This window comes from Plantactinospora sp. B24E8 (assembly GCF_039871735.1).
Lineage (GTDB): Bacteria > Actinomycetota > Actinomycetes > Mycobacteriales > Micromonosporaceae > Plantactinospora.
Genome location: NZ_JBDPMH010000003.1, coordinates 285,733 through 401,075, shown reverse-complemented (window position 1 = coordinate 401,075; position 115,343 = coordinate 285,733). Strand labels below are relative to the sequence as shown.

Here is a 115,343-nt window from a genome sequence, read left to right as displayed (position 1 = left end):
CCGGCGCGAAGAAGCCGTGCCCGGCCAGTTCGCCGGGGTCCAGTTTGATCGCCGCCTGCCGGTCGGGCGGCAGCAGAGCACCGTCGAAGACGAAGAACAGCGTGCCGTCCGGACCCTCCGCCGTCCAGGCGACGACCAGCAGGGCTCCGATCGGGACGTCGAGCCCGAGCTCCTCCCGTACCTCCCGGACGCAGGCGACCCGGGGTGTCTCGCCGGCGTCGACGCCGCCGCCGGGCAGGTTCCAGAACTCCTTGTACGTCGGATCGACAAGCAGGATCCGGTCGGCGTCGTCGAAGAAGGCCGCCCCGGACACGACCCTCGGCCGGGCGGGCGTACGCCCCGGCCCGGTCACCCTCTCGGATCCCCCGCCGCCTCCCCGTCGGACGCGACCCCACCGTCGGACGCGGCCTCCTCGGACGCGGCGGCGCCGAGCGTCGCGCAGGCCTGCTCCGCGACCCGTTCGAGCTGCTTGGTGGCCTCCACCGAAAGGCCCCGCTCGGTCGCCGTCCAGGAGATCCACGCCCGCGCGACCTCCGGCAGGACGTGTACGACGTCCGGGTCGCCCACCGCCTCGGGCCCGAGGCTGGACAGCCCGAGCACGGCCTGGACCCGGCGGGGACCGAGCTGGAGCGGGTGGCAGGCGGCCTGCTCGACGAAGTGCGCGACCAGCAGGTCGACGGCCCGGGTCGTCGCCCCGGTCCGGGGGAGCCCGGACGCCGCGTCGGAGTCGAGGAAGTTCCGCTTCAGGAGTTCGACCTCGACGTTGCCGGGGAACGGCTCCGGTGGCGCGGCGGCCGGACTCAACGCCCGGGCCCGGGCCAGCGTCAGGGCCCGCATCTTCCGGTACGCCTGCGGCAACGGCCTGAGCTTGTACTCCGGGTTCTCCGACAGCTCGTCCGAGGTGGCGATCGCGTCCTCGATCAGCCGGCGGGCGTACGCCGGGTCGAGCGGTTCGCTGACGATGCCCTCACCGCCGCCGTCGGCGCCGCCGAGGATGCCCCGCAGCGCGTCGACGTCCATGCTGAGGGTCAGCTCCCGGACCATGCCGCCGCCGAGGGTCCGGTCGATCAGCATCAGGATGCCGTGCGGGTCGTCGCCGTCGTAGGAGAAGGCGCAGAGCAGGATCGCCGTCTCACCGAACTCGTCGTGCGCCCACCAGCAGCCGTCGACGCGTACCCGGCCGAGGGTGTCCGTCCAGGACGGCTCCGGCTGCCCCTCGGCGACGAGCCGGTCGGCGTTCAGCCGGGCGAGGTCCCGCTGGGTGTCGACCGGACTCATCGCCTGGAAGGCGCGCAGTGCCGCCACCGCCGTCGGGGTGCGCCGTCGACCCAGTTCCTGGATGACCCTGGCGTCGGACTGCACCGCGACGGCGAGCGGCAGCGAGAGGCCCTCGGCGCTCTCGTGCGCGAGCAGCTGCGTCATCCCCTGTTCGACGGACCAGGGTCCGCCGGACATGATCGAGAAGTTCCACTCCAGGAAGTTGGCGCTGGCGGAGGTACGGATCAGGTCCGGCTCGCTGTCACCCATGTGGCGATTGTCGCAGTCGATCCCCCCGGAAGCGACGACCGTCGCCGTACGCGCCGTCGGGGTATCCGGCCGGCCGGCGGCGTCCCTGAACGGGAACATGCCGGGACATCCGTCCGGTGCGTAGACAGGGTGATGGTGGGTCGGGTCCGTCGAGGACCCGCTGGATCGTGAACTTCAGGGGCGAAGGGAAGACGGATGTCGCAGCCGACCGAGGCGTCGACGGCGGAGAAGGAGACCGGCCCGGCAGCGGCCGCCACGGCGGAGAAGGCAACCGCGACCGGGAAGGCGGGAACCGTGGAGCAGGCATCCGCCACGGCCGAGCAGGTGGGCACCGCGAAGCAGGCGGGCGCCACCGGGGCGCAGCCGGACCGGACGCCCGAGCCCCTGGCCGAACCCTCGCCGGAGGCGTCGCCGGTTGCCCGGCCGCGCAGCGCCCGGGGCGGGTTCGTCGGCGCCTTCACCCGTACCGTCCGCCGCGACCAGCCACGCTCGCCGATGGGCCAGGTGGCGATCAGCGCCCTGATCATCGTGGTGCTCGCGGCCGTGGTGGTGGCCAGCGGGGCACTGCTGCGCGGCGGCGACAAGCAGACCCGGACCGCCGCGGAGTCCAGCGCGGCTCCGTCCCCGTCCGGCACCCGGACGCCCGGCACCACACCGGTGGCCGGCGTACCCGGTGCACCCGGCCAGCCGGGTGCGCCCGGCCGTCCGGGGGCACCGGGTGCACCCGGCCAGCCCGGCGCACCGGGTACGCCGGCCACCCCGGGTGGCGGGCCGACCGGGGGCAGCGGCTCGACCGCCGGTGGCGACTCGACCGGCTCGTCGGCATCCTCCACCGACTCCAACACCAACACCGTCCGGACCACACCCAAGCCGGTGGTGACCTACACCGGCGTCGCCGGCCGGGGCTGCACCAGCCCCGGTACGACGTACACCGAGCACGGCTGGTACACCAACGGCGACGCCGGCTGGTGGACACTCGCCCACGGCAGCTACACCGGCAACGGCTGCAACGGCCAGTTCACCGACATGCCGATGTCCGGCGACGCCAACCGGGACACGGCGGGGCAGGCCATCGTCTGGGGCTTCAAGGTCGGCAGCCGGGCGCAGCAGTGCACGCTGTCGCTCTACGTACCCACCAGCGCCAGTTCTCGCGACGTGGCCGCGACCAACGCGCACTTCGCCGTCGTACACGGCACCACGATCGACAACACCACCTACGTCAACCCGTCCGGCGACAAGTACGTCAACCAGGGCGCCCACCACAGCAGCTGGGTCACGCTCGGCACCTGGCCGGTGCACAACGGCATGATCGGCGTCAAGCTCACCAACCGTGGCAACCCGTACGGTTACCCGATGACGTACCCGCACCTGGCCGGGGGTGCGGTCAAGGCGCGCTGCGTCGCCGAGTGACGTGCGGACGGCCTGGGAGCGGGTGGCGCCCCGCGGTTGGGGCGCGCATCGCAGCATCGGCGCGGCGGTTCGGTCGGCCGCGCCCGGGGCCACGATCTCGGTCCAGCCGGGCGAGTACGTCGAGCGGCTGATCCTGGACAAACCAGTGGTGATCCGGGCCGAGGGCGGCCCGGGCACTGTCCGGCTGACCGGTGCCGGTGGTCCGGCGGTCACCCTGCTCGCCGAGACCGGCGGTCTGCACGGGCTGACCGTCGAGGCGACCGACGGCGCGGTGGCGGTGCTCGCCGAGCGGGGCGCGGTCACCGTGGAGGGCTGCGAGATCCGGGGCACGGTCCAGGTGGTCGGTGACGCCGCTCCGGTGCTGCGGACCTGCCGGGTGACCGACGCCGGAGTGGTCCTCGACGACGTGAGCCGGGCCCGGCTGGTCGACTGTACGGTCACCGGCGCCCCCGGCGTCGGCATCCTGGTCCGGGGCGACGCGGAACCGGAGCTGACCGGCACCCGGGTCAGCCACACCGGCGCCGACGGGCTGGTCTTCGCCGGTGCCGCCCGTGGTCTGGTCGACGACTGCGAGGTGAGCCGACCCGGTGGTGCCGGTCTGGTGCTGCGCGAGCAGGCGGCGCCGACGGTCCGCGGCACCCGCGTCCGCGATCCACGTGGCGACGGGATCCGGGTCGAGGGTCCACCGCCGTTGGAACCGGACGGCGACGGCGGGCCGGCGGCGTCGGCCCCGGCCGCGACCGGGGCGAGCACCGGCGGTCCCCTGCTGGAGCGGGTCGAGGTGGCCCGCGCCGCCGGCTTCGGCGTCTGGTTCTCCGGGCGGGTCGGCGCGGTGCTCCGCGACGCCACGGTCACCGACCCCGGACGTACCGGGGTGCTGGTCGCCGACGCCGCCCGGGTCCGGGTCGACGGCGTCACGGTCAGCCACGCCGGGAGTTCCGGCCTCGCCGTACGCGACCGGGCCGAGCTGGCGGCCGACCGGGTCACCGTCGAGCGGGCCGGCGCCAACGGGGTCCTGGTCCGCGACGACGCGAGCGCCCGCCTCACCGACCTGCGGCTCGGCGCCACCCGCTACACGGCGGTGCACGTCGGCGGCCGGGCCGAGGTCGTCGTCACCCGCGCCGAGCTGCACGACACCCCGGAGTTCGGGGTACGCGTGGTCGAACGGGGCCTGGCCGCACTGGACCAGGTACGGATCCGGGCCGCCGAGATGGGCGGTTTCGACGTGGCGGACCGGGGTGACCTGACCGCGACCGGTTGTACGGTCGTCGGCGGCGCGACCGGGTCGACGCTGGCCAGCCGGCACCGCCCACTGCTGCGGGACTGCGAGTTCGCCCGGAACGGGCAGACCGGGGTGCTGGTCGCCGCCGGCACCGGCGCGTTCCTCTCCGGCTGTGTCATCCGGGGCAGCGGCGACGTCGGGCTGCGACTGGCCGACCACGGCACCGCCTGGGTCGACGGGTGCACCATCTCCGACACCGGCGGCACCGGCCTGGTGGTCGGCGCCGGGGCCCGCCCCACGGTCCGGTCCAGTACGGTCTCCGACACCGGAAAGAACGGCATCTACCTGCATGCGGAGGCGCACGGAGCGTTCGACGACTGCGTGGTGTCCAGGGCCGGCTACCCTGCGTTGCACGTCGGCGCCGGCGCCGATCCGACGTTCCGGCGGCTCCGGCTGACCGAGACGGCGCGCGGGGTCAGCCTCGACCCCCGGGCCGAGGCGAGCTTCGCGGAGTGCAGCTCCTCCGGGGTCGCCGCGGACGACCTGCCGGCGTCGGCCCGCCCGGCACGCACCGCCGTACTCGTCGGCGCGGCGGCGTCCGGCGGGCCGGTGCCGGGCCCGACCGCCGGCCGGGACATCCCGGCGACGGCCGGCGAGTCGCTGCCGGAGCTGCTGGCCGAGCTCGACGGACTGGTCGGGCTCGCCAGTGTGAAGCAGGACGTGAGCCGGCTCGTGAAGGTCATGCAGATGGTCCGGCAGCGGCAGGAGGCCGGGCTGCAGCCGCCGCCGCTCGGCCGGCACCTCGTCTTCGCCGGCAACCCCGGTACCGGCAAGACCACCGTCGCCCGGCTCTACGGGCGGCTGCTCGCCGCGATCGGACTGCTTGCCTCCGGTCACCTGGTCGAGGCGGACCGCTCCATGCTCGTCGGCGAGTACGTCGGGCACACCGCGCCGCGTACCCAGGCGGTGTTCCGGCGCGCCATCGGCGGGGTCCTCTTCATCGACGAGGCGTACTCGCTGGTGCCGACGGGCCAGGGCGGTGACTTCGGTCAGGAGGCGATCGTCACACTGGTGAAGCTGATGGAGGACTACCGCGACGAGGTGGTGGTGATCGCCGCCGGCTACCCGTCGGACATGGACCGCTTCGTCGCCTCCAACCCGGGTCTCGCCTCCCGGTTCACCCGTACCCTGACCTTCGCCGACTACACGCCCGAGGAGTTGGTCCGGATCGTCGGCCAGCAGGCCCGCGCCCACCAGTACCGGTTGGCGGAGGCCACCGGCGTCGCGCTGCTGGAGCACTTCTCGGCCCTGGAACGGGACGTCCGCTTCGGCAACGGCCGGGCGGCCCGGCAGACGTTCCAGGACATGACGGAACGCCAGGCCCAGCGGGTCGCCGAGGTCGCCGACCCGACCGAGAACGACCTGATGCTGCTCGTCCCGGCGGACCTGCCGGACCGAGTCGCCTGAGGGTGCCGTCAGTCCGCATCGCGGGAGGAGTTAACTGGTCGGAGGCCGTTTCACTGTGCGTTAACTCGCGCGGCCCACGCTCGTCACAAACCCCGGCCATTGTGATTAACCGCCCAGTGGGCTCACTACCGTCGGTGGCCGCGACTACGATGCCTGAGCGGGGTTGGACTGATGGCAGAACATTCGGCAGAGAAACGGCAGCGGTGGTGCTGATCTCCTCCATGTCGACGCGGGACGGGTCGACGCCCTCCCACCAACGGCTACCCGTGGCGGCGGACGCGGAGCTTCCCGCGATGATCACGCCCCGGACGACCTTCGGCAGACTGCTCCGCGAGGCACGACTGCACGCCGGCCTGACCCAGGAGGAACTCTCCCTCCGTTCCGGTCTCGGCGTCCGTACCGTCGGGGACCTGGAACGCGACCGCATCGCGCGGCCACACCGGCGGACCGTCGACGCGTTGGTCGGCGCGCTGGATCTGCGGGGCGCGAAGGCCGAGACGTTCCGGGCCGTGGCCCGGCCGGTCCGCGAACCCCGGACCGGCCCGGACGAAACCCGGTCCCAGCCCGAGCGGGCGGAGTCCTGGGGCCTGCCCGCCGACCTGTGCGACTTCGTGGGCCGGGAGGCGGACCTCGACCGGCTGCTGCTCTGGGCGGAGCGCACCACCGACCTCGGCTCCGCGCCGGTGCTCATCTCCGGCCCGCCCGGCGTCGGCAAGACCTGCTTCGCCGTGCACGCCGGTCACCGGCTCGTGGAGCACTTCCCGGACGGCCAGGTCTTCGTGGACCTGCAGGGTCTGGGCCCCCGGCCGCGTCAGCCCCACGAGACGCTGGGTCTGCTGCTGACCGGTCTCGGCGTCCCCGAGGCCGAACTCCCCACGTCGGTGGAGCACCGGACCGGCCTGTTCCGCGCGCTGTCCCGGGACCGCGCCCTGCTCGTCGTGCTCGACAACGTCGCCGACGAGGCGCAGATCCGGCCGCTGCTCACCGGCGAGGGCCGGGCCCGGTTCGTCGTCACCAGCCGCCGCACCCTGGCCGGGCTGCACGCCGGACAACGAATCCAGCTGAGCCGGTTCAAGCGTGGGGAGGCGCTCACCCTGCTCGGGCTGATCAGCGGCTGGCACCGGCTGGTCGCCCAACCCGACGAGGCGACGCAGGTGGCCCGGTTCTGCGGTCACCTACCGCTCACCCTGCGCATCGCCGGCAACCGGATGGCCGTACGTCCACAGTGGGCCTTCGGCGATCTCGCCTGGCGGCTGCGCGACGGACGCACCCGGCTGTCCCGGCTGGTCGCCGGCGACCTGGCGGTACGCCCCGTCCTGGAGAGCTCGTACCGGCTGCTGAGCCGGGACGCGCAACGCCTGTTCCGGCGGCTGGCCCTGACCTCGGACGGCATCGCCTCCGTACCGGTCGCGGCGACCCTGCTGGAGTCGGACCCCGACCGCGCCGAGCAGACGGTCGAGGAACTGGTGGACGCGAGCCTGCTCGCCCCGACCTCGTCGCCCTCGCGGTACCGGCTGGAGGATCCGCTCCGGCTGCTGGCCGAGGAACTGCTTCAGGTGCAGGAGCGGGTGACCTTCGTCCCCCGGCTGCTCAGCCAGCTGATGACAACGCCGGGACAGTCCGCCGTCAGCTCAGCTCCTCAATCATCTTCTCCATCGTGCCCGCCATCGGAGCGGTACGACGGGTGAGCAGTTCGGTGGAGCGGTCCTCGCAGTCCCGCACCGCCGCCAGCACCTGATCCGCCAGGCGGGTCGGCTCCTGCTCCATCGCCCCGGGGGCGATGGTGAGGGCGGCGAGCTTGCCGGAGCGCATGGTGGCCCGTACCGCGCCGTCCGGTGAGCTGCCGTACACCTCGACCGCCTCGAACTCCTCGCGGGCGCGCTGCACGTCGCTGCTGAACCGGGCCAGTTGCTCGGTCAACTGGCGGAAGTCGGGCATGGTCATGGACAAGTTGTATCCGCCGGTGACGGCTACCGGACAGTACCCGTTCTGGGACGTCGTGACGGGGCAGACGAGGGCCGGTCCACTCGCTATCGTCGTGGACGAGTTCGGTGAGCGGCCCGGCACATCCCGTACAGCCCGCCACCGACAAGCCGGCGATCCGCCTGCGGCCGGCCGCCCGGAGAGTGGGCGGATTCACCGGCAGATTCGGCAATTTTCGGATTTCCGCCACTGATCCCGCCTGGGCAACCCGGGCTTCTCGATCTTGCATGGGACGGGGGACACCGTTTTGGTGTCCAGCCCGCCGCCGCACCACCCGCCCCGACCGGACGGGCCGCGGCAGCGGCGAGGTGTCGGAGCAGACCCGCGGGGGAAGCAGTCATGAACAGCGTCGACGTCCGACCGGACGACGCGCGGCACAGCGGCGGGGGGCCGCTCCCGCTCGCCGTCGTGTCCGGCAACACCATCATCCGCAGCGGTCTGGCCCACGTGCTGGCCGAGGCGCCCGGGGTGGCGGTGCGGTACGGGGTGGAGAGCGTCACCGCGCTCCCGACCCGGGACGACCCGCCGGCACTTGTCGTCCTCGACCTCTACCCGCAGCGCAGCACCCGGATCGGGGCGAGCTTCTGGGCGCTGCTGCCACCGGGCAGCCGAGCCATCGCCCTGTGCCGGCCGGACGACCCGCCGAACCTGCCCGCCGCGCTGCAGGGCGGGGCACACGCCTTCCTCACCCGGGAGTCGGAGGCGGCCGAACTGCTGCTCGCGGTCGAGACCGTACGCCAGGGCGGCCTGCACGTCTCCGCCGATCTGCTCGGCCACCTGGTCCACCAGACCACTCCGGAGCCGGCCGGTCGGGAGCCCCAGCTGGCCAGCCGGGAGATCGAGACGCTGCGGTGGGTGGCAAAGGGCCTGACGCACGGACAGATCAGCCGCCGGATGGGGCTGACCGAGTCGACCGTCAGCACCTACGTCAAACGGATCCGGACCAAACTCAACGCCGGCAACAAGGCCGAACTGACCCGGCGGGCGATCGAGCTGGGCTACGTCTCAGCCCGGTGAGCAGGCGGCGCGGTGGACCGGCCCGGCGGGTGGTCCCGGCGGGGACATCCGATTGGTAACTCGCGGGGCCGTGGCCACGGTGTGAACCTGGACTGGGTCCGTCGGCCCGCGCCGCGGCAGCGCCCGGGGTCCCGACACCACCCGGGTACGGCCCGACGGTCCCGCGAGCACCAGGAATCGACCGTACTCCATATGGAGCAGCCATGACCATGCCAGGCTTTCGCGTCACACCGGAGATGGTGCACGGCGCCTCGATCAACTGCAGTCAGACCGCCGACCAGGTCTGGCAGCAGCTCGCCGTACTGCGCAACTACGTGGTCGGCCTGGAGGCGACCTGGCACGGCATCGCCCAGGACACCTTCCAGCAGCTGATGACCGACTGGGACATCTACGCCCGGATGATGCACGACGCGCTGACCAACATCAGCCTCGGCCTGCAGGGCAACTACGTGAACTACACCGACACCGAGGCGGAGAACGTCCGCAACCTGCAGCCGGTCAACGGTCAGCTGATGCCGGGTCAGGCCGGCTTCGACCTGCCGCCGGCCCGGTTCTGACCCGCCGATCCGCCCGTCCGTCCACATCGTCGCCCCCGAAGGAGACCCCAATGCCCGGCGGCATCGACTCCCGCGAAATCGCCGTACCCCTGGACCTGGAGCACGCCGGTCCGTACCTGAACAACATGGCCCAGACCATCGAGGACGAGCTGATCAAGCTGCGCAACCAGCTCCAGCCGGTGCTGGACAACTGGGACGGTGAGAACAAGCGGTACTACGAGGGCCTGCAGCAGGAGTGGAACGTCGCCGCCGAGGGACTGCTCGGGCCGGAGGGCGTTCTCGGTCAGATCGCCCGCGCGATGAACATCACCTGGCAGAACTACACCGACTGCGAATGGGCCAATGTCGAAACCTGGAAGCACTGAGGTCCAGCCCCGCTGCCTCGTCACCGTCGTCGGCACCGGCAAACGGGTCGACCTGGCGGTACCCGCCGACGCGCCGATCGCCGAGTACGCCGACCTGCTGGCACGGCTGGTCGGGCAGGACTCCGACGAGGCGCTGCCGCCGACCTGGAGCCTGGCCCCGGTCGGCTCGCCGCCGCTGCCGGTGACCAGCTCGCTGACCGGCGCCGGCATCGTCGACGGCTCCGTGCTCTATCTGCGCGACGTCCTCGACGGCGAGGCGGACGAGCCGGTCGTCCGCAGCGTCTGGGAGGTGGTCTCGGAACTCGGCAAGTCCGGCCGCGGCCCCCGGTGGGACATCCGGGCCCGGGGCCGGGCCGCGATGCTGCTCGGCGCCGGCTGGATGCTCGTCTTCCTCGGCTACCTGGGCGTCGTCGGCCGCAGCCGGTTCCTCGTCGCGATGCTCGCCGCGATTGTCGGAATCGGGCTGGCGATCACCGCCCGGCTGCTGCAGCCGTACCCGAGGGTGCTGCCGCACCACCTGCGGACGCTGCTGGGCTGTGCGGTGGTCCCCTGCATGATCGTGGTGTCGCTGCTGAGTCTCGGTCCGCCGAGCTGGGATGTCCGGCACCTCGTCTACGGGCAGATCGGGACGGTGCTCGGCCTGGTCATCGCCCTCGTCGCGGTGCCCGGGGTGATGCTCGCCGCGGTGACGCTGCTGGTCGTGGCCGCCGGCACGATGACCACACTCGTGATCGCGCTCGGCGCCACCCCGTCCGCCACCGCCGCCACGGCGGTGACCGTCGGCACGCTCTTCCTCGCCGTCGCTCCCCGTACCGCCGGTCTGCTCACCGCCGCCTCGTGGCTGCGGATGTCGTCACCGACGGTGGAACCGGACGCCGACCCGGACCGGCTCGGCGACCGGGTGCTCCGCGCCCAGCGCACCCTGGTGCTGCTGATGGGGGTCACCTCGGCGTACGTCGCGGTGGCGCTGCTCGTGCTGACCCGCGACACCTCGGTCTTCTCGCTCGCCCTGGCCGCGGTGGCCGTGGTGGCGCTGCTCGTCCGGGCGGGCACGTTCGAGTTCACCACCGAGGCGATCGGGCCGGTGGTGGCCGCGATGGCGGGAGCGTTCGGGCTGTTCGCCGCGCTCGCGCACTGGACCGCGACCGAACCGCTGGTGCTGCCGCTGGCGCTGCTCGCCGGCGTGGTGGCGGTCAGCGTCGGGGTGCCGGTGCTGCTGTGGCGCTCCGGTACCGGCGGGGTCGACGACAGCCGCCACCAGCGGTCACCGTTGCGGGCGCTGCTGACGACCTGTCAGCTTCTCCTGCCCCCGCTGCTGCTCGGCGTCTACGACGTCTACGCACTGCTCTGGAACCTCGGCCGCAGCTTCTGACCGACGTCCGGTCCGGGGTCGCCGTCCGGGTGCGCCGCCACGAACGGGGACGCTGTCGCCACGTGACGTACGGGCCCGTCGAGGGCGAGCCGCCGTGCCCGACCCGGGTACGGCGGCTCGCCGTTCTCCCGGGTCCGTGACCGACGACCGCGACCCGCTGTGAAGGGAAAACCGATGAACTGCTTCCGTCCCGCCCCCGGCACGGTGGTGACCCGGTGAGCGAGGGGACCCTGGCACCACCGCCCCCGTCCGGCTCCGGCAGCCCCTCGGCGACCGGCGGTCCGGCCGGGCCGCAGCGGTTGTCGAACCGGTGGGGACGGACCGTCGGGCTCTCCTTCGGCGGGTCGGACAACGACCTGGCCGACCTGGTGGCCCGCTGGATCGCCGACTGCGACCGCGCGTACGCCCGCCACCACGAGGCACCGTCCGACGGCACGGCGCGGTTCCGGGACCTCACCGTGCCGTGGGTGGCGGAGACCCGGACGTTCGCGGTCGTCTCCCCACCGGCAGTCGACGGGGCGACCCTCGCCCGGCTGGTCGCCGACGAGGGCTCCTTCGCCGGCGAGTACGCCGACCCCGACCTGCCGGTCCGGTCCATCGCGGTGATCGGCGGGACCGTCGGGGCCGACTTCGGCACCGCGCTGCGGGCGCGTGGCTTCGACGTCACGGTCTACACGTCGTCGACCACCAGTGGCGTCGTCCCGCAGGGCACCGACGACACGTACCCCCGGGGTGGTTTTGTCGTCGAGGCCGGCGGCCACCTCACCGTCTTCGGCAGCGGGCTGACCCGGTCGCAGGCCGACATCACCACCCGGGAACTCGTCGAGGCGCACCGCCTCGGCTGGCGCTACGCCGGGACCCCGACCGCCGACGGCCGGCCCGTCCCGTTGCTCGACCGGGTCGGCACGCTCGACCTCGTCGACCGGGTCCACACCGCCGCCCGTGACCAGCTCGCCCAGGATCCGACCCGGCTCGACCTGGCCGGACTGACCGGGCTCGCCGGCCGGCACGAGCAGCCGGACATCGTCGTCCGGGTGGTGGTGGAGCGGCTGCGCGCCGCGTCGCTGCTGGACCGGGTACGGGCCGTGACCGACCTGGTCCGCGACGAGGACGGGCGGTGGCGGGCGGCGCCGGTGCCCCCGCACGTGCGACGCACGTACACCGCGGTCGGCCACCACGACGCCGACGGCACCCGTCCGGTGCGGTTCGGCAGCGGACTTCCGCTGCGCTCGGACGACGCCACCCGCCCGCCGGCGCGGCTGACCGTACCGGTCGGCGACCCGCCGGCGGACCCCCGCTCCTCGGTCGACCTGGTCGCCACCGCCTCGTGGCTGGCGGAGACGACCTTCGACCGGTCCCGGTCTCCCGGGGGCCAGCGGCCGCCGGTGGTACGGACCAGCGGGGCGACCGCCCGACCGGTCGTGCTGACCCGGGAATCGCTGCGTGCTCTGGTCGCGGAGAACCTGCGGGTCCTCGGCCTCGGTCCGGAGGAGACCGAACGGCTGACCGGACGGGTGGTCGCCGGCGCGGCGTACGGCGGATCGACCCCGGGCGGCCGGGACGGCGCCGGCCCGGACGGGCAGACCCTCGTCGAGGTGTCGGAGGAGAACGTTCCGCCGGTGACCGGCTTCGGCCGCTGGGCACCGGCGGCCGACCCACCGCCCGGCGTCGCCCCGGAACAGCTGGCGTTGGCGCTGTTCCGCACCGCCGTCCGTGGCGAGCTGACCGCACGCGGGCTGCTGCCGACCCCGACCGGGGCCGACCCTCGGGTGGCGGACCGGGTACGCGCCGAGGCGGTCCGCGCCCACCGGCTGGAGCCGGTGGACCGGCTGCTGCTGACCGAGACGGTACGGGCGTCCGGCAGCGACATCGCCGCCGAGCACGCGGCCCTGCTGGCCGTCGAGTCCGTGGCGGCGACCGCCCCGCCGCCCGGTCACGCCCTCGCGGTGTCCGAACTGCGGTCGGTGGTCAACACGCTACCGGCCACCCCGGACGGCGTACCGACCCCGGCGGACCACCTCGCGGCGGTCGCCGGCCTCGCGGCAGCCCTGCACGGCACCGACTCGGTCGACGGTCTGGCCGCGCCCACCGACAGCGACTCGGTCGCCGGCCTGGCCGCGCCCGGTGACAGCCCGGCCGGAACCGGCGGCTGGGCTCCGGTGGCGTCGCTGGCCGGACTCGCCCACGAGGTGAACCGTCCCAGCCGGCTCGACCCGCTGGACGCTTCCACCGCGACCGGTCCCCGGCTCGCGCTGGTGCTGCTACGGATGCCCGACGGGCAGGACGACCAGGCGCTCGCGCTGGTCGCCACCACCACCGGTGTCCGCTGGGTCGATCCGCTGCGCCGCCGGATCCATTCGGTGGGCGAACTGCCCGCACCGGTACGCGACGCGGTCGGCGCCAGCGCGGTGCTGGTCGACGTCGACGGTCGGATCCAGCCGGGCGGTGACAACTCCTGGTCGACCGGCACACCGGCCGGGAGCGGACCGGAGCCCCACGAGGCCGCGCCGCCACCCGGGACCGCCGCCCCGCTCGGTGGTGGTCTGCTCCGGCTGCTCGACGACCTCGTCGACAGCAGCGGACCGGCGGACCGGGACGCTCTCGTCGCGGCCCGGCAGTTCGGGTACGAGGTGGCGGGTCACCTGCTGGCCGCCCGGACCGGTACGACACCACCGGTCGGGGAGATCCCGGCCCACGCCGCCGCCGACCGGTCGGTCGCCACCACCGTCGAACTGATGACCCTGCTGCACGTGCAGCTCTCCGACGTGCTCGCCGACCAGGCGAACCCGGGCGCGACGGTGCGGTCCGGGACCACCCTGCTCGCCCGGCAACCGATGCTGACCCAGTGGGAGGCGGCCGGCCCGCAACTGCAGGACTTCCTCGTCCAGCACGCGCCGGTGATCCGTGACCTCTTCGCGGCCGGTTTCACCGCCCGGTTCCCGGACTTCGCCGCCGATCTGCGGGCGGAACGTGGGCTGCCGGACGACACCGAGCTGGACCTCTGGACGGTGCCGCTGCTCGACGCACGCACCGGCGTACCCGTCACCACCGCCGGGCAGTTCGTCGCGGAGCTGCTGCACCCGGATCCGACCGCACCGCGGATCACCCCCCGGACGCTCGGCCTGGCCCTCTCCCCCGGCGGCGCCGACCTGGATCTCACCCCGGCCACGCCGGAACCGGAGCCGGAGCCGGATCCCGATCCGCTGCCGAGTCCGGACCGCGACCCGGCGCCGGCACCAACGCCAGCACCGGCCGCTGTTGTCCCCTTCCCCCAATCGGAGGCGGACGGCGACAGCCTCCTGCTGATGATGGAACGCCTGCGCCCCCTGCGGGAGTACGCACAGCGCGCGGCGGAGACGGAGTCCGCTCCCACGGTCGACCTGGTCGTGGTGGCGGCGTCCGGTGCCGCCGACCGGGTCTGGGTCGAGGTCCGGGTTCCGGGCCGGGTCGATCCGGTGAGTCTCGGACCGGATCCGACAACCAGTGGCCTGCTCGACCCCACGCTGCGGGTCGCGGCGACGATCCGGGTCAACCCGGAGCAGTTGACCCGCGCCGTACTGTTCAGCCTCGAACACTCCGACCTCTGGGTGCGTTCGCTACGGGACGGCAACTCGGAGTTCGTCCGGAGGTTCGCCAGGACCGCCGTGGGTCACCCGATCACCGACGCGCCGATGGACGCCACCGTGGGCGAGTTCGTCACGGCAATGCTGGGCCACTCCAGCCGGACCTGGTCGGACGCGACCGACCCGGTCACCACGTTGGAGCGTACGGACGCGGCGGCCCTGGCCTCGGCCGCGTCCTCGCTGGCCGGGCGGACCGACCGGACACGGGTGGACGAGGCCCGGTCGTGGGCGGCCCAGCAGGTGGCGCTCGACCACCAGCGCCCGCTGGTGACCGGGTACGTCGGCACCACCCGACGAGCACAGCTGGACCTGCTCGACTCGTTCACCACCCTGGTCGCGGCGGAACACGTCGCCCGTGGCGAGGGCGCCGCGCGCGACCTGTCACAGCGGCTCGGACGGACGTACGGCACCCTGCGCGGCTTCACCCTGCTGCCCCCGCCGGCCCGACGGTTCGACCTGTCCCGACCCGAGCCGCAGGAGTGGGTGACGAGATTCGTCGAGCTCGCCCGCCCCCTGCAGGAGTACGCCCGGGAGGAGGCCGGCAACCCGACCGCCGACATCGAACTCGTCCTGATGGCCGCGCCGTCCCGGGTGCTCGCCACCGATGCCGCGTTCAGCCCGGGACACGCGGTGGTGGCGATCCGGCTGCCGAACGGGCGACAGGTCGCCCTCGGGTTCTATCCGGACGAGGGCCTGTTCGGCGCGCAGGGCAGGATCAACGACGACACCCGGTACCTGCTCGCCCGGCACGCCCGGGTGCTCGGGGTCCACCACATCACCGCCGGACAGCTCGCCGACGCGTACCTGTTCGCCGTGGCGCGCTCCGGGGAGAACTACCATCTGTTGACCAGCAACTGTGTGGTCTTCGCGACCCGGCTCGTCGGCGCGGCGCTGGGGCGGGACGTCGTCGACCCGACGGTCACCACGCCGGACAACCTGATCGCCACGCTGAGCCCGGACTCGAACTGGTCCTGGGCCGACAGCAGGAGCCCGGACATCGTACGGCTGACCCCGGTGCACCGAGACCAGCTCGACGCCGCCCGCCGCCACCTCGACCTGCTGGGCGAGCGCACCGAGGCGTACGGCGAAGCCCTCGCCTGGGCCGGATTCCAGGTGGCGGTCGACCACCAGCGTCCCCTGGTGACCCACCGACCCACCCCCCGGCAGACAAGTCAGTTCGCGCTGCTCGACGCGTTCACCACGATGGTGGCGGCCGAGTTCCACGCCAGCGGGGGGACCGCCGCCGCCGCGCTCTCCCGCGCACTCGGGCACGCCTACGGCACGCTGCGCGAGCCGACGTCGACCGGAGGCGCCGCCGCGTACGAGGTCGAGGAGCCGGACCTCGGGTCACCGCGTCTGCCGGAGGACTCACCGCGCCTGCCGGAGCAATCGGCGCGCCTGCCGGAGGGCGGGCGGCCGGCCCGGGCGACGCCGCCGTCCGGTCTCGCCCTGACGCCCGACGTCGACGAGGAGCCGCCCGCCGGCGAGGTCCTTTTCAGCGCGGGCAGCGACGTGTTCCGCTCACCGCTCCCGACGTTCGGGGACCGGTCCCGTCTCACCACCGGCCGGGCCGGGCCGGGTGAGCCTGTCCTGCCGCCGGCGAACTTCGGCACCGACCGGCGGCCGACCCCGGCAGCCGCGCTCGGTGGCCCGGCCGAGACGGTGCCGGCTGGGCCGTCGCCGGCCGAGACGGTGCCAGCCGAGACGGTGCCGGCGCTCGGTTGGGGGGCCGCCGGTCCGGTGCTGCCAACCGAGGACGAGCTCACCAGGGCACTCCGCAAGCGCAGCCAGGAGCGCTACGAGCAGCTGTTGGCGCAGGCGCGCGACCTGTATCCGGAGGGGGCGGGCCGGTCGCTGCGGCTCGAGCTGCCGGGCCTGCGCAGCACCGCCTACGTCCTGGACCGGTACGGCCCGGACGAGGCCGCCCGGGTGGCACGCTGGTACGCCACCGGCGAGTCACCGCCCGGAACGGACACGCCCCGGCTGCCGGCGACGCCACCCGTTGTCGACGACGAGTTCCTGACCCGGGTCAACCGGTGGCTCACGGACCACGACCATCCGCCGGTGGACGCGGCCGAGGCGACCGCGCACCTCACCGAACTGCGGCAACAACATCCCCTGCCGAGCAACCCGGTGGGGTTGGCGGAGTGGACCGCGCACCACATCCGCACCGGCACCGTGCCGGGCCTGGACGGTGGCAGCCACGACAGGTCGGCGTCCCTCCCCGCAGGGATGGCCTGGTGGTCGGCGCCCACGCCGTCCGGTGCGGGCACCACGGCCAGCGGGATGGCCGAAGACGCGGGCCCGCCGACGGTAGAGCAGCTCACCCGGTTCCTGGTCGATCGGTACCGGCCGAACGCGCGGGGCGTGGGCGGACCGGCCGGGCCGGCCGGCGACGGTACCGTCGGGTCGATCGGTCCTGACTACTTCGGCACCCGAACCAGCCCGGAGCCGCCGGCGTTCCTGTGGAACTACGACTTCGACGCCTTGAAGTCGCGGCAGCGGGCCGGATTCTTCCGGGCCATCTCGTTGACCAACGGCGGCACCCCGAGGCGGGCTGACGTCGACCCGAGAAACCTGGTCGCCGACCCGGACTCGGTCGTCGGTGAGCCCCGGATTGCCGGGGTACGGGCGGGACGGATCACGGGACGCCGGATACCCCGCATCGTGCACGCGATCTGGTTGGGCGGGCCGTTGACCGGCGAGGGACAGCACGCCCAGTCCCGCCACAACCTCGAACGTGTGGTCGAGGCGTCCGGGGGTTACCAGGTGGTGTTGTGGACCGACGTGCCCCGGGCGCAGATCGAGCGGGCCCGCGGGATGCACCCGCCGCCCCGGCCCGGGACCGTCGAGGCGAATGTCCTGGACATGGTGAACTGGGCCCGAGAGCACGGTATCCAGTTGGTCAACGTGGACGAGGTGTTCGCCGGCCCGAACGCGATGTCGGTCGAGGCGCTCTACCGCAGTGAGATGTCCCGACGTACCGGTGCCGGTTACGGAACCGCCAGTGACCTGCTGCGAATCGAGATCCTGGAGCGGTTCGGCGGTGTCTACACCGATGTCGACAACCAGATCCAGGGTCCGTTGGACCCGATGTTGGAGCATGTGCTGGGCACGCCCGGCGGGTACGGGTTCGCCCGGCTCATCACCCGGGTCAACAACGCGGTGGTGGTCGCCGCCGCCAACACCGGGCTGGGACGGGCGTACGCCGCCTCCGTGTCGGACAACTACACCCGGCCGGCCGGGATCAACAACGTGCTCGACCCGAGTCGAGAAATCCCCGCCAACGTCCTGGCACTCGCCCGGCAGGTGCACAGCCACGGCTACACCCAGGTACGCAACGAGGTGATCCACCGTACCGGCCCGTCCGAGCGGGTGCTCGGGCCGATGGCCCGACAGCTCCGCCTCGACGGTCGGTGGCAGTTGCCGGACCTGGGCGACGAGGACCGGTTCTTCTCGATCGGGCAGGAGCACACCTGGCTCGCGGCGCCGACAGCGCCGCCTCCGGTGGTGGACGCCGCGGCGACCTACGCGCGGATCGCCGACGTCGCCTCGACGCTGGTCGCACAACTGCACAACAATCCCGGCAACCTGAACCTGTCGATGGTGCGTCCGGTGGTGGAGCAGGACGCGAACCCTGCCGTGGTGTGGGACGCGGTGATCGAGTTCATCGCGGGTCGCCGGGAACTGCGTGAGCGGATCACGTCGGTGAGCGACTCCTTCGCCGGTCGCCAGGACCCGATCACCCGGGCGCGGCAGATCACCCCGGTGGTCCTGCCGCCCCGGGCAGCCGCCCTGCTCGGCCAGCTTGTCGACGCCGCCCGCGATCCGCTGGGGCGGGTCAGTCACGAACGGGGCGACGACCGCGTCCGTTGGGTGCGACTGCGGGATCCGTCGACCGCGACCGGGCTGCCGCCGGCGTCCGTACCCACCGGCCAGGGCCGGGGCGGGCGGTCCGGGACGAGCCGATCCGGAGCAGGTTCCTCCGGGGCAGGTTCCTCCGGGACCGGCTCGTCCCGCTCAGGTTCCTCCCGGCCGAACGTCGGCACGTCGTACCGTGGACCCGACCCGTCGCGGTTCGACGGCTCCGGCTCCTATTGGGCCGGTGCGGCCCCGGAGAGCGGGCCGGACCAGGTGGTCCCGTCACGGTTCGCCGACGACAAGACCGTGGGGGCCGCGTACCCGTGGCTGACGGCGGTCAATCCGGACGCGTCGGTCACGAACTGCGTGCTGACCGCGATGGTCACCGACATGAACCTGGTGCCGGGTGAGGAACTGGTCTGGCAGGCGCCGGCCGAGGGGATCATGCCGGAGTCGCACCTGGTCGAATACCAGCGGGACCGGCTGGGCCTGCCGGCCACGGACTCAATCGTGTACCGGACCGCCCTGGAACCGGTGCTGACCGTGATGGGCGCGGCCGAGGTCGGAGCGCGGGGCATCCTGCTGGTACGCCCGCCGACCCCGGCGTCCGCCGGAACGGAAGGAGAGGCTGGGGCCGGCGTCTCGCACGCGTTCAACCTGGTACGGGACGCGCACGGCGTCGTACCCCTCGACGGGCAGCGTGGCGGTCTGGCCCGGATGCCGGCGGAGGTCGGGGAACTGTTCTTCCTCCCGCTGACCCCCGGCATCAACCCGCCACCGGGCTCGACCCGGGTCGACCCGGACCAACTGACGGGTGGGGAGGCCGGGCTCGGCGGCCGTGAGACCGAGGTGCACAGCGGCTACCTGACCTTTCCCGACAACGTCGACCGGCGCCGCCTGCCCTGGCTGGCCCGGCATCCACAGACCGGCATCGAGGTGGTCCTCGACCGGGGCACGTTCCGGTTCCTGCACAACGGTCAGGTCTGGCAGGACGTGCCGGGCCTGACGGAGCAGCAGGTACGGGATACCGAGATTCTGCCGATCATGGAGTTCGTCGACACCAGGCCGTTTCGCATGCTGCCGGGTGAGATGGGCATGGACCGGTGGGACGCGGCCGAGGCCCTCCGCCAGGCGATAAACCAGATCGCCCGCTCGTCCCGCCGTCTTCTTGCCCCGAATTCGCGGGAGTACTCGGTCCGGCTCACCGACCTGCTGCGGGCCGTCGACGGGTGGACGCTGCACGAGCAGGCCCGGCACGCCCACTTCGTTCCCGTACGGCCCGGCAACGTCCCCGACCTGTACGCGCACATGAGCTTCGGCGCCCGGCTCCGGGCCCTGAGGACGATCATCTCCGGGGTGGCCGGGATGACCTGGCTGGAGAACCCGAGGTTTGACGCCGAGTGGGCCGTCGAATTCGCTGAGGAGATCACCAGCGGGCTGCGACAACGGGCGCAGCTCTCCCCGGCCGAGGTACGGGACATCGAGGGACTGCTGGCCCTCGCCGCGATGCAGGTGACCGGGGTGATCCTCAGCACGACGGCCCGGAGCGCCGGGAAACACCACGTGGCACTGGTCGCCCGGCAGCCACTGTGGCGGATCCGCCAGGGGTTGAGCCCGGCGGCGAGCCGGGTGGTCCACGACTACGCCTCGTGGATCCGCGCCGTCTTCGAGCAGCGTTTCGGCGAGCAGTACCCCGACTTCGAGCAGGACCACCGGACCTTCACCGGCCGGCAGGGCGGGCCCGCCATCAGACCACTCAGCGTCGCCGGTGCTGGTAGCTACCTCGACAACGCTCTGCTGCACACCGGCGCGGTCCGCCGGAGTCAGGGCGAGATGCTCGGGGTGAACAGCCAGTTCGACAACCTGGTCGACGGGCTGATCGTGCTCGAGGCGCGGGCGCTGGGCTTGCGTTTCATGGACCTGGGGCCGCTGGAGCGGACGTACTCGGACCTCGAGCGGATCGTCCGGGACGCGCACGTCGAGGCGGCCGGTCTGCCGACCGCCTCTCATGGTTTCCCCCTCGGGCCGGTGTCCCCGGACGGGGTGCCGGTCGGGGCCGACGGTGTCCCGCTTCCGGTGGTGTCGCGGCTCGAACCGGGCGGGAACAACGTGTGGTACGCCGACGGCGCCGAGGTGTTGTGGCGCCAGGTGCCGGAGGCACGGGACGGTTGGGCCCTGCTCACCGATGCCGAGTTGACGCAGTTGGCCGGGCGGCCGTTGCTGGAAGCCGGCCGGGGTGTGCCCCTGCTGGTGCACCCGGCCGGCCAGTTCGTGCGGGTGCCGGTGAGGCAGGCGGAGGGCGCGGTCCGCGAGGTCCTGCTGACCCCCGAGCAACTGGCGACGATGCTGGCGGCGCTGCTGCCGGCCGGCGCGGACGTGACGCTGCTCTCCTGCGCGACCGGGGCACTGCCGGACGGGTTCGCCCGGCGGTTGGCGCAGGCGGGCGGCTGGCACGTGGCGGCCCCGGTGACGGACCTGTTCGTCAGCCTCTCCGACGAGCGGGCCGAACTCTTGACCGTCGGCGGGGAGAGCTGGCTGCTGTTCACCCCGGGCAGCGAACCGTGGGATGTCGTCAACGACGAGCTTCCGCTTCCGGGCGGATCCGGTGGTCACCTCACCCTACGGAGTCCGTACGACGCCACCGTCCGGCATCCGTTCGACGGCATCGGCGCGGTACCGTCCGCCGGCACTCCCCCGACCGCCGCCGGCTCCCGAACCGCCGGCACTCCCCCGACCGCCGCTGCTCCCCCGTCCACCGAGGCCGACCTGCCGGAGACCGTCCGATCGCTGCTGAACGTGGCGCGGAGGCTGCCCGAAGGGGCGTACCGGGCCGGCGGTCAGCCGTTGGTCGACTTCCTCGACGCCCGCTTCATGGAGATCCGTCACCGGGGTCAGCCGGAGATGGAGGGGATGGCGGTCGCCGACTGGTTCAACGAGGCGGTCGCCGGAGGTACGGCCGGCGTCCTCCGCACCGACTCGTGGCGGCGGGTGCAGGTGGCTCTCGAGATTGCCAACGACAGCGGCTTCGTGGTGGTCCTGCCCGACGACACCCATCCGCCGTCCGTGCTCGCCCACGGCGAGGACGGGCAGCTCTGGCAGATCAGCTTCACCCCGGAGGGACCGGTTCCGGTGCCACTGACCATGGACGGGACGCCACCGCCCCGGCAGATCATGGTTTTCAACAGGTGCAGCGAGGTGCTGCTCCTGCCCGGCGGGTAGGCCGACGCCCCCGCAGCGTGCGGCCCGCCGCCGACGAGACGAATCGGCGGCGGGCCAGGGCGCAGCTCCTGCGGCGCGGGGATCAGGTCGCCGACCGCACGTCGGCGCAGTAGTCGAGGACGGCGACCCGGACCGGGTCGGGAAGCCCGGCGGTACCGGCCTCGTCGAACCGGTGGTACACCGGGTCCGTGCCGGGACGTACGTGCACGATCCAGAGCGTGCCGTCCCGCCCCACGTGCACGCCGACCGCATCTCGGCTGGTGTCCTCGAGGCGTACCAGTGCGAAGCCGCCCCGGCCCGCCTGCCCCGCCGCCGCTGCCACGTCCTGCCACGAGGCGACCCGCTGCCAGCCCGGCCCCTCGGCCGCCGAGTCCGCCCGCCAGGCGATGTCCTGACCGGCATCGCCGCCGCCGGGCAGTCGCGCCCCGGCGGGATACCGCGCGGTGAACAGGTCCGCCAGCAGGTCGTCGCCGCCGCTGTTCGTGATCTCGCCCGTGACCCGGCTGTTGATCCGGTCCAGCATCCGGGTGTCCGCGGCCTCCGACGGCGTGGTTGCGGTCTCCGACGGTGTGACCGCCGATCCGCCGTCCTGCGGACCGGTCTGCCCGGACACCGACGGATCCGGGCGCCGGGCACCGGCCGGCGGTACGACGTCGGGATCCGGCGGCTGCACAAAACGCGCTCCCAGCCGGGTGCGGCCCAGGAGTTCCACCTCGTAGCCGGTGACAAGCGTGACCGCCCGATCGCCGTACGGCACCTGGATGCGGTACGAGTCGAAGACCAGCAACTGGTGGCCGTCCGGCACCGACCGCGGCCGGTCGGTACTGACCTGTACGGCGCCCTGTCCGACGGTGATGAAACGGGGCAGGTCGGCGGCGGGCAGCAGGGCGTAGCTGCGACCGTAGGCCAGGGTCGCGTCGGGGTGGGACCAGGCTGCGGTGATGACGTCGGTCGCGTACGCCGGATCGTCCGCCAGGCGCCGGTTGGTGGTCAGCGGATCGCCGTGGAGCAGCGGTTCGAGGGACAGCAGCGGTCGCTCCCCACCGACGATCGGCACCCCGACACGATCTTCGTCCACCGGGGACGACGGGGTGTGGTCCGCCGAGCCGACCAGGGAGGACGGCGTTACCGGGTGGGTCCCCTCGGGCGCCCCGGAGCCGCCGGTACCCATTTCGGGCCCGTCGCCGTCCGCCACATCCCGGGGCTGCTCGACCGTGCCGCTCTCCGCCGGAGCCGGCGGCCGCACCACGGGCTCGGGAAGGTCGTCCCCGGGTCGTCCACCGGCCCGGGGCGGCTTGTCCTCGGTGAAGGTGATCGTGCGCGTCTCCGTTTGGGTCTGCGTCTGCGAGCCCGTCCCCGCCGGCCGCTGGCCGAGCCCACCGCCGCCCCGTGCCGGACCGCCGCCGGAACCGCCCCGTGCCGGTCCACCACCGGAGCCACCCAGTGTCCGCCCGTCACCAGAACCGCCGGACGGGCCGCCTGAGCCCTGTGTCCCGGAAGCGTCGGACTGGGTGAACGTCAACCGACCCGACCCCGGGTCGAAAACCAACTGGTCGGACGGGACACGGTCCGGCCCCGCCCCGACCAGCACACCGTCGGCATCCAGGTGCAACTGCGGCGAACCCGTCCCACCCGACGGCGAGAACGTCGTCATTGACACCCCACCGTGGGCGTCGACCCGGACCACCCGCAACGGCTCGGACCTGACCCCGACCGGCCGCAAACCCGTGCCGTCGTCCCCCGGCCGGAAGTACGTCAGACCACCCGCCACCGGCTGATCCACCGGCTCCACGGCAGCCGCGTCCTGCGGCCGATCGTTGCGTACCAATCCCCAACGCCCAGCAACCGGGTCACGTACCAGCACCCGGTTCTGGCCCGGATCGACCTCCACCGGCTGCCCGTCCAACCGGTGTCCTCTCGGACCGACCGTCGTCACCCGCTCCATCCTCGACGGGGTGCCGTCAAAACGACCCTCGTACCACCGACCCGCTTCCAACTCGAAATACCGATACCCGGAGCCGGCACCCGCATCCGGTTCAGGCACCCGAACCGGCGGCCGGTCGAACGTCAACAGGTCAACATTGCCGCTCGTGTCGCCTCGCAACACCTGGAACGTCGGCGGCTCCGGCACCGGCTCGGCCAGAGTCCGCCCCCGAGGCACCACCACGTGATAGTTCCGCGACTCCACCCCGGAGGACGCCGGCTGCGCACTCACCGTCGTGACATCCCACCGACCCGTACGCGAGTCGAAAACCGCCACCCGCTCCGTCGGCTCACCCACCGGGCTCCGCCCGCCGCCCTGGCCACTCGCACCCTGACCATTACCGCCGACCGGCTGCACCCGCAGCACCGACTCGTCCGGATGCACCGACGTCCGAGTCTCCACCCCGGTACGCGGATCCACCTCGACATACTCGTAGCCACCCCGGCCACCGGCACCCCGAGACGCGCCAACTCCCTCAGCGGGCCCAGCACCCACGCTCCTTGGCGCCGGATATTTCACCGTCCCCGGCTGCGCGCCGAGCGTGTCACCACCACCCTGCGGGAACCGCTCCCTCGGCACCGACAACGTCACCAGATCACGCTCACCGGTCACCGGATCAACCCGGAACACCTGCCGACCCGGCTCCGACACCGGCCCGGATTCCACCGGCCGCACCCCAACCGCCCCAGCCGACTCCGGCTTCGGCACCACCAGCGCCGAATCGTCCACCGGGGTCGTACCCGCGTTCATCCGCTGCTGCGCCGCCGCCGCCAACTGCTCCCGCGACGGCCGACCACCCACACCGCCACCCTCGACCGGCGACGACACCGGCTCCGGCTTCGGCCCCACCTGCGGCGAGCCGGACTCCGGCAGCGCTGGCTTCGGCTCCGGCGCCGGCCGCTGCGCCGGAGCCGGGACCGTCCGGGTACCAGCGCCGCTATCCGGTCGACCACCGCCGACCATCCCACCGTCGTTCGGCACCGGCTCCGGGCCAACCGGCTTCGGCTCGCCGACCACGTCCTCGGGGCCGCCGCCGTGGGTCCGGTCACCCACCTGCGGAGGCTTGTCCTCGGTGAAAGTGATCGTCCGCGTCTCCGTCTGGGTCTGCGTCTGCGAACCGGTCCCCGTCGGCCGCTGACCAAGCCCACCGCCACCCCGCGCCGGACCACCACCAGAACCACCGGAACCACCGCCCGGACCACCCGGCCTGCCACCGGGACCACCGGAGCCGCCCGGCCCACCGCCGGAACCGCCACCCGAACCGCCGGACCCGCCGCCCGCCTCGTACGGGGTGGGCTCGCGGAACGTCAGATTGCCGGACTTCGGGTCGAAGCTGAGCTGTTCGGGGCGGATGCCGTTCGGGGTGGAGTTGAGCAGTTCGCCGTTGCGGCCCACCCGCAACTGCGGCAGGCTGTCGCCGGACGGGGAAAAGGTGCTGGTCTCGACGCTGCCGTCGCCCCGCACCTTGATGACCGGCAACGGGTCACCCTTGACACCGGCCGGCGTCAACCCGTCCTGCTCCGGAGTCGCCCGGTAGTACGACGAGCCGCCCGGCCGGGCCGGCGCGACCGGTACGTCCGCACCGCCACCGCTCCGGACGGGCGTCCAGAGCCGGGTCTCCGGATCACGCACCAGGACGCCGTGCTCGGTGAGCTTGACCGGTGTCCCGTCCAACCGGTGTGCGTCCGGGACGGTGGTGACCCGCTCGACCTTCGGGGTGCCGAAGTACTCCCCCTCGTGCCATCCGGTCCGGCCGGTGCCGAGTTCCTGGAAGGTGAATCCGTCGGTCCTGCCGTTCGCCACCCGCACCGGGTCACGCCGGTACGTCAGCAGGTCGATGTTGCCGTCGGCGTCCCGGCGCAGCACCTGGAGCCCGGGGGGCGAATCCGTGAGCGGGTTGTCTTTCCCCCCTCCCGGGGACGGGTTGCCCGACCGGTCGGCCGGCGCCGGCCCGGGCGACACGGTGTCCACGTCCCACTGCCGCCGGCCCCAGTCGTACCGCAGCACGCGTTCGTCCGGCGCGCCGACCGGGATCTTCTCGCCGTTCCTGACGACGAAGTTGCGCTGCTCGACACCGCTGGCCGGCTGGACCCGGACAATCCCCTCACTCGGGCCGACCTCGGTCGGGGTGGCGGCACCGGTGTGCGGATCGATCTCGTGGTAGCGGTAGGTGCCGTCGGCTCCCGGCCCGTGACCCGGACGGGAGGACGCGCCCTCCCCGATCCGGGGTGCCGGACGCAGGTCGGTGCCGGGCGCGGCGCCCAGGGTGTTGCCCCGACCGGGCAGCCGCGACAGGGTGACCAGTTCGCGCTCACCGGTGTTGACGTTGGTGCGGAAGACCTGCCGGTCCACTGGCTTGGCGCTGACCACCACGTCGTCCGGTCCGAGCCCGGTGGGGCTGGTCCGGCCGGTGGCCGGGTCGATCTCGTGGAACTCGTAACCCGCGCGGCCGCCCTGGCCCTGCCCGTGGCTCTGGGGCTGGCGGGGCGACGGTCCCTGCGGAAGATTCGGTGCCGGGTGCAGGTCGCTGCCGGGTGTGGCACCCAAGGTTCGGCCGGTGCCCGGGAACGGCTTCTTCCCGATCGTCACGAGGTCCCGGGCGCCGGTCTCCGGGTCGATCCGGATCACCTCGCGCCCGGCCCCGGGCGGCGGCCCGACATGGCCCGGCAACACGACGGGGCCGTCGCCGTCCGTACGCTGGCCGCCGCCGCGACGGTCGTCGTTGCCGGCGGCCTGACCGGTGCCGGGACGGTCCCCGGACCCGGAGCGGGCCGAGACCGCGTTGCCGTCTCCGGTCGACGTCGCCGCCGCCTGCCGGTCACCGAGGTCACGGGCCGGGGGCGGGGTGTCCCGGGTGGGAGGCGAGTTGGCCGGGGCGACGGTGTCCGCCCTCGCGCCACCGGGCTCGGCCCGGACGCCGGTCGACCCGGCGGGCGGGGTGTCACGGATGTTCGGCGCCGGCCGCAGGTCGCTGACCGCGGGCCGGGCGCCCAGCACGTTGCCGGCGTCCGGGGACCTCGGGCCGCCCGGCGGAGTGGCGACAGCATCCGGCCGACCCGCCGGCACCGGCTCGTGCGGCCCGGCCGGCGGAACATCCCGCACGTTCGGCGCCGGATGCAGGTCGCTGACCCCGGGCTTGGCGCCGAGGGTGTTACCGGTGCCCGGGAATCGGGACCCGTCCGGCCGGGCGCTCTGCGCGTTGCCCGCGTCCGGGGACTTCGCGCCGCCCGGCGGAGTGGCGACAGCATCCGGCCGACCCGCCGGCACCGGCTCGTGCGGCCCGGCCGGGGGAACATCCCGCACACCAGGCCCAGCAGGCAAGGCATCCCGCACACCAGGCCCGGCCGGCGAGACGTCACGCACGTTCGGCGCCGGACGCAGGTCGCTGACCTCGGGTCGGGCGCCGAGGGTGTTCCCCTCACCCGGAAACCTCGGGGCGCCCGGGCGGACGTCCCGGGGAACCGACGGCGACTCCACACCGGACGTCGGCCCGCCGGGCCGGACGTTCTCCGTCGGCCTGGCGCTGTACGGCGGCGCCGGGTCGAAGAGCACCGCGTCCCCGTCACCGCGGACCGTGACCGGTCCCCGCCCTTCCAGTTTCGGTCCGCTGAAGAGCCCGTCCCCGGGGAGTTTCACACCGCCCGGGGTGCCGGTGACGTCCGGTACGCCGGTACTGACGTTCTTCGGTCCGGAGACGCTCGTCCCCGTACCGATGGTCTTCGGGCCGCCGATCCCGCCCGGCATGTCGTGCGGCGCGTTCCGGCCCACCGCGCCCAGCCCGAAGATGCCGCCGACGCCGGCACCCACCGCGACGTTGATGATGATGTTCTTCGGGTCCTCGTCCAGGTGCGTGCCGGCGATGTTTCCGGCGAGGTCGTTGAAGACCTTGTCGCTGACGAAGGCGCCGAGCGCGCCGTCGATCGCACCGCCGGCGAAGCCGGCCAGCCGCTGCATCCACACCGCGCCCTGGAACATCCGGACCACCGCCGTGAGCAGCCGGGTGAACGTCGCCATCAGGTTCGCGATGAAGCTGAGCGCCGGGATGAAGGCGACGAAGATCAGGGCGAACATGAAGATGCCCAGGAACATCTCCTTGATCGCCTGGGCTTCCTCCTTCTTCCGCTGCTCCTGGAGCTTGTCGGCGTACCAGTTGATCGACTCGCCGACGTTCCAGACCATCCGTGCGGCGCTGAGGAACGACTGACCGCTCGGGTCCTGCTTCGGGTCGACCAGCATCCGACGCAGCGGTTCGAGCGACTCCAGGGCCTTGTCCCGGGCACCGCCGCTCCAGGTCAGGCTGAGGGTGGGGAACGCCAGGTTGATGTAGTACAGGTAGATCTCGTCGCCGAGGTCGAGCCACTGCTTGGCGTACTCGTAGATCGCCTCGAAGTCCGGTGCGGCGCCCGGGGGATACCGCGCCGGCATCAGTCCGGTCTGCGGGTCCGGTCCCAGATCATCGGGCATCGTGCTCTGCTCCTGGAAGGTCGTTCGCTGCTACGCCGGCCGGAGGTGGGTACTCCGGTCAGGAGAAGGCCAGTTCGTCCTCGGGGTCGATCGCCACCTGGACCAGCACCGGCGGCCGGTTACGCCGGACCAGCAGGCCCCGGCCGGGCGGCTGGAGTCCGGGCCGGACGCCGCCGAGCAGCGGGCCCTCCCGTCCCTCGGCGGAGAACAGCAGCCCGTCGGTACCGAGCTCGGCGACCCTGGCCAGCAGCGAGCCGGACATCATCGTGCGGGACGCCCCGGCCGCACGGTGCGCGGCCACCACGTGGAAGCCGACCTCGCGGGCCTGGACCAGGAACGGGATCAGCGGTGCCAGCGGCGACGACGCCCCGGTGGTGAGCATGTCCAGGTCGTCGACGACCAGGTACAGCTCCGGCCCGCTCCACCAGGACCGCTCCCGCAGTTCCCGGGCGGAGATGGTGCTGGGCGGGCGGCGCTGCGCGAGCCGCTCCGCCAGCTGCGTCGCGTACGCCTCGGCCGCGTGCGGGTCTCCCGCGTACGCGCCGAGGTGCCCGTCCGGTACGGCGCCCAGCAGGCTGCGCCGGTAGTCGACGACCATGAACCGGGCCCGGTCGTCCGGCACCCGCTCGGCCAGCGCCCGCATCCAGGTACGCAGGAACTGCGACTTGCCGGAGCCACTGTCGCCGAAGACGAGGAAGTGCGGCTGTTCCCGGGTCAGGTCCACGGTGACCGGTGCGAGGTCGACCTCGTCCAGGCCGATCGCGCCCGCCCCGGGGCCGGCGACGGCGGTCAGCTCGGCGACGGTGAGCCGCTCCGGCAGCATCCGTACGGCCGGTGCGGTGGCGCCGCGCCAGCCACCGGCCAGCCGGGCGACCAGCTTCGCCTGCGCCTCGGAGAGTTCCTCGACCACCTCGGCACCGCCACCCGCGTCCAGTGTCGGCAGTGCCGCCTGGAAGAAGACCCCGGGCGCGATGACCCCCCGTCCCGGTACCGCGCCGGTGAGCTGCCGGGAGAAGGCCCGGCCGAGCTCCGACTCGTACGGGTCGTTGAGCCGCAGCTCCATCCGTCCGCCGATGCTGTCCCGCAGGTTGGCCCGGATCTCGACCCAGCGGTTGGCGGACAGGACCAGGTGTACGCCGACGCCGAGTCCCCGGGCCGCGAGTTCCACCACCAGCGGATCGGCCTCCTCGATCTCGCCCCGCACCGCGGACCAGTTGTCGACGACCACGAAGAGGTCGGCGCCCCGGGTCCCCGGCGGCAGGTTCCGGGCGTCCCGGCGGCGCCGGAACTCGGCCGCCGAGCCGATCCCCTCGGCCCGGAACAGCTCCTCACGCTCGGTCACCAGCCGCATCGCCTCGGCCAGCAGTCGACGTACCCGGGTCGGTTCCAGCCGGGACGCGGCGCCGGTCACGTGCGGGGCGGCGGCGAGCGGCAGCAGTCCGCCGCCGCCGTAGTCGATGATGGAGACCTGCAGTTCGTCGGGGGTGCCGGTGAGCATCGCCGACATCACCAGGGTGCGCAGCAGCACACTCTTGCCGGACTGCGGCGCGCCGACCACGGCGACGTTGCCGTCCTTGCCGGACAGGTCGATCACCATCGGGTCCTGCCGCTGGTCGAGCGGCAGGTCGAGGACGGCGACCGGGAACCTCAACCCGCCCGGCCACTGCCACAGTTCGGCGGTCAGGCCGCGGTCCGGATCCTCGCCGACCGGGCCGAGCAGGCTGCCCAGGTCGACCACCGGCGGCAGTGGTGGCAGCCACACCTGGTGCACCGGCTGGTCGAGCCGGGAGAGCCGTTCGACGGCGACCTGCAGTTCGGTACGGGTGTTCAGGTCGACGGTCCGCGTGGGTCGGACCTCGGTCGGCGCGGAGGCGGTCAGCGCCGCCGAGCGGAGGGTGAACGGCACCAGCTGGACCTGTCGCCGGTTCTCCTCGTCCGGGTCCGGGGCGCCGAGGTACGGGCCGGAGACGTGCGCGACCCGGAACCGGGTGTAGACGGTCTCGTCGACCTTGAGGTAGGCGGAGCCCGGCACCGGCGGCAGGTGGTACGCGTCCGGGGTGCCGATCACCGCCCGGCTCTCGGCCGCGGAGAAGGTACGCAGGCAGAGCCGGTACGACAGGTGTGACTGCAGGCCGCGCAGCCGGCTCTCCTCCAGCCGCTGGGTGGCGAGCAGCAGGTGCATGCCGAGTGACCGGCCGACCCGGCCGATCTGGACGAAGAGTTCGATGAAGTCGGGCCGGCCGGAGAGCAGTTCACCGAACTCGTCGACGATGATCAGCAGGTACGGCAGCGGTTCGAGCGGCCGGCCGTTGACGTCGGTGCCGCCGGCGGCCTGCCGGATCTGGTACTCCCGGACCGAGTCGACGTTGCCGGCGTCACGCAGCAGCCGCTGGCGGCGTTGCTGCTCGCCCTGCAGCGCGACGCGTACCCGGTCGACCATCGCCAGGTCGTCGGCGAGGTTGGTGATCAGGCCGGAGACGTGCGGCAGTTCGGTGACCCCGGCGAAGGTGGCGCCGCCCTTGAAGTCGATCAGTACGAAGCTGACCAGTTCCGGGCTGTGCCGGGCGGCCAGCCCGGTGACCAGGGTGCGGAGCAGTTCGCTCTTGCCGGAGCCGGTGGCCCCGACCACCAGCCCGTGCGGGCCCATGCCGCGCTGGGCCGACTCCTTGAGGTCGAGCAGGACCGGTTCGCCGTCGCCGTCGACGCCGAGCGGCACCCGCAGCATGTCCGGGTCGGCCGGGAGCACCCGGCCGCGTCGCGGGTCGAGTTGGCCGACGTCGGTCACCCCGAGCATCTCGGGCAGGGTGGTGATCCGGGACAGTACCGGTTCCCGGTCCTCGGTGAGCCGCAGCGGGGCCAGCCGGCGGGCGATCGCCTCACACAGTTCCGGCGGGCTCAGGTCGGCCCGGGCGGACTCGATGACCGCGTACCGTTCCGGGTTCGGCCCGCTGAGTTCCAGGCCGCCGTCGGCGGTGACGGTCGCCCGACCGTCGACCCGGGTCGGTTCGGCGGCCTGCGAGCCGGCCAGGCAGAGTACGGTGATGCCGAGGTCCGGTCCGGCGTCGGTCCAGAGCGACTCGAGGATCGGGGTACGGGCCCAGGGCGCGTCCGGGCGGTAGCCGTCCAGCACCAGGACGAGTCGGCGGGCGAGGTTGCCGGGCGCGTAGGTGCGCCGGTTGCGGGCCTCCTCCCGGGCCCGGTCCCGTTCCCGTTCCAGGTGGTCGGCGAGCAGGTCGAAGTCCTCGGCGACCAGGGACGTCACGCCCGCCGCCGAGGCGGCGCCGGGCTCGTGGGTGTGCGGCAGCCACTTGGCCCAGTCCCAGCCGTCCGCGCCGCCGGTGTGCACGACGATGCTGACGTCCTCCGGGGCGTGCAGGGCGGCGATCTGGGCCACCACCGACCGGGCCAGCGCCCGGGTCGCCGGGCCGGTGCCGACGAGGCTGACCACGCCGCACCGGGCGAGGTCGATCCAGGCCGGTTGTCCGCCGACGGTCCGGTGGTCGGCCACCACCGTCTCGGCCTCGATGACGAGGGTGCGGTCGTACTCGGCCATCGGGTCCATCCGGCCGCCGGACTCGACCCCGCTGCCGAGGGGTCCGGCGCCGACGCCGAACCGCACCCGCAGGAAGTCGGGGTCGGCGGGGCGGCGTTCCCAGGTGCGGCGGCCGGCGCCGACCAGGGCCAGCAGCCGACGCGGGCTGGGCTGGTGGACCACGGCCGAGCGGCGGGTCGCGGCCGCCAGGGCCCGTGCCGATCCGCGTACGTCGTCCAGGATCTCCAGGTAACGCTCGCGCTGCCGGCGCTGGTTCGCCTCGGCCGCGTGTTTCATCTGCCACCGCATGCCGACCGTGGCGACGACCGAGAGCACCACGAACCCGATGCCCAGCATGATCAACAACGGGCGCTGGTACGAGATGAGGTAACCGGCCATGGCGACCGTGGAGAGCAGCGGCAGCATCATGGTCAGCCAGGCGTTCGACGCCTGGGCCCGGGTCACCGGCGGTGGGGTCGGCACCGTGATCCGGTCCTTGGGTGCCTCGGGGTAGGCCAGTCGGGCCGGCCGGTGGAACGGGATCCGGGTCATGTCAGGGTGCCGTCTCTCGATGGTTGTCGGTCAGACTTCACTGATCGGCGGGGTGTGGTCGCCGCCGCCGGCGGTGTCGCCCGGATCCTGGCCGGCGAGCATCTTGTTCAGCAGGTCGATGTACTTCTGCCACAGGTCGACGATCTGCGACTCGGCGACGCTCATGTTCAGCGCCGCGCCCTGCAGCCCGCCCGCGATGCGGTTGAGTACGCCGAGTTCCGGTTGCTGCTTGGTGCCGAACAGCGACCTGGCGCAGGCCTGCCACCGGTCGTTGATGTCCTGCGCCTCCCGCTGGCTCGAACCGGCCCAGTTCAGCTCGATCGACTCCAGCGCGTTGGTGATCCGGTCCAGCGCGTCGACGAGTTCGTCGACGTACCCGGGGATGGTGTTCTTGCCGATCGCCCAGACCCCGGCCAGGTCCATCACCAGGTCGGCGTCGCCGGAGCTGTAGGTGGTGCCGGTGGGGACCGGGGCGCCACCGGTGGGGCTGGTCATCCCGCCCCCTGGTGCTTCGGGTTGGTGTTGTTGAGGTTCGCCGCCGCCTGGACCTCGACCTCGTGGTAGTTGTGGTACGTCTGCCGCATCCGCCGCAGGATCTCGGCGAGCAGCCCGTTCAGGTCGGCCGCGTCGGCGTCGTACTCCCGTACCAGGTCGGCGAAGGTGGCGCCGGCCGGCGAACGCCACTCGTCCTGGGCGGCGACGAAGGCGCCACGCAGCTCTCCGAGGACTCCCTCGACCCGCCGGTTCTGGGCGGCGACCGTCTCGATCGCCTCGCCGAAGACACGCATCATCACCCTGAATTCCTGCAGTGACACTTCCCTCGGCACGGCCGGCTTCCTTAGCTGGTTTCGGGGTACGGGCGTGGTGGCAGAGCAACCCGGTCTGACGATAGGAATCCGGTCGGACGCCCGGACAGTCACTTTCCAGGGACCCCGGCCGGTAGCCGATGAGGGACTCGGCACCGCCACCGACGCGCGACGGATACTGGGCCGGGAGCGAGCACGAGGAGTGGCGAAGACACATGCCGAGGTACCGGTCGGCCTACGACCCCAACCCGCTGCCGGACCCGGGGGACGGCACGCCGGACGCGTCGAGCCCGCCCAACGTCGTGCCCGCCAAGTCGCTGCGGGTGAACTGGACGGGCCCACAGCCGTTGCACACCGTCGTCCCGGACGCCAAGGGCGGCGGTGCTGCCGGAGGCGATGCTTCCGGAGGCGGTGACGGCAGCGGCGACGGGCCGGGCACCCCGGGCCAGTCGGGCTCCGGCGACCCGGGGGCCGACCAACCGGACCAGCAGAAACTGCTGTCGAGCGGGCCGGAGTGGGAGTCGGTGCACGTCCGCCCCGAGGATCTGCTGGCGCACGAACAGACCGTGCTGGACCGGGCCAGGTCGCTGGCGGACCGGTTCAACGCGCTGGTGGCCGACTCCGAGGCGAAGCTGGGCGCCGACTTCTGGGGCGCCGAGGAGGGCGTGAACCAGATCCAACGCCACGTCCCCGGCGCCGACCGGACCCAGTCCGACATCCGCGGCGCCATCGAGAACACGCCGCACTACACGTACACCTCGTCGGCGTTGAGCACCCAGAAGTTCCTGGAGGCGCTCCGGATGAACCAACGCGGTGCCCTCCAGCACGCGGCCGACGCGATCACCATGTCGGGCGGTTACATCGAGTTGCTGAACGTCACCGCCGACGCGTACGCCTCGGCCGACCAGTACTCCGTCTTCCCGGACAAGTCGTCGATCTCCGGCGGTCAGGGCAGCTGACCGGCCGGCGGTGACGGCCGTACGGGCGGGGGGTCACCGCCGCACGCCCGGCGGGGCGACGGCTCCCGGGACGACCGGGAAAAGCGACAAAGACTACCGACAGGTCAGGACTGATAGCATTCCGCGACTGAGATTCGTATGCTTTGCAGGGATTCAGGTTCCCGCGGCGGAAGGGGCGGCATGCCGCGCCGTTCGAGTCTCAGCTACCGTGCCGCGCTGCGCCTCCTGGCTCCGGGCAGCACGACCCTCACCGACATCGACCAGACGATCACCGGCGGGATCCTGGCCGCCGGAGCGCTGTCCCACCCCGCCGCCCTCACCCTGCTCGGCCCGAAGAACTCCCTGCTGCAGTGGGTCCGCGAGGTCAGCGACAACCAGGCCGGCCGGATCCGCGCCTCGGGCGGAAAGTCGTACTACGAACTGCTCGAGGCGAGCCACACCGTACTGGCGCTCTCGGCGTTCTTCGACGCGTTCCGCGACGAGGTGGGTCCCGGGTTCGACCGGCTCGAGCTGACCGACGCGGAGAAGCTCGCCGCGCTGCCCCGGGACCGCAACCGGCACACCCTGCCGCACGAGATCGAGAGTGGACACTTCCCGCTGCCCTCGTCGGTCCGCGGCCTCGACGAGACACGCCGCCAGGTCGGCGCCGCCTACGTCGCCCTCTACGACTCGACCATCGCCTTCTGCGAGGGCCTCGCCGCCTGGTCGGAGGTCCGGCACGGGCTCGACCTCACCTCGTTGCGGACCAGGGTGGTCGACCGCAGTGTGCGGTACTACGAGGACCGCTTCGACCGTCTCGCCACCGACCTTCCGGAGTTCGGGTTCCGCACGATGCGGCAGGCGCTCGAGCACAACCTGACCGACCACCGCACCCTGACCGCGCGGGTGACGGACCGGCTCGACGCCCTGGAGGCGCTCTACCGGAACCTGGCGGAACTGGTCGCACCGGTCCCGGCCGAGCGACCGGACCCGCTGCGCGAAACTCTCGACCGGGTGGCGGGGTGGATGAGCGGGGTCTTCCGGCAACCGCTGCTGCACATCAAGGACATCGACTTCCACCTGCGACTGCCCACCGTGGAGGGCGGCTTCATCAGCCCGGACTTCCGGATCGCCGAGTACGGCAAGCACGCCGCGCCGGAACGGGACATCTGGTGGAACGACCAGCCGAGGAGTACCGACCTGGTCGGCTTCCTCACCGACTACCTGACCGACCCGGCGAGCCTGCACCGGCCCCTGCTGGTGCTGGGTCAGCCGGGGGCCGGCAAGACCCTGCTCACCAAAGTCATCGCGGCCCGTCTCCCGGCCACCCGGTTCACCTCGATCGTCGTACCGTTGCGCCGGATCATCACCGACGCCTCCCCGTCCGAGCAGATCGAGTCCGCGATCGAGCAGCTCCTGGACGAACGGATCCGCTGGGCGGACCTCCGCCGGGCCACCGAGTCCACCACCGTGGTGGTGATCTTCGACGGTTTCGACGAACTCGTCCAGGCCACCGGCACGGCGCACTCGCAGTACATCGACCGGGTGGCCGAGTTCCAGGAGGCCCAGTGGGAACTGGGCGCCTCGGTCATCCCGATCATCACCTCCCGGATGCTGGTGATGGACCGGGCGAGCGTGCCGCACGGCACCGTCCTGATCCGGCTGGAGGACCTCACCGACGCGCAGATCACGACCTGGGTCAAGGCGGTCAACAAGGCCAACGAGAAACGGGACGGGTTCCGCCGGCTCTCGGCCCGGGAGCTGATGTCCCACAACGAACTGGCCCGGCAACCGCTCCTGCTCACCCTGCTGGCCATCTACTACAACGAACACAGCGTCAACCGACGCCCGGACCGGGGCATCTCCCGCTCCGACCTGTTCACCGGCCTGCTCACCGCGTTCATCCGCCGCCAGATCGCCGAGAAGGCCCCGCAGTCGCTGCCGCAGCCCGAGCGGGAACTCCGCGAGCGCCGGCTGCGTCGGGACCTGGCCGTCACCGCCTTCGCCATGTTCAACCGCAACCGGGAGGTGGTGAACCGCGCCGACCTCCGCGCCGATCTGGACTGCTTCGCCTCCCGGACGACCGGCCGCGCCCGCTTCGAGTTCGGCGAGGTGCTCGGCCCGGAGCAGCTCGTCACCGCTGCCTTCTTCGTGGTGTACGGTCCGGACGACCTGCAGGGCGAGGACGCCCGGCGCACCTACGAGTTCCTGCACGGCACGATCGGCGACTTCCTGATCGCCGAACACGTCATCGGGTCCCTGCGGGAACTCGCCGACCTGCGCGGCCGGATGTACACCGGCCCCGGCTTCGGCGCCCAGCTGGACACCGGCCAGTTCAGCGCCCTGCTCTCCCACCAGCCCCTGGTGAAGCGGGAGGCCGTGGTCGTGTTCGCCAGGGAACTCGCCGCCCGTCACCCGGACGAACGGGACGCCATCGTCGACACCATCGCCGCCCTGCTGGCCGAGGCCCGGCAGCGCAGCAACCTCGCGGGCGTGGAGGGCTACCGCCCCTCCCCGCACGACCCCGTCCGGCTGCTCGCCGCCTACACCGCCAACCTGGTGAGCCTGGCCGCGCTGGTCTGTGCGGACGGCGTCCCCCACACCGACCTGATGGACGAGCAGACCTGGATCTCGACGGTACGGCTGTGGCGTGCCGGGCTGGACGAGAAGGGCCAGCTGGCGATGATCGGCTCGCTGACCCGGGACGGCAAGGGCCTGATCGTGGCGGAACGTCGGGCGCAGCGCGGCGAGACGGTGAGCATCGTCGCCGAGGAGGCCCGGCTGCTCGGTGACGTCACGACGTACGGCCAACTCCAGGCGGGCGCGAGGACCTGGCGCGGCCAGACCCCGGACAGCTTCGACAGCGCCCGGTTCCACGCCGACGTGGTCTCGCTGGCCACCCGACGCTGGCCGGTGCCGTCACTGCCCCGACTGACGCTGTACGACGAGCGCAGCTACCGCCGGCTGCTGGAGCGGGCGGTCGAGCGGCCGGAGACGGTGTCCAGCACCAGCGCCACGCTGCTGCTGGAGTGTCTCACCGAGGACGGCGCACAACTGCCCCGCGAGGTGCTCAGTGGACTCACCCGGATCGCGGTCACCCGGCTGCCCCGGTCCGTCACCGCCCCGCCCGAGCTGATCCTCGCCTGCCCCTACCTGATCGACGAGTTCCCCGAACTGCTCGACTCGGTGGGCACCCCGGAAGACCACGCCGTACTGCACGCGCTCATCCTCCGCCGGGGACTCGACCGGCTGCCCGGCAGATACGTACCCCGGGTCCGGGCGGTCCTCGCCGACCTGGAGGAGCGGCTCGACGAGCTGCCGTTGGACGACGGTGTGGTCTGCGCCGAGATGGCGGAACACTTCGCGAACGCCCGGGTCGGCAACCGGACCGCGCTGTGGCTGCTGGTGGCGCTGAGCGAGTACGCCGACCTCGCATGGCGGGAGATCCCGCCGGAGACGATGCTCCGGCTGCTCTCACACCGCCGTGCGGACGAGTTCCTCGACGAGGCACGCCTGCGCCAGCTTCTCGTCGGCTATCTGCGGACGCACGGCCGTACGCCGACCGTCGCCACCCTGCCGGCCGCCCTCGACACCCTGCGCGATCTGGTGGGGACGCCGGAGGACACCACCTGATGAGGTTCCGGTCAAGGCTGCCCGGGCCGCCACCACCCGCTCCCAGCCGTTCGGAGGCCTGAGTGTCGCACCTGCCGACCCGCCACGAGCACGTCGTCCGTACCGGAAGGAGGAGCCTCACCGTCGCCGTCGCCGGCGCGGAACGCGGCTGGCCGGTCTTCCTGATGCACGGCACCCCGGGCAGCCGCAGCGGCCCGCAACCGAGACCGAGTGTGCTCTACCGGCTCGGCGTCCGGCTGATCTCGTACGACCGTCCCGGCTACGGCGGGTCCAGCCGGTCCCCGGGTCGGTGCGTGGCCGACGCCGCCACCGACGTCGCGGCAATCGCCGACAGTCTCGGCATCGACCAGTTCTCGGTGGTCGGCCGGTCCGGTGGCGGCCCGCACGCCCTCGCCTGCGCGGCCCTGCTGCCGGAACGGGTACGACGGACCGCGGTGCTGGTCGGCCTGGCGCCGTCCGACGCGCCAGGGCTGGACTGGTTCGGCGGGATGACCGACGCCAACACCCGGGACTACGGTAACGCCGGGCAGGACGTGATGCGGCTGGCCGAGCAGTTGCGGCTGCGGGCCGAACGGGTGCTCGACGACCCGGGTTCGCTGCTCGCGCTGCTGCGGGAGCAGATGACCGAGGCGGACCGCCGGGTGGTGGCCGGGGTCTCCATCCGCCGGCAGTTGACCGACGCCTACGCGGAGGCGCTGCGCACCGGCCCAGACGGCTGGATCGACGACGTACTCGCGTTGCGGGCCGGTTGGGGCTTCACGCTGGCGGAGATCCGGATGCCGGTACGGCTGTGGCACGGCGCCGACGACAACTTCGCACCGGCCAGCCACACCCGCTGGCTGGCCCGGCAGATCCCCGGCGCGCAGGCGCAGGTGCAACGGCACACCGCCCACTTCGGCGCGGTCGAGGTGCTGCCGGAGATCCTCGCCTGGCTGATCCGCCCGTCGGACCGCCCGCCGATCAGATTGGATGCGGGTCGATGAGCCGCCGCTGGAGTTTGCCCTCGCGGACCGCCTCCACCGAGGGATGCTCCTCGCCCAGCCGGTCGGCGAGGTCGCGGGCGATGGTGTCGAGCAGCCGCCGCCGGCCGCCCGGCTCGAGCCGCTCCATCAGCAGCACCAGGTTCGCCCGGCACCGCAACATGCTCGGGTGATCCGGGCCGAGCACCCGTTCGAGGCCCTCCGAGGCACGTCGCAGCAGGTCGACCGCCGCCCGGTCGGCGGCCGCCCGGCCCTCCGGCGGGTCCGGCTGCTCGGCGATGGAGATCGCCTGGTTCATCCAGCCGGAGAGCGGATACGGGTGCCCGCTGCCGAGCACCTCGGCCAGTTCCTCCGCCGAGGCGCCGGCGAGCTGCCGGGCTCCGGCGAGGTCACCGGCCCGACGGGCGACCATCGCGAGGTTGAGCTGGCAGACCAGGGTCAGCGGGTGCCGGGCGCCCAGGTTGCGGTGGTAGATGCGCTGGACCTCGGTGAGCTCCCGGCCGGCGCGCTCGTACAGGTCGACGGTGAGCAGGTTGATCGACAGGCTCAGCCGGCAGGTGAGGGTCTCCGGGTTGTCCGGCCCGAACCGCTCGGTCAGCAGCTCGTACGCGGCGTCGAGCAATTTCCCCGCCTCGGCGGCGTGCCCGGCGGAACGGAGTGACACGGCAAGGTTCGCCTGGCTGCGCAGGGTGAGCAGGTGTTCGGGGCCGCGGGTCTGCAGGAAGTCCCGGTAGACGCTCCTCAGCCGGGCGATCGACTGCTCGTAGTCGCCGGCGTCCCGCAGGTCGATGCCGACGTAGGCGGAGGAGGCCAGGGTGTCCGGGTGGTTCTCGCCGAGGATCGCCCGGCGGCCGGCGAACACCAGCTCGTCGTTCTTGCGGGCCTCCCGCAGGCCCCCCATCAGCCGCTGGGTGCTGGCCAGGTTGTTGAGGGCGGCCAGCGTACGCGGATGTTCCTCGCCGAAGTTGCGCTTCCACGCGTTGAACGTCCCCTCGTCGAGGCGCAGCGCGTCGTTGTAGAGCCCCTGTCCACGCAGGTCGCGGGCCAGCCCGCCGGCGGTCATCAGAGTGTGCGGGTGGTCCTCGCCGAGAAGTTCCCGCTGGGCGGCGAGGACCCGCTCGTCGAGTTCCCGGGACTTCCCGAACGACCCCAGGAAGCTGAGGATGTTGCCCAGATTGAACTGCAGGTGCAGCAACTGTCGGCGCAGGTCGCCGCGGGCCCGCTCGTCGGTCTCCTCGGCCAGCATCTGTTCCCAGGTCGCCGCGACCTCCTGCCCGAGCTGCCGGCCGATCTCCAGGTCGCCGCGCAGTTGCAGGTAGCGGACCCGGTCGATGAGCAGGGCCCGTACCTCCACCTCACGGCTCAGCGACGCCTTCGAGGCCTCCAGGTGCGGCCAGATCAGCCGGAACCTCGGCCATCCCTCGGGGTCGTCGACCTCGCCCTCCGGGCGGGCCGCGGCCAGGACCAGGTGCACTTGGCGCTGGGCCTCGTCGAGCTGGGCCGGGGTCATCCGGGACCGGACGGCGTGCTGCAGCAGGCGGTGCATGAGCACCAGGCCGCCACGACCGCGCTCGGCACCCGTCGGGCTCTCGGCGCGCAGGTCGACCCGGATCAACGCGAGCCGGTTCGCCTGCTGCACCAGCTGCTGGCGGACCAGCCGCTCCTTGGCCTGCGGGTGGAACGGCACCAGGGCCTCGGCGAACTCGTCGCTGTAGACGAGGTCGGCGGAGATCTCGGGGGCGAACACCGAGCAGAGTTGCAGCACCCGGTAGGCCGCCGGGTTCTTCTCCCGCAGGTGGTTGAGGGACAGCTCCCAGGTGGCCTCCACCGACACGTTGCTGTGCGGCTCCATCACCACCCCGGGACCGAACCGGGCGATCTCCGCCAGGTACTCGTCGACCGAGTGCCCGGTGTCGGCCAGCCAGGCCGCCGCCGCGGCGACCGCGATCGGCAGGTCGCCGAGCAGAGCGGCGATCTTGTCGGCCTGGTCCGCCCGGACGGTCGGTACCCGCTCGGTGAGGTGCTGGATGCTCTCCGCGCGCTTGAACACGTCGACCTGCACGGTGGTGGCCCGCTCGCCCCACTGCAGGTTCCGCGACGTGATCAGGACGTGGCCCCGGCCCTCCGGCACGTAGGGCAGGACGCCCTCGACCTCCTCGGCGTTGTCCATGATGAGCAGCCACCGCAGGTCGGTGTGCCGGAGTGCCTGCAGCACCGCCCGGGCGTTCTCCCGGTTGGAGTCGGACAGCGCGATGCCGAGCGACGGGGCCAGGTCACCGAGCGCGGACTCGATGAACGGCACCTGGTCGGCGTCGATCCACCACACCGCGTCGTAGGCGGCGCGGTAGCGGTGGGCGTACTCCAGCGCCAGTTGGCTCTTGCCGATGCCGCCCATGCCCTGCAGGGCGACCGGGCTGGGCCCGGCCAGCACCACCTTCGGGCTACTGCGCAGCAGCGTACGCAGTTCCCGCAGGTCCGCCTCGCGCCCGGTGAAGCGCTGGTTGCGGCCGGGTACCTCGAAAACGGCGTTGTCCCGGCCGGGGAACCGCGGGCCGGTCGGCAGTTCGGCGTCGGGCACCGTGCCCTCCCGGCCGACCAGGCGGAGGATCCGCGTGGTCGCCGCCTGGGCGTCGAGCCCGGCGACCGAGACCGTGTGCGAGGCCGGGACGTTGGCCAGCCGACGGACGTCGGCGACGTAGACGATCAGCGGGAGCCGGTCGGGAGACCGGTCCGGGTTGGCGAGGGCGGCCTCCTCGGTCGCGTTGGCCTCGGAGACGATGGTCAGCTCCCGGGCGGCCCGGACGGTGCCGTCGTCGGTGGCGGCGAACCACGGGTCGATCACCGTGACGTCGGCCGAGGCGAGCACGTGGCCGATCCACTCCGCCCACACCCGGTCGTACGGCGCGTGCCGCAGCGCGATCTCGTTGTCGACCGAGGTGGAGGAGCGGGTGAACCGGGCGGTGATCCGTTCCCGCACGGCGGTGCTGATCGGCGGCAGCGCCCGCACCTCGCCCCGGGTGATCTCGCGGGCCAGTCCCTCGTACGCCGAGAGCAGCGAGCCGTTGGTGCCGGGCTGGTCGGCGAAGGTGGCGAGCAGTTCCTCGTACGCGTAGAACGCCTGGTACGGCACCTGCATGCGGGCCCAGTACCCGTCACGTTCGGATTCGGTCATGCCGCTGGGCAGGCCGGCGAACCGCTGCCGGGCGACCGCCCGGCCGGTGTCCGCCTTCACCTTCTCCGCCGGGTCGATCCGCATCGGCACCGGCAGGACCCGGATCCGCCGCGAGCCGTAGCGGTGTTCGACCAGCCGGGCGACCTTGGCCGCCCCGGTGATCCCCTGCTCGCTGAGGGTGAAGCAGGTGACCAGGATGTCCGGCAGCTGGATGGTGCAGATGTCCGCGACGTCGGAGAAGCCGGTCCGGCTGTCGATCAGGACGTAGTCGTAGTGCCGTTTCATGTCGACCCGGAGGGCGTCGAAGAAGTGGCCGCCGCCCTGCCGCTCGTAGAACTCGTCCCAGTTCATGCCGGCCAGCGCGCCGGCGTAGTCGTTGTTCTGCTGACCGGCGGGGAGGAAGTCGAGGGTTCCGCCCTCCGGGAAGTTCGACCAGTTGAGCGAGAAGGAGTACTTGTGCACCCGGGCGTACTGCTCATGCCAGCGGTCGTCGGTCTTGTCCGCCTTGGTGGCGGTGGCCCACTCGTACTCCCGGATCAGGTCGATGACGCCGCCGGTGCTGTCGAGCGCGTCGCGGTCGATGAACGGGGCGAAGAAGCGGGAGAGTCCGGGGGATTCGAGGTCCCAGTCGACGGCCAGCACCCGCTTGCCGTTCGCGGCCAGGATCCAGGCGACGTTGGCCAACGCCATGGTGCGACCGGTGCCACCCTTGTACGAGTAGAACGTGACGATCTGTCCCTCAGCCTGCGTCATCTGTCACTCCGTCCGTCCTGACCTCGGCTGGTCGTCGGATACGTCCGGCGGCAGGCGGCTGTCCCACAGTCGCGGTCTGCTGATCGGCCGTCCCGGCGGCGGATAGGCGGGCCTCTCGTCCAGATAACGGCGTCGCATCCGCTGGACCAGGTTGTGGATCCCGGAACGCCAGTCGTCGTGGGTCGTGAAGATCGACGGGCTCGCGGCGTCCGGCAGCAGACCGACCGCCCGTTCGAGCAGCGGCGGCCCGTCTGGGCGGCGGCGCCGGACCGACTCGTCCGCGATGAACACCACCCCGACCCACCGCCGCAGGCAGTCGGCGGCCGCGCGGACGACCTCCCGTCCGCTCTCCGTCTCCACCACCTGGGGATCGATCAGGAGCACCCCCGGACAGCCCTCGAACAGACCGGTGTCCGGTAGGAAGTCCCGTACCTCGACCGGCATCCGCAGGCGTTGTACGGCGGTACTCACGTCGTCGACCACCGGCGGGCGACCGTCGAACGGCCGCCACCGGTCCGCGCGTGCCCCGACGTACCCGTTGAGGTGGGCCGGGTCGGCCCCGACCAGGGCCTGCTCCGGCGCGATGACCACGGCCAGGAACGGCACCTCGCTCGGGCGGGACGTCGGCACCTCGGCCGGCTCCCGGGCGGGTTCGACCGGCTGCAACGGGTGGTGCTCGGCGGTGTCGACGATGTGCTGGGCCAGCCGGTTCAGCATGTCCTTGTACGCGGCCTGGAAGCTCTGCAGTCGACAGAGCGCGCTCATGCCGTTGACGGCGTAGACGTCCACCCCGGCGGCCAACACCAGGGCCCGGGCCTGGTCGGCGGCGTGGACGGCGGCCGGCGACGGGGTCCACAGGACGGGCAGGATGTTGTCGCCGTCGATCGGGCGGCCGGCACGGACCAACCGTTGCCGGAACCACTCCCGTTCCTTGCGCGAATCCTCGCGGTTCAGGTAGTCCGGCGAGTACAGGGCCACGAAGACCTCGGCCTCGGCCAGCGCGATCCGTTTCTGCTCGGGGCGGTCCTCCAGTCGCCGTACCGTGAAGTCGGCGAAACCCTGCCGGCGCAGGCGGGTCCCCGGCCGCCCGTCGATCGCCAGGTTCAGGTCGTGGTAGAAGCGACGGACCCAGTGGTCACCGAGCGTACGGTCGTCCTGGCGCGGCGCGGCGACGTAGCTCAGATAGAAGTACCTGGAGCCGGGGGCGGGGGTTGCTTCATGACTCATGCCGACGCGACCACCCGGCGCAGGGTGCACTCGACCGCCAACCAGTAACCGATCACCCGACGCTCTCCAGCCGACACCACACGAAACGTATCGACCAGCCTAGAGACGTAATCAGGACGTGACCAGACCCTTACCGGATGGCGTTGTCGTCCAGCCAGGCGACGGCGGTCCGTACCGCCTCCGGAATGGGCAGCAACCGGGCGACGGCGTCGCCGACCGTTCCCCGGCGGGTGAAGGCCGCCCGGTCGAGTTCGTGGCCGATCTCGGCGAACGGCGTCGCGTCCAGGTGCGGGGCGTGGAAGTCGCACCGCTCCCGCCGCCCGTCGCGGAGCACGTAGCAGCGGTAGGCGCGGATCGGTGGCGGACGACGCAGCCGGTACTCGGCGAGGTGCAGCGCCGTGCACGACTCGTACCCGACCCCCAGCAGGAGGGTCTTGGCACCGGCCGCCTCCAGCGCGGCCAGCGGGGACCGCTCGCCGAGATGGCTGTCGAGGTCGTGGACCCGCATCAGGTCCCGGGCCCGGGGCCCCCAGGCGCTGAACGAGGTCTGCGGGTGGTGGCTGCGTACCGCGTCCGGCAGCCGCCGGACGTGCTCGGCGAGCCGCCCCACCCCGAACGACGGGGTGGTCGCCGGGTCGAAGCCGGGCATGGTGTCCTCGTACGCCCGACGTTCGTCGTCGGTCATCCCCTGGGTCGCCGCACGGTGGGCGGCACTGCTGACCGAGTTGTCGGGCGTCTGGGCCGGCACCACCAGGGTGCCGTGCGGTCCCAGCGCCGTCCGGATGGCCGCGACCAGGGCCGGCACCCCGCCGACGACCGACCCGACCCGTCGGGCCGCGGCGTGCACGAGTACGACGTCGCCGGGCGCGAGACCGAGTGACCGCAGCTCGGCGGCCAGGGTCTCCGGCCGGTGTGCGACCAGGGTGTCCCGCGGACCGGGTGCGAGGGCGGGGGCGGGGGTCACGACGGCCCCCCGACCAGCGAGTCGGCGACCTGCCGCAGCAGCCGGGCGCCGTTCGGGGTGAGGACGTCCGCCTTCTCGAGGGCGACTACCGCGTCGGCCGTCCAGTCGTGGTACCGCCGGTGGACCGGGTACGCGCCCTCGACGCCCCGGTCGGCGCGTACCCGCCAGACGGCGGCCACCGCCGCGTGGGCGTAGATCCCGTGCAGGACGGCCTCGGCGGGTCGCGGGTCAGGCCGCCAGCCGACGACGATCTTCACCGGATTCGCCGCGTCGACAAGGTCGTAGATGTCCAGAAAGGCATTCATCTTGTTGTGCTGGAACTCGTGGACCAGCAGGACCGCGAGCGAGGACGGATCCGTTTCCGTCGCGGCGACCCCGCCGAAGGCCTGTCGCGCCGTCGACGCCTCGCTCACCCCCGCACCGGTCAGTCGCAGCGGTACGACCGCCCGCAGACCCACCCGCAGCTCCCCGGCGTACCCCGGGACCTCGTCCGCGGCCACCCGCCACGCCGCGTCGAAGGCGGCGGTCCACCGGGCGGCGTCGGCGTCGCCGAGCCGCTCGCTCGCCGGCAGCCGGTGGCAGGCACGGTGCGGGTCCCCGTCCTCGAGCAGCACCGTCCGGTCGTCGACCGCCATCACGCGGGTCGGCTGCCAACCGGGCGCGCTCCCGACTGTTCCCGGTCGGACAACCACAGTCGTGTCGGCCGCGGTGACCAGGAGGGAGTCGGGTGTCACCCGGACCTCGGCGGTACCGTCACCGGCGCCGGGCAGCAGCACCGTGCCGAGCGTGGGCAGGTGCGCCCGGCCGGCGCGCACCGGCACCGTCAGCCGTGCCGGGGTCCCGCTGGCGACCGCGGCGGCGACGGCGACGGCGCCCAGGTAGCCCGGCCCGTGCCAGGCCCCCGTGCCCGTGCCGGCCAGGCACTCGACCGCCCACGACCGCACGTACGGATGGGTCACGACGCGGTTGACGGCCTCCGGCACGGCATGGTCGAGTTCGGCCAGCAGGTCCCACGCGTCGGCCTCCGGTCCACCGCGCGGCAGACTGTCGGCAACGCCGCGTAGCAGTCCACGGACGATGGCGGTCTGCGTCTCCACCAGTCGGCGGACCACGTCCGGGTCGCCGGCCGGGGCGACGGCGGCGCCGAAGAGGTCGGACGCCGACGGACCGTGGTCGGACGACGCCGGCTCGACCTGGGACGCCGACGGCTCCCGGTCGGACGCCGGTAGCGTGACGTCCGGCCCGGCCGACGTGGCGGGCGGCGCCTTCTCTGTCTCGTTCACGTGCACGATCAGCTCTTTCAGGTCGGCACAGTAGACGCTCGGGTTCGCGAAGTGCCCATCGCCGTACCGGTGGGCGAAGAGGCCGCCCCCGCACTGGGCGACGACCGGACACGCGCGGCAGGTGACGCCGAGGCCGGCCAGCCCGGACCGCCGGCGGGCGAGTTCCGGCGTCGCGGCGACCTCGTCCGCCGAATGGGTGAAGACGGTCATCCCGGTGGCCGGCGCACCGTCGTACGCGACCTTGAGCGAGTCCGCCTGCTCCCACTCGCCGTCGGTCTCGACCACGACCAGGTCGACCGGGTCGAGGCCGAGCCACTCGGTGCCGCTCGGACCGCTCCGGGCGGTGGAGAGCAGCGAGTCGAAGAGCCGGATCGGCACCGGCCGGCCGTCGGCGACCCAGCGGTCGTGGACGGCGGAGAGCCAACCGGCGTACGGCGTGCCGTCGCCCTCCGGTCGCCAGGGCGGATGCTCCCAGGTGGCGTGCGGCAGGAGGAAGTCGATCCGGGGCGGCTCCTGGTCGAGCAGTGCCTCGTACACCCGGACCGGGTCGGCCCGGACGTCGACGGTGCACAACAGACCCGAGTAGAGACCTCGATAGCGTGGCCGGCGCAGCAGCGCCAGCCCGGTCAACACCCGGTCGTGGCTGCTGGCCCCGTTGCGGAAGCGCCGGTGCAGGTCGTTGGCCGTACGGTCGCCGTCCAGCGACACCCCGACCCGGACGTCGAACTCGGCGAGCAGGTCGGCGAAGCGTTCCGAGAGCAGGACGCCGTTCGTCTGCATGCCGACGTGCAGCCGGGTGACCGGGCTGACCACCCGCCGTAGTTCGGTCAGCAGCTCGCGCATCCGGCTGGGGCCGAGCAGCAGCGGCTCACCGCCGTGCAGGATGACCGAGACCGCCGGCAGGTTGTGTGCTCCGGCGTGCTCGGCGACCCGGCCCGCGGCGGCCCGGAGCACCTCGGGTGTCATCCGGACCGGGCGGCGACGCCAGCTCTGGTCAGCATGTTCGTAGACATAGCAGTGGTCACACGCCAGATCGCATCTGGAGTGGACCTTGAAGACGAACTCGGTCAGTGCCATCTCGGCCGGTCCGGACGCCGTTGTCGGTCAGATGAACGACGAGAACCGGGCCGTCGGAACCTTGGTCTCGTCCAGGTGGGTGCCCACCACCCGCCGTACGATCGCGGAGACGTCCGCGGCGGCGAGTTGATCAAGGGGAGCCGCGCGGAGCGTGCCCAGTGGAACCTGGGGCGCATCCTGGCGCACGGGTGCGGTCTTCATGAATCGTCCTTAATATCCGCGGGCTGCGCCAGGCGAAGACCCGAAGCGACGGCTAACCGTAGTGCCTCCGCGAAGGTTTTACATCAGCCTCCCGGAGCGACACGCCACTCATAAGACTGAAAGCGTCGGTGGCGACGACGGCGCTCAGCACGGCAGCGCCGACCGAGGACCGGAGCGTCAGGGTGGAACGAGGCCGGTTCGGTCCAACATCATGAATCCTCCTGTCCCCTACGACGCCGCGTTGACCTGCGAGAATTCGCCGACCGAGGCGGGGCGTGTCTTCATGATGCACCCTCTTACCGCCATCAGCGCACATGTAGGCCATTGTCAGTATTTTGCTAGCGATGCCGACCCGGGACGTGCTGTGCCGGACCGGCCAGCCCGGCGCCCGCGGCAGAGTCCTCACATCCCGTACGCGCAGGCGTGGCTCGCGGGTCCGGGCGACAACTATCCTTCTCGGATCGGTACCCGCGACTCGACGAGGTCCACGTGATGCTCAGGGGTCTGGCCTCAGACGGGCGTCTGCCGGGCGACAGCCGACGCAGGAACCTCGGGGCGCTGCTCCGCCGGGTCCACACCCGTGGCGCGGTGTCGCGTGCGGACCTGACCGAGTGGCTGGGCGTGAACCGCAGCACGGTCATGGCCCTGACCGCCGAACTCGCGGCGCTGGGACTGGTCCGGGAGGATCCCGCGGCGCTCACCGGACGTGCCGGGCGGCCCTCCCGGCTGGTCCGCCCCGCCTCCGACCGGGTCTACGTGCTGGCCTTCGACATCGCGGTGGACCGGTTGGTGGCCGCCCGGGTCGGGCTCGGCGGGGTGATCCTGGAACGTCGGGCGGCCCGACGGGCCCGTGCCGGCGCCGACCTGGACACCGTGGTACGGGTTCTGGCGGGGTTCGGCCGGCAACTGCAGCGCGCGGCGTCACCCCGAGCCGTCTGCGTGGGTGTCGGCGCGTCGTACTGCGGCATGATCCGGCCCGGCGACGGCATGGTGCGGTTCGGACCGGACATGGGGTGGGTCGACCAGGCGTTCGGCCAGGAGCTGGGACGACGGCTCGACCTCGACCTGCCCGTCCTGGTCGGCAACGAGGCCCACCTGGGCGCGTTGGCCGAGCACCAGCGTGGGGTGGGCGTCGGGGTCCAGAATCTGGTGTACCTGCACGGCGACGTGGGCGTCGGCGGCGGCACCATCGTCGGCGGGGAGTTGCTCGGCGGCGACGGCGGGTACGGGTCCGAGATCGGGCACATGCTTGTCAATCCGTACGACGGCCGACCGTGCGGATGCGGCTCCCGGGGCTGCCTGGAGGCGGAGGTCGGGGAGCGTGCGCTGCTCGACGCGGCCGGGCGGCCGGCCGATCAGATCGGACGGGAGGCGGTTCGGGAGGTGGTGGACGCCGCGGACCGCGGTGACCCTGCCGCCCGGGCGGCGCTGCGCACCATCGGTGACTGGTTGGGTATCGGGGTGGCCAACGTGATCAATCTGTTCAACCCGGGCATGGTCGTCTTCGGCGGCATGCTGCGGGACATCTACCTCGGCGCGGCGGCCCAGGTACGGGAGCGGATCGCGACGAACGTCCTGCCCGTCTCGCGGGAACGGGCGCAGCTGCGGATCTCCGCGCTCGGCGACGACACCACCCTGGTCGGTGCCGCCGAACTCGGCTTCTCCCGCCTGTTCACCGACCCGATCGGCAGCTACCCCGGTCCCCAACGCTGACATCGACGCCGTACCGGTCAGGTACAGCTTTCGTCCTGTCGGCCATGCTTCAGCCTCCCTCCAGGGAGGTGCGCCAGCCTCTACCGCACGAGCCCGTTCAGTGGGACCGGGCCCCTGGTTGGAGGTTGTCTGCGAATGGATCACCACCGGTGAACGCCCGACTGTTCAAGGGACCGCTGCTCTGCGTCACGGTCGTCCTGACCATGACCGCCCTGGTCGGCGCCGCCCCGGCGTTCGGCGCCGAAGTCGCGAAACAGCCGGACCTGCCCCCGGCACTCGCTCCGATGACCGCGATGTACGAGACCGTCGCCTGCGATCCCGGCGGCCCCACCGCAGCTGATGCGGCGCTGGCCACCCGATTGAACTCGCAGCTGCAGTCCGACATGCGGGGCTACATGAGCGCGTACCGCGTCTCCTGCGCGCGGGAGGTGGTCGAGGCGGTACGAGCCCGAGGCCTTGCCTCGCGCGCCGGTGTCATCGCGATCGCCACCGTGATCGTCGAGACCCATCTGCAGAACATCAGCGAGATGGTCGACCACACGAGTCTCGGTCTGTTCCAACAGCAGGAGTGGTGGGGTACCCGGGCTCAGCGGCTGAACCCGACCTACGCCACGAACGCCTTCCTCAACGCCATGGAGGACGAGTACCCGAACGGCTCCTGGGCCACCGCCCCGATCGGCGAGGTCTGCCAGGCGGTGCAGGTGTCGGCCTATCCCAGCAGGTACCAGGTGCAGGCGTCGGACGCGCAGATCATCGTCAACGCGCTCTGGGATGCCACGGCCCCCCGGCTGGAGGACATTCCGATCTCCGGTGACTGGAACGGCGACGGCACCGACACCGTCGGCGTCTTCCGCCCCAGCAACTCCACCTGGTACCTCCGCGACACCAACAGCGGAGACGCCACCACCATCTTCAAGTTCGGCCACGGCGCCTCCGGCGACATCCCCGTAGCCGGCGACTGGAACAACGACGGCAAAGACACCGTCGGCGTCTTCCGCCCCAACAACTCCACCTGGTACCTCACCAACACCACCACCACCCTCCACCACGAATTCAAGTTCGGCCACGGCGCCTCTGGCGACATCCCCGTAGCCGGCGACTGGAACAACGACGGCAAAGACACCGTCGGCGTCTTCCGCCCCAACAACTCCACCTGGTACCTCACCAACACCACCACCACCCTCCACCACCAATTCGTCTACGGCCACGGCGCCTCCGGCGACATCCCCATCACCGGCGACTGGAACAACGACGGCACCGACACCGTCGGCGTCTTCCGCCCCAACAACTCCACCTGGTACCTCACCAACACCACCACCACCCTCCACCACCAATTCGTCTACGGCCACGGCGGCTCCGGCGACATCCCCATCACCGGCGACTGGAACAACGACGGCACCGACACCCCCGGCGTACGCCGACCCGGCAACAACACCGTCTACCTCCGCAACACCAACAGCGCCGGCGCCGTCGACCACCAATTCATCTACGGCATCTGACCCACCCCACACACCGACCGCCGGCCGGCCCACCCGGGCCAGCCGGCGGTCGGCAGCCGGCGAACGAGACCAGGGCCGCCTACCCGGGCGGCCTGATCACGTCCGGCTGCCCGATCCGCGCCTCCAGGGCATCGCACTCGCGCACCCGGTCCGGTAGATGCGTCGTCCGCAGAAGGTCACGGAGCGCCCGACAGTGCTGTGCCGCCGCGTCCGTCTCACCCAGCCAGATCGCCGCTTTGGCCTGCACGATGAGGGCGTCGGCGTGCAGCGGCCGGTAGGTGTTGCGGACGGCGATGTCGAGCGCCTCCTTCGCCGTACGGCGGGCCTCCTCGGCGTCGCTGTCCAACAACGCGGCTTCGGCGAGGCCGACGCCCGCCTGGCACTCGAAGTACTGGAAGCCGTTGTTCCGGCTGATCGACAGGCTCTCGGTGAACCGCGTGCGGGCGTCGTGGACGGCGCGGCTGCCCAGCAGCGCGAACCCCAGGGTGTTGAGAATGGCCGCCTCGGCACGCAGATTGCGCTGCTGCCGGGCGAGCCGCAGCGCCTCCACCGCGTTGTTCACCGCGGACACCCACTCGCCGCGTTGGCGGTCGAGCTGACTCAGCTCGTCGAGCACGGACAACTCACGCAGCGTGGACCCGGTACGACGGTGGTGTTCGAGGGCGGCCTCGAAGTGGGCGTACGCGGTGTCGAAGTCCTCCAGCTGCCGCAGGATCATCGCCATGTTGTGCCGGTTCGCGATCGCCGAGGGGTGGCGTGCCGACTTCTCGTTCAGTCGTTGCGCCGCCTGCAGGTACCCGACGGCTTCGACGAGCTGTCCCTGCTCGTGGCACATCGTGGCCAGGTCGTTCAGGGTCACCGCCCGGATGTGGTCGAACTCGGGGCCCGTTCCGACGTCAAGCGCCCGCCGGTAGAGCTCCTGCGCTTCGTCCAGGTGGCCCAGCTCGGCCCGGACGAGACCGAGGTTGTGCGACAGGTAGGCCTCGCCGACGAGCCAGCCGCTGTGCTGTGCGGCCGCGATGCCGCGGCGGTAGGCCAGGGCCGCGAGGTGATGCTTTCCCGCCGCCCAGTGCGCCTGACCGATGGTCTGGTGCATGGCCGCCTGGGCGCGGACGTCGCCGGCGGCCTCCGCGGCGGCCAGCCCTGCCGACCCGGTCGCGAGCCAGGCAACCACGTCTCCGGAGGTGAAGAAGTAGCCGCGGAGCTGGTCGGCCAATTGCCAGGACCGCGCGCGGTGCTCGCCGACCGCGGCGGCCTCGATCGCGGCGACGAGGTTTCCCGCTTCCTCGTTCAGCCAGGCCATGGCGGCGTCGAGATCCGGAAACCGGGCTCCGGTCAGGTCGACATCGATCGGCAGCCGCACCATGTCGGCGTAGACCAGGGTCATCGCGGACGCGGTCCGGGCCAGATACCAGGTGTAGAGCCGACCCGACGCCGCGGTGCGGTCGAGCGGTGTCTGTTGGCGCTCACCGGCTCGGACCGCGTAGAGCCGCAGCAGATCGTGGTACCGGTAGTGGTCCACCCTGCCGGCCTGGAGCAGGTTCTCCGCGACGAGGTGGTCCAACGCCGGACGGACGATCCGCTGCTCGGCGCCGAGGAGTGCGGCGACCGCGGCGACCGAGAAGCTCTCTCCCGGGATCAGCGCGGCGGCCTGGAAGACCTCGGCCGTCGGCGGCGGCAGGTCGCGGCAACTGATGGCGAAGGTGCTCGTTATCGTGCTGTCGCCGAGGCTCAGCTGCTCCAGCCGGGACCGTTCGTCGGTGAGCCGCCGCAGGACGTCGGCGACCGTACTTCCTGGACGGCCGGTCAGCCGGCCGGCCATCAGCCGTACCGCGATCGGCAACCGGCCGCACGCGTCGACGAGAGCCTCGGCGTCCTTCCGTTCGGCCCGCACCCGGTCCGTTCCCAGTTTGAGCCCGAGCAGGTCCAACGCTTCGTCCGGCTCGAAAACCGGCAGCAGCGTCGTGATCGCGTCATCCAGCTCCTCGCACTGGTTGCGGCTGGTGACCAGCACTGCGCTGCGACCGGGGCCCGGGACGAGCAGGCGGATCTGGGCGGCGTTGTACGCGTTGTCGAGCACGATCAGGACCCGCCGGTCGGCGAGCACACTGCGGTAGAGTCCGGCCGCCTCGTCCTCGTCGGCGGGAATGGCGCGGACCTCGACACCGAGGGCTTTCAACAGTCGGGCGAGCGCGTACGCGACGCTGACCGGCCGGTCGTCGTTGCCTCTCAGGTCGATGTAGAGCTGACCGTCCGGAAAGTCCCGGCGTACTCTCCAGGCCGCCTTGAGGGCGAGGCTGGTCTTGCCGACACCGGCCATGCCGGAGACGACGCAGACGACTGTCGAACCGCTTCTCGGGTAGCGCAGCGCCCGCTCGAGCCGGTGCAGTTCGTCGACCCGGCCGCAGAAGTCCGACGGCGGCGCCGGCGTCTGCCGCGGCGTGACGTCGCCGGTGCCGCCCACCGGAATGCCGCCCCGTCGATCGACCTGCCCGGTGAGGACGGCCTGTCGTGCCTCGACCAACTCGGCACCGGGGTCGATGCCCAGTTCCTCGGCGAGCCGTCGACGGATGCTGTCGAAGGCCTCGATCGCGGCGGCCTGCTGTCCCGCCGCGGCGAGCGCGACCACGAACCGCGCGTGCAGCGACTCGTGCCACGGATGCCGCCCGGCCAGCCGACGCAGCAACGGAAGGACCTGCCGCTGTCGGTGGACCACCTCCCCGAGGCGCGCCAGGCGGACGGCATTCTCCACCCGTTCCTCGGCGAGCGCCGTGATCAGTGGATCACCGCAGAGTTCCCGCACGTCCTCGGCGGCGTCATCGCCGCGCCACATGTTCAGCGCGTCGAGGAGCAGGTCGAAGGCGCGCTGTGGCGGGACAGTTGACGCAGCTGCCTCGGCCACCCGGGACCGGTACCCGGACAGATCCAACTGATCGCCGTCGGCCTGGAGTTGGTAACCGCCCGATCCCAACGTCACCATCGGTGGCCGCTCCGGCTGCTGCTTCGGTTCCAGGAGGCGACGGAGCCGGCTCACGTGTGTCTGCACCACATTGGCGGCCGACGGCGGCGGACAGTCCTGCCACAGCAGGTGGATCAGCTCGTCCCGGCTGACGGGTCGGCCCGGGGTCAGCGCGAGGCGCGCCAACACGATGCGGTGCCGGCCCGCGTTGAGGTTGACCGGCTGACCGGCCCGAGTGACCAGCAGCGGCCCCAGAACCGAGATCCGTGCCGGACCCGCCGCGTCGACGCGCTCCCGCTGCGGCGGTCGCGCCAGTTGCTTCATGCGCCTGCGGTCGTCCTGGTGTAGTTCCAGGACGTCGGCGAGCGCCTGCAGTGACCGTGCTCGTGGCCGCCCGCTGCGCCCCTGTTCGAGGTCGCGGACCACACCGACGCTGACCCCGGCCTGACCGGCGAGGTCGGCCTGGGTCAGGCCCCGGCTCACCCGAGCGCTCCGCAGAAGTTCACCAAGACCCTCGTGCTCTCGATCGTTCATAGCCGACTCGAATCCCCCGTGCCGAAGATGGCCGGCCTGGCGCCGGCCTGCCCGTTCTCCAATGGACGACCATGGATGATATTCGGGATGACCGCTGGCCGCCGCCGGCACGATGGCCTTCTTCGGTGCCTGGCATGACCGATCGTGGTACGAGAGCCGGTACAGGAGTTGTCCCTCCAGCCGTACGCCAGGAGCGCTTCCCACACTCTCGGTAGGCGAGGCCACAGCCCGCCCTTATCGGGAGGACACATACATGCGCTCTTACGCTCGACGGAGCGGTTGGTTGGCACGTTGGTCAGTGGTACCGATCACCGTGCTGGCCACGGCTGTCACGTTGACGCCGACGACCGCGTCAGCGACGCCGGACACCGCAGCGGTCGACGTGGCCGGACCGGCCGCAGCCGGCGTGCCCGGGGATCCGCCGCTGCCCGAGTACCCGGGCCTTTCACCGCAGGCGGGTACCCTCGCCGCGGTGGCCACCACGCCGGTGCCGTGCGCCAACAACGGCTCCGACAAGACCATGTCCCGCGCCGATGCGATCACCCGGGCACGGAGCTGGCTCAGCGTGGGTGGTGTCCCGTACAGCCAGTCCCGGTGCTACCAGAACAGCTACGGTGACTACCGCACCGACTGTTCGGGCTTCGTCTCGATGGCGTGGGGTCTCGGCGGCTCCGGAAGCTCCTTCTGGACCGGAAACCTGGACACCCGGTCGCACACGATCCCGCGCAGCGACCTCAAGCCGGGTGACGCCCTGCTCCGGCACACCGGGGATCCCAGCGAGAACCACGTCGCCCTGTTCGTGAGGTGGGGCAACTCCGCGCACACCGAACCGGTGGTCATCGAGCAGACGGGCAGCAGGGACACCATCGAGCGCACCTGGTCGGCCAGTAACGCCGGCCTCTACACCCCGGTCCGCTACGACAACATCGTCGATGACGTGGTTCCTCGTACGGAGGACATTCCGATCTCCGGTGACTGGAACGGCGACGGCACCGACACCGTCGGCGTCTTCCGCCCCAGCAACTCCACCTGGTACCTCCGCGACACCAACAGCGGAGACGCCACCACCATCTTCAAGTTCGGCCACGGCGCCTCCGGCGACATCCCCGTAGCCGGCGACTGGAACAACGACGGCAAAGACACCGTCGGCGTCTTCCGCCCCAGCAACTCCACCTGGTACCTCACCAACACCACCACCACCCTCCACCACGAATTCAAGTTCGGCCACGGCGCCTCTGGCGACATCCCCGTAGCCGGCGACTGGAACAACGACGGCAAAGACACCGTCGGCGTCTTCCGCCCCAGCAACTCCACCTGGTACCTCACCAACACCACCACCACCCTCCACCACCAATTCAAGTTCGGCCACGGCGCCTCCGGCGACATCCCCGTAGCCGGCGACTGGAACAACGACGGCAAAGACACCGTCGGCGTCTTCCGCCCCAACAACTCCACCTGGTACCTCACCAACACCACCACCACCCTCCACCACCAATTCGTCTACGGCCACGGCGGCTCCGGCGACATCCCCATCACCGGCGACTGGAACAACGACGGCACCGACACCCCCGGCGTACGCCGACCCGGCAACAACACCGTCTACCTCCGCAACACCAACAGCGCCGGCGCCGTCGACCACCAATTCATCTACGGCATCTGACCCACCCCACACACCGACCGCCGGCCGGCCCACCCAGGCCAGCCGGCGGTCGGCGTTTCGTCGAGGTGGCCGTCAACCGGAACGTCGTACGCGCTCGCTCCAGGTCACCCACGAGGTGCGCTCCCAGGTCTCCTTTTCAGGAGCAGCAACCCCCGGCGTCTCCGGATCCCACGGTGGCGGGTTGCCCCTCACGCGCTCCGATGTCGCCGCAGGCACAGCTGTCGTCGCTTCCCGGCCGGGTCCCGGCGGACTTGCCGAACCGGTCGGAGTCGCCCTTGACCACGTACACCTCCCAGGGTTCGTCGCCGGGGCCGCGGACCCAGATCTTGTCCTGGAGAGGTGGCTGGCCGAGATCGTCGCCACCGCCGGCCTTGTCGTCCTGATCTTCGCGCTCCTGGGCAGTGGCCGGACGCGCCGTCGCGCCGCCGAGCTCGAACCGTCAGCGACACCTTCGCCGGCATCTCCCCCACCAGACCTGCTGCCCGCGACCGACACCGGCCGAGCCAACTGACGATCAGCCGCGACCCGCAGGGCAGCTGACCCTGCAGACAGCCAACAGGCGGCACCCTCGATCGGTCGAGGGTGCCGTCTGTCGACGTAGTGCCTGGTCAGAGCCCCTGCCAACCCCACAACACGTCAAGACCGCCGTAATCGACCCAGGTCTCCGCCGCGTCCCGGACCTCGTCCCAGGTCACCGCCGTCGCCTGCTCCTCGAAGACGGTGAAGTTGCAGGCCCCGCCGGCCGCGCAGGCGCCGACTCCGACTCCCGCGTGCGGGTTCACCGTCCAGTCGCCGGTCTCGGAGATGGTCCCGCCGGCGCCGTACTGGAAGATCTCGCCGTACGAATAGTCGGCGCCCCAGCCCCGGCCGCCGAGCGCCTGGGCGTTCGACGACGAGGTGAGCACCGGACCGGTGTTGACCGAGGCGCCGACCCCGGCGCTCATGCCGCCCTGATGAGCGCCCGTGAAGACCAGGCCGTCCTCCCTGGTGAGGACCGCACAGCCGCTCACGCCGTATGAGACGCGCGCGTTGGCCCCGGCGCTCACACACCACCCACCCCCACCGGGTGGTCTCGACTGGACCCAGTTGCACGCCACGGCGGTGAGCGGACCCCGGGGGCACGCCTCGCCGAGTCCGTCCCAGGCCAGGTCCCAGGCGTTCCAGTACGACTCCTCGTACGCCTCCCAGAGGTTGCCGGGCGCCGACCCGGAGGGCACACCCACGCCTCCGGGATGCTGCCGTCCGTTCTTCGGTGCATGCCGCTTCTTCTGCTCCCCGCTGCGTCCGGCGCCGCCGTTGCCGCTGCCCGCGGCGCCATCCTGGCCTCGCACACCGGTGGAGCGCCCGACCCCGACCGACTTCGGCTTCTTCGGGAGCTTCTTCTTCCCGGGCGTGCCCGCACGGTTGCCGGCCTTGCGCACCGACTTCAACCCCGACGCGTCGGACGCCGACACCGGCGTGTTGTTCGCGTACGCGTACCCGTTGATCTGCTGCGGGTCCGCGAAGTCGGCGATGGGGTCGCGGGAGAGGAACCGGCCGGTCGCCGGGTCGTACTCCCGGGCGCCGACCGACGTCAATCCCAGGTCCGGGTTCTCGATTCCGCCGACGAACGCCCGCTGGTCCGGCCAGGTCGACGGCGCCCAGCCGCGTACGTTGCCGAACGGGTCGAAGCGCCGCACCTGGGTGGTCAGGGTGTCGCCGTTGACGACCCACTGGTTGGTGCCGTGGTGGTCCGAGGCGAACCACTGGATGTCGCCCCGCCCGGTCCGTACGCCGACCGGGTCGTCGCCGTGCCGGTAGTAGCGGCTGGCCCGCACCGTCCGGGTCGCGGCGTCGTAGGTCAGCTCGTATCCGGCGACCCAGGCGGTCATGTCCCCGTCGGGGTCGATCCGCAGGATCCGCCTGCCGTCGGCGTCGTCGACGAAGGTGGTGGCCTCCTCCCCCGAGGTGACGGTCTCCAGCCGTCCGGTGGGGGCCCAGTCGAGGACGTCGACCGTACCGTTGCGGTCGATCGTGGTGGTGAAGCCGGCCTGGTCGTAGCCGAACGCGGTCCGGGCGCCGCCGTCCGCGTTGGTCGTGACCGCCGTGACGGTGTGCGGACGCGGCTGCCCGGCCGCCGGGTAGGCGTAGTCGTGCCTGACCCGGCCGGTGGGCCGCCACCGGGTCTCCGCGGTGCGGTTGCCGATGGTGTCGTACTCGTACGACGACCAGTAGGCACCCGGGCCGCCGACAACGGTCCCGGTCGGGGTGGCCGCACAACTCCCGGCGCCCGCCTGCGCCCACGCCTCGGTCAGGCGCTGCAGGTGGTCGTACCGGAAACACTGGGTCTCCGGGTCCAGCGCCGCCGAGGTGTGCACCGGATCGTCGGTGATGCTCAGGACGTTGCCGGCCTGGTCGTAGCGGTAGGAGAGGGCGGCGACGCCGTGGTTGGCGCCGTCGGACTCCCCGGCGGTGTCCTTGTCGAAGTAGAAGTCGGCGAGCCGGCCGGTGCCCTCCTCGTAGACCCACGTCTGCCACGCCTGGCCCGAGGAGCCGCCCACCTCGGGGTCACCGAGCCGGCGTTGCAGCAGCTGACCGTACGGCGAGTAGACCGCCGCGTCGACGTAGACGTGCCCGTCGCCGAAGTCGTCACCGGAGGAGGTGACCCGGTCGGGCTGGCCCATCGTGTTGTAGTGGTGGGTCATCGGCTCCCGGGCCAGCCCACCGGCCCCGACCGCGCCGGAGGTGCGCAGCGAGCCGTCCGGGTGGTAGGTGTACGACTCCCAGTACGCGCCGGCGAGCGCCCCCGCCGCCGCCGGCAGGTGGGTGTAGACCTGCTGCGGCCGCCCCTCCGGCGTGTACGCACGGATCTCCGTCCGCCACGCCTGGCCGTCGACCCACCGGGTGGCGGTGTGCGGCAGTCCGGTGCCGTTCGTGGCGCCGTCGTAGGTGCGTTCGACCAGCAGAGTGCCGTCGCCGGCCTCGCCCTCCCACACCTTCGTGGTACGGCCCAGCAGGTCGTACGCGTAGGACAGTCTGGTGCCACGTCCGTCGGTGCTGGCCGCCAGCTGGCCGGCGGCGTCGTACGCGGTGGTCGTGGTGCCGGTGTCCGGATCGCGGCTGACGGTCTGCCGGCCCCGCAGGTCGTACTCGTAGCGCCAGACGTTGCCGACCGGGTCGGTCACGGTCGCCCGCTGCCCGCCCGGGGTGTAGGTGAACCGGGTGGCGTCGAAGGCGCCGGTGGCGTCGCGGTCGCGGTACTGACGCAGCTCGACGGTACGACCCCGGGCGTCGTCGAGGGTCGCCCGGGACGTGCCGCCCTGCGGGGCGATGGTCGTGGTCATCCAGTGCGTGTCGTGGCCGCCGTAGCGGTAGCTGGTGCGCCACCTCTCCCGGTCCTTGACGACGAAGATCTCGCTGCTGACCCGTCCCGCGCCGTCGTAGGCGTACTCGGTACGGGACACGTCGTTGGTCCGGCTGATCCACACCAGCGTTCCGGTCGGTCCGGAGGCGTTGTTGAAGACCGGACCGGAGTCGTGCCGGGTGCGCCCGTAGGAGTCGTACACGGTCTGGGACACCAGTCGCCCGCCGTAGGTCTGCGCCTGGGTCTGCCGGGGCCGCAGCAACGAGTCGTAGAGCGCGACCGACCTCAGGTACGACCCGTCCTGGATCATGTTCTCGGTGGTGACCGTGCTCGGCGCCGTCGCCGAGACGCCGTAGCCGAAGCGCGAGTTCGGGCCCTGGGTGGCCGGGTCCCGGCCGGGCAGCCACACTCCGGTCCGACGGCCCAACGCGTCGTGGGCGACGACGGTCCGGCGGTCGCCCGGCGCGACCGTCTCCACGGTGACGCCCCAGGCCGGCGCGAGGGATGTCCTGGTGACCTGCCCGGCCGGGTTGGTGGTCGTCGTCCGGGTCAGCGGCCCACCGCCCGCCGGCGTGTACGCCGTGGTCGTGGTCCGCCCGAGCGCGTCGGCGGCGGTCAACGGCCGGCCGAGGTTGTCGTACGTCGACTCCCCCGTCGTCCGGTACTCCGGTGTGCCGGTCCAGGAGTCCAGCGCCTCCGCGCGGGTCATCAGGCCGCGCGACGGCGCGGCGGTGTACGAGGCGTGCCCGTCGTAGTAGGCGCGGACCGCCCCGATGACCTGCGCGGGACGCTGCGGTGTTGTCGTACAGCCGACCGAGACGGCCTCGACGGTGGCCACCGATTCCAGCAACCAGGCACCGGCGTTGTCCGCGTACGTGGTCCGTACACAGCGTTCGTCGCCGCCGACGGCGACGTCACCGTGCTCGTGCAGGCTCACCGCCCGGCCGTGCGCGTCGTAGCCCGTCTCGGTACGGGTGGTACGCCACGCCGAGCCGGACAGCCTCGTCCGGGTGTCGACCCGGCTCTGTCCGGTGAGCCACGCCTCGAGGGTGCCGCCGTCGTAGCCGCGCCGCGCCGTCCGGGAGGTCCAGTACCAGGTGGTGGCCGACTCGATCAGGGTGGTGTCGTCGAACGACGCCGACTCCCACTCCGCCCCGGCCAGCGCCCGGTGGTCGGTGACGGTGTTGCCGCCCGAGTCGCGCAGCGTCACCTGGCGGCTGCCGCCGTCGGGCAGCCGGTCGCCGTGCAGACCCCGGTAGTAGCGGGTACGGGTCCGCAGCTGCGGGCCCGGGTCGGCCGGGTCGCCGACCCGGGTGACGACCTCCGGGTAGCCGCGCCACTGGCTCCAGGTGCGGTCGTCGTCGGCGACGTACTCCGCGTCGTCCCACGCCCACAGCACGCTGGTGCCGCCGCCGTCGGTGGAGTAGTCGTAGAACGTCCACATCGTCTCGCCGCCGCCGGTGGCGTCGGACTCGGCGACCGACCGGACGACGTACTTGTGGAAGTACACGTCGACCGGCTCCGACAGCCCGTCCGGGGTGTGCCGGACCGGGTAGCACAGCCGGCCGTTCTGGTGCCGGCTCGCCGGCAGGTCGCCGGCACCGCAGTCGGGCTCGGAGTAGTTGACCGTGGTGACCCCACCGGTCTCGTTCCGGATCGACGTCAGCCGCGGGCGCCAGATGTTGGGGAACGCCTCGCCGGCGTCGACCCGGTTGGGCAGGAACGTGCCGCCGAACTCCACCGGCGGCGTCGAGGCGGTGCCACCGACGTGCCCGGTGTGCCGGACCGAGGCGAGCCAGAGCACCACCTGTTCCTCGTCGCCGTAGTCCTTGAACTCGTGGGTCAACGCCCACGAGTCGACCGGGCTGAACCCGCTGCCGGCGGCGACCCGGGTGGTCACTGTCGTCAGGCGCTTCGTGCCGAAGAACGCCGGCGAGTACTGCGTACAGGTCTGCCCGGCGGCGCAGTCCAGGTCCCAGGGGGTGTCCGGCCAGTTGTCCTCGACCGGGTCTCCGTCGGAGTCGCGGCACGACGACAGGCAACGGTCGGCGACGGTGAACTCGACCCGGCCGGTGACCACTCCGGCGGCGTCCGCGCGCAGACCGTAGTCGATGCGTTCCAGCCAGCCCTCGCGGACGTAGGTCGCGGTCCTCGCCGGGTCGACGGCCGGCGCGTACCGGCCGGTCGCGGTGCCGTACGTGTACCGGACCAGGTTCCCGTGCACGTCGACGCTCCGGTCGAGCATCCACCGGTACGCCTGGTCGCACCGCGACCCGGCGAAGTCACCGGAGGAGTGGCAGGCCTCGCCGGAGTGGTTGCCAAAGACCGGCACCGTCCACCGTGAACCCGCCTCGGCGGCGAAGTGGTGCACGGTGCCGTCGGTGGTGGTGACCGTCCAGCGTTCCGTGCTGGCGGTGCCGGGGCCCGCCGGCGCGCCGGAGTGGGCGATCCGCCAGTCGGCGTCCTCCTCCGCCCGCCACCGGCCGCTGTCGTCGTCCCGGACGAGCGCGGTGGTGACGCCGGCCAGCGAGATCGTCACCGCTGGGGAGTCGCCGTCCCAGCAGAGGTCTCCGGTCGGGTCGTCGCCCTGGTTGCCGCCCTCGTCGTCGGCGCAGCCGACATAGCTGCGTTCGACGAACCCGGGCGTGTAGGACCAGCCGTCGCCGATCCAGGACGCCTGGTTGTTGCTGCCCGAGGTCCGGCCGTCATGGGTGGCGGACGAGTACGACAACGCCAGCTCGGGCACCGGTCCAGCGGCGGGCGGGACCCGCAGGCCGTACGAGTAGCTGAACGCGCCGGACGAGCCGCCGTGGGACCACGCGCCGGTCGGGGACAGGTCGGTGGCCGTCCAGTCACCGCTGTCCGCGCCACCGACGCTGTCGGCGGGCTCCCCGGTCCAGTTGGCGGCGGCGTCCTGGAACGCCGACGGCGCACCCGACACCGATTCCACCGGCGTGGACGGGTGGGACTGCGGGTCACGGTCGAATCCGGCGGCGGCCGCTGGCGTGGCGGCCAGCACCACGGACGCCGCCACGACGACCGAGGTCGCCGCGGCCAGCGACTTCCGGTAGGCGGCCGACCGGTCCGGCGCGGCCACGCCGTGGCTCGCCCTGGAGTGTGTCTGCGGCATGGTGGAGTTCCGACTCCTTGAGGTCAGCATTGCGGTACCGGCGCGTCGGCGATGTGGGAGAGCACGTACTCGGGGATCGCCCCCTGCCAGACGACGACGTCGTCGATGGCGCCGTCGAGCCGCGAGATGCGGGTCCCGGGGGTGGTGCTCGCAGCCCCGACCAGCAACGGCCCCGTCGCCCTCCACGGGCTGTCGGGTCCGGTGCCGGTGGCGACCAGCGCGCCGCTGACGTAGAACCGTGTCTGCTTGGCGCGCAGGTCGTAGACGCCGGCGAGGTGGTACCAGGTGCCGACCGTCGGCGTCGGGCCGCCGTAGGCGACCTTCCACGTGGGGCTGGCGACGTCGCCGCTGGTCATGGCGAAGCCGAACAGTTGCCGGTCGGCGTTGTACTGCAACCGGAAGGCGCTGGTCTGCTGACCGGCCGCCGTCACGACCTGAGCGTGCGCGGTCACGGTGTTCAGCCGTACCCAGGCCGAGACGGTGAAGGACTCGTCGGTGGCGATCACCGGCCCGGCGGTGACCGCCGAGCCGGCACCACCCAGCTCCAGCGCACCGTCCGGGTCGCACCACCAGCCGTCGTCGTACCGGGTGTCGCCCTCGAGGGTGAGGGCGTGCCCACGCCCGGAGGTGTCCGTCCCGGCACCCTCCAGCCGCCAACGGGCCTGGAGTTCGGCCGGCGGGCCACCGAACATCGACGTGACGTCGGCCGCGCTGACCACACCCCGCCACAGCCGTACGTCGTGCAGCGCCCCGTCGAGGTGGTATGCGCGCGGGTCCACGCCCGCGGAGTTCCATCCGTAGGAGCAGCCGAGGAGCACCGGGTTGTCGATCACCGTCCAGGCCGGGGGTCCCAGCACCGACTTGGCCAGGCTGCCGTCGAGATAGAACGTGAGCCTGTCGGTGGTGACATCGACCGCCAGCGCGATGTGGTGCCACTGCCCGAAACGGCCGTAGCCGAGCGCCGTTACGACCGCCGCGGCTGACATTCCTCCCGCGGCTGACACCCCCGTCGGGGCCCGGAAGTCGTCCTCGAACTCGTAGTCGTACCCGGACTTCGTGGTGGGCCGTACGGACAGCTCGAGCCCGGCGTGGTCTTCGGCGGCGAAGGTGGAGACGATCGCTCCGAGTTCGTCAACCGAGTCGATCCGTACCCAGCTGCTCACCGAGTACGAGCGCTCCGTCGCCAGGATGGGCCCGGACGACTCCAGGCAGGTCGCGCCGTCGAGTTCCACCGCCCCGCTCGGCCGGTGGAACGGGTCCTCACCGACGACAACGTCCTCACCCAGGGCGAGGGGGCGGCCGTACCGCGACGAGTCGGTTCCGCCGTCCCGGAACTCCCAGCGGACCAGTTCGGCGGCTGCCGGCAGGTCGGTCATCGCGGCCTGGATCTGCGCGGTGGTGGCCAGCCCCTGCCACACCGCGACGCTGTCGACCGCCCCGGTGAGGAAGTGGCCGTGCGATCCCGACGGGTTACGCAGGCAGCCGAGGCTGAACGTCTTCGCGGCGTTCCACGGTGTGAAGGAGACCGCCTGTTCGGCCGCGAGCGCGCCGTCGAGGTACAACCGCTGTACCCCGGCGTCCGGGTCGTAGGTCCCGGCCACGTGCAGCCAGGTACCCGGCGCCGCCGGGCTCACCGCCCCCACACTCTTCCAGGAGAAGTCGGTTCCGGGGGCGCTGAGCAGCGAGAAGTTCCACTTGTTCAGTGCGGCGTCGTACTGGATCTGGTACGCGGAGTGCTGCTCGTTGCCCTGGGTCAGCACCTTCGTGTACCCGCTGGCCGCGTCGAGCCGTACCCACAACGCGACGGTGAACGCGGCATCGGTGCGGATCGGCACCTCCGGCGAGCTGAGGCAGGTCGTCCCGTCGAGGACCAGCGCCCCGGCCGTACGCCCGGCCCGGTCCGGGCCGTAGACCGGGCCGGTGCCGGCGGTGCGGGTCAGGTCACGCCCGTGCCGGGTGTCGTCGAACGTGTCACCCTCGAACCGCCACATCCCCATCTCCGTCGCCGGGATGTCCCGGCCGACGAAGAAGGTGTACGCCCGCTCGTCGGACACGTTTCCCGCGGTGTCGACCGAGCGCACGTACAGCACGTGTCGGCCCGCCGTCGCAGCCGTACGGGTGACCGTGGCGGTCCCGCTCGTGGTGACCTTCTGGTCGAAGACCGGCGTGTTCCACGAGTACTCGTAGCGGTCCAGGCCGGAGTGGAAGCCGTTGACCTCGGGATCCGACGCCGACACCGACAGGACCACGTCCCGCCCCTCGGTGAACGGGCCGGCGGGCGCGGTCACCGTCGGGACCGACGGCTTCGTGGCGTCGACCCGGAAGTAGCACAGGTCGGTGTATCCGGAGTTCACCGCGTCGGTCTGTCGGGAGTCGCTGCGGGCCTGCCACTCGTACCGGCCGTCCGGCAGGGAGGTGGTGATCCGGCGGTTGACGGTCGGATTGCCGCCCACCGGATCCGGCGTGCGGTACCAGTAGTGGTTGGTGTCCGAGCCGTACTTCCGGATCCGCATCCGCAGGTAGACCGACTCCGACTCGGTGGACCGGGCCCGTGCCGACAGGGTCGGGTACCGCGACGTGATCCACGGTGAGCCGGAGATGTTCCGGACGCAGGAGGTCCCGTCGACGGTGAGCCGGTCCGGCGACGGCGGGTAGATGTAGTAGGTGACGTGCAGCTTCACCGAGTCGATCCGGATCCGCCGCCAGGCGTCCCGGGTGTCCTCGTTGGCGGACCGCACCCCGAACGAGATCGCGGCGTAGTTCTGGTCGGCCGCCGACTGCACCCGCTTCCTGACCTCGGCGCCGTCGAACTCGACCCACTCGTTCGTCTTGCCCGAACACCCGGTCTGGTTCGACGACGGCACGAGCTTTGACTGCAACGGTTCCCCGTACAGCCAGCTGACGCCGTTCCACGAAACGCTGTTCGTGATCTCCTTGGTCCGCCACAGCTGCAGGTACCGGTCGCCGCACCCGCCCAGGTGGGTCTGGAGCATGTGCACGCTCGCCGAGGCGATGTACCTGCCTCTCAACTTGCCGACGTCGAGGGTGATCACCGACCGCCACAGGCCGCAGCCGCTGCCGCAGTTGCTCCAGGTGTCCAGCCCGACCCGCATGCCCCCCGAGCGGGGCCAGCTGCTGTCGCCGGTCCAGCCCCGGCTCGCGGCTCCGGAGAACACGTTCGCCCAGGCCTTGCGGGTCGAGGTGAACGGAGGGTCGATGTAGAGCGGAAACGTCACGTCCGGGTCGGCCAGCATCGCCGCGTCGGGGCCCAGCACGACGCCGGTGTCGGTGAGGTCCACGTCGACGTGACCGATCCGACCGGGATCGGCCGGCGGCGCCGCAGCGGTGCGGGCCGCCGGGTCTCCGGGCACGGACGAGTCCCACATGATGGCCTGCCCCGCCTCGAACACCACCGCGCCGGAGTCGTCGACCACGCCGATGGTTCCCGACCCGGGATCCTCGACCGTGGTCAGGCCGACCGTCTCGATCCCCACCCGGATCGACGACAACACCGGGTTGGCCGCCGCCTCCGCCGACCTGACGACCAGCACCCAGGAGAACCCGACCGACTCGGCCTGTACGGCGAGGTCGACGTCCGGCAGGACGCCGGGGAACGTCGCCACCGGGCCGTTGAGTACCGGTGCCGGCAGCGGCCCGTGTGGCCAGCGCAACGAGAGGGATCCACCGTCGGGGTCGGTCGCGGTGACGAAGGGCCGGTCCCCGCCCGGGCCGGTCTCGATCCGGATCACCGTCGCCGCAGCGGCCGCCGTACCGTCCGGACGCGCGACCAGCGTCGGGTCGATGGGCACCCACCCGCCGTCCGCTGTCGGCACCTGGTACGGCTCGACCGCGATCTGTGCGTCGAGGGTCCCGGCCGGGGTGGCGTACACCTGCCGGTCGACGTCGCGCAGTCCGAGAACCTCGACGTTGGTCTCACAGGCAAGCGCGATTCGGTACGCCTCGAACTCGTCCTGCGCGGACGGATCACCCTGGAACGACGGACAGTCCGGGATCGGGAGCGGACTGTCCGGCGGCTCGTCGGCGGCCCGGGCCGGCGCGGCGTACACCCCGGCCGCGAGCAGCGCCGCCGCGACCACCACGGCGGTCCGCCGTCGCGAAGTTCGTGATCGGAATCCGGGAAAAGATCTGACATGGCGTTTCAGCACACCGGTCACCAGGCCCCCCTCTGAACGTGCATGAACGGCGGGAGAGGTGTATCCGTCGATCTCCGGCCGCGACAATCGACCGGGCGAGCGGCGCGGCAAACGTCCCGATTTTGTTGCCGGTTCCTGCAACGGCCCCGAGCGCGGTTGCAGGAACCTGCAAACCTGGACGCTGGCCTTCACAGGGCCTGCGGGGGGTGTTCTCCTGTCCTGGCAAGGGGGCAGGACCGGTCCGGGACAGGGGGGTTCCGTTGGGGGTATCGACGGAGGTTGTTCCGAGGCTGACCAGGTGGGGGGTGACGCCCGACGCCGATCTCGGCTACCGCGCGTTGCTGATGCTGGGCCCCCGTACGGTCGCGCGACTCGCCCGGGAGCTGGGCATGCCCCAGACCCGGGTGAGTCGGGCGCTCGACGAACTCGTGGCGGTGGAGGCGGTCCGTCCCGCCCTCGCTACCACCCACGCCGGGCAGTGGTCGAGGGACGGGCTGGTGTGGGAGGCGGTGGCGCGGGAACGGGTACTCGACACGCTGCGGCAACGCCGCCGGCCGGACTCCGCGCTCGAACGGTGGCGCCGGCACGTCGCGACAGTCAGCGGCGTGGGCCTGAGCACCCTGACGGATGCCGCGGTACGCCGGTGGCCGACCCGGGCCGCCGCCCGGCAACGGGCGGCGAGCCTCATCGCCGCGGAACGCCACGAGCACCTGGCCATCAACACCGAGGAGGTCTTCGACTCCGAGGCGACCGCGGCGGCCCTGCCGCTGGACAACAGCATGCTGGCCCGCGGCATCCGGCTGCGGGTGCTGGGCCTGCCACCCAGCGACGGTGACCGGTGGAACGCGTACGCCACCGCGCTCGGCCGCTCCGGCGGGCTGTACCGGGAACTGGCCGCGCTGCCGCTCAAACTGATGGTGTTCGACCGGCGTGTCGTGTTCCTGCCGAGCGATCCCCTGGACCTCGAGAGGGGCTACGTCGAAGTTGCCGACCCCGAGGTCGTACGGGCCCTGGTCGGAATGTTCGACCGACTGTGGGCCGACGGCACCGATCCACGGAAGCAGGGAGTGTCGCCCATCGACCTGAACCACCGCGAGCAGGCCGTGGTGCGCCTGCTCGCCATGGGACACACCGACCAGTCGGCGGCGCAGGAACTGCGGCTCAGCGTCCGCACCGTTGCGTACACCATGCGGCACCTGATGGACCGCCTCGGCGTCGAGAACCGGTTCCAACTCGCGCTGGTGCTCGGCGCCGCCGGCGCCGCGCCCGAGCCGCCTCGTCACGGCGACACCGGCGGCCCAGGGTCCGCCGACGCCGCCACCAGCTGAGGAGATCTGCGTGTCACCATCGTTCGTACGACCAGCCGGCCGCGCCCTCGCCGCGCTCGCCACCACGCTGGCGCTGGTGCTCGGCACGGTCATGCCAGCCCGGGCCGCCCAGGCCTGGCCACCGTTGCACTGCGCGACCGGTCAGTTCACCGCGATCGAGACGAGCGCCGACGGGCAGACCGCGTTGCACGGCGACGCGACGCCGTGCGCGCCGTTCGCCGGGGAGCCTGCCTTCGCGCTTGTCGTGTTCCACCCGTTGGACATGGCCGCGAGCGCCGACTCCCGCGCGTTGGTGTGGTACCAGTCCGACGGGCCGACCTCGTTCTCCGGCCTCTTCCGGTCGGTGCCCACGGCCCGGGAGGCGGGTGTCTGCGCGATGCGGACGCTCACCGACCGGATGGCCTGCGTACGGGTGACCTGGCCAACGGACGGGCCGGCCGTCATGGCGCCGATCCCCACCACCGACCCGCTGGTGACGCAGTACATCTTCTACGACGACGAGGAGTACCCGACCCCGCCGCCCAGCGGGTTCTGCGGCTCCTGCCTGGACCTTCCGGTGAGCTGACCGGGTGACCCGGTGCGCGTCGGGCCGGCGACGGCGAAGCCGACCAGCCCCGGGGCCGGGCCGGTCGGCCCGGCCCCGGGTGAGGTTCGTCAGGTACGCAGGGTCCACCGCTGGTTCGCGCCGCCGTTGCACGACCAGAGGATGATCTTTGTGCCGTTGGCGGTGGCGGCACCGTTGGCATCCAGGCAGAGCCCGGACTGCACGTTTGTGATGGTCCCGTTGGTGTTGACGTTCCACTGCTGGTTGAGCCCACCGTGGCAGTCCCAGATGATGACCGCGGTGCCGTTTGCCGTGCCCGCCCCGGAGGCGTCCAGGCACTTGTTGCCGTACACCGTCAGTTGCCTGCCGGCGGTGGAGGTCCACCGCTGGTTGGTGCCACCGCCGCAGTCCCAGAGCTGCACCTGGGTGCCGTTGGCGGTCGTGGAGTTGGGCACCTCGACGCAGCGGCCGGACTGGCCGCCCACGAGCTGCGTGCCCTGCTGACCGCCGCCGCTCTGCTGGCGGACGACGGAGGTCGACTCCGCCGACCGGTTGCCCTGGGCGTCGACGACGTAGAGCCGGTACTCACCCGGCGACGCCGGCACGGCGATCGACGTGGCGGTGCCGGACGCCCTGCTCATGGTCGGGCCGGCGGTGAAGGTGGTGGTGCCGGAGGGGGCCAGCCAGACCGAGCTGGTGGCGTCGCCGGTGCTGCGGATCGGGATCGACGCCGTCGCGCTGGTGACGAACGTGCTGGCCGGCAGGACGTGGTTCGGCAGGGAGAGATCGCCCGCCGGGACGATGTCCCGGTACGCGTCCTCGAGTCCGGAGTTGACGGCGATGCCGTAGGCCGCCGCCGGCCAGACATAGTCGGAGGAGACGATGATGTCGCCGATCGTGCTGTTCGGCAGATTCTTGTTCGAGACCTTGTTGATCGGCCCGTGGATCTGCGTGATGCTCAGGTCGTGCTTCCGCCCGAAGTCGTCGGAATTGATCATCCAGGTGACGTTCTTGTCGATGCTCAGGACGTTGTCCCGGAACGTGATGTACGCCGATCCCTCGTCCGGGTGGAGTCCGTACTTGTGGCCCGAGGGAACGCCCTGGAGATAGTTGTTGGTGATCATGGTGCCCGGCTGGCTGCCGAGCGTGTAGATCGGAGCCGTGTCACTGAGCCGCTGCACCGTGTCGATGATGTGGTTGTGGCTGATGGTGTTGTTCCGCGCCGTGGTGGTCGGCCGGTTCGGTGCGATCGAGCCCGCTGACCCGTCGAAGTTCCACCACCCCCAACCGAGTGTTATACCCGACCACGGAGCTTTTTCGATCCGGTTGCGCTGCACGGTGAGGGTGTCGACGAAGTACGCCGAGATCGGGCTGTGTCCGTTGAACAGGACCGCACTGTCGTAGAGGTGGTTGTTCCTGATGTCGATGTTCTTCGGCAACCCCTCGACCTGCGGGGAGTACTTCTCGCGGTTGGTCGAGGTGCCGTCTCCGAGGTAGACGTGCTGGGGATGCCCCACGGTGATGGCGGAGCCGGCGATGTCGTTGGTGTGGTTGCCGACCAACTGGCTGCCCTGCACGTCGTTGACCATGTTGATTCCGTCGGCGCCGGTGTGCTGGACCCGGTTACGCTGCAGGACGATCCCGTCGGCGTTCTGGACCTGGATGATGCCGGGCGTGACGTCGACGTTGCGGTAGTAGTAGACGTGGAAGTTTCCCCTGGCGTACGCCTGCGCGCCGAGATTGCCCTGTTGCGCCTGCTTGAAGGCAGAGCCGGCGACGGTGAACAGGTTCCAGTCGGAGTGCTGCACGGTGAGACCGGAGAACGTGATGTTTCGCGCGTGACTGCTCGTCGAGGTGCCGGCGATCCGCAGCAGGGTGGACACGTTGTTCGGTGCGATCACCGTCGCGGTCGACATGTTCTCGGTGCTGCCCTTGTAGAAGTACAGGGTGCGACTGGTCTTGTCGAAGTGGAACTCGCCCGGCGTGTCCAGGAACTCGTAGGCGTTCATGAGTTTGTGGGTGCCGCCGACCTGGGCGTTGCCGTTGAACGCACCCTGGGCGATGGCCGCACCTGGTTGCTGGAAGAGGGCTACCCGGTTCGCACCGTCGGAGCTGGTGGTCACCTGGCGGACTCCGACGAAGGCCGTGGTCCAGGTCGTCCCCGTCTCGATCTCGATATCGTCATGGTTGCGGGCGATGGCGGGAAAGTCGTTCAGGCTGTACCTGGCGCCGTCACACTGCGACCCCGATTCCCAGGCCCATGCGGCTTGCCCGGCCGTGACGGTGTACGTCCCGTAGCATCCGGCCGAGCTGATCGTCTTCGAGGCCATGAACGCGCGCTTGTCGTTGACATAGAGCGCCCGCAGCTTGTTGGCCCGGTCGAGCGGCGCCTTCCAGATGTTGCCACTGTGCTGGGTCCACCCGGTCACCCGCACACCGCCGTCGAGCACCGGCGTCTCGTTGGGGTAGGCGGAGTAGACGACCCGGTGACCGTTGGTGCCGGAGTCGCCCGGCCCGAACTCGATCGTGCTGCTCACCGGATAGATTCCGCCGCGAAGGTACACCTGGATGTCGCCGGTCATGTTCGCGTTCACCGTGCGAACGACGTCCCGCGCGCGTTGTAGCGTTCTGAAGGGTGAGGTGATCGTTCCCGGGTTGCTGTCGTTGCCGTCGGGAGCGACGTAGTAGGTTTCCTGGGCGGCGGCCGAGGCCGGCATCTGATTCGCCACCACGGCCGGCGACACGGCGGCGACGAGCACCGCGAGTGACAACAACGACGTTCTGACGGCAGGAAGGCACGGACGGCGGCGCTGCCGAAGCGCAGGTTCGGCGTGTGCCGAGCCCGCCGCTCCGGTTCCGCCCGTTCCTGGTGTCGACGTGACTACAGCGGCGACTCCGGAGAACACGAGAGTTCGGAATCGACGCCCGGAGGGACGGGTCCGGGGATTCATCTTGATACTCCAGTTGCGTCAGAGGGACGTTGCGACGTTTTCCGGCTCTCGGAGCGCACGAGGCGGTGACATGGTGAGCGATAACAGTCACCTGTCCGACCGGACGGTGGCCATGGCGGCGTTGGCTCTTTTAGGGTGGCGGAACGGGTCAGCGGCGAGCGGAGCCAGGGTGCTCGTCAGGCGGGCGGGCCTCCACAGACAAAAGAGATCATGTTAGCGGTCACATCGATCGATGACCTTCAGGTTTGCAGACGGGGCCAGGTTTCTCAAACCAAAAGTTTCGGTTATCTGTGGATAGCCGCGAAGGTCGGCACCTGCTCCGCGAGCCGTATCCTGCCCCTGGCTTGCTCGCCGTCTGACCGTGAGGATGTGGGCGTGAGGCGATGGACGCGTTCGGGCCGATAGCCGACCTGTCCGAGACCGCCCGGCCGACGCCGGCGCAGATGCTCGAACCGTACCTGCCCCGGCCGCCGGCACAGCAACAGCGCGTCATCACGTCCCTCGGCCGGCTCGTCGACGACTTCGGCGGCACCGTCGCCGTGGATCCGCGTACCACGCTGGCGCCGGGCCGGGCGGGACGGCGGGCGCATGCTCGGTGACCGCTGGGGCGTGACCGACGACGACGTCTCGCGCCCCTACCCGTGCGACGACTTCGTCGCCGCACCCACCCTGCAGGCCTGGCGAGGGGTACGCGTCGACGCGCCCACGACGGCGGTGTGGCCGTGGGTGGCCCAGGTGCGGCTCGCGCCGTACTCGTACGACTGGATCGACAATCTCGGCCGCCGCTCGCCCCGACGGTTGGCCGGCCTGCCCGAGCCGACCGTGGGAGAGCCGTTCACCGCCGTCGCCGGACGTGCGCAGGGCCGGATCCTCTCGGTCGCCCCGGGACAACAGCTCACCGGGGAGATCATGGGCGCCGTCATGTCCTACCTCCTCGTCCCCGTCGAGGACCACCTCACACGCCTGCTGCTCAAGGTCGTCATGCGGACGAACCGGCTGGTCGCGCTCGGGCTCTGCGTCGGCGACCTGGTGATGGCCCGCCGACAGTTGCTGAACCTCAAGCGGCTCGCCGAACGCGACGGAGAGTGACAGCAGTGGACCGGAGCGTGCCACTCAGATCGTCCGCAGGACGTCCCGATGGAGACGATCGTGGTCGCGTCCGCGCCGTCCTGTCGACCGAGAGTCCTGCTCCGACCGGGACGGCGGCGAGCCGGGATGACAGGTTGGACATTGACCATGGTAGATGTAGTGTGGGAAAGCTCCCAGATCGCGTCCTCCACACCACCTGCCCGAGGAGCTGACACATGTCGCGACCGCGTCGTCGCCCGGCCACCAGGCTGGCCAGCCTGCTCGTTCTGGCCCTGTCCGCACTCCTGTTGCCACCGGCGTCGGTGGCCGGCACCGCCGTGGCCGGCCCACCCCACACCCGCCCGGTGCCACTCACCGAGCTGACCGTGGTGTCCGAACAGGTGGCCTTCGGTCTGCAGCGTCCGATCGCGCTCACCGGGCTGCCGGACGGCCGGATGCTGATCGCGGAGAAGAACGGCACCGTCCGCGCCTACCACCCCGACACCGGCCTGGCTGCCGAGCCGGTGCTCGACCTGACCGCCCGGATCGACACGTCCGGCAACGAGCGCGGCCTCCTCGGCATCACCCCTGCGCCGAACTTCGCGCGGACCGGGATGCTCTACGTGGCCTACACGAGCCTGCCGGCCGGCGCACTGACCCTGGCGCGACTGCCGATCAGCGCACCTGACCGGCTGCAGGTGCTGCTCACCCAGGAGCACGCTGAGTACAACAACCACAACGGCGGACAGGTGGCCTTCGGCCGCGACGGCTACCTCTACTGGTCCCTCGGCGACGGCGGCCACGCGAACGACCCGTTCAAGTCCGGCCAGAACCTCGGCACCCTGCTCGGCAAGATCGTGCGGATCGACGTCAACCGCACCTGCGGGGCGAAGCCCTACTGCGTACCCTCCGACAACCCGTTCGTCCACACGCGCGGCGCACGGCCGGAGATCTGGGTCTACGGCCTGCGCAACCCGTGGCGGTTCTCCGTCGACCCGGTCGACAACTCCCTCTGGATCGGTGACGTCGGCCAGGGCCTGGTCGAGGAGATCAACCACATCCGCCCGTGGCAACGTGGGGCGAACCTCGGCTGGTCCTGCCGGGAGGGCACCCCGGTGTTCGACCCGGAGCAGTGCCGGCCCGGCGTGCGGTACACCGACCCGGTCTTCGAGTACGAACACTTCATGACGGAGAGCTGCTCGGTGACCGGCGGCGTGGTGTACCGAGGGTCCGCCACCCCGGAGGCGTGGGGCACCTACGTGGCGAGCGACTACTGTTCGACCCTCGCGTTCGCCGTACGCCCCAAGCCCAACGGCGGCTACGAGTCCGCCACGATCGGCAACTTCCCCATCCAGCCGACCGCGATCGACGCCGACGTGCACGGCGAGTTGTACGTGCTCAGTGACCTCCCCGGATGGCTGAGCCGGGTACGGTTCGAGCGGGTCCAGCCGACCTCCGGCGGCGGGCCGACGAACCGCTGAGCCCCGGGACGAGTCCCGCCACATCCGCAGCGCCCCACCTGGGGACGGCCGCGTCCGCACGGCCGTCCCCAGATGTCGGCCTCGAGACCGCGGCGCGACTTGTGCACCGCGCGGGACCCACCGCCGGCGGCCGTGGCCATCCTGCTCCGGGCGATCCACCAGGAGCAGGATGGCCACGGCTACCGAGACGACCCTGGCCTACCTGTCGCCCACCGGCGCGCTCCGCGACGCGTTGAACAGCGTGTCGCCCTTGTAGTAGGCGACGACCGGAGCGGCGAGTCCACTGTGTACGATCCGCTTCAGCGGTGGTGGAGGTGAACCGATAGTTGGCACGCGCGGAGCGGTACGGGTGGTAGCCGACCGGGTCCAGGCAGCGTCGATCCCGCGCCGCCGGCCCGGCGCGGGTGACGCGGGGGTTCAGGCCGTCACGGCTGGGCCGGTTCCCACCTCCCGTCCACTCGTCGGGCGATCCCGGCGGCTTCGTCCCTGAGTTCCTCCGGCAGGAGCCACTCCGGCGCGTCCTGCCAGGCGAACGGGCGAAGGAATCGCCGGATCGACGTGGCACCCACGGAGGTGTGCACCGAGTTGGTCGACGGCCAGGGTCCGCCGTGGTGCTGCGCCCACGAGACCCGGACGCCGGTCGGATAGCCGTCGAAGACGATCCGGCCCGAACGTTCGACAAGCACGTCGACCAGCCGGCGGATCTCGCCGGCGTCATCCAGCGGTCCGCTGTGGATGGCCCCGGTGAGCGACGGCGGGACGGTGGCGAGCACCGCGTCGAGCTCGGCGACCTCGCGATAGCGGACCACCACCATCAGCGGCCCGAAGCACTCGTCGGCGATCTCGGCGGTCAGGCCCGACAGGTCGACCTCCAGCAGAACCGGCGCGACGGTGAAACCATCGCCCGGGCCGACCTCGGGCCGCGCCGCGAGGCGGGCACCGGCGCGCCCGATCGCCGCCGCCCGTTCGACGAAGGCGTCCCGGATGCGTTCGTTGAGCAGCACCGCGCCGCCGGCCGAGGCGACCCGCTCGCGGAGCGCCTCGACGAGCCGGTCGCCGGCGGGGTCGGCCGGGACGAACGCCAGCCCGGGTTTGGTGCACAGTTGTCCGCCCGAGCCGGTGAAGGAGCCGAACAGCCCCTCGGCGATCTGCTCTCCCCGGGTCGCGGCTGCCGCCGGCAGGACGACGATCGGGTTGACGCTGCTCAGCTCGGCGTAGAACGGGATGGGATCGGGGCGTTCGTCGATGGCCGCCTGGATGGCCCGGGCGGCACCGAGGGAGCCGGTCAGCGCGGCCGCCCGGATGACGGGGTGGCTCACCAGCGCGCGGCCGGCCTGCTCCCCGTACACCAGGGCGAGCACGCCAGCCGGACCACCCATCCCCCGGACCGCCGACTCGATCGCCGCACCGGACGCGTGCGACGTCAGCGGGTGGGACGGGTGGGCCTTCACCACGACGGGGCAACCGGCGGCCAACGCGGCGGCGGTGTCACCGCCGACGACCGAGAAGGCGAACGGGAAGTTGCTGGCCCCGAAAACGGCGACCGGCCCCAGGGGGACGAGCATCCGCCGCAGGTCCGGACCGCGCCCGAGCGGCGTGTCGGCGGCGTGGTCGATGGCGGCCTCGAGGTACCCGCCGTCGCGCAGCACGTCGCCGAACATCCGCAGCTGGACCGCCGACCGGGTGAGTTCCTGATCGAGTCGCGGGTGCCCCAGCCCGGTCTCCGACCGCGCCGTCGCGACCAGATCCGCGCGCCGGGACTCCAGCGCGTCGGCGATCGCGTCGAGCAGGTCGGCGCGGCCGGGCCGCCCCAGGCCGGCGAGCCACCGCGCCGCCCGGGACGCCTCGTCGGCGATCACCGCCAACCGGTTCTCGTCGGTCTCGGTGAGGTCGGTCGTCCGACGCCGACCGTTGCTCGGGTCGACGGTGGTGATCACGTTCACAGCAGTCCTCTCCTGACAAGGTTGCCCATCAGATCGCGGACCCCGAACTGCCAGGGCTCGCACTCCTCGGCGTGGCGGACCCGGTTGACCAGGGTGCCGAGCGCGGGAGCGCTGATCCGCACCACGTCGTCGAGCTTGTGGGTGAACCCCTCGCCCGGCCGGTCCCGGTCCTGGATGGGCGCGAACATGGTGCCGAGCATCAACACCGCGCCGTCGGGATAGTGGTGATGCGGGCCGATCAGTTGCTGCACCAGCGTCGCGGGGTCCCGGGACATCCGGGCCATCTCCGACACCGCCGTCAACTGGAAGCCGTCCACCCCACTGACCTGTAGGCGTACTTCGAGCTCGCGTACCCGGTCCAGGTTGAACCGGTCGTCGAACAGCCGGATCAGGGGCCCGAGGGCGCACGAGGCGTTGTTGTCCTTCGCCCGTGGGAGCAGGAGCGCGGACCGTCCCTCGACGTCCCGGAGGTTCACGTCGTTACCGAGGGTGGCACCGACGATCCGGCCGCTGGACTGCACGATGAGCGCGACCTCGGGTTCCGGGTTGTTCCAGGTCGACGCGGCGAGCACGCCGACCGGGACGGCGGTGCCGACCGCGGAGAGGATCTGACCCTTGGTGAAGATCTCGGCGTCCGGTCCGAGTCCCACCTCCAGGTACTGGCTCCAGACTCCCTCGGCGACCAGCATGACCTTGAGCCGCTCCGCCTCGACCGAGCCCGGCGCCAGGGTGTGCAGGTCGGCGCCGATGTCGGCGATCGTGCGACGACGGAGGTCCGCCGCGAGCGCCAGGTCGCCGCCGGCCCGCTCCTCGATGACCCGTTCGATCATCGAGACGGGGAAGGTCACCCCGGCCGCCTTCAGCGCCTGGAGGTCGACCGGGGTGAGCAGCCACGGCCGGGTGTGGTCCCGGGTCGTGGCGTCCGTGTTGGCCAGGATCTCCTCGAAGCTGCCCAGCCGCGGCCCGTCGAGCTCGGCCACGACCGCGGCGGGATCGGGCAGCTCGCAGATGTCCCGTACGGTCGGGAACCGGTGACTCACGTCGAGGACTTCGCCGTCCCGGACGATCACCGGCGAGGGTCCGTCGACGGTGGGATCCCAGATCCGGCCGACGAGCAGGCTCCGCTCGATGTCGTCCGGCAGCGCCTCGGCGGCGGTGCCGACCCAGTCCGGGCCGGTGGAGGCGCCGACCCGGTCCGGGTCGGTGGCGAGCGCCCGGGGCGGTGGCAGCGTCATGAGGTGCTCTCCAGGTTGAAGTACGACCGCTCGTCACGGGGTCGGATGTCGTACACGGCGTCGCGGAACATGCGGAGCGGGTGCGGGGTGAACGGGTGCCGCTCGATCGCGGCGAGGTCGAGCTCGATGCCCAGCCCCACCACGCCGGACGGGATGAGCACGTCACCGTCGTCGGTCAGCACCAGCCGCTCGTTGGTGATCTCGGGGCGCCACGGCACGTCGGTCGCCATGATCTCCAGGTACCGGAAGTTCGGCAGGGCCGCGGCGAGTTGGAGCGTCGCGGCGGTGCTGAGCGGACCGCTCGGGTTGTGCGGCGCGAAGCCCACGTAACTGGTCGCGGCGAGCGTGGAGATGAAGGCGAGTTCGGCGATTCCGCCGGCGTGCGTGACGTCCGGCTGGACGAAGTCGACCGCCTGCCGGGCCAGCGCCGGGGCGAAACCCTGCCGGCCGTACCACCGCTCGCCGGCGGCGATCGGCACCGGCGAGGCGCGGCGGATGTCGACCAGGGCGTCGAGGTTGTCCGGCGGGCACGGCTCCTCGAACCACACCGGGTCGAACGGTGCGATCTCCCTGGCGATGGTGATCGCGTGCCGGACGTCGAACCGGCCGTGCCCCTCGATGAACAGCTCGACGTCGCGCCCCACCGCGCCGCGGACGGCGTCGACCTGGGCGAGTACCCGGTCCAACTGCCGGGTGGTGATGGTCATGTCGTAGTTCTCGAACGGATCCCACTTGAGGCCACGGAAACCGGCCCCTACCGTCGCGCGGGCGGCGGCCGCGTACTCCTCGGGGGTGACGGCTCCGGAGAACCAGCCGTTCGCGTACGCGCGAACCCGGTCCCGGGTCGCACCCCCGAGCAGCCGGGAGACCGGAACGCCGAGGTCCCGGGCCGAGATGTCCCACAGGGCCATCTCCAGCGCGCTCAGGGCGGTCATGATGACCGGCCCACCGCGCCAGTACCAGTCCCGGGCGAGTTCGTAGAGGATCTTCGAGATGCGGGTGGGGTCCAGACCCACGACCGCCTCGGCGACCTCGGCGACCGCGCCCTGGACGGCCCGTTCCTTGCCCTCCAGGGTGGCCTCGCCGAGACCGACGATCCCCTCGTCGGTGTGGACCCGCACGATGACAAGGTTCGTACGGTAAAAGTCGACGACAAGCGCGTCGACCGAGACGATCTTCATGTTCCGGATCAACCCTTCACGGCCCCGGCGGTCATGCCGGAGACGACGTACTTCTGCACCAGCAGGTAGAAGGCGACGGCGGGCAGGGTGAACATGAAGGCGACAGCCATCACCGTCTGGATGGGTGTGCCCAGTTCGCCGATGAAGTTCGCGATGCCGACCGACGCCGGCTGCAGCTCCGGCGTGAAGATGAAGGTCACCGCGAACACGTACTCGTTCCAGGCGTGGAAGAAGGCGATGACCGCTGTCGCCGCGATCGACGGGGCGATCAGCGGCACGTTTATCCGGGTCAGGACGACAAGCGGTCGCCCTCCGTCGACCCGCGCCGCCTCCTCCAGTTCCCGCGGGATGCCGTCGAGCGCGCCCTTGAGGATCAGCGCGACGATCGGCAGGACGAAGGCCGAGTTCACCAGGACGAGCCCGGTCAGCGAGTCGAGCAGGTCGAAGCGGCGGAACAGCGAGAACAGCGGCACCACCATCAGCGCCTCGGGGAGCATCTGGGTGAACAGCAGCACCAGGGTCAGGGCGGCCTTGCCCGCGAACGAGAACCGGGACAGCGCGTAGGCGATCGGGATGCCGAGGCCGACCGAGAGGACCATCGTGCCGACCGCGATCACCAGGCTGTTGAGCAGCCACCCGGCCGCCTTGCCCTCGGCCAGCGCGTCGACGAAGACCCCGAACTGGCTGAAGTCGGGGATGAGCCGTGGCCGCTCGGCGAACAGGTCGCCGTTGCTCGACAGCGCCGTGACAAGCATCCAGTACAGCGGGAACACCGCGACACCCAGCACGGCGAGCACGGCGACGATCCGCGCCGTGACACCGAAGCGGAAGCCCCTCATCGGACGTCCTCCTTCTCCACGGCACGGGCGACGAGTCGGCTGCCGATGATGACGATGAGCGAGATGACAACGCCGACCATGCCGATCGCCGCCGCCGCGCCGAGTTTCTTCGAATCGAATGCCTGCGAGTAGAGGTCGATGACGAGCGTCCGGGTCGCGCCGACCGGACCGCCCTTCGTCATCAGCCAGATGAGCTCGAACCGGCGCAGCGACCAGATCGTCATGAGCACGGCCAGTAGTCCCACGGTCGGCTTGACGACCTGCCAGGTGACCGCGCGGAAGGTGGCCCACCGTCCGGCACCGTCCATGATCGCCGCCTCGTTGAGTTCCTGCGGTACGGCCTGCAGCGCCGAGAGCAGCACCACCGAGGTGAACGGGAACAGTTGCCAGATGGTCGTCGCGAGCACCGCCGGCAGCGCGTACCGCGGGCTGTCCAGGATCGCGCCGCCCGGCACGCCGAGCCCCACCGCGTCGAGGACCCGGTTGACGATGCCGTACTGCGCGTTGAGCATCCAGGTCGCGATGAGCGCGACCGCGATGCCGGGCGCGGCCCAGGGAATGGTCACCAGCGCCCGGGCCACCCCCCGGCCGCGAAAACCCTTGTTCAGCAGGAGCGCGACGCCGAGCCCGAAGCCGACCGAGCAGACGACGCAGGCGATCACGTAGCCGAGGGTGGTCAGCAGGGTACGGCGGAAGTCCGGGTCGCCGAAGATCGTCTCGTAGTTGTCGAGCCCGACCCACTGGCCACCGGTGGGGTTGAGCAGGGTCGTTCGGGTGAAGCTGAGGTACACCTCCTGGACCAGCGGCACCCCCTGGAAGACGAGGATGAACAGCGCGGCGGGCGCCAGGAACAGGTAGGGGGTCCACCTGCTACCCAGCGCGCCGCTGCGGCGACGCCGCGGTCCGGACCGGGGAACCGTTCCGGGTGTTCTGGTCTGCTCGACAACAGTCATCGAGTTCGGTCCTTCTCAGGTAGGGGGCTGCCGCGCACCAGGCCGTCGCGTCGCCTTGTCGAGGGCCGGTCAGCGGGCCAGTTCGCTCGCCTGTTGCTGGGCGCGGTCCAACGCGGTCTTGAGGTCCACCTTGCCCTGCAGCGCCGCGATCACGTTCTCCACGATCACCTTGCGGATGTCCGGCGTTTTGGCCTCGAAGCCCAGCACGATCTGCGGCAGGCTGGACTCGGTGAGTTGGTCGAAGACCGGGAGGAACGGGGTCTTCTGGAGCGACTCCGCGCTCCGTTCGGTGGTGGTCGCGACGCTGCTCGCGCCCAGGATCTCCTGCAGCTTGACCTGGTTCTGCGGCTCCAGCGTCCACTGGATGAAGGTGGCCGCCGCCTCCTTGTCCTCACTCGCCTCGTTGATGACGATCGGCGCGAGGATCGCGCCCTGCTTGCGGACCGGAAACGGGATGGGCGCGACGCTGAAGTTCAGCTTGGCGTTCTGGCCACGGGTCGCGGTCACGTACCCGCCGTTGTTGAGCTCCATCCCGACCTTGCCCTCGGCGAACATCCGGCGGAACGTCGCCGCGTCCGCGCCGCGCGGGATCACGTTCGCGTCGTACAGGTCCTTGTACGCCTGCAGTCCCTTGAGGTTCTCGGCCGAGTTGATGGTCAGGTTCTTGCCGTCCGACCAGGCGCCACCGAAGCCGTAGACGTAGTTGAAGATGTCCTGCCACACGCCGGCTTCCTCGGCCTCCGTCTGCCGGAAGGCCAGGCCGTACACGTCGCCCTTGGTCAGCGACTTCGCCGTGGCGAAGAACTGCTCGTACGTGGTCGGCGGCTGCGGGATCAGGTCCGCGTTGTAGAACATCGCGTAGTTCGACGCCTCGAAGATGATGCCGTGCCGGACTCCGTCGTGCACCATGAACTGGTCGGGCTGCTTGAGCAGGTTGTACTTGCCGACGTCGATGAGGTCGTCGAGCGGCGCGATCAGGCCGGCGTCGGCGGCGGCCTCGAACTCGGGCATGTCGAAGCGGACCAGGTCGGGTCCCTTGCCGCTGCCCATCTGGGTGAGCACCGTCTGCCCGAAGGTCGGGTACGGCACGGCCGCGGCGGAGACCTGCACCTTGTCCTGGCTCTTGTTGAACTCGTCGAGCCAGGCTGTCAGCAGCGGCCCACGGCCCGGGTCGCCGAAGGTCGAGGCGGCGAAGGTCAGCTTGGCGACGCCATCGTTCGAGCCGCCGTCGGAGCCGCACCCGGTCAGCAGGGCGGCCACCAGGCCCAGCGCACATGTCGCCCCGGCGATACCGAGGCGCGCAAATCTCTTACTCATCGTTACGCTCCTGTTACAAGCCAAGGTCGTCCTGGAAAATTGCAACGATCGTAGCGCCATGCGCAACGGCGTCAAGTGGAGATTGCAGTGAGCGTCAACTACATTGCATAATGTGCAACGTCGACTCGCGACACTCAGTCACCGACAGTCAGTCACCGACCGGGTCGCGAAACCGACGAACCCATCCATCGCACGAGGGAGACCGGCTGTGTCGCAGTCGATTCGCCGCGCGATCGACCTTCTGCGTCGATCGGCAGAGCACCCGCTGACGCTCACCGAGGCGGCGGACGTGCTCGGCGTCCACAAGTCCACCGCCCTGCGGACACTGCAGACCCTGGAGTCCGAGAGATTCGTCCGCCGGACCGGTGCGGGGACCTACGTGCTCGGCAGCGGACTGATCGAACTGTCGGAACTCGCGCTCGGCTCCATGGACCTGCGACAACTCGCCGCCACGCAGCTACGTACCCTGCAACGCGAGACCGGGCACACCGTACACCTGGCGCAACTGACCGGCGACGAGATCGTCTATATCGACAAGGTCGACAGCCGGGCCTTCGACGCCGTGAAGCTGCCGTCCCGGGTGGGACGCGCGGTATCGCTCTACGCGAGCGCCGTCGGCAAGATCATACTGACGTACCTGCCCCGCGAGGAACGCGATCGGCTCCTCTCCCACGTCGTCTTCGAGCAGTTCACCGACACAACCTTCGCCGACCGCGACCGCCTGGAAGCCGAACTCTCCCGCATCCGCGAGAACGGCTGGGCCACCGACAACGGCGAGCACGACGCCTACGTCATGTGCGTGGCGGCACCGATCAGGGACTACCGCGGCCAGGTCGTCGCCGCCGTCTCCCTCACCGCGATCGAGGTCATCGCAAGCCTCGACGAGCTGAAGACCAACCTTCCGCTGCTGCTGGAGACCGCGAACAAGATCTCCGCGGAACTCGGCTACACGCCCTCGCCCGCGGTGACGCCCACCGGGCGGACCACGGCGGCGGCAGGGTACCGACCGTGAGCGGATCGCCGCCCGGCGAGGACCCGTAGGCGGCCAGCGCGGCGGCCACCCGGTGACCGGCGGCGCCGCGCCGCCAGGGGACTCGAACCCCGAACCCGCGGATCAGGAGCCCGCGTCAGCAGTGCGCCACTGTCCACGGAAAGCGGTCGGGTGAGGCCGCGCGGGACCGGTCCGAGCCGGACCGGTCCCGCGTGTCCTTCCGCATCTCAGGCCCTTGTCCAGCGTTGGTTGGCGTTGCCGTGGCAGCTCCACACGATCACGGCGGTGCCGTTGGCGGTGTTGTTGCCGTTGACGTCCAGGCACAGTCCGGTCTGAGCGTTGCTGATCGTGCCGTTGCTGTTGACAGTCCACTGCTGGTTCGCGGCGCCGCTGCAGTCCCAGATCTGCGCCCGGGTGCCGGCGGCGGCGTTGTTCGGCACGTCCAGGCACTTGCCCATCACCTGCAACGCCCGCCCGTTCTGGGTGAACTGCTGGTTGGCCCCGCTGTGACAGTCCCAGATGAGCATCTGGGTACCGTTGGCCGAGCTGGCGCCGTTGACATCCAGGCACCGGCCGGACGCCTCGTTGCGCAGCCTGTTGCCGCTCGGGGGGTTCGGGTTCGTGCCGCCGTTGAGGGCGTCGAGGACCGCCGTGTACGCGGCCTTCTTGTTGCCGGCGCAGTCGAACAGCAGGGCATTGTCGCTGCCGCGCCAGGAGTCACAGTCCCGGACACCCCAGACCGTGATGCCGGTGCAGCGGGAGATCGCCAGGCAGGCCCGGGTGACGGTGGCATAGATGTTGGCCTGATTACCTCCCTGGGTGACGTCCAGCTCGGTGATCTGCACGTCGACCCCGAGGTCGGCGAAGCGTTGCAGGTTGGCCTGGTAGTCGCTGGGAATCGTGGTGCCCAGGTGTGACTGGAACCCGACGCAGTCGATCGGTACGCCCCGGGACTTGAAGTCGCGCACCATGTTGTAGATGCCTGTCGACTTCGCGTTGATCCCGTCGGTGTTGTAGTCGTTGTAGCAGAGCTTGGCGTTCGGGTCGGCGGCGTCGGCGGCCCGGAACGCGGCCTCGATCCAGTCGTTGCCGGTGCGCTGCAGGTTCGAGTCACGCCGGCCCCCGCTGCCCCCGTCGGCGAACGCCTCGTTCACCACGTCCCAGGAGTGGATCTGCCCCCGGAAGTGGGTGGCCACCTGGGTGACATGGTTGATGGCGGCGTTGCGCAGGTCACTGCCGGAGAGGTTCTGCGCCCAGCCGGGCTGCTGGGCGTGCCACAACAGGGTGTGCCCGCGTACGGTCATGCCCTGCGATCGGGCGTGGCTGACGATACGGTCGCCGGCGCCGTAGTTGAACACGCCCCGCTGCGGCTCGGTCGCGTCCCACTTCATCTCGTTCTCGGCGACCAGGCTGTTGAACTCGCGGTTCAGCACCGACATGTACGTGCTGTCGGAGAACTTGTACGTACCGACCGCTGCGCCGAAGTAGCGGCCCCTCTCCGCCGCCGAGGCGCCCAGGGTGGTGGCCGCGTGGGCGGCGCCGGCGGGCACCAGCACCATGCCGGCGGCCAGCAACCCGGTCGCCAGCGTCGACAACATCACCTTGGTCCGCCCTGGTCGCTGCGGAGATCCGCTCGAACGTACAAGGTCTTTCATCTGCGTCAGCCCTTCCGGAGACGAACCGGGTACGTGGTGTTAGCGCTAACATCCAGGTCCAGGCAAAAGCCAGGCAAGTGGCACCGGAGACAGGGGAGGCGCTACACGTCGATGAACTCGAGATTGCCACAAAGTTTCAGAACATTCAAGTAGATCGTTGCCATGCAGAGATATCCACTGCTCAACGGGGGTGGCAGCGCATCGGACCGCCCCCGCTGACCAGGCCGTGAGCCGTGCACGCCTCAGGCCGATTCGGGCCTGTCGTGGATTCCCTGCTGTCGAGCGGCGCCGATCAACTGCGCGCGGTCCACGTTGCTCGATGGCGTTTCAACGCGCAACGATGGCGAGCCAAGGACGCTGTACAACACCCCACACACGAGGTGGTCCGACAGTGGCGCCCCATGTCCGGACAAGGCAACTGCGCCAACCCTTCGCAATCCTCCGTCCGCCTGTCCTCGCGGTCATCGCCGATGAGCCGAGCCTGCCCGTCTGCGCCCGGCGACTCCGGGCACACGGACCCTCGTAGATCACTCTGCGTGTCCGGGGGCACAATCAAGGGGTGATCGCGAGCGTGTTCTCCTGCCGGCGCAGCAGGCCGGGATCGCGACCGCCCTGGTCCGTCGCGGCCCCTGGGGGCACATCCTCGACGATCACGCGGTCAGCGACCGCTGCCTGTTCCAGCTCGACTCACTGGCCGAGCTGCCTGACCTCGTGCGCAAGCACAACGAGTCGGCCGGCTAACTACCCGGAAGGAGCGGCCCGGCCGGCGCTGAGAGCGGCGAAGGGTTCGTCAAGCTGGACGCCGTGCCGGCTGTCACCGAGTACGGGCCGGACGGCTCGGACTCCGCGTTTCAGTCGGCCCGCACGTCAACGCGTAGCTCCGCGATGACCAACTGGGCGAGTTCGGGGAGTTGGTCTTGGCCGAGGGTGACCCCGTGCAGGTTGACGAGTGCCGTCTTCAGATCGTGGAGGCGGTTGCCCCGGAGGTCAGCGCCCTGGAGCTGGCAGGAATCGAGTTCAAGATCGGTCAACTGGCAGGACCTGATGACGATTTTGGGTAGTCGGCAGGAGGACCACCTGCCGTTGGTGAGAATGCAGTTGGTGAAGGCTGTGGCTCCAGCGGCGACGACGCGTTGGAAGGTGGCGTAGTCGAAGCGGCAGCCGTCGAAGAGGACGTCTTTCAGGCGTACGTCGGTGAGCCGGGTACCGGTGAACCGCGAGCCGGTGAACGCGCAGCGTTCGATGGTGATCCCGGACAGGGTTGAGCCGGAGAGGTCGGTGCGGGCGATTTCGCTGCCCCAGATGGCTCCGGCTTCCCAGGTACTCTCGCTGAGGTCCGCGCCGGCGATCCGGCTGCTACGGATGCTGACGTCTTCCAGTTGGGTGCCGCGCCAGGAGACGCCCTCGATGCTGGCCTCGGTGAGGTCGCTCGTCGGGTCGGTGACGTTGTCAAGATCTTCCGGGTCGAGGTCCGGGAGCAGGATCTTTACATCACCGATGGTGGTTGTCCGCATGAATCCTCAGTTTGGTTAAGGGCGCGGAGTGGCGGCGGAGACCTTCCCGCAGTGCCGCACGTTTCGAGTCTTCGGCCTCTCTTTTTGTCACTCGCCTCCGAGAACACATGAGACTAATTAGGGCTGATCATTAGCCTTGCATTCCAATGGAGAATATACGAGCCAGAACCTCTGTTCTCCCAAGTCTCGCTCGGCTCGCACACGCTCCGTCCCCGCGATCGGCATACGGATACGTCATTGCGATTCGCGGGCCGCACCGAGGCGGAGCTCGCTCGCGGCATGCCGGAGATCGACCGGTAATCTCAAGCCGTGGGCGAGCGAGGCGCAGCTGACAATCCGGAGTGGATCATTCATGAGGAGCGGGTGGTCGATGAGTCACGTCGGGCAAGACTGAGCATCGCTCGTGTGGAGTTGCCGGACGGGGTAACGTTCGAGCAGTACGTGTTACGCGTCCCGAAGGCTGCGATGGCGGTGGTACTCGACGATGCGGGCCAGCGGGTTTTGATGATGTGGCGGCATCGGTTCGTGATCGACCGGTGGGTGTGGGAGTTACCGGGCGGCTATGTGGACGAAGCCGAGGACCCCGCCGTCACCGCTCTTCGTGAGGCAGAAGAGGAGACCGGCTGGCGTCCTGCCAGGCTGGAGCCGCTGGTCTCGTTCCAGCCGATGGTGGGTACCGCCGACGCCGAAAACCTGCTGTTCATCGGCCAGGGCGCGGAGTACACCGGTGCGCCGACGGACATCAACGAGGCCAAGAAGGTGGAGTGGATCGAGCTGGCCACGGTGCCGGAGCGGATCGCGCGAGGTGAGATCGTTGGGGCTGCCTCGGTGGTGGGGCTGCTGGCGGCGATGAGCTGGCGGGACGGTCGGCTTACGCCGCCTGCGCGGTGACGAGCCTTGCCCGTTCGCTGAACTCCTTGACTCGGGCGTCAGTACGCCATGGGTTCAGCTCGCGTACCAGCCGGTCGATGTAGGTAACCGCGCGGGCGGAGGAGATCTGTTCGGCGAGGTCGAGTGCCTGGTTGCCGACAGTGCAGGCTTGGTCGACGTCGCGGGCGAGGACGTGTGAGCTGGCGAGGAGGAGCTGGTTGAACAGCCGGCCGCGTACGTAGCCGGTGTTCATGTCCAGCGAGCGGCGGGCGCACCGTTCGGCGCGTGATTGGTGGCCGAGGGCGCGGAAGCAGTGGCCGGAGATGGCGGCGAGGTACGCCTCGTCGAAGCAGCCCATCCAGTGCGGGTCGTTGGCCCGGTCGGCGTTCTCGAAGACCTTCTCGGCTTCATTCAGCGCGGCGGTGCTGGTCTTCTCGTCGCCGAGTTGGGCGTACGCGTGGGCCCTCATCACGGATGCCTCGGCCGCCAGGGCGGGGATGTTGGCGCGGGTGGCGGTGCGGTGTGCGGCTTCGGCGAGGGTGATCGCGGGCCGGTGCTCGCCGAGGAAGATCGCTTGGTGGCTCATCGCGGCGAGGATCTCCGCGCCGAGCGGGCGGTCCTGTGCAGCTGATGCCAGGGCGAGCGCCTGGGTGAAATACCTCTGTCCGAGCCCGTGCTCGCAGGTGTCGTACGCGAGCCAGCCGGCGAGTTGGGTCATCTCGGCGATGGCGCTGAGCGTGGGCTCGCCGAGCTGCGTCGGGCTGGTCGCGTTGCGCAGCAGCGGGGTGACCTCGGCGTCGAGGTAACGGACGACGGCTGGGCGGATCTGCCCTCCGCCGTAGCGGTTGTCGAGGGTTCGGAAGGTGCGCGTCATCGCCCGGATCGTCTCCGCACCCGCTGCGTCACCGCTGGGCACCGCAGACCGACTCGGCTGATCGGTGAGCGTGAGCCACTGCCGTACGGGTAGGGCAAGCGCGGCCGAGGCGTACACGGCGTCGTGTAGGAAGCGGCGTCGTCCGGCGTCGTGCCGCCAGAGGGATGTCACGATGTCCAAGCCTTCCGACCACTGCTGTGCGAACGTCAGACCCAGGTCATCGAGGGTGGGCGTCGGGTCGGCCGGGCGGGCTCGGGCCGCCGTGGCGATGAGCTGACCTCCGGCTTGGAGGCTGCTGTCGCAGGCGGCGACGAACTCCAGGCTCGGCGCTTTGACGTCCTTCTCGATCTCCCAGATGTAGACGTGGCTGTAGTTGACCTTCTTTGCGAGTTGACGCAGCGTCAGACGGCGTTGGGCACGCCATCTGCGTAGCGCTTCTCCGACAGTCTCGTCGGTCACGGTTGTCCCCTGCCAACTATGCCGTTAGCTAACAGTCAGCTAACGGATCACTACTGGTGGTCAACGTCTGTAGCGACAACGCTACATGCAATGGCCGATCAACGGCAGACAGTCCATAGCCGACACGATCGGGTCGTAAGACCGCAGATGTACCTCGCCGCCGTACCGCCTCGAAGGCTACGGCGGTGGGTGCGGGGCGGGCGCGCAGCCGGGTCAACTCGTCGGTGCCGGCATGCCCGCCCTTCAACAAGGGAGGGGAATCGTGGCGACCACGTACCTGAGCAGTGCGGGGTTGGATCAGATCGCGGCGGCGCAGGCCGGCTTCGACGCGCACGTGACGGTCAGCGCCTCGGGCCGGTGCCGCTCGTGCGGCGTGGAGGGACCGTGCGTCGAGCAGCTCCGGTCGGCCCGCACCCTCGCGAGCTATGGGCGGTTGCCCCAGCGGACGCCCGGCGCTACCCAACCGGAGCGCATCGGGCATCGAACACCGCCGTTCCGGGTGGTGCCGGTGGTCGCCGAACCGACCGTCAACGGCATGGGGTTCATGGTGAACGAATTGATCGGCATTGACCAGACGTCGCCCGAGCTGAGCAGGGTCGCCGCGGTGACGGTCGGCTTCGGTTCCGTGGGGTTGATTCCCCGCTCGTGTACCGCCATCGGGGCTGCGCGGGCGGGTGACCGGCGGGGCGCTGCCAGCCGCCGCCTCCGGTGGCGGACCTGCCTACCTCTCGGGCAGGTCCGCCATGCCGGGCAGGTACCCGTGCTCGGCGGGCCCGGCGCTTCGCGAGCCGATCCTCTCCCGCTCGCGCTGTCCGGTGGCGGGCCTGCGAGTACTCGACGTGGAAGGAGGTAAGACGATGATGTCCCGAGTCCTGGTGACCGGCGCCGCCGGGTTCATCGGATCGCATCTGGTGGACGCGCTGCTGGCCAGGGGTGTCACGGTCCTCGGTCTGGACCGTCGCCGCCTCGGCGAACATCCCCTGGCGGGCGAGAACCTGGCGACGGCCGTGGCGAACAGGTTGTTCACGCCGTACCACCTGGATCTGGCCACAGACCAGCTCGACGATGTGGTCAAGGGCTGCGACACGGTCTTCCACCTCGCCGCCCGGCCCGGTGTGCGTCAGTCGTGGGGCGGCGAGTTCGTCGACTACGCCCAGGCGAACGTCGTCGGGACCCACCGGCTGCTCGACGCCTGCGCTCGCCAGGGCGTACGGCGGCTGGTCGTGGCCTCGTCGTCGAGTGTCTACGGCCCGGCGGACCGGCCGAGTCGGGAGATCGACCCGACCTGCCCGGTCTCCCCGTACGGCGTCAGCGAGTTGGCTGCCGAGCACCTCTGCCTGGCCTACGCCCGTCGACCGGACAGCAGGCTAAGCGTCGCCGCGCTCCGCTACTTCACCGTGTACGGGCCTCGGCAGCGGCCCGACATGCTGATCGGCAGGATCCTGTTCGCGGCCTACACCGGGTTCCCGATAACGCTCTACGGCGACGGCAGCCAACGCCGCGAGTTCACCTACGTCAGCGACGTCGTCACCGCGACCCTGGGAGCGGCGCACCTCGACGTCCGAGCTGCGGTGATCAACGTCGGTGGCGGCGCCAGCGTCTCCATGCGTGGCGTGATCGACGAGGCGGCGAAGGTCACCGGCCGCCAGGTGCCGGTCAAGGCGGTGGACGCCCAGCCAGGCGACGTACCGGCGACCGCCGCTGACCTGACCCGCGCCGGACGTCTGCTCGGCTACTGGCCCACCGTCGGCCTGCACGAGGGGCTCGCCCGGCAGTCGGCCTGGCTGGTCAACCTCTCCCGCGACCGGCTCGCCGCATTCACCTCCTGATCCCCGCAAGGAGCCTTGATGATCGTGTTGACCGCGAACTCGGCGAGCGAACTGTTCATCGCCGCCTGCCAGGCCGTGCTACTCAACGGCCACGTCGCCCGTCCCCGTACCCTCACCACGACCGAGGTTGTCGGCGCGCACCTGTGCCTGACGAACCCCCGACGACGACTCGTCGACGTGCCGCCCGCCCGGGTGATCAATCCAGCGTTCGCGGTTGCCGAGGCGTTGTGGATCCTCTCCGGTTCCGACGACCCGTGGATCTTCGACTACAACGAGAACCTCCGCAGGTACGCCGACGACGGGGTACTCCGCGGCGCGTACGGGCCACGGCTGCGCCGGTGGGGCGGCCGGATCGACGAGTTCGACGCGGTGATCGACCAACTCGACGCGGTACGCCGACAGTTGCACGCGGACCGGGATTCGCGGCGGGCGGTGATCCAGCTCTACGACCCGTCCCGCGACCATCGCGGCTTCCGGGACGTGCCGTGCACCCTCGGCTACCGGTTCTTCATCCGGCAGGGCCGACTGGTGATGCACACCAGCATGCGCAGCCAGGATCTGTGGCTCGGCTTCCCGTACGACATCTTCACCACCACCCTGATTCAGGAGCTGATGGCCGGCTGGCTCGGTGTCGAGCTGGGCGAGTACCACCATCACGTCGATTCACTGCACCTGTACGCAGAGAACGCCGAAGCGGCCGCCGCCTCGCTGAACGGCACCCCCGGTAGCGCCGAACTCGACCCGGTCGAGGTGTCCTGGTCGGACTTCGACACCCTGCTCCAGCGGGTGCTCTCAGGCCTCGCGCAGCCGGCGGACGGGGCGACCTGGCACGCGTTCGGCCGGACGCTCGCCAGCTACCGTGCCTGGAAAGCCGGCGAACGCGACCAGGCACGTACCCTTGCCGCCGACATCCCTGGCCCGCTCGGTGACGCCCTTTCGAGCTGGTACGACCACCTCACCCCCGCCCTGACGAGTGATCCGCGATGACGGCCACCCCCTCACGCAGACGCGACGCCGAGGTCGTGCTGGGGTTGTGCGCCTACACACACGACTCCGCAGCGGCGCTCCTCGTCGACGGGCACCTGATCGGCTTCGCCGAGGAGGAACGCCTCGACGGGATCAAGCACAGCAAGGCGTACCCGGAAAACGCCGTCGCCTGGCTCCTCGGCGAGGCCGGATTGACCGCAAACGACGTGACGACGGTGGCCTACAACTTCGACGGACGCCGCTACCGGTCCGCGCTCGGCCAGCTACCCGCACACCTGCTCCGGTCCGTGACCCGTCCTCGGGCGATGCCCCGGGCCCGCAGCTTCCTGACCGTGCACCGCCGCTACCAGGCCCGGATGCGGGACCTGGCCCGCCGCTTCCCACGCGCCCTGCTCCGTCCGGTGCCGCACCACCGCGCCCACGCCCTGTACGCGTTCCTCGCCTCCGGTGTCGACGACGCGGCGGTCCTGGTCGTGGACAGCCTCGGTGAGCTGCAGACCACCACGATCTGGCATGCCGCGCACCGCGACGAGCAGCCCTTCCGTCTCGGCCTGCGCACCGCGATCGACGACCCCGCGTCGCTCGGCTACGTCTACGGCGCGGTCACCGAACACCTCGGCTGGCGGCGCGGCGACGAGGAGGGCACCGTCATGGCGCTGGCTGCCCTCGGTGACCCGACGCGCTTCCGGGCACTGATGAGTCGGGCAGTTCGGCTCACTCGGGACGGGTTCATCCTCGATCCGGCGCTGCTGCCGCTGCGGGTGCTGTCCAACCGGCACGCCCGGACGAGTCCGGCCTTCACGACCGCGACCTGCCCACCTCGGCTGCCAGGCGAGCCGGTCGAGCCAGTGCACGCCGACCTGGCCGCCGCGCTGCAGGAACGCACCGAGCAGGTGATGCTCCACCTGTCCGGACAAGCTACCCGACTGACCGGATCCGGCCTGCTCTGCCTCGGCGGAGGCGTGGCGATGAACTGCGTCGCCGCAGGCCTTGTCGCCCAGTCAGGCATCGTCGACGAGATCCACGTGCCGCCCGCGCCCGGTGACTCCGGCACCGCCATTGGCGCGGCCGCGGCCGTCTGGCTCGACGCCACCGGCCGGCCACCCACCGGCATCGAAGGGCGCTGCTACCTCGGCCCGGCGTACCCGAACCTGACGCTGCCACCGGAGCCGCGCCCCGGACTGACCGCCGAACGCCCGGCCGATCCCGTTCGGCACCTGGCCCGACGCCTCGCCGCCGGGGCGCTCGTCGGCCTCTTCACCGGTCCGCTGGAGGCCGGACCACGCGCGCTCGGCAACCGGTCCATCCTCGCCTCGCCCTTCGCGTCCGGCGTCGTGGACCGGCTGAACGCCACGGTGAAGTTCCGCGAGCCGTTCCGGCCTTTCGCCCCGGTCGTCCTCGCTGACAAGGCGGCCGACTACGTCCGGCTTCGACAGTCCTCGCCGTACATGTCCATCGCCGCTCCGGTCACCGACCTGACCCGAACCCAGCTGCCCGCGATCGTGCACGCCAACGGCACCGCCCGGGTCCAAACCGTCACTCGGACGCAGCACCCGTTCCTCGCCGAGGTCCTGACCGCCTTCGGCGAGATCACCGGGCATCCGGTTCTGATCAACACCTCGCTGAACGTCAAGGGCAAGCCGATCTGCGGGACCCCGGACATGGCCCTGGACTGCCTCACCGCGACCGGCCTGGACGCCCTGCTCATCGAGGGCTGGTGGGTGACGAAGTGCTGATTGGCTACAGCTTCTGGGGATTCCTCGGCCCGGGGATCGTCGACACCCCCGACGGGGGACGCAGCCACCGCCGAACCCTCATCGACGGGCTGCGCCAGACCGGTCACGACATAGTCTTTCTCCAAGCCAACCGCGACCTGGACGAAACGGGCCTCGACCTCACCGACCGCTACCGGTGGGACGCCGGCCTGCCCGACCTCGACGCCCTGTTCCTCGAATGGCGTTGGCCCATCCCGGGCCGAAACACCACCCCCTGCGGCCCGCCCGGACACACCTGCGACCTGCACCGCCAAGCGGAACTCGTCGCCCACTACACCGAACGGCTCAACACTCCAACGATCCTGTGGGACAAGGACCGCCGACTCGCCCCGAACGACCCCCTCCACCGCGCCGACAACGTCACCGTCTGCGAGCCGGCCCTACACCCAAGCTCCGGCGCCGTACCGCTGCTCTTTCCCGTCCCCGATGCCGCGGTCGACACTGCCGATCCCACCGCGCTCGCCGCCTGCCAGCGACCGACACCACTCGTCTACGTCGGCAACCAGTACGACCGCGACGATGCCTTCGACACCTTCTTCGCGCCAGCCGCCGCGCAGGTACCTCATCTGATCGCCGGCAAGTGGCCCGACACCAGCCGGGTGGGCCGGCCTCAACTTCGTCGGCCGGATTCCGTTCCTACGGGTTGCCGAGATCCATTCGGGTGCGCTCGCCACCGTACTGCTGCTGCCCGACCGCTACGCCCGCGCCGGCCAGGTCACCCAACGGATCTTCGAGGCGGTCCTCGCCGGCTGCGCTCCGCTCCTGCCCACCACCGTGCGAGGCGCCGCCGGACTGGTACCGGCGAGCCTGCGCGTCGGCGATGCCACCGGCGTACTGGACCGGGTTGGCTGGCTCACCGAGATCGCCGGTACCGGCGAACACGCCACGCTGATCGGCGAGTGCCTGCGCCGCCTCGACCCGTTCCGGCTCTCCACCCAACTCGACGTCCTCGACCGTCTGCTGCGCCACGCGAAAGCGACACGGCAATGACCCACCGTGTCCGCCCGACCGCGTCAGGTGTCGCACCTACCCTGGAGAACCATGGACAGGATCGCCATCATCGGCTGCGGCGGCAGCGGCAAGTCCACCGTCGCCCGGCAGCTGGCCCGGATCCTCGACGTACCCCTGACCCACCTCGACGCGATCTACTACGACGAGCAGTGGAACCCGCTGCCCCAGGACGAGTTCGCCGCCAAGCAGGAGAAACTCGTCGCCGGCGAGAGGTGGATCATCGAGGGCAACTACGCCGGCACCCTGCCTATCCGGCTGGCGGCAGCCGACACCGTGATCTTCCTCGACCTGCCCGCGTTGACCTGCCTCTGGGGCATCGCCCAACGACGCTGGCGGTACCGGGGCGGCCAACACCAGGCCGACGGCGTCTACGACCGGATCACCTGGAACTTCGTCCGCTACATCCTTGGCTACCGGCGCACCATGCGGCCCCGGGTCGAGACCCTCATCCGGGAACACGGGCCGCACATCCGGTTGATCTCACTGCGCAGCCGGCGACAAGCCAACCAACTGGTCGACCGGCTACGACAACATGCCCAACCGATGACGTAACCAGACCGGGACGGGAGGCGGCCGGTGTCGTCGGCTAACCCGTTCCTCGACCCGGCGATGATCCACGGCGACCTGTACCGCACCGACAATCGGCTCATAGGACGCACCCGCGCGCTACACCAGGCCAAGATCGCCGGACGAGACGCCGCCCAAGTCATCGTCGACCTGCTCGCCCAGCGGATCTCACCCGGTGCGGTCGTGCTCGACATCGGCTGCGGACGGGGCACCACCACGCTCCGCATCGCCGCCGGTCTCCGCCCTCGACGGCTTATCGCGGTTGACGCCTCGGCCGCACTTCTGAACACCGTCCGTACCCGACTGGCCGAGGTCAACGAGGTCGGCTCGACGGTCTGCGCCGACTTCCACCACCTGCCGTTGCCCGATGCGATGGCCGACGCGGCGGTAGCCGCCTTCTGTCTCTATCACTCGGCCACACCGGCCGCCGTAGTCGCGGAGATCGCCCGCTGCCTCCGTCCCGGAGGTGTCGCCGTGCTGGTGACGAAGTCGCTGGACAGCTACGCCGAACTCGACCTGCTCGTCCAAGCAGCAAACCTCGATCCCGGCACTGCCAGGCGGCCGAGCCTCTACGAGAGCTTCCACAGCGACAACCTGCTCGATCTCGCCGCCACCCATCTCACCGTGCTCGACGTCCGACACGAGCGGCACGTCTTCGAGTTTGCCGACGCCACGCACCTCGCCCGATACCTCGCCACGACCCCGAAATACCGGATCCACCCGGCGGGCGGGCCAGCCGGCCTGGCCGCGATCCTCCGAGAACGGCTACCGGTGCCGCCGTACCTGACCCAATCCACCGTCAGCTACGCCCTGGCAGTACGGCCATGACCAGCAACCTCTTCCTCAAGTGGTACGACGACCCACAACGTTGTTTGGCAGCGGCGGCCCACCACGCCTGGCTCACTTCGCTGGAGTCCGGGGTCCGCCTCCCGCACCTGGTCACACGGACGGATCGTCACCTGGCCTTCGAGCGGCTGCCGGGCCGGACACCCGAGGTGGCCGACCTGCCTCGCGTGGCGTCCGTACTCGGTCGACTGAACGACGCCGCGTACCGCAGAGAACTGCACTCCGCGCGCCTCGACCAACCACACACCACGTCGACCGGGCTGACGCTCCCCGACTTCACCGCGCCGCGTCGCGAGGCGCTACATCGGGCCGCCCGCGTCACCGGAATCGACCTGGCCGCGCTCGACGCCATTCTCGAACGGCCTGGCCGGCCCACGGCCTTTTACAAGGACCCAAACGTCCGCAACTACCTCCTTAAGGGAGAGATTGTCGCCATCGTCGACTTCGATGACCTCACCCTCGCCCCTATCGGCTACGACCTGGCCGGCCTGCTCGTCACCGCCTCGATGACGTACGGCCGCCTCAGCCAGCGAACCCTCATGGGCTGCGCCGATGCCTACCGGGCCGCGATCGCGCCGAACTCCTGCGACCTTGACGAACTCCGGCAGTACGCCGAACTGCACCACCTCTTGACGCTCCGGTACCTCGGCACCAACGGATACCGGCACCCGTGGCCCACCGTCCGGCCCTGGCCCGACCCGTTCACACCGACCTGACCACCCCGAAGGAGCCCTGTCGATGGCCCCAACCACCGAACTCGTCATCGCCCGCCACGGCGAAGCCGCCTGCAACGTCACCGGAATCGTCGGCGGCGAACACGGCTGCACCGGACTGACCGACCGGGGACGCCATCAGGTCAGCCGGCTCGCTGCTCGGCTGGCCGCTGAACACGACGATCGCCCCTACGCCGTTTTCTACTCCACGCCCCGACGACGGGTGGTCGAGACCGCCGAGATCATCACTGAGGCACTCCGCCTGCCAACCACGGTCGAGCCGGACCTTCGCGGTCCCGACCACGGCGACGCCGACGGCCGTCCGTGGGCAGACATCAAGACTGCCTTCCAGGGCCCGCCACAACACAGTCCGGACACGCCGTACGCCGACGGCTCCGAAACCTGGAACCAGTACCTCGATCGGGCAACCAGAGTCCTACAGAAGATCCTCGCCCGGCACGACGGCGAGAGGATCCTCATCGCCGCCCACGGCGAGACCATCGAGGCGGCCAACAACCTCCTCCTCGCACTCCCCCAGAACGCCTGCCTACGGCTCGGCTTCGTCACCGATCACGCCTCGATCACCCGATGGCAACACCCAACCAACCGGTTCGGCCGCACCATCTGGCAACTCGTCACCCACAACGACACCCGACACCTCGAACCCCGACGATGAGCATCGATCTTCTCGAACTCTGCCGGCGCCTCCTCGACACCGACGGGGTGCCCGTCACGTGGCACCCAGGCCACGCCGGCACTCAGGTGCTCCGTGCCTCGACCGCAGAGCACGGTGAGGTGATCGTCAAACAACACCGCAGCCAAGAACGGCACACGCAGGAACTACATGCCTACCGGACCTGGATCTCAGCCTTCGGGGACCGGGCGCCCCGCCTACTCGCGGCAACCGACGACCCGCCCGCGATCGTCATCACCGCCGTGCCGGGTATCCCACTCGACCAGCGGAAGCTCGATCCCGAGGCTGAGCGGAACAGCTACCGCCAAGCGGGGCAGCTACTGCGGACGCTCCACGCCGCCGGACCGCCAAGACTGGAACCGGACTGGACGGCCTGGCTCGCCGAACGCGCCGAGTACTGGATCCACCAAGCCGGAGACCGCATTACATCCAACGACCGCGCCGAAGTACGCGCCCACATGCGAGCCCTTCAAGACCTCGCTCCGCTACCGGCCGTGCCGTGTCACCTCGACTTCATGCCCCGAAACATGATCTACGGCGACGACGGGACCGTTCGCCTGATCGACTTCGAGCACAGCCGCTACGACCTGCCTGCCCGCGACCTCGTACGCCTCGCCACCCGCATCTGGCCTCTCCGCCCGGACCTACGCGGCAGCTTCCTCGACGAATACGGCCAGCTCAGCGTAGTCGACCGCGAGCTCCTGGAACACTGCGCGCACCTTGATGCCCTGACGGCCTTGGTCACCACAACCCTCAGATGAACTCAGGCAACGGCCAGATCGCCTCCGATGGCTAGCGCGTCATCGATTTAGATGCGAAGCTATCTATGTAACGAGGAGTGCACAGGAAGCCACATTCAGCGATGTTGGTGGTTCCGTTGGGACAACTTCCGTTGTGGGGACCGGGCGCGGACGAGAATCCGCCGTCGAAGCCAGTACTGACACGACCAGCGACCCTCCGACTCCTGATCACCGTGAAGGCGGCTCCCAACCCGTCCGCCCGCTACGGAGAGACAGTCTGCGTCGGCGCGCTCGGCTTGGACACGCCCTGGACAGGCTGGATTCGGCTCTACCCGATCCACTTTCGAGATCTGGCCGACAACAGCAAGTTCCGCAAGTACGACATCGTCAACCTCGATGCGCTGCCGGCCAGGCAGGACCAGCGCCGTGAGAGCTGGAAGCCGATCGTGGACACCATCACCACCGAGCAGCACCTGACCAACCAGCAATCACGTCGAAATCTTCTCGATCCACTCGTCGAAGACTCTATGTGCCGGCTCAACGAGCAGACCCGCGACGACCCGAGCGCACAATCGATCGCACTGATTCGCGTCGCCGACATCTCGGCCTTACAGGTCAAGCGACATCCCGGCTGGTCGGTGGAGGATCGTAAGAAGATAGTTGGCTACCTCAACCAGCTCGACCTACTGGAGCCGTCCAAGCGCAGCCCTCTTCAGGCACCACGGTTCACCGGCGCCTACCGCTACCGATGCGCAGACCGCCGTTGCCGCGGTCACCAGCAGACACTCTGGGACTGGGAGTTCGTCGCCCTACAACGTCGCCTGAGCCAGCTCACCGACGCCGAGGCTACGGATCAGCTGAGACACAAGTTCCTCACCCAGCTCTGCGCCGCCGACCGCGACGTCGCCTTCTATGTCGGTAACCAAGCGGCAAGACCGCAATCCTTCAGCATCGGCGGCGTCTACGCACCCAAACGACCCGCCGCTCGATACTGACTACACGTCAACCGATGATCTCGGTCAGCACATCAGCGTGGCAGGCATCCTCAACGCGGCACCAACACGCCAACTGCTTTCCGGCGAGTTCCCGCCGCGCCCGCTCAACAAGCGCCGGCTGCCCCACAAGCCACTGCCTATACAGGCGCAACGCCTCAGCCCGATCATGCCTGCGAAGACTGAACGGATTGGCCCAGGGAGAACGCCGCAACCCGAACCCTTGCCGCCCGACATAGACGGCGCCGGACGGCACCACCGGGTGGTAGAGGTCCCCCTGCACTCGAACCCGTGACTGCGCCCCCACGCGGCCAGGGTAACTGCCCACGACGGGCCCGGAAGGGGTGGCTCGCGAGTACATCGCGTCCCGGCCACGCCGCCCCGGTCCAACGGCTCCCGAGCACCCACCGAGCGACCAGCCACCACTGGCCTACGCGAAAAAGGCCCTGACCGGCAGAGAACTACCAGGTCAAGGCCTTGATCGTTGGTGCGCCGCCAGGGACTCGAACCCCGAACCCGCGGATTAAGAGTCCGCTGCTCTGCCAGTTGAGCTAGCGGCGCTCGCCGGCAACGGGGAAAACCTTAACACGCACCCGACGGCGGTCTCCAATCAGATACCCCGGTCCCCCCGTTCGGTCGGATCAGCCCGACATACCGGCCTGAACGTCGCGAAACTTCCAGGCTCCGGGCACAACAGGATGGCAGTCATACGGCACGATGTCTCCGGGATCGAGTGGACTGAGGTGGGGATGGGCAGGAAGGCACGGGCCTGGGCGATCGTCGTCGCCCTGGCGGTTGTCGCGCCGCTCGGGACGGCGGCGTGCGGTGGCGGTGGCAGCAGCGAGAAGCCGCAGTTCGTGGGCGGCACGGCGGGTGAGCCCGGTTCGTCGCCGGCTCCGCCGGCCGAGGCGCTGGAGTTGAAGGTCACCCCGGCGGACGGCGCCAAGAAGCAGCCGGTCAGCACGGAGATCGGCACCAGCATCAAGGGCGGGAAGATCACCGCTGTGACCCTCACCGCCGACGGGGGCGGCGCGGTGAAGGGCGCACTCCGGGAGGACGGTTCGTCCTGGGTGCCGGCGAGCCCGCTGAAGTACTCGAAGACGTACACCGCCGAGGTCACCGCGACGGACCCGGCCGGCCAGACCGCGACCCGGAAGACCACCTTCACCACCATGGCGAAGCCGAGGTCGGTGATCGGCTCGGGCCTCTACCTCTTCGACGACAAGACGTACGGCGTGGCGATGCCGGTGGTGGTCGAGTTCTCGCCGGGGATCGCCAAGAAGGACCGGGCCACGGTGCAGCGGCGACTGTTCGTCGAGTCCGACCCGCCGCAGCCGGGCGCCTGGCACTGGGTGGAGAACGGCACCCAGGCCTACTACCGGGCCCCGGAGTACTGGAAGCCGGGCACCACGCTCAAGGTACGGATCGGCCTGGAGGGCATTCCGCTCAGCAACGGCCGCTACGGCAACGTCGACCGGAAGGCGACTGCCAAGATCGGCAGCCGGTTCGAGATGAAGGTCGACAACGCGACCAAGAAGATGACCGTCTACGACGACGGTAAAGCGGTCCGGACCATCCCGGTGAGCCTCGGCAAGAAGAGCACCCCGTCATCGAGCGGCACCATGGTGATCATGGAGAAGAAGGAGCAGACCGTCTTCGACACCCGGGACGACCCGAACCCGGCGAACCGGTACGTCACCGACATCGACTTCGCCCAGCGGCTCACCTGGGGTGGCGAGTACATCCACGCGGCCCCGTGGTCCGTCGGTGACCAGGGACGACGCAACGTGTCGCACGGCTGCATCAACATGTCCACCCCGAACGCCCGGTGGCTCTTCGAGCGGACCAAGACCGGCGACCCGGTGACGATCACCGGCACCGAGGTGAAGCTGACCAACGGCAACGGCTGGACCGCCTGGAACCTTCCCTGGAAGGAATTCGTCAAGGGCAGCGCGCTGCCGGTACCGGACGATCTCGGAGCGTGACGGAAAGGCCGGCGACAACCTTCTCCCGCCACGTCGACAATTCGCGCTTTCCACCGCATTAGCCACGACCCGTGGTGTTCTTTGGCACGACGGGAAACGAAAGCTTGTCGACTGGCGTCATTAGGGGAGGATGGCCCGGGGTATTCAGACCTGGGATGCTCGTGGGACAGCACTGTGAGGGGATCATGCGAGTGCGTCGTACTCAGTTGACACGTCGTACGTCCGGGCGGCGGCCGACGGCGTCGGGCCGGCTCTCGCCGGTTCGGGCGGTCGCCTCGGTCCTGCTCGCCGGCGCTCTCGCGGTCACCGCCACCGCCTGCACCAGTGGCGGCGGCAAGGACGGCGGCGGCCCGGCCTGGCAGAGTGGCAACGAGGCCGAGCAGAAGCCGAAGGCGTCGGCCGCGATCACCGCTCCGGCGGCGGACGCCAAGGACGTGCCCGCCTCGGCGGAGATCACTTTCACCAGCAAGGACGCCACCGACACCAAGGTCGAGGTCAAGGACGCCGCCGGAACGGCCGTCAAGGGCAAGCTCACCGGCGACGGCACGTGGCTGCCGGAGAAGCAGCTCGACTACGCCACGACGTACACCGCGACGGTGACGGCGACCGGCGACGACGGCAAGCCGGCGACGGCGACCAGCACCTTCACCACGATGGCCAAGCCCGGCAAGCAGGTCCGGGTGACCAGCTTCCTCGGCGACGGCCAGACGGTCGGGGTCGGCATGCCGCTGATCGTCAAGTTCAGCCGGGCGATCCCGCAGGACTACCGGGACGACGTGCAGCGCCGGATGACGGTGCAGGCGACGCCGGCCCAGGAGGGGATCTGGCACTGGGTCAGCCCGACCGAGGTGCGGTACCGGCCGAAGACGTACTGGAAGGCCAACAGCAAGATTTTCTACAGGATCCAGGCCGGCGGCCTGCCGATGGGTGACGGCTACTACGGCCGGGCCGATCTGACCGTCGACATCAAGACCGGCACCTCGCTGCTGATGACGGTGGACAACAAGACCAAGAAGATGACGGTCACCCGGGACGGCAAGACCATCAAGACCATCCCGATCAGCCTCGGCAAGAAGAGCACCCCGTCCTCCAGCGGCACGATGGTGATCATCGAGAAGAAGAAGGAAACCGTCTTCGACACGATGGACGACCCGAACCCGGAGAACCGCTACATCACGGACATCGAGTACGCCCAGCGGCTCACCTGGGGCGGCGAGTTCATCCACGCCGCACCCTGGTCCGTCGCCGACCAGGGCCGACGCAACGTGTCGCACGGCTGCGTCAACATGTCCACCGCGAACGCCAAGTGGCTGTTCGACCAGACCAGGATCGGCGACCCGATCGTGGTCAAGGGCACCGAGACGAAGCTGCAGAACGGCAACGGCTGGACCGACTGGAACATGAGCTGGGACGAGTACGTCAAGGGCAGCGCCATCCCGTACGAGCCGGCCTCGAACGAATAGGCAGCCGGCGGCAGGCGCCGAGCCGACCACGGAATCTGACCGAGGGGTCGGACCGGGGGAAACAACCCCCGGCCGGCCCCTCGTTCTCGTCGACGTCGACCGCGGCAACGACCGCGGAAACGGAACAAGGCCCCTCCGAGCGGAGAGGCCTTGACCTGTGCCGATCCGAAGATCGGGCGATGGGGTGACTGATGGGATTTGAACCCACGACACCCGGGACCACAACCCGGTGCTCTGCCAACTGAGCTACAGCCACCATGCTTGGTACACAATCACACCCTCCGGATCATCAGACCCGGCTGGGGTGCCGACCAATGATAGCCACACCCCCACCCCCGCCGTCGACCGGGTTGCCCGGCCGGCGGCCGGCCGCCCCGACCGACGGCGGTCCGCCGGGCGCCGCGTCGGGACGTCGGGCGCCGGTCGGCCTACAGCTCGGCGGCGATCGCCTTGGCGGCCTCGACGTCGGGCCCGGGCAGGGGTACGAAGATGGTCCGCCGGTAGTACTCCAGTTCCCGGATGCTCTCCCGGACGTCGGCCAGGGCCCGGTGGGCCAGCCCCTTCGCCGGCTGCCCGAAGTACACCCGGGGGTACCAGCGGCGGCACAACTCCTTGATCGAGGAGACGTCGATCATGCGGTAGTGCAGGTGCGCGTCGAGCCGCGGCATGTCCCGGGCCAGGAAGCCCCGGTCGGTGGCGATCGAGTTCCCGCACAGCGGCGCGGTACGGGGATCCTTGACGTACGTGGTCACGTACTCCAGCACCAGGTCCTCGGCCTCGCGGAGACTGACCGTCGACCGGCGTACCTCCTCGGTCAACCCGGACTTCTGGTGCATCGCCCGGACGATCTCCGGCATAGCCTCCAACGCCGGCTCGTCGGCGTGGATGACCACGTCGACACCGTCGCCGAGCACGTTGAGGTTACGGTCGGTGACCAGAGCGGCGACCTCGATCAGCGCATCCTTGCCGAGGTCAAGCCCGGTCATCTCACAGTCGACCCAGACGAGAAGATCAGCCACGCCGCTCAGACTACGCGCCACCGGGGGACCCGCGCCTCAGCGCTGCGGACAGAACGGCCCGCTAGGGTTTTCCCGTGCCTGCCGAGCCTCCCACCCCACCCGCCGTCGTCGAGGACGACCCCGGCGGCCGGACCGTACGCCAGATCGTCGGCGTGGCACTGATCGTCGCCCTGCTTCCGTTCCTCTACCTGCTGGACACCCCGCACAACTTCTTCGACCTCAAGATCTACATGAGCGCGACGCGGTGGTGGGCCGAGGGCAACCCGCTGTACGACTACGTGCAGGCCGACAGGGTGCAGGGTGAGTTGTACTTCACCTACCCGCCGTTCGCGGCCCTGCTGCTCCGGCCGTTCGCCGGGCTGCGGCTCGTCGCCACGATCACGATCTTCACCGTGCTCAGTCTGGTCGCGCTGGTGGTGACCACCTGGTGGCTGGTGGCGCCCCTGGTCGAACGGCACCGACTGCCCCGCTGGTTCGCCCTGGGTTTCGGGGTGTCGCTGGTGCTCGCCATGGAGAGCACCCGCGAGACCCTCGCCTTCGGGCAGATCAACATGCTGCTCGTGATCCTGATCCTGGCCGACCTGCTGTTCGCCGTACCCCGGGGGTCACGCTGGGCCGGCGTCGGGATCGGGCTGGCGACGGCGCTCAAGTTGTATCCGGGGATTTTCATCATCTACCTGCTCGCGGCCCGGCGGTGGCGGGCGGCGATCGGCGCCAGCGTGGCCGCGACCGTGGCGACCCTGCTGGCGGCGGCCGTCGCCCCCGGCGACTCGTGGCGGTTCTGGACGCACGAGCTGTGGCTGACCGATCGGGTCGGACGGACCGACTACACCGGCAACCAGTCGCTGTTCGGACTGCTTCACCGGTTCACCACGCCGGGAGAGCCCAACCAACTGCTCTGGCTGCTCCTGGTCCTGATGATCGCCGGGTACGGACTGTGGCGGGCGGCCCGGGCCGCCCGGGCCGGCGACCACCTGGCCGGGCTGGCGCTGACCGGGTTGGTCGGGGTGCTGGTGAGCCCGATCACCTGGACCCACCACGCGTACTGGTTCATCCCGGCCCTGGTGGTGCTGGTCGACGTCGTCCTGCGCCGACCCGGTGACCCGGCGGTCCGTGGCGTCGGACGACGACGCCGGATCGCCCTGCTGGTCCTCGCGGTGCTGCTCGCCGCCGCGATGGTGTACGGCGTGGTCTCCTTCTACGACTGGGGTGACGACTTCGTCCGTACCGATGCGCCGCACGAGTTCCTGCTCCGGAACACGTACGTGCTGTTCGCGTTGGTGCTGCTGGTCGTGCTGCCGATCCGGGGCGGCTCGGCGGACACGCGGGCAACGGATCACCCCGCAAAACATGAACCAAGTATCAGGTAGCGTCAGAACTTGCGCCAAATGGACAGATGTATCTAGTCTGGCTCCAGGCAGCTAATCTGGGGACACATCAGAAAACGTCCCTTCGGTACACCGATCCCCCGGTGAGAGTGGCCCCCCGTGTCGGCAGCGCGGGGGGCCACTCGCGTCCCGCCCCCGGAGCGGCCGTGCCACCCGCCGGGGATCGTCCGGCGGGGCCGGGTTCCGGCCGGCGGGGCGTCTGGTCCGGCCGGCGGGACCCCGCTCGCCGCGCCACGCCGCTACGTGACGTGCGAGTCGGGCGTGTACCCGGCCCGGAACGGTGGCCGCGACGCTCAGTGGGTTGGCGTCGGTCGCCGGATCACCTCGGGGAGTCGGTCGTCGTGCTCGTCGAGTTCCGGCTCTGCCGGGTGGGGTCGCGACGCCGTACCCCGAGCGGGCACCTGACCTGCCGTCGGGTCGGACTGGCGCAGCGTGAGGTCGGATTGCCGGACTGTCGGGTCCAGTTGGCGCAGTGTGGGGTTGGGATAGCCCTTCCCCGCATTCACCGGCGATCGGCCCGATCGGGGCTGGTTCAGGTCGTAGCGGCCCGCCGGGACGGCCGTCCGGAGGCGGGCTGCCGCGGCCGGCACCGGGGCGGCCGGCCGGGGTGGGGTCGGGATCGGTGGCGTCGGCAGCGGCGGGGTCGGTGAGGGGGCCGGCACCGGGGCGGGTGGTGGGGCGGGCATCGGCGCCGGCGCGGGGGCGGGGGCCGGGGCCGGGGCCGGGGCCGGGGCGCGCCCGGAGTCGACCCGCACCACCTCGGATCCACGTACCGGCGACGCGGGACCCGTGGTGCCCGTCGGCCGCACCAGGTCCGCCAGCGTCGCGGGCCGCGCCGAGGCTCCGACACCGGACACCGGGACGGTCGTACCCGTGGTCTCCAGGTTGGTCGTGACCTGCGGGGTAGCCGTCATCCGGCGTACCGATTCTGGTCGGGCGGCCGGGACCGTGGCAGCCGGGACCGTGGCAGCCGGGACCGTGGCAGCCGGGACCGTGGCAGCCGAGGCCGAGACCGTGGCGGGCTGGGCGGTGGCGGACGGCACGGAGGTGTACTGCGGCTCGGCCTCGCCGGATCGGCGCGACTTCCGACCGAGGGCGTTCAGGGCGGTGACGCCGAGCCGGGCCGCGAACGCGGGAACCTGCTCAGGCTCGACGACAAAGACCACCTCACGGGGGCGGACCGGTCGGGCCAGCAGGCCGACGCCCAGCAGGGCCAGCAGACCACCGGCGACGAGCAGCGCCCAGGTGGCCTGGTCGAGCCAGCCGGGACGGATCTCGGTCCGCAGGTCGGCCGCGATTCCGGGCCGCGCGTCGGGACGCATCACCACCAGGCTTAGCCGATGCCCGCGTACGTCGTCGGGGCTGAGATCCAGCACCCCCACCCCCTGCCGGATCCAGAGGCTCTGTTCTCCCGGCCGCCCCACCCCGGACTGCGCCGACGGCACCTCCCCCGACGGGCGCTCCGCCGACGGGCGTTCGGTGGCGGACCGTCCGTCCCCGGGCGGCTGCCCGGAGCCGGTGGACGATCCACCAGTCACCCGTCGGACCGGGGCCGACGATCCCTGGGCGGCGGCGGTGGGCGCCTCGGCCGGGCTGACCTGCACCGGCAGCACCCCTCTGGTCACGCTGACCCGGTCGACCCGGGCGTACGGGACCTCGGAGAGGTAGGTCCGGACCTCGGCCGCCGGCGCCAACCCGATGAACGCCGGATCGGAACCGTCACGGGCGACAACCCGCAACCCGGTCCGGCCGGCGGTGACGAAGGGCGCGTCCCGGTCCAGCAGCACGGCCAGGTCCGGTACGACAACCGCGTACCCCTCGGTGCCGACCCGCTCCAACGGGCCACCGAACCCGCCGTTCGGACCGCGCTGCTGGCCCACCGTCCACAGTGCAACGCCGGCGAGCAGCACCGGCAGTCCGATCGTGACCAGAAGCAAACCTGCGGCGAGCCGTACGAACCGCATCCGCGCATCTCCCTCGTGGGTCGGTGTACCCACCGACCCGGGGGGCCGGAGTACTCGCCGACCATACCGAGTGAAATCGCTCCAACACGGATTATTGCCTGAAAACGCCGCTGGCCCGCCGGCAACTGCCGACGGGCCAGCGACGTACCTCTGCTCAGCTGGTCGGCGGAGTGGTCACCCGGCGGGTGCGGACCAGGGCCAGGCCGCCCAGTGCCAGACCGGCGAGTCCGGCGACCAGCCCGGCGATGCCGAGCGCCAGGGCGCCCGAGTCACCGTCGTCTTCGGACGAGGCGGCACTGTTCGACCCGGGTGCCTGGGCGGGCGGGCTGGCCGGGGCCGCGCCACCCTCCGGAGCCGCCGGAGCCAACGCCAGCACCGGCGCCGGGTCGTTCTCCGGCTCCGCACCGTCCGCCGCCGGCGGTTCGATCCAGCGCGCCACGTTGCCGTCCGAGTAGTGCTGGAGCACCCGGAACACCATCCGGTCCTTCTCCGGCAGCGGACCCATCGAGACCGGGAACTCCTGGAACTCACCCGGCTTGATCCCGGCGTTCGCCGACGCGGTCCAGGTGATCTTTGATACCACCTCGGTGACCTGGCTGCCGTGCACCTCCAGGGGCGGGTTGACCGTGCGCCTCTCGATCGCCACCGTCCACCCCGGCACGGGCATGGTGGAGACCGACGCCACCGGCGCGTCGTCCGGCATCGTCACCTCCAGCTTGACCGTGGACGCGGTGTCACTCTCGGTCGGCACCCGGAAGGCGAGCCGGCCGTAGCCGCCCTGGGTCGCCTCCCGGGGGTTCACCGTGACGTGCGCGGACGCCGGCGCGGCCAGCCCGAACACGCCGACCGCGGTGGCACCGAGAACGAGGGCGACGGCGGTGGACGCCGCCCGACGGTGACGGATCATGGGGGTACCTTTCTAGGTGATCGGCACGGCGCTGGTCACCGTGGCCTGGTCGATGTCCGAGAGCCGGACGGTGAAACTGAGCTGCCAGTTGCCCGCCGACGGCAGGCTGATCTCACCGGTGGCGTGACTGTCGGTGAGCGGCAGCAGCGGAATCTCGATCGGTTCGATGCCCTTCTCCGGCAGGGCGGCGGTGGCCCGCCACTCGACCACCGGCAGCGGCTTGTTGTCCAGGGTGTACGCGTACAGGTGCACCGAGTTGCCGCCCCGCTTCGCCGGGTCTATCTCGACCTGCAGCGAGTACAGGGAACTGGTCAGCGTCGTGCTGTAGTAGGCGGCGGTGCCGTTCGTGCCGTAGCCCTCGGCGGTCCGGGCGGGCGGGGTCTGCACCAGGACGGCGGAGATCGCCAGTACGACCGCGGTGATGGCCAACTCCACCCAGACCGCCCGCCGGATTCGCGTCGTCCCGACCGACGGGCCGGCGGCAGTGCCGGCGGCGGCTCCTGCGCCGGACGGAACCGTGGCCGGTTCCGGCTCCTGCGCCGCGCCGTCCGGCTCCGCGCTCTCCGCCAGCTCCCCGGCGTCCTCGTCCTCGTCGAGGCGCCCGTCCCCGTCGTCGGCCCCCTCCTCGTCCAGAAACCGACGACGTACCAGTTGCCGGGAGTACGCGGCGGCCGCGATGACCAGCACGAAAAGGACGATCTTGGCGATCAGCAGCCGGCCGTAGGTGGTCGAGACCAGCGCGCTCGGCGTACCGACCTCGATCAACGCCTGCACCACACCCGCCAGCAGCAGCGCGGAGACCGCGAGGGTGGCCCAGCGGGACCAGACCGGAAGGATCGCGTCGAGTTCCCGCTCGGTCGCCCGGCGGAGCAGGAAGCCCACGAGCATGACCAGGCCACCGAGCCAGACCGCCATGCCGGCCAGGTGCGCGGCGTCGACGACCACCGAGACCGCCGGCACCGGCGAGGCGCTGGCGTGCCCGGCGATCGGCCAGGTGAACAGGCCGGCCACCCCGAGGACGACCAGCAGGATCTGGTCGCCGCGACCGGCCCGCCCGGTGACCAGGGGCCGGACCAGGATCGCCGTCGCCGCCAGGATCCCCAACCGGACCAGGTGCGCCGCGCCGAACGTGCTGCCGAGCACGTCGCCGAGGGCGCTGCCGCTGACCGCGAAGAGCCCGCCACCGCCGGTGTACGGCACCTGGAGCCAGATCGCGCCGACCGTGGAGAGCGCGACCAGTCCGATCCCGGCCCAGATCAGCCGCGCCGGGCCGGCCCGGTCCAGACGTCGGGGCCAGAGCAGGCTGAGCACCAGCACCGGGCCGATCAGCAGGAGCAGTCCGGCGTACCCGAGGAACTTGGCGACCCGGACCGCGACGCCCACCGTCGGATGGACCTCGTCGGCGCCGCTGTCGGTCGGCGGTGTCGACGGAGCGCCGACCGAATAGGTGTACGCCCCGGCGACCGGATGGCTGTCCGCCGAGATCACCCGGTAGCTCACCAGGTACGTCCCGCGTGGCCCGCCGGGGTCGACCGGGATGGTGACGACGGCGCCGTTGAAGGTCGGCTTGCCCCGGTTGACCCGACTGCCGTCCGGACCGAGCACGCGGATCTTGTCCGCCACCTCGCGGACGCCCTCGCTGAACGTGAGCACCACCTCGGTCGGGGCGCTGCCCAGCACCGACTCGGCGGCCGGACTGCTGCTCACCAGTACGGCGTGTGCGCTGGCCGGGGTGGCCGGGCCGAACAGCAGGGCGAGCCAGGCCAGCAGCAGGCCGAGGCCGGCGCCGATCCGGGTCAACGGGCGGCCGGGTTCACCACCGGTCCGGTGGCGGCGACCCGCGACATTCCGAGGGGGATTCGCAGCAGTCATGCCGGACATGGTGGCCGACCGGGCCCGCCCCGCGCGACCTCCGGTCACGTGGCCCCGCTCCCACCGCTGGTCCAGTCCCCTGCCACGTAGCAATGGTCGGCATCCCCGGCGGAAAAGTTCCCGTTGTGATACGTCCCACCGGGTCGGTCGTGGTCAACCCGGTCTGCCGGTCAATGCTCCCGTGTCGCCGAGATTGTCCGCGTACCGTAAGTGAGCGTGATCCCACCGTACGCAATGCCATGGACGACACTCCGGCCGGCCGGAACCGTGCCGCCGAGCACGACGACACAATGACCGTGACCGAACGGACCGCAGGAGACATCCGGGCCCCGGGGCGCAGCCGCTGGCTCGTCGTCCGGCCCTGGCTCGGCACCGCCGCCCGACTGGGGCTCGCCGCGGTGTGGCTGGTGGCCGGCGGCTCCAAGATCGGTGATCTGGCCGCCTCCGGGCGGGCGGTCAACGCCTACCAGATCTTCCCGTACGACCTGGCGGTGGTGATCGGCGCGGCCCTGCCGTTCGTCGAGATCGCCCTCGGGGTGATCCTGCTGCTCGGCCTCGCCACCCGGCTGGCCGCCGGGATCTCCGCGGTGCTGCTGGTGGTCTTCGTCGCCGGCATCGCCTCGGCCTGGGCACGCGGGCTCTCCATCGACTGCGGCTGCTTCGGCAGCGGCGGCAACCTCGCCGCCGGCCAGGATCCGACGTACGGCACCGAGGTCCTCCGGGACGTCGGCTTCCTGGTGCTCGCCGGGTTCCTCCTCGCCTGGCCCCGGACGCCCTTCTCGGTCGACGGCGTGCTCAGGGACCGGTGGGAAGAGCCGGACGACGACCCGGCGGAGACGGCGGACGACGACCCGCCGGCGGATACGGAGGGGCAGCGGAGATGAACAACAGGAAGGGTCGCCGCCGGCCCACCCGGCCGGGAGAGCCCGGCCCGGGTCGGGCCGAGGAGGCGCGGGCCGGCCGGAACGGGGAGTCGCGGACCCCACGGAACGGGGAGTCGCGGGCCGCCCGCGGCGGGGAGTCCCGCCCCGGCCGGGCGGACAGCCGGCCGGCCCGGGTGGTACGCGAGCAGCGGGCCCGGGAACGACGCCGCCGCCGGACCCTCTGGGCCTCGATCGGCGCGGTGGTGGTGCTGGTCGCCGCCGGCCTGATCGGCTGGGCCGTCTCGGCCAGCAAGGACGCCGGCGACTTCACCCCGCCCGGCGGCGCCAACCCGGAGGGCACCGGCATCGTGTTCGGCACGGGGCCGGTCAACATCGACGTCTACGCGGACTTCATCTGCCCCTTCTGCAAGCAGTTCGAGCAGCAGGCCGGCGGCACCCTGGACCAGCTCGTCGCACAGGGCAAGGCCCGGATCACGTACCACCCGGTCGCGTTCCTCAACCGCTTCTCCAGCACCGACTACTCGACCCGGTCCTCCGCCGCCTCCGGCTGCGCCGCGCAGAGCGGCAAGTTCCGGGAGTACTCCCGGGCGCTCTTCGACCGGCAGCCGCCGGAGGGCAGTGCCGGGCTGAGTGACACCCAACTCGTCGACGTGGCCGTCGGGGTGGGTCTGGCCAGGGACAGTTTTGCCAACTGCGTCCGAGAGAATACGTTCAAGAAATGGACCGACCACGTGACCGAGGAGGCGAGCCGGGCGGGCATCAACGGCACCCCGACGGTCCTGGTCAACGGCAAGCAGGTGCAGGCGAGCGCCGAGGCGGTCACCGCGGCGGTGACCGCGGCCGGCGAATGACGGACCGGGTGGCGTACCAGCGGGGCGGGCACCGGCGGATGACGTACCGGCGGATGCTGCTGGCGGTCGTCGCCGGCCTGCTCGGGGCGTTGGCCACCGCCGCGCCGGCCGCCGCGCACGCCGCCGACACCCCGGACGGCAGCAACTACGCCAGCGCCGTGCGCGGCCTCACCCCGGCTGTGCCGGGCCTGCGGGTACGCCTGGTCGAGGGCGGTGCCCGGCTGGAACTGGAGAACCGGACCGGCCGGACGATCGAGGTGCTCGGCTACGCCGGTGAGCCGTACCTGGAGGTCCGGTCCGACGGCGTCTACGAGAACGGCAACTCCCCGGCGACATACCTCAACCGGACGCTGGCCGGCGAGACACCGCCGATTGGCACCGACCCGACCCGGCCGCCGCAGTGGCGCCGGATCGGCACCGAGCCGGTCGTCCGCTGGCACGACCAGCGCACCCGCTGGCTGGAGGACGGGCCGCCGGCGCGGGTCGCCGCCGCCCCGGACCGGCCACAGCGGGTACGGGACTGGACCGTGCCACTGCGCGACGGCGGCACGACGGTGCAGGTACGGGGCACCCTCGACTGGGTTCCGCCCCCGGACCCGCTGCCCTGGTGGGCCGGGGTCGTCTTCGGGGCACTCGTGGTCGGTGGACTCGGGCTGCTCCCCCGGGCATCCCGGCCCGGTCGACGGGCCACCGTCGTACTGGCCGGGGTGGCCGGCACCGGTGGGCTCGCCGCGCTGGCCTACGCGCTGGCCCGGGGTGCCGACGCCGGGTTCGGCGGGATGCTGGCCGGGCTGGTCACGAACCAGCTCTGGCCGACCCTCACCGGGGTGGCGGCGCTCGTCACGGCGGTCCACGTCCTGACCCGGCAGCGACCGGCCGCCGACTTCGTGCTGACCCTGGCCGGGACCTGCCTGGCCCTGTTCGCCGGGGTGACGAACGCCTCGGTCTTCCTCCGTTCGGTGCTTCCGGTGCCGTGGCCGGCGGGGTACGCCCGGGTGCTGGTCGCGATCGTGCTCGCGGCCGGGTTCGGGCTGGCGGCCGCCGGCGCGCTGCGGCTGCACACCGCCGCCCGGCACGGTCGGCCGGTCCCGCCCACCCGGGCCCGCTGGTCGGCCGGCACCGGCCTGGAGGGTGAACCGGCCGGCCGGCGTTAGGACGGAAGCCGGCCTGACGGCTCAGCCCTGGGCGGCGAGCTGGCGGGCGGCCAGGGTCGGGTCGAAGCCGTACGGCAGCTCCAGCCGGTGCCGGGCGAGCAGTTCCTGGTCGGTGAGCAGGTCGACGGTGGTCCCGTCGGCGACGATCCGTCCGGCGTCCAGGATCACCGACCGGTCACAGAGTTCCAGGGCGTACGGCAGGTCGTGGGTGACCATCAGCAGAGTCACCGGCAGCCGGCGCAGGATCGCGGCCAGTTCCCGCCGGGCGGCCGGGTCGAGGTTCGACGAGGGTTCGTCGAGGACCAGGATCTCCGGGTGCATGGCGAGTACGGTCGCCACCGCCACCCGGCGGCGCTGCCCGAACGACAGGTGCTGCGGTGCCCGGTCCCGGTGCTCGGTCATGCCGACCGCGTCCAGCGCCTCGACGACCCGGGCCTCCAGTTCGGCGCCGCGCAGCCCGAGGTTCGCCGGGCCGAACGCCACGTCCTCGGCGACGGTCGGCAGGAAGAGTTGGTCGTCGGGGTCCTGGAAGACGATGCCGACCCGGCGGCGGATCTCGGCGAGGGTGGCCCGGTCCCGGTCCACGGTGAGCCCGCCGACGGTGACCGTGCCGGCGCCGCCGGAGAGGATCCCGTTGAGGTGCAGCACCAGGGTGGTCTTGCCGGCCCCGTTCGGGCCGAGCAGCGCCAGCCGCCCGCCCCGGGGCACGGTCAGGTCGACCCCGCGCAGCGCGACGTGTCCGTCGGGGTAGCTGTAGTGCACCCCGCGTACGTCGAGGGAGGGCGGGTCGGCGGCGGGGAGGCTGTCCACGTACCCGATCATCCCAGCACCAGGGCGGTGGCGGCGATGCCGGTCGCGGCGAGCGGCACCGTCGCCGCGACCAGCCAGTGCCGTACCGTCGCCGCGCCGGCGGTCCGCCAGGCGGCGGGCATCCGGCCCTGGTAGCCACGGGCGACCATGGCCAGGTAGACCCGCTCGCCGCGTTCGAACGCGCGGAGGAAGAGGGCGCCGACGCCGACGGCGAAGCCGCGCAACTGCCAGACGAACCGCGGGTCGTCGCCCCGGGAGATCCGGGCGACCCGCATCCGCCGGGCCTCACCGACGAGGACGTCGAGGTAGCGCAGCATGAAGGTGGCGATCTGGGTGATGATCTGCGGGCAGTGCAACCGGTCCAGCCCGAGGAGCAGGTCCCGCATCGTGGTGGTCCCGGCCAGCAGCAGCGAGGCGAGGACCCCGAGGGTGCCCTTGGCCAGGATGTTCCAGCCGCCGTACAGCCCGTCGACGGAGAGCTCCAGGCCGAGCCAGACGACCCGTTCACCGTGTCCGAGGAACGGCAGCGCGAACGCGAAGACGACAAACGGCAGCTCGATCAGGGCCCGGCTGAGCAGCCAGCGCAGGCCGATCCGGGCCAGCGCGGCGACCAGCAGGACCAGTACGGCGTACCCGCCGAACGCCCAGAACGCCTCCCGGGGGGTGGCGACCACGGCGATGCTGAAGAGCACCATCGCCGTGATCTTGACCTCGGGCGGGAGCCGGTGCACCGGCGACGTCCGGTCCCGGTAGAGGACGTGCGCGTGACCGGCACCCATCTGAGGCGAACTCCTTCGGCTACCGCGCGCCGTCGACCGGCGCGGGGACGGACCCGGCGGGCTGTCCGGCCGCCGGCTCGTCGCTGACCGGTCCCCCGCCACCGGTACGCCGGCGGGCCAGCCAGAACAGCCCGCCGCCGACGGCGAAGGTGAGCAGGACGCCGAGCACCCCGGACAGGCCGGTGGAGAGGAACGTGTTGTCGATTCCGCGTACCCCGTAGTCGGCCAGCGGCGAGTCGGCCAGTTCGTGGTCTCTGGTCTCCTGAGCCGGGCAGCTGCCGCCGATGATGTTGTCGTCGGCGTCGAAGGTGCAGCCCTGCCGCAGCGACGAGTCGAGCCCGTCGGGGTGGCTGGAGGCGAAGTTGCTCACCACTCCGGCGAGCAGCAGGGCCACCAGCAGCCCGCCGAGAATGAAGGCACCGGTCCGCCGGGTCATCCGTCCTCCTCCGCCGCTCGCGATCACCGTGTCGGGGCTTGCGTTCGCCGGGGTCGCCGCGCGGCCCACCGGAGACCTCCGGCGGCCGGCACCGGGGCGGCGGCGGGGGTACGCAGACCGCGCAGCGCGTACACCAGGTCGGGGCGGACCTTCGCCACGGTCACCACGGTGGTCGCGGTGATCAGGCCCTCGCCGATGCCGATCAGCAGGTGGGCGACGGCCATCGTGCCGGCCAGGCCGCCGAGGCTGCTGCCCACGTCGGTGGTGCCGCCGAGCCAGTACTGCAGGACGAAGCCCTGCGAGGCGATCAGCACGCTGACCACCGAGGCGACGAAGGCGGTGGCCGCGAGTCCGCCGGGGTTGCGGGGCAGGACCCGCAGCAGGAGCGCGATCAGCAGGTATCCGACCGCCGTACCGATGACCGCCATGTTGGTGATGTTGAGGCCGAGCATGGCGACGCCGCCGTCCCCGAAAACCAGCGCCTGGACGATCAGCACCACGGCGACGCAGAGCGCACCGACCCAGGGGCCGACCAGCATCGCGGCAAGCGCGCCGCCGAGCAGGTGGCCGCTGACCGCGCCGGTGAAGATCGGAAAGTTGAGCATCTGCACGGCGAAGATGAACGCGGCGACCAGACCGGCCATCGGCGCCAGCCGGTCGTCCAGGTCCTGCCGGCCGCGGGCCACGCAGAACGCCAGTGCCGCCAGGGCGAACGCCGCGAACGCCGCCGCCACGGGACCGTTGATGATCCCGTTCGAGATGTGCATCGCCAGGGTCTCCACGCCACCTCCTCCAGCCAGGGCGGGTCCCGCCCACTCGGCCGGCTCAGCCTATGGGCAAGGTGATGTTGTTGCCAAGGATTGGCAAGAGCTGTACGCCAAGCGCAACCTCGGGTATACCTGGCGCTAGGGTCGGGTCCATGACCTCGCCAACCCGTCTCGACGCCGGCGACACCGCGCCGGACTTCGCGCTCCCCACCGACACCGGCACCACGCTCACCCTCAAGGAGCTGCGTGGCCGCAAGGTGATCCTGTACGCGTACCCGGCCGCGATGACCCCGGGTTGCACCAAGCAGGCGTGTGACTTCCGTGACTCGCTGGCCTCGCTGCAGGTCGCCGGCTACGAGGTGGTCGGCATCTCCCCGGACAAGCCGGAGCGGCTGGCGAAGTTCCGGGAGCGGGACGCGATCACCTTCCCGCTGGTGTCCGACGCCGACAAGGCGGTGCTCACCGCGTACGGGGCGTACGGGGAGAAGCAGTCGTACGGTCGCACGGTCACCGGCGTGATCCGGTCGACGTTTGTCATCGACGAGGAGGGGCGGATCGAGCGGGCGCTCTACAACGTCAAGGCCACCGGCCACGTCGCGAAGCTCCGCCGCGACCTGGGCCTGGACTGAGCCGACCCCGGGAAGCCGACCTGAGGAAGTCGGCCCGGGGCCGGACCGAGGAAGGCCAGCCGAGGCCGGGGCTTCCCGCGATCAGGCCCCGGCCGGTACCCGCCGATCGGATGATGGTCGGTGGTGGCCGAAGACGACGCGGGAACCGGCGCCGCCCGGAAGCGGCGTCACCCCGGGCTGTCCGGGATCGCCCACCTGCTCCGGATAGCGACCGAGGGCCCGGCCGGGCAGGGCGGGGAACGGCACGCGACCTGGCTCGAACTCTTCTTCGACCTGGTCTTCGCGCTGCTGCTCACCTCGGTCGCGGCCCGGCTCGGCGACCCCGCCGAGCCGTCCCTGAACCGGCTCGCCAGCACGTTCGCGATCTTCCTGCTCGCCGAGTGGATCTGGTACACCCAGGCCTTCTACGACAACCGCTTCGACCCGGACGACACACCACACCGGATCCTCGTCCTGACGGCGGCGGCCGGGGTGGGCGTGCTCGGCCTCGGTGCCCACGACGTACCCGACGGGCTGCTCTTTCCGCTCGGTTACCTGGCTGTGCGGGCCATGCTGCTGCTGATGTACCTGCGGGTGCTCGCCAGCCGGCCCGGATCCCGTCAGGTGGCCGGCGTCTACCTGACCGGTTTCGGGTTCGGCTGGCTGTGCTGGCTCGGCTCGCTCGCGGTCGACCCGGCGGTCCGCCCGGTGCTGTGGATCACCGGGCTGGTCGGCGAGTTCGCCGCCCTGTGGCTGGGCCGACGCTGGCTGGCCCGTAGTCCGGTGCACGCCGGGCACCTGCCCGAACGGATCGGGCAACTCCTGATCATTCTGCTCGGCGCCATGCTGACCACCGTGCTCGGTCGGGTGCCGCTGCCCGACCCGCCGGTCCGGGCACTGCTCGCGGCGGCGGCCGCC

The 115,343-nt window shown here is 71.2% G+C and carries 73 protein-coding genes, 2 tRNA genes and 3 pseudogenes (2 of these 78 only partly in view); 41 read left to right on the top strand and 37 right to left on the bottom strand.

Translation table 11 applies throughout. From position 1 onward, the window contains the following. Both ABGB21_RS07825 and ABGB21_RS07820 read right to left on the bottom strand, forming a co-directional pair. Positions 1-352, bottom strand: partial view of an NUDIX hydrolase gene (locus ABGB21_RS07825; RefSeq protein WP_347657520.1) — the 5' portion only. The gene continues 107 nt to the left of window position 1, outside the view; the window shows 352 of its 459 coding nt (coding positions 1-352); its start codon is at positions 350-352; the stop codon falls past the left edge of the window. After that, positions 349-1,527, bottom strand: coding sequence for a hypothetical protein (locus ABGB21_RS07820; protein ID WP_347657519.1), 1,179 nt, complete (start codon positions 1,525-1,527; stop codon positions 349-351). The genes ABGB21_RS07825 and ABGB21_RS07820 overlap by 4 nt, the downstream gene beginning before the upstream one ends. A gap of 195 nt (positions 1,528-1,722) precedes the next feature. Between ABGB21_RS07820 and ABGB21_RS07815 the strand changes: the two genes are divergently transcribed. The 3 genes from ABGB21_RS07815 (at position 1,723) to ABGB21_RS07805 (ending at position 7,314) form a co-directional block, all read left to right on the top strand. After that, positions 1,723-2,937, top strand: a complete 1,215-nt coding sequence (locus ABGB21_RS07815) for a hypothetical protein (protein ID WP_347677062.1) — start codon at positions 1,723-1,725, stop codon at positions 2,935-2,937. 1 nt (position 2,938) lies between these two features. Continuing rightward, the gene (locus ABGB21_RS07810; protein ID WP_347677060.1) at positions 2,939-5,626 is read left to right on the top strand and encodes a right-handed parallel beta-helix repeat-containing protein; all 2,688 of its coding nucleotides are present in this window, start codon (positions 2,939-2,941) and stop codon (positions 5,624-5,626) included. 206 nt (positions 5,627-5,832) lie between these two features. After that, positions 5,833-7,314 (top strand): helix-turn-helix domain-containing protein, encoded by a 1,482-nt coding sequence (locus tag ABGB21_RS07805; RefSeq protein WP_347657515.1) that lies wholly within the window; start codon positions 5,833-5,835, stop codon positions 7,312-7,314. On the opposite strand, the gene ABGB21_RS07800 is transcribed toward ABGB21_RS07805, so the two are convergent. Continuing rightward, on the bottom strand, positions 7,253-7,570 hold the full coding sequence (locus tag ABGB21_RS07800) for a YbaB/EbfC family nucleoid-associated protein (RefSeq protein WP_347657514.1): 318 nt from the start codon (positions 7,568-7,570) through the stop codon (positions 7,253-7,255). The two genes, ABGB21_RS07805 and ABGB21_RS07800, sit on opposite strands and share 62 nt — an antisense overlap. A gap of 378 nt (positions 7,571-7,948) precedes the next feature. Here ABGB21_RS07800 and ABGB21_RS07795 point away from each other — a divergent pair, with 378 nt between their 5' ends. From ABGB21_RS07795 to ABGB21_RS07775, 5 genes are all read left to right on the top strand, one after another. Next, positions 7,949-8,626, top strand: coding sequence for a response regulator transcription factor (locus ABGB21_RS07795; RefSeq protein ID WP_347657513.1), 678 nt, complete (start codon positions 7,949-7,951; stop codon positions 8,624-8,626). A 203-nt stretch (positions 8,627-8,829) separates the two neighbouring features. Further along, a complete protein-coding gene (locus ABGB21_RS07790; protein ID WP_347657512.1) occupies positions 8,830-9,183 on the top strand; it encodes a WXG100 family type VII secretion target in 354 nt (117 codons plus the stop codon). Between the two features lie 50 nt (positions 9,184-9,233). Then, complete coding sequence (locus ABGB21_RS07785; RefSeq protein WP_347657511.1) at positions 9,234-9,548, top strand: WXG100 family type VII secretion target; 315 nt, start codon at positions 9,234-9,236, stop codon at positions 9,546-9,548. Continuing rightward, on the top strand, positions 9,526-10,920 hold the full coding sequence (eccD, locus tag ABGB21_RS07780; RefSeq protein ID WP_347657510.1) for a type VII secretion integral membrane protein EccD: 1,395 nt from the start codon (positions 9,526-9,528) through the stop codon (positions 10,918-10,920). The genes ABGB21_RS07785 and eccD overlap by 23 nt, the downstream gene beginning before the upstream one ends. 215 nt (positions 10,921-11,135) lie before the next feature. Continuing rightward, positions 11,136-21,623 (top strand): TcdA/TcdB catalytic glycosyltransferase domain-containing protein, encoded by a 10,488-nt coding sequence (locus ABGB21_RS07775; RefSeq protein WP_347677058.1) that lies wholly within the window; start codon positions 11,136-11,138, stop codon positions 21,621-21,623. Between the two features lie 82 nt (positions 21,624-21,705). On the opposite strand, the gene ABGB21_RS07770 is transcribed toward ABGB21_RS07775, so the two are convergent. From ABGB21_RS07770 to ABGB21_RS07755, 4 genes are read right to left on the bottom strand one after another with little or no spacing between them, the layout of a single operon-like run. Next, positions 21,706-28,071 (bottom strand): hypothetical protein, encoded by a 6,366-nt coding sequence (locus tag ABGB21_RS07770; RefSeq protein ID WP_347677056.1) that lies wholly within the window; start codon positions 28,069-28,071, stop codon positions 21,706-21,708. A gap of 58 nt (positions 28,072-28,129) precedes the next feature. Beyond that, on the bottom strand, positions 28,130-32,155 hold the full coding sequence (eccCa, locus tag ABGB21_RS07765; RefSeq protein ID WP_347677054.1) for a type VII secretion protein EccCa: 4,026 nt from the start codon (positions 32,153-32,155) through the stop codon (positions 28,130-28,132). A 30-nt stretch (positions 32,156-32,185) separates the two neighbouring features. Continuing rightward, complete coding sequence (locus ABGB21_RS07760) at positions 32,186-32,650, bottom strand: hypothetical protein (RefSeq protein ID WP_347657506.1); 465 nt, start codon at positions 32,648-32,650, stop codon at positions 32,186-32,188. Next, positions 32,647-32,949: a hypothetical protein gene (locus tag ABGB21_RS07755; protein ID WP_347677052.1), complete on the bottom strand. Its 303-nt coding sequence runs from the start codon at positions 32,947-32,949 to the stop codon at positions 32,647-32,649. The genes ABGB21_RS07760 and ABGB21_RS07755 overlap by 4 nt, the downstream gene beginning before the upstream one ends. A gap of 227 nt (positions 32,950-33,176) precedes the next feature. On the opposite strand from ABGB21_RS07755, the gene ABGB21_RS07750 reads away from it, so the two are divergent. The 3 genes from ABGB21_RS07750 (at position 33,177) to ABGB21_RS07740 (ending at position 38,515) form a co-directional block, all read left to right on the top strand. After that, positions 33,177-33,920: a hypothetical protein gene (locus tag ABGB21_RS07750; RefSeq protein WP_347677050.1), complete on the top strand. Its 744-nt coding sequence runs from the start codon at positions 33,177-33,179 to the stop codon at positions 33,918-33,920. 180 nt (positions 33,921-34,100) lie between these two features. Continuing rightward, positions 34,101-37,532 carry an AAA family ATPase gene (locus tag ABGB21_RS07745; RefSeq protein WP_347677048.1) on the top strand — a complete coding sequence of 1,144 codons (3,432 nt, stop codon included), beginning with the start codon at positions 34,101-34,103 and terminating at the stop codon, positions 37,530-37,532. 71 nt (positions 37,533-37,603) lie between these two features. Next, entirely contained in the window at positions 37,604-38,515 is a 912-nt protein-coding gene (locus ABGB21_RS07740; protein ID WP_347657530.1) for an alpha/beta hydrolase, read from the top strand. Here ABGB21_RS07740 and fxsT read toward each other — a convergent pair. The 5 genes from fxsT to ABGB21_RS07715 form a co-directional block, all read right to left on the bottom strand. Continuing rightward, entirely contained in the window at positions 38,493-42,437 is a 3,945-nt protein-coding gene (gene fxsT, locus ABGB21_RS07735) for an FxSxx-COOH system tetratricopeptide repeat protein (protein WP_347677046.1), read from the bottom strand. The two genes, ABGB21_RS07740 and fxsT, sit on opposite strands and share 23 nt — an antisense overlap. Positions 42,438-42,440: 3 nt before the next feature. After that, complete coding sequence (locus tag ABGB21_RS07730; RefSeq protein WP_347657501.1) at positions 42,441-43,664, bottom strand: TIR-like protein FxsC; 1,224 nt, start codon at positions 43,662-43,664, stop codon at positions 42,441-42,443. A 130-nt stretch (positions 43,665-43,794) separates the two neighbouring features. Continuing rightward, entirely contained in the window at positions 43,795-44,628 is an 834-nt protein-coding gene (locus tag ABGB21_RS07725) for an AAC(3) family N-acetyltransferase (RefSeq protein ID WP_347657500.1), read from the bottom strand. Beyond that, entirely contained in the window at positions 44,625-46,988 is a 2,364-nt protein-coding gene (locus ABGB21_RS07720; protein WP_347677044.1) for an FxsB family cyclophane-forming radical SAM/SPASM peptide maturase, read from the bottom strand. The genes ABGB21_RS07725 and ABGB21_RS07720 overlap by 4 nt, the downstream gene beginning before the upstream one ends. A gap of 27 nt (positions 46,989-47,015) precedes the next feature. Next, the gene (locus ABGB21_RS07715; RefSeq protein WP_347657498.1) at positions 47,016-47,189 is read right to left on the bottom strand and encodes a hypothetical protein; all 174 of its coding nucleotides are present in this window, start codon (positions 47,187-47,189) and stop codon (positions 47,016-47,018) included. A 492-nt stretch (positions 47,190-47,681) separates the two neighbouring features. Here ABGB21_RS07715 and ABGB21_RS07710 point away from each other — a divergent pair, with 492 nt between their 5' ends. Beyond that, positions 47,682-48,902 carry an ROK family transcriptional regulator gene (locus ABGB21_RS07710; protein ID WP_347657497.1) on the top strand — a complete coding sequence of 407 codons (1,221 nt, stop codon included), beginning with the start codon at positions 47,682-47,684 and terminating at the stop codon, positions 48,900-48,902. A gap of 149 nt (positions 48,903-49,051) precedes the next feature. Beyond that, entirely contained in the window at positions 49,052-50,401 is a 1,350-nt protein-coding gene (locus ABGB21_RS07705; RefSeq protein ID WP_347677042.1) for a VCBS repeat-containing protein, read from the top strand. A 79-nt stretch (positions 50,402-50,480) separates the two neighbouring features. On the opposite strand, the gene ABGB21_RS07700 is transcribed toward ABGB21_RS07705, so the two are convergent. Further along, positions 50,481-53,894 (bottom strand): BTAD domain-containing putative transcriptional regulator, encoded by a 3,414-nt coding sequence (locus ABGB21_RS07700; protein WP_347677040.1) that lies wholly within the window; start codon positions 53,892-53,894, stop codon positions 50,481-50,483. 283 nt (positions 53,895-54,177) lie between these two features. On the opposite strand from ABGB21_RS07700, the gene ABGB21_RS07695 reads away from it, so the two are divergent. Beyond that, positions 54,178-55,554, top strand: a complete 1,377-nt coding sequence (locus ABGB21_RS07695; RefSeq protein ID WP_347677038.1) for a hypothetical protein — start codon at positions 54,178-54,180, stop codon at positions 55,552-55,554. 136 nt (positions 55,555-55,690) lie between these two features. Here the strand turns inward: ABGB21_RS07695 and ABGB21_RS07690 are convergent. The 3 genes and pseudogenes from ABGB21_RS07690 to ABGB21_RS07680 all read right to left on the bottom strand — a co-directional run. Continuing rightward, positions 55,691-55,891: pseudogene (locus tag ABGB21_RS07690) on the bottom strand (glyoxalase/bleomycin resistance/dioxygenase family protein); the annotation flags it as partial. 271 nt (positions 55,892-56,162) lie between these two features. Further along, the gene (locus ABGB21_RS07685; RefSeq protein WP_347677036.1) at positions 56,163-62,027 is read right to left on the bottom strand and encodes an RHS repeat-associated core domain-containing protein; all 5,865 of its coding nucleotides are present in this window, start codon (positions 62,025-62,027) and stop codon (positions 56,163-56,165) included. A gap of 23 nt (positions 62,028-62,050) precedes the next feature. Next, on the bottom strand, positions 62,051-66,127 hold the full coding sequence (locus tag ABGB21_RS07680) for a LamG-like jellyroll fold domain-containing protein (RefSeq protein ID WP_347658243.1): 4,077 nt from the start codon (positions 66,125-66,127) through the stop codon (positions 62,051-62,053). A gap of 359 nt (positions 66,128-66,486) precedes the next feature. On the opposite strand from ABGB21_RS07680, the gene ABGB21_RS07675 reads away from it, so the two are divergent. Beyond that, on the top strand, positions 66,487-67,509 hold the full coding sequence (locus tag ABGB21_RS07675; RefSeq protein WP_347677034.1) for a LuxR C-terminal-related transcriptional regulator: 1,023 nt from the start codon (positions 66,487-66,489) through the stop codon (positions 67,507-67,509). 10 nt (positions 67,510-67,519) lie between these two features. Further along, positions 67,520-68,074 (top strand): hypothetical protein, encoded by a 555-nt coding sequence (locus tag ABGB21_RS07670; RefSeq protein ID WP_347658245.1) that lies wholly within the window; start codon positions 67,520-67,522, stop codon positions 68,072-68,074. 89 nt (positions 68,075-68,163) lie between these two features. On the opposite strand, the gene ABGB21_RS07665 is transcribed toward ABGB21_RS07670, so the two are convergent. Beyond that, positions 68,164-70,770 (bottom strand): ricin-type beta-trefoil lectin domain protein, encoded by a 2,607-nt coding sequence (locus ABGB21_RS07665; protein WP_347658260.1) that lies wholly within the window; start codon positions 70,768-70,770, stop codon positions 68,164-68,166. Positions 70,771-71,387: 617 nt separating this feature from the next. Between ABGB21_RS07665 and ABGB21_RS07660 the strand changes: the two genes are divergently transcribed. From ABGB21_RS07660 to ABGB21_RS07650, 3 genes are all read left to right on the top strand, one after another. Further along, entirely contained in the window at positions 71,388-71,603 is a 216-nt protein-coding gene (locus ABGB21_RS07660; protein WP_347658246.1) for a hypothetical protein, read from the top strand. After that, positions 71,593-72,093, top strand: coding sequence for a polyketide cyclase (locus tag ABGB21_RS07655; protein ID WP_347677032.1), 501 nt, complete (start codon positions 71,593-71,595; stop codon positions 72,091-72,093). Before ABGB21_RS07660 ends, ABGB21_RS07655 begins: the two co-directional genes overlap by 11 nt. Before the next feature lie 215 nt (positions 72,094-72,308). After that, entirely contained in the window at positions 72,309-73,553 is a 1,245-nt protein-coding gene (locus ABGB21_RS07650) for a PQQ-dependent sugar dehydrogenase (RefSeq protein WP_347658248.1), read from the top strand. A gap of 425 nt (positions 73,554-73,978) precedes the next feature. On the opposite strand, the gene ABGB21_RS07645 is transcribed toward ABGB21_RS07650, so the two are convergent. From ABGB21_RS07645 to ABGB21_RS07620, 6 genes are all read right to left on the bottom strand, one after another. Then, positions 73,979-75,496: an aldehyde dehydrogenase (NADP(+)) gene (locus ABGB21_RS07645; RefSeq protein ID WP_347658249.1), complete on the bottom strand. Its 1,518-nt coding sequence runs from the start codon at positions 75,494-75,496 to the stop codon at positions 73,979-73,981. Continuing rightward, a complete protein-coding gene (locus ABGB21_RS07640; protein ID WP_347677030.1) occupies positions 75,493-76,731 on the bottom strand; it encodes a fumarylacetoacetate hydrolase family protein in 1,239 nt (412 codons plus the stop codon). Before ABGB21_RS07640 ends, ABGB21_RS07645 begins: the two co-directional genes overlap by 4 nt. After that, positions 76,728-77,912 carry a mandelate racemase/muconate lactonizing enzyme family protein gene (locus ABGB21_RS07635; RefSeq protein WP_347677028.1) on the bottom strand — a complete coding sequence of 395 codons (1,185 nt, stop codon included), beginning with the start codon at positions 77,910-77,912 and terminating at the stop codon, positions 76,728-76,730. Before ABGB21_RS07635 ends, ABGB21_RS07640 begins: the two co-directional genes overlap by 4 nt. Positions 77,913-77,920: 8 nt before the next feature. After that, the gene (locus ABGB21_RS07630) at positions 77,921-78,751 is read right to left on the bottom strand and encodes a carbohydrate ABC transporter permease (RefSeq protein WP_347658252.1); all 831 of its coding nucleotides are present in this window, start codon (positions 78,749-78,751) and stop codon (positions 77,921-77,923) included. Next, positions 78,748-79,704 (bottom strand): sugar ABC transporter permease, encoded by a 957-nt coding sequence (locus ABGB21_RS07625; protein WP_347677025.1) that lies wholly within the window; start codon positions 79,702-79,704, stop codon positions 78,748-78,750. The genes ABGB21_RS07630 and ABGB21_RS07625 overlap by 4 nt, the downstream gene beginning before the upstream one ends. A gap of 69 nt (positions 79,705-79,773) precedes the next feature. Next, the gene (locus tag ABGB21_RS07620; protein WP_347677023.1) at positions 79,774-81,021 is read right to left on the bottom strand and encodes a sugar ABC transporter substrate-binding protein; all 1,248 of its coding nucleotides are present in this window, start codon (positions 81,019-81,021) and stop codon (positions 79,774-79,776) included. 208 nt (positions 81,022-81,229) lie between these two features. Between ABGB21_RS07620 and ABGB21_RS07615 the strand changes: the two genes are divergently transcribed. Beyond that, positions 81,230-82,033: an IclR family transcriptional regulator gene (locus tag ABGB21_RS07615; RefSeq protein WP_347677021.1), complete on the top strand. Its 804-nt coding sequence runs from the start codon at positions 81,230-81,232 to the stop codon at positions 82,031-82,033. A 206-nt stretch (positions 82,034-82,239) separates the two neighbouring features. Here the strand turns inward: ABGB21_RS07615 and ABGB21_RS07610 are convergent, their stop codons facing one another. Continuing rightward, entirely contained in the window at positions 82,240-83,610 is a 1,371-nt protein-coding gene (locus tag ABGB21_RS07610; RefSeq protein WP_347677019.1) for an endo-1,4-beta-xylanase, read from the bottom strand. Positions 83,611-84,225: 615 nt separating this feature from the next. Between ABGB21_RS07610 and ABGB21_RS07605 the strand changes: the two are divergent. Then, a pseudogene (locus ABGB21_RS07605) lies at positions 84,226-84,408 on the top strand (haloacid dehalogenase); the annotation flags it as partial. Between the two features lie 110 nt (positions 84,409-84,518). On the opposite strand, the gene ABGB21_RS07600 reads toward ABGB21_RS07605, so the two are convergent. After that, the gene (locus ABGB21_RS07600; RefSeq protein WP_347677017.1) at positions 84,519-85,181 is read right to left on the bottom strand and encodes a pentapeptide repeat-containing protein; all 663 of its coding nucleotides are present in this window, start codon (positions 85,179-85,181) and stop codon (positions 84,519-84,521) included. Positions 85,182-85,490: 309 nt separating this feature from the next. Here ABGB21_RS07600 and ABGB21_RS07595 point away from each other — a divergent pair, with 309 nt between their 5' ends. After that, a complete protein-coding gene (locus ABGB21_RS07595; protein ID WP_347658258.1) occupies positions 85,491-86,072 on the top strand; it encodes an NUDIX hydrolase in 582 nt (193 codons plus the stop codon). On the opposite strand, the gene ABGB21_RS07590 is transcribed toward ABGB21_RS07595, so the two are convergent. Continuing rightward, positions 86,053-87,384 (bottom strand): helix-turn-helix transcriptional regulator, encoded by a 1,332-nt coding sequence (locus tag ABGB21_RS07590; protein WP_347677015.1) that lies wholly within the window; start codon positions 87,382-87,384, stop codon positions 86,053-86,055. The genes ABGB21_RS07595 and ABGB21_RS07590 overlap by 20 nt on opposite strands. A 262-nt stretch (positions 87,385-87,646) precedes the next feature. Between ABGB21_RS07590 and ABGB21_RS07585 the strand changes: the two genes are divergently transcribed. The 11 genes and pseudogenes from ABGB21_RS07585 (at position 87,647) to ABGB21_RS07535 (ending at position 97,541) form a co-directional block, all read left to right on the top strand. Beyond that, entirely contained in the window at positions 87,647-88,237 is a 591-nt protein-coding gene (locus tag ABGB21_RS07585) for a hypothetical protein (protein WP_347677013.1), read from the top strand. Positions 88,238-88,241: 4 nt separating this feature from the next. Next, entirely contained in the window at positions 88,242-89,213 is a 972-nt protein-coding gene (locus ABGB21_RS07580) for an NAD-dependent epimerase/dehydratase family protein (RefSeq protein ID WP_347677011.1), read from the top strand. Positions 89,214-89,231: 18 nt separating this feature from the next. Further along, positions 89,232-90,200, top strand: coding sequence for a thymidylate synthase (locus ABGB21_RS07575; protein WP_347677009.1), 969 nt, complete (start codon positions 89,232-89,234; stop codon positions 90,198-90,200). Continuing rightward, positions 90,197-91,936: a carbamoyltransferase C-terminal domain-containing protein gene (locus tag ABGB21_RS07570; RefSeq protein WP_347677007.1), complete on the top strand. Its 1,740-nt coding sequence runs from the start codon at positions 90,197-90,199 to the stop codon at positions 91,934-91,936. Before ABGB21_RS07575 ends, ABGB21_RS07570 begins: the two co-directional genes overlap by 4 nt. Continuing rightward, positions 91,930-92,965: pseudogene (locus ABGB21_RS07565) on the top strand (hypothetical protein). The gene ABGB21_RS07570 and the pseudogene ABGB21_RS07565 overlap by 7 nt, the downstream one beginning before the upstream one ends. A gap of 51 nt (positions 92,966-93,016) precedes the next feature. Continuing rightward, complete coding sequence (locus ABGB21_RS07560; RefSeq protein ID WP_347677005.1) at positions 93,017-93,538, top strand: topology modulation protein; 522 nt, start codon at positions 93,017-93,019, stop codon at positions 93,536-93,538. 24 nt (positions 93,539-93,562) lie between these two features. Continuing rightward, on the top strand, positions 93,563-94,381 hold the full coding sequence (locus ABGB21_RS07555) for a class I SAM-dependent methyltransferase (RefSeq protein ID WP_347677003.1): 819 nt from the start codon (positions 93,563-93,565) through the stop codon (positions 94,379-94,381). Then, positions 94,378-95,115, top strand: a complete 738-nt coding sequence (locus ABGB21_RS07550) for a phosphotransferase (RefSeq protein ID WP_347655345.1) — start codon at positions 94,378-94,380, stop codon at positions 95,113-95,115. Before ABGB21_RS07555 ends, ABGB21_RS07550 begins: the two co-directional genes overlap by 4 nt. Before the next feature lie 22 nt (positions 95,116-95,137). Next, positions 95,138-95,788, top strand: coding sequence for a histidine phosphatase family protein (locus tag ABGB21_RS07545; RefSeq protein WP_347655346.1), 651 nt, complete (start codon positions 95,138-95,140; stop codon positions 95,786-95,788). Beyond that, positions 95,785-96,567 (top strand): aminoglycoside phosphotransferase family protein, encoded by a 783-nt coding sequence (locus ABGB21_RS07540; protein ID WP_347655347.1) that lies wholly within the window; start codon positions 95,785-95,787, stop codon positions 96,565-96,567. The genes ABGB21_RS07545 and ABGB21_RS07540 overlap by 4 nt, the downstream gene beginning before the upstream one ends. Before the next feature lie 101 nt (positions 96,568-96,668). Further along, positions 96,669-97,541 (top strand): hypothetical protein, encoded by an 873-nt coding sequence (locus ABGB21_RS07535; protein ID WP_347655348.1) that lies wholly within the window; start codon positions 96,669-96,671, stop codon positions 97,539-97,541. A 7-nt stretch (positions 97,542-97,548) separates the two neighbouring features. Here ABGB21_RS07535 and ABGB21_RS07530 read toward each other — a convergent pair whose 3' ends face one another. After that, entirely contained in the window at positions 97,549-97,899 is a 351-nt protein-coding gene (locus tag ABGB21_RS07530) for a DUF4326 domain-containing protein (RefSeq protein WP_347655349.1), read from the bottom strand. A gap of 124 nt (positions 97,900-98,023) precedes the next feature. After that, positions 98,024-98,099, bottom strand: a tRNA-Lys gene (locus ABGB21_RS07525). Between the two features lie 188 nt (positions 98,100-98,287). Between ABGB21_RS07525 and ABGB21_RS07520 the strand changes: the two genes are divergently transcribed. Then, a complete protein-coding gene (locus tag ABGB21_RS07520; RefSeq protein ID WP_347677001.1) occupies positions 98,288-99,523 on the top strand; it encodes an Ig-like domain-containing protein in 1,236 nt (411 codons plus the stop codon). Between the two features lie 281 nt (positions 99,524-99,804). Beyond that, complete coding sequence (locus ABGB21_RS07515) at positions 99,805-100,986, top strand: Ig-like domain-containing protein (RefSeq protein ID WP_347655429.1); 1,182 nt, start codon at positions 99,805-99,807, stop codon at positions 100,984-100,986. Between the two features lie 180 nt (positions 100,987-101,166). On the opposite strand, the gene ABGB21_RS07510 is transcribed toward ABGB21_RS07515, so the two are convergent. Together ABGB21_RS07510 and orn are read right to left on the bottom strand one after the other, a co-directional pair. Further along, positions 101,167-101,242: transfer RNA gene (locus tag ABGB21_RS07510), tRNA-His, on the bottom strand. Between the two features lie 172 nt (positions 101,243-101,414). Next, the gene (gene orn, locus ABGB21_RS07505) at positions 101,415-102,005 is read right to left on the bottom strand and encodes an oligoribonuclease (RefSeq protein ID WP_347655351.1); all 591 of its coding nucleotides are present in this window, start codon (positions 102,003-102,005) and stop codon (positions 101,415-101,417) included. Between the two features lie 74 nt (positions 102,006-102,079). On the opposite strand from orn, the gene ABGB21_RS07500 reads away from it, so the two are divergent. Beyond that, positions 102,080-103,375: a glycosyltransferase family 87 protein gene (locus ABGB21_RS07500; protein WP_347655352.1), complete on the top strand. Its 1,296-nt coding sequence runs from the start codon at positions 102,080-102,082 to the stop codon at positions 103,373-103,375. Positions 103,376-103,686: 311 nt separating this feature from the next. Here ABGB21_RS07500 and ABGB21_RS07495 read toward each other — a convergent pair whose 3' ends face one another. From ABGB21_RS07495 to ABGB21_RS07485, 3 genes are all read right to left on the bottom strand, one after another. Further along, positions 103,687-105,357 carry a hypothetical protein gene (locus ABGB21_RS07495; protein ID WP_347676999.1) on the bottom strand — a complete coding sequence of 557 codons (1,671 nt, stop codon included), beginning with the start codon at positions 105,355-105,357 and terminating at the stop codon, positions 103,687-103,689. Positions 105,358-105,511: 154 nt separating this feature from the next. Next, complete coding sequence (locus ABGB21_RS07490) at positions 105,512-106,264, bottom strand: YcnI family protein (protein WP_347676997.1); 753 nt, start codon at positions 106,262-106,264, stop codon at positions 105,512-105,514. A gap of 12 nt (positions 106,265-106,276) precedes the next feature. Further along, positions 106,277-108,136, bottom strand: a complete 1,860-nt coding sequence (locus ABGB21_RS07485; RefSeq protein WP_347676995.1) for a copper resistance protein CopC — start codon at positions 108,134-108,136, stop codon at positions 106,277-106,279. 290 nt (positions 108,137-108,426) lie between these two features. Here ABGB21_RS07485 and ABGB21_RS07480 point away from each other — a divergent pair, with 290 nt between their 5' ends. From ABGB21_RS07480 to ABGB21_RS07470, 3 genes are read left to right on the top strand one after another with little or no spacing between them, the layout of a single operon-like run. Further along, positions 108,427-109,020 carry a MauE/DoxX family redox-associated membrane protein gene (locus ABGB21_RS07480; protein ID WP_347655430.1) on the top strand — a complete coding sequence of 198 codons (594 nt, stop codon included), beginning with the start codon at positions 108,427-108,429 and terminating at the stop codon, positions 109,018-109,020. Next, a complete protein-coding gene (locus ABGB21_RS07475; protein WP_347676993.1) occupies positions 109,017-109,871 on the top strand; it encodes a thioredoxin domain-containing protein in 855 nt (284 codons plus the stop codon). The genes ABGB21_RS07480 and ABGB21_RS07475 overlap by 4 nt, the downstream gene beginning before the upstream one ends. After that, positions 109,868-111,025 carry a hypothetical protein gene (locus tag ABGB21_RS07470; protein ID WP_347676991.1) on the top strand — a complete coding sequence of 386 codons (1,158 nt, stop codon included), beginning with the start codon at positions 109,868-109,870 and terminating at the stop codon, positions 111,023-111,025. Before ABGB21_RS07475 ends, ABGB21_RS07470 begins: the two co-directional genes overlap by 4 nt. Before the next feature lie 21 nt (positions 111,026-111,046). Here ABGB21_RS07470 and ABGB21_RS07465 read toward each other — a convergent pair whose 3' ends face one another. The 4 genes from ABGB21_RS07465 to ABGB21_RS07450 are packed head-to-tail and all read right to left on the bottom strand — an operon-like array spanning position 111,047 to position 113,832. Continuing rightward, positions 111,047-111,847 (bottom strand): ATP-binding cassette domain-containing protein, encoded by an 801-nt coding sequence (locus ABGB21_RS07465; protein ID WP_347655358.1) that lies wholly within the window; start codon positions 111,845-111,847, stop codon positions 111,047-111,049. Then, positions 111,844-112,614, bottom strand: coding sequence for a cobalt ECF transporter T component CbiQ (gene cbiQ / locus ABGB21_RS07460; protein ID WP_347676989.1), 771 nt, complete (start codon positions 112,612-112,614; stop codon positions 111,844-111,846). The genes ABGB21_RS07465 and cbiQ overlap by 4 nt, the downstream gene beginning before the upstream one ends. 19 nt (positions 112,615-112,633) lie before the next feature. After that, a complete protein-coding gene (locus ABGB21_RS07455) occupies positions 112,634-113,050 on the bottom strand; it encodes a PDGLE domain-containing protein (protein WP_347655360.1) in 417 nt (138 codons plus the stop codon). A 23-nt stretch (positions 113,051-113,073) separates the two neighbouring features. Continuing rightward, positions 113,074-113,832 carry an energy-coupling factor ABC transporter permease gene (locus ABGB21_RS07450; protein ID WP_347676987.1) on the bottom strand — a complete coding sequence of 253 codons (759 nt, stop codon included), beginning with the start codon at positions 113,830-113,832 and terminating at the stop codon, positions 113,074-113,076. Positions 113,833-113,969: 137 nt separating this feature from the next. On the opposite strand from ABGB21_RS07450, the gene bcp reads away from it, so the two are divergent. Continuing rightward, positions 113,970-114,446, top strand: a complete 477-nt coding sequence (gene bcp, locus ABGB21_RS07445; protein ID WP_347655362.1) for a thioredoxin-dependent thiol peroxidase — start codon at positions 113,970-113,972, stop codon at positions 114,444-114,446. A gap of 123 nt (positions 114,447-114,569) precedes the next feature. Beyond that, positions 114,570-115,343: the 5' portion of a low temperature requirement protein A gene (locus ABGB21_RS07440; protein WP_347676985.1), read on the top strand. Its footprint extends 480 nt past the window's final position; 774 of the gene's 1,254 nt are visible here — the first part of the coding sequence; it begins with the start codon at positions 114,570-114,572; the stop codon falls past the right edge of the window.

What these genes read in the sequence shown, in the direction of transcription:
- ABGB21_RS07820 (WP_347657519.1), bottom strand. Translation starts at nt 1,527, where the DNA reads ATGGGTGACAGCGAGCCGGACCTGATCCGTACCTCCGCCAGCGCCAAC.
- ABGB21_RS07815 (WP_347677062.1), top strand. Translation starts at nt 1,723, where the DNA reads ATGTCGCAGCCGACCGAGGCGTCGACGGCGGAGAAGGAGACCGGCCCG.
- ABGB21_RS07800 (WP_347657514.1), bottom strand. Translation starts at nt 7,570, where the DNA reads ATGACCATGCCCGACTTCCGCCAGTTGACCGAGCAACTGGCCCGGTTC.
- ABGB21_RS07795 (WP_347657513.1), top strand. Translation starts at nt 7,949, where the DNA reads ATGAACAGCGTCGACGTCCGACCGGACGACGCGCGGCACAGCGGCGGG.
- ABGB21_RS07790 (WP_347657512.1), top strand. Translation starts at nt 8,830, where the DNA reads ATGACCATGCCAGGCTTTCGCGTCACACCGGAGATGGTGCACGGCGCC.
- ABGB21_RS07785 (WP_347657511.1), top strand. Translation starts at nt 9,234, where the DNA reads ATGCCCGGCGGCATCGACTCCCGCGAAATCGCCGTACCCCTGGACCTG.
- eccD (WP_347657510.1), top strand. Translation starts at nt 9,526, where the DNA reads ATGTCGAAACCTGGAAGCACTGAGGTCCAGCCCCGCTGCCTCGTCACC.
- ABGB21_RS07770 (WP_347677056.1), bottom strand. Translation starts at nt 28,071, where the DNA reads ATGCCCGATGATCTGGGACCGGACCCGCAGACCGGACTGATGCCGGCG.
- eccCa (WP_347677054.1), bottom strand. Translation starts at nt 32,155, where the DNA reads ATGACCCGGATCCCGTTCCACCGGCCGGCCCGACTGGCCTACCCCGAG.
- ABGB21_RS07760 (WP_347657506.1), bottom strand. Translation starts at nt 32,650, where the DNA reads ATGACCAGCCCCACCGGTGGCGCCCCGGTCCCCACCGGCACCACCTAC.
- ABGB21_RS07750 (WP_347677050.1), top strand. Translation starts at nt 33,177, where the DNA reads ATGCCGAGGTACCGGTCGGCCTACGACCCCAACCCGCTGCCGGACCCG.
- ABGB21_RS07745 (WP_347677048.1), top strand. Translation starts at nt 34,101, where the DNA reads ATGCCGCGCCGTTCGAGTCTCAGCTACCGTGCCGCGCTGCGCCTCCTG.
- fxsT (WP_347677046.1), bottom strand. Translation starts at nt 42,437, where the DNA reads ATGACGCAGGCTGAGGGACAGATCGTCACGTTCTACTCGTACAAGGGT.
- ABGB21_RS07730 (WP_347657501.1), bottom strand. Translation starts at nt 43,664, where the DNA reads ATGAGTCATGAAGCAACCCCCGCCCCCGGCTCCAGGTACTTCTATCTG.
- ABGB21_RS07720 (WP_347677044.1), bottom strand. Translation starts at nt 46,988, where the DNA reads ATGGCACTGACCGAGTTCGTCTTCAAGGTCCACTCCAGATGCGATCTG.
- ABGB21_RS07715 (WP_347657498.1), bottom strand. Translation starts at nt 47,189, where the DNA reads ATGAAGACCGCACCCGTGCGCCAGGATGCGCCCCAGGTTCCACTGGGC.
- ABGB21_RS07710 (WP_347657497.1), top strand. Translation starts at nt 47,682, where the DNA reads ATGCTCAGGGGTCTGGCCTCAGACGGGCGTCTGCCGGGCGACAGCCGA.
- ABGB21_RS07700 (WP_347677040.1), bottom strand. Translation starts at nt 53,894, where the DNA reads ATGAACGATCGAGAGCACGAGGGTCTTGGTGAACTTCTGCGGAGCGCT.
- ABGB21_RS07685 (WP_347677036.1), bottom strand. Translation starts at nt 62,027, where the DNA reads ATGCCGCAGACACACTCCAGGGCGAGCCACGGCGTGGCCGCGCCGGAC.
- ABGB21_RS07665 (WP_347658260.1), bottom strand. Translation starts at nt 70,770, where the DNA reads ATGCCGGCCTCGGCCGCCGCCCAGGAAACCTACTACGTCGCTCCCGAC.
- ABGB21_RS07660 (WP_347658246.1), top strand. Translation starts at nt 71,388, where the DNA reads ATGGACGCGTTCGGGCCGATAGCCGACCTGTCCGAGACCGCCCGGCCG.
- ABGB21_RS07655 (WP_347677032.1), top strand. Translation starts at nt 71,593, where the DNA reads ATGCTCGGTGACCGCTGGGGCGTGACCGACGACGACGTCTCGCGCCCC.
- ABGB21_RS07650 (WP_347658248.1), top strand. Translation starts at nt 72,309, where the DNA reads ATGTCGCGACCGCGTCGTCGCCCGGCCACCAGGCTGGCCAGCCTGCTC.
- ABGB21_RS07640 (WP_347677030.1), bottom strand. Translation starts at nt 76,731, where the DNA reads ATGACGCTGCCACCGCCCCGGGCGCTCGCCACCGACCCGGACCGGGTC.
- ABGB21_RS07635 (WP_347677028.1), bottom strand. Translation starts at nt 77,912, where the DNA reads ATGAAGATCGTCTCGGTCGACGCGCTTGTCGTCGACTTTTACCGTACG.
- ABGB21_RS07630 (WP_347658252.1), bottom strand. Translation starts at nt 78,751, where the DNA reads ATGAGGGGCTTCCGCTTCGGTGTCACGGCGCGGATCGTCGCCGTGCTC.
- ABGB21_RS07625 (WP_347677025.1), bottom strand. Translation starts at nt 79,704, where the DNA reads ATGACTGTTGTCGAGCAGACCAGAACACCCGGAACGGTTCCCCGGTCC.
- ABGB21_RS07620 (WP_347677023.1), bottom strand. Translation starts at nt 81,021, where the DNA reads ATGAGTAAGAGATTTGCGCGCCTCGGTATCGCCGGGGCGACATGTGCG.
- ABGB21_RS07610 (WP_347677019.1), bottom strand. Translation starts at nt 83,610, where the DNA reads ATGTTGTCGACGCTGGCGACCGGGTTGCTGGCCGCCGGCATGGTGCTG.
- ABGB21_RS07600 (WP_347677017.1), bottom strand. Translation starts at nt 85,181, where the DNA reads ATGCGGACAACCACCATCGGTGATGTAAAGATCCTGCTCCCGGACCTC.
- ABGB21_RS07580 (WP_347677011.1), top strand. Translation starts at nt 88,242, where the DNA reads ATGATGTCCCGAGTCCTGGTGACCGGCGCCGCCGGGTTCATCGGATCG.
- ABGB21_RS07575 (WP_347677009.1), top strand. Translation starts at nt 89,232, where the DNA reads ATGATCGTGTTGACCGCGAACTCGGCGAGCGAACTGTTCATCGCCGCC.
- ABGB21_RS07570 (WP_347677007.1), top strand. Translation starts at nt 90,197, where the DNA reads ATGACGGCCACCCCCTCACGCAGACGCGACGCCGAGGTCGTGCTGGGG.
- ABGB21_RS07560 (WP_347677005.1), top strand. Translation starts at nt 93,017, where the DNA reads ATGGACAGGATCGCCATCATCGGCTGCGGCGGCAGCGGCAAGTCCACC.
- ABGB21_RS07550 (WP_347655345.1), top strand. Translation starts at nt 94,378, where the DNA reads ATGACCAGCAACCTCTTCCTCAAGTGGTACGACGACCCACAACGTTGT.
- ABGB21_RS07545 (WP_347655346.1), top strand. Translation starts at nt 95,138, where the DNA reads ATGGCCCCAACCACCGAACTCGTCATCGCCCGCCACGGCGAAGCCGCC.
- ABGB21_RS07540 (WP_347655347.1), top strand. Translation starts at nt 95,785, where the DNA reads ATGAGCATCGATCTTCTCGAACTCTGCCGGCGCCTCCTCGACACCGAC.
- ABGB21_RS07535 (WP_347655348.1), top strand. Translation starts at nt 96,669, where the DNA reads ATGTTGGTGGTTCCGTTGGGACAACTTCCGTTGTGGGGACCGGGCGCG.
- ABGB21_RS07530 (WP_347655349.1), bottom strand. Translation starts at nt 97,899, where the DNA reads ATGTACTCGCGAGCCACCCCTTCCGGGCCCGTCGTGGGCAGTTACCCT.
- ABGB21_RS07520 (WP_347677001.1), top strand. Translation starts at nt 98,288, where the DNA reads ATGGGCAGGAAGGCACGGGCCTGGGCGATCGTCGTCGCCCTGGCGGTT.
- ABGB21_RS07495 (WP_347676999.1), bottom strand. Translation starts at nt 105,357, where the DNA reads ATGCGGTTCGTACGGCTCGCCGCAGGTTTGCTTCTGGTCACGATCGGA.
- ABGB21_RS07490 (WP_347676997.1), bottom strand. Translation starts at nt 106,264, where the DNA reads ATGATCCGTCACCGTCGGGCGGCGTCCACCGCCGTCGCCCTCGTTCTC.
- ABGB21_RS07485 (WP_347676995.1), bottom strand. Translation starts at nt 108,136, where the DNA reads ATGACTGCTGCGAATCCCCCTCGGAATGTCGCGGGTCGCCGCCACCGG.
- ABGB21_RS07480 (WP_347655430.1), top strand. Translation starts at nt 108,427, where the DNA reads ATGACCGTGACCGAACGGACCGCAGGAGACATCCGGGCCCCGGGGCGC.
- ABGB21_RS07475 (WP_347676993.1), top strand. Translation starts at nt 109,017, where the DNA reads ATGAACAACAGGAAGGGTCGCCGCCGGCCCACCCGGCCGGGAGAGCCC.
- ABGB21_RS07470 (WP_347676991.1), top strand. Translation starts at nt 109,868, where the DNA reads ATGACGGACCGGGTGGCGTACCAGCGGGGCGGGCACCGGCGGATGACG.
- ABGB21_RS07465 (WP_347655358.1), bottom strand. Translation starts at nt 111,847, where the DNA reads ATGATCGGGTACGTGGACAGCCTCCCCGCCGCCGACCCGCCCTCCCTC.
- cbiQ (WP_347676989.1), bottom strand. Translation starts at nt 112,614, where the DNA reads ATGGGTGCCGGTCACGCGCACGTCCTCTACCGGGACCGGACGTCGCCG.
- ABGB21_RS07455 (WP_347655360.1), bottom strand. Translation starts at nt 113,050, where the DNA reads ATGACCCGGCGGACCGGTGCCTTCATTCTCGGCGGGCTGCTGGTGGCC.
- bcp (WP_347655362.1), top strand. Translation starts at nt 113,970, where the DNA reads ATGACCTCGCCAACCCGTCTCGACGCCGGCGACACCGCGCCGGACTTC.